Source organism: Streptomyces sp. 3MP-14, from assembly GCF_006334905.2.
In the GTDB taxonomy this organism is placed as follows: Bacteria; Actinomycetota; Actinomycetes; order Streptomycetales; family Streptomycetaceae; genus Streptomyces; species Streptomyces triticirhizae.
This window is the reverse complement of record NZ_VDLZ02000011.1, coordinates 115,344-226,854: the sequence shown is the minus strand read 5'-3', so window position 1 is coordinate 226,854 and position 111,511 is coordinate 115,344. Positions and strand designations below refer to the sequence as shown.

103 protein-coding genes, 2 tRNA genes, 1 pseudogene and 1 riboswitch (1 of these 107 running past the window's edge) are annotated in these 111,511 nt (G+C 74.2%); of the genes and pseudogenes, 39 read left to right on the top strand and 67 right to left on the bottom strand.

All coding sequences use genetic code 11. The features are described from left to right. Positions 1-831: the 5' portion of an NADH-quinone oxidoreductase subunit D gene (locus tag FH609_RS19625; RefSeq protein ID WP_226961824.1), read on the bottom strand. Its footprint begins 264 nt before the window's first position; the window shows 831 of its 1,095 coding nt (coding positions 1-831); the start codon lies at positions 829-831; its stop codon lies beyond the left edge, outside the window. Between the two features lie 203 nt (positions 832-1,034). Between FH609_RS19625 and FH609_RS19620 the strand changes: the two genes are divergently transcribed. Together FH609_RS19620 and FH609_RS19615 are read left to right on the top strand one after the other, a co-directional pair. Beyond that, positions 1,035-1,547, top strand: a complete 513-nt coding sequence (locus FH609_RS19620) for a PH domain-containing protein (protein ID WP_193317968.1) — start codon at positions 1,035-1,037, stop codon at positions 1,545-1,547. Beyond that, positions 1,544-2,959 carry a PH domain-containing protein gene (locus tag FH609_RS19615; protein ID WP_226961815.1) on the top strand — a complete coding sequence of 472 codons (1,416 nt, stop codon included), beginning with the start codon at positions 1,544-1,546 and terminating at the stop codon, positions 2,957-2,959. The genes FH609_RS19620 and FH609_RS19615 overlap by 4 nt, the downstream gene beginning before the upstream one ends. Positions 2,960-3,014: 55 nt before the next feature. Here the strand turns inward: FH609_RS19615 and FH609_RS19610 are convergent, their stop codons facing one another. From FH609_RS19610 to folP, 8 genes are all read right to left on the bottom strand, one after another. Next, positions 3,015-3,362: a hypothetical protein gene (locus tag FH609_RS19610; protein ID WP_139669812.1), complete on the bottom strand. Its 348-nt coding sequence runs from the start codon at positions 3,360-3,362 to the stop codon at positions 3,015-3,017. A 57-nt stretch (positions 3,363-3,419) separates the two neighbouring features. Further along, the gene (locus FH609_RS19605) at positions 3,420-4,052 is read right to left on the bottom strand and encodes a hypothetical protein (RefSeq protein WP_139669810.1); all 633 of its coding nucleotides are present in this window, start codon (positions 4,050-4,052) and stop codon (positions 3,420-3,422) included. Next, a complete protein-coding gene (locus FH609_RS19600; protein WP_139669808.1) occupies positions 4,049-5,428 on the bottom strand; it encodes a hypothetical protein in 1,380 nt (459 codons plus the stop codon). The genes FH609_RS19605 and FH609_RS19600 overlap by 4 nt, the downstream gene beginning before the upstream one ends. Continuing rightward, positions 5,425-6,945: an ATP-binding protein gene (locus FH609_RS31165; RefSeq protein WP_193317967.1), complete on the bottom strand. Its 1,521-nt coding sequence runs from the start codon at positions 6,943-6,945 to the stop codon at positions 5,425-5,427. The genes FH609_RS19600 and FH609_RS31165 overlap by 4 nt, the downstream gene beginning before the upstream one ends. After that, positions 6,942-7,235 carry a type VII secretion target gene (locus FH609_RS19590; RefSeq protein ID WP_122183666.1) on the bottom strand — a complete coding sequence of 98 codons (294 nt, stop codon included), beginning with the start codon at positions 7,233-7,235 and terminating at the stop codon, positions 6,942-6,944. Before FH609_RS19590 ends, FH609_RS31165 begins: the two co-directional genes overlap by 4 nt. Positions 7,236-7,270: 35 nt before the next feature. Beyond that, positions 7,271-8,005 (bottom strand): hypothetical protein, encoded by a 735-nt coding sequence (locus tag FH609_RS19585; RefSeq protein WP_139669806.1) that lies wholly within the window; start codon positions 8,003-8,005, stop codon positions 7,271-7,273. Positions 8,006-8,123: 118 nt separating this feature from the next. Then, complete coding sequence (locus FH609_RS19580; protein ID WP_139669804.1) at positions 8,124-8,639, bottom strand: nuclear transport factor 2 family protein; 516 nt, start codon at positions 8,637-8,639, stop codon at positions 8,124-8,126. Further along, positions 8,636-9,526: a dihydropteroate synthase gene (gene folP, locus FH609_RS19575; RefSeq protein ID WP_193317966.1), complete on the bottom strand. Its 891-nt coding sequence runs from the start codon at positions 9,524-9,526 to the stop codon at positions 8,636-8,638. Before folP ends, FH609_RS19580 begins: the two co-directional genes overlap by 4 nt. Before the next feature lie 360 nt (positions 9,527-9,886). Here folP and folB point away from each other — a divergent pair, with 360 nt between their 5' ends. The 3 genes from folB (at position 9,887) to FH609_RS19560 (ending at position 11,441) form a co-directional block, all read left to right on the top strand. Continuing rightward, positions 9,887-10,246, top strand: a complete 360-nt coding sequence (gene folB / locus FH609_RS19570; RefSeq protein ID WP_139669915.1) for a dihydroneopterin aldolase — start codon at positions 9,887-9,889, stop codon at positions 10,244-10,246. Further along, a complete protein-coding gene (folK, locus tag FH609_RS19565) occupies positions 10,243-10,854 on the top strand; it encodes a 2-amino-4-hydroxy-6-hydroxymethyldihydropteridine diphosphokinase (RefSeq protein WP_139669802.1) in 612 nt (203 codons plus the stop codon). The genes folB and folK overlap by 4 nt, the downstream gene beginning before the upstream one ends. Before the next feature lie 83 nt (positions 10,855-10,937). Then, positions 10,938-11,441 carry a DUF3180 domain-containing protein gene (locus FH609_RS19560; protein WP_139669800.1) on the top strand — a complete coding sequence of 168 codons (504 nt, stop codon included), beginning with the start codon at positions 10,938-10,940 and terminating at the stop codon, positions 11,439-11,441. A 109-nt stretch (positions 11,442-11,550) separates the two neighbouring features. On the opposite strand, the gene FH609_RS19555 is transcribed toward FH609_RS19560, so the two are convergent. After that, positions 11,551-12,714 carry an ABC transporter ATP-binding protein gene (locus tag FH609_RS19555; RefSeq protein ID WP_139669798.1) on the bottom strand — a complete coding sequence of 388 codons (1,164 nt, stop codon included), beginning with the start codon at positions 12,712-12,714 and terminating at the stop codon, positions 11,551-11,553. A 41-nt stretch (positions 12,715-12,755) separates the two neighbouring features. Here FH609_RS19555 and FH609_RS19550 point away from each other — a divergent pair, with 41 nt between their 5' ends. The 4 genes from FH609_RS19550 to FH609_RS19535 all read left to right on the top strand — a co-directional run bounded on the left by FH609_RS19550 (position 12,756) and on the right by FH609_RS19535 (position 16,067). Next, on the top strand, positions 12,756-13,508 hold the full coding sequence (locus FH609_RS19550; protein WP_139669796.1) for an ABC transporter permease: 753 nt from the start codon (positions 12,756-12,758) through the stop codon (positions 13,506-13,508). Positions 13,509-13,530: 22 nt separating this feature from the next. Continuing rightward, complete coding sequence (locus FH609_RS19545) at positions 13,531-14,283, top strand: ABC transporter permease (protein WP_139669794.1); 753 nt, start codon at positions 13,531-13,533, stop codon at positions 14,281-14,283. Continuing rightward, positions 14,280-15,269: an ABC transporter substrate-binding protein gene (locus tag FH609_RS19540; protein ID WP_139669792.1), complete on the top strand. Its 990-nt coding sequence runs from the start codon at positions 14,280-14,282 to the stop codon at positions 15,267-15,269. Before FH609_RS19545 ends, FH609_RS19540 begins: the two co-directional genes overlap by 4 nt. A gap of 123 nt (positions 15,270-15,392) precedes the next feature. Beyond that, positions 15,393-16,067, top strand: a complete 675-nt coding sequence (locus FH609_RS19535; RefSeq protein ID WP_139669790.1) for a hypothetical protein — start codon at positions 15,393-15,395, stop codon at positions 16,065-16,067. Between the two features lie 1,571 nt (positions 16,068-17,638). Here FH609_RS19535 and folE read toward each other — a convergent pair. From folE to dacB, 6 genes are all read right to left on the bottom strand, one after another. Next, positions 17,639-18,256: a GTP cyclohydrolase I FolE gene (gene folE / locus FH609_RS19530; RefSeq protein WP_139669788.1), complete on the bottom strand. Its 618-nt coding sequence runs from the start codon at positions 18,254-18,256 to the stop codon at positions 17,639-17,641. 147 nt (positions 18,257-18,403) lie between these two features. Further along, positions 18,404-20,473, bottom strand: a complete 2,070-nt coding sequence (gene ftsH, locus FH609_RS19525; protein ID WP_139669913.1) for an ATP-dependent zinc metalloprotease FtsH — start codon at positions 20,471-20,473, stop codon at positions 18,404-18,406. Between the two features lie 230 nt (positions 20,474-20,703). Continuing rightward, positions 20,704-21,258, bottom strand: coding sequence for a hypoxanthine phosphoribosyltransferase (gene hpt / locus FH609_RS19520; RefSeq protein ID WP_193317965.1), 555 nt, complete (start codon positions 21,256-21,258; stop codon positions 20,704-20,706). 85 nt (positions 21,259-21,343) lie between these two features. After that, positions 21,344-22,435: a tRNA lysidine(34) synthetase TilS gene (tilS, locus tag FH609_RS19515; protein ID WP_139669786.1), complete on the bottom strand. Its 1,092-nt coding sequence runs from the start codon at positions 22,433-22,435 to the stop codon at positions 21,344-21,346. Positions 22,436-22,662: 227 nt separating this feature from the next. After that, positions 22,663-23,850, bottom strand: a complete 1,188-nt coding sequence (locus FH609_RS19510) for a zinc-dependent metalloprotease (RefSeq protein WP_139669785.1) — start codon at positions 23,848-23,850, stop codon at positions 22,663-22,665. 547 nt (positions 23,851-24,397) lie between these two features. Further along, a complete protein-coding gene (dacB, locus tag FH609_RS19505; protein WP_139669783.1) occupies positions 24,398-25,795 on the bottom strand; it encodes a D-alanyl-D-alanine carboxypeptidase/D-alanyl-D-alanine-endopeptidase in 1,398 nt (465 codons plus the stop codon). Positions 25,796-25,904: 109 nt separating this feature from the next. Here dacB and FH609_RS19500 point away from each other — a divergent pair, with 109 nt between their 5' ends. Next, a complete protein-coding gene (locus FH609_RS19500) occupies positions 25,905-26,402 on the top strand; it encodes an inorganic diphosphatase (protein WP_122183680.1) in 498 nt (165 codons plus the stop codon). Between the two features lie 88 nt (positions 26,403-26,490). Further along, positions 26,491-26,551, top strand: a riboswitch (guanidine-III (ykkC-III) riboswitch). Positions 26,552-26,565: 14 nt separating this feature from the next. After that, the gene (locus FH609_RS19495; RefSeq protein ID WP_139669781.1) at positions 26,566-26,883 is read left to right on the top strand and encodes a DMT family transporter; all 318 of its coding nucleotides are present in this window, start codon (positions 26,566-26,568) and stop codon (positions 26,881-26,883) included. Between the two features lie 79 nt (positions 26,884-26,962). On the opposite strand, the gene FH609_RS19490 is transcribed toward FH609_RS19495, so the two are convergent. The 8 genes from FH609_RS19490 to FH609_RS19455 form a co-directional block, all read right to left on the bottom strand. Beyond that, the gene (locus FH609_RS19490) at positions 26,963-28,567 is read right to left on the bottom strand and encodes a threonine/serine ThrE exporter family protein (protein ID WP_226961814.1); all 1,605 of its coding nucleotides are present in this window, start codon (positions 28,565-28,567) and stop codon (positions 26,963-26,965) included. Positions 28,568-28,816: 249 nt separating this feature from the next. Next, entirely contained in the window at positions 28,817-29,581 is a 765-nt protein-coding gene (locus FH609_RS19485; RefSeq protein WP_139669778.1) for a MerR family transcriptional regulator, read from the bottom strand. A gap of 130 nt (positions 29,582-29,711) precedes the next feature. Then, complete coding sequence (locus tag FH609_RS19480) at positions 29,712-31,073, bottom strand: MFS transporter (RefSeq protein ID WP_139669776.1); 1,362 nt, start codon at positions 31,071-31,073, stop codon at positions 29,712-29,714. 48 nt (positions 31,074-31,121) lie between these two features. After that, positions 31,122-32,063 (bottom strand): NAD(P)-dependent oxidoreductase, encoded by a 942-nt coding sequence (locus tag FH609_RS19475; RefSeq protein ID WP_139669774.1) that lies wholly within the window; start codon positions 32,061-32,063, stop codon positions 31,122-31,124. 75 nt (positions 32,064-32,138) lie between these two features. Beyond that, on the bottom strand, positions 32,139-33,575 hold the full coding sequence (locus FH609_RS19470) for an MFS transporter (protein ID WP_139669772.1): 1,437 nt from the start codon (positions 33,573-33,575) through the stop codon (positions 32,139-32,141). Positions 33,576-33,647: 72 nt separating this feature from the next. Further along, on the bottom strand, positions 33,648-34,658 hold the full coding sequence (locus tag FH609_RS19465) for a zinc-dependent alcohol dehydrogenase (protein WP_139669770.1): 1,011 nt from the start codon (positions 34,656-34,658) through the stop codon (positions 33,648-33,650). 156 nt (positions 34,659-34,814) lie between these two features. Next, a complete protein-coding gene (locus FH609_RS19460) occupies positions 34,815-35,711 on the bottom strand; it encodes an aldolase (RefSeq protein ID WP_193317964.1) in 897 nt (298 codons plus the stop codon). Positions 35,712-35,816: 105 nt separating this feature from the next. Beyond that, positions 35,817-36,785: a carbohydrate kinase family protein gene (locus FH609_RS19455; protein ID WP_139669768.1), complete on the bottom strand. Its 969-nt coding sequence runs from the start codon at positions 36,783-36,785 to the stop codon at positions 35,817-35,819. A gap of 217 nt (positions 36,786-37,002) precedes the next feature. Here FH609_RS19455 and FH609_RS19450 point away from each other — a divergent pair, with 217 nt between their 5' ends. Next, complete coding sequence (locus FH609_RS19450; protein WP_193317963.1) at positions 37,003-37,842, top strand: DeoR/GlpR family DNA-binding transcription regulator; 840 nt, start codon at positions 37,003-37,005, stop codon at positions 37,840-37,842. A 39-nt stretch (positions 37,843-37,881) separates the two neighbouring features. Here the strand turns inward: FH609_RS19450 and FH609_RS19445 are convergent, their stop codons facing one another. After that, positions 37,882-38,742, bottom strand: a complete 861-nt coding sequence (locus FH609_RS19445) for an ABC transporter permease (protein ID WP_139669764.1) — start codon at positions 38,740-38,742, stop codon at positions 37,882-37,884. Then, a complete protein-coding gene (locus tag FH609_RS19440; protein ID WP_139669762.1) occupies positions 38,739-39,788 on the bottom strand; it encodes an ATP-binding cassette domain-containing protein in 1,050 nt (349 codons plus the stop codon). Before FH609_RS19440 ends, FH609_RS19445 begins: the two co-directional genes overlap by 4 nt. Positions 39,789-39,963: 175 nt before the next feature. On the opposite strand from FH609_RS19440, the gene FH609_RS19435 reads away from it, so the two are divergent. Beyond that, positions 39,964-40,575, top strand: a complete 612-nt coding sequence (locus FH609_RS19435) for a PadR family transcriptional regulator (protein WP_139669760.1) — start codon at positions 39,964-39,966, stop codon at positions 40,573-40,575. A 69-nt stretch (positions 40,576-40,644) separates the two neighbouring features. Here the strand turns inward: FH609_RS19435 and FH609_RS19430 are convergent, their stop codons facing one another. Next, the gene (locus tag FH609_RS19430) at positions 40,645-41,541 is read right to left on the bottom strand and encodes a helix-turn-helix domain-containing protein (protein ID WP_405379040.1); all 897 of its coding nucleotides are present in this window, start codon (positions 41,539-41,541) and stop codon (positions 40,645-40,647) included. Between the two features lie 278 nt (positions 41,542-41,819). Between FH609_RS19430 and FH609_RS19425 the strand changes: the two genes are divergently transcribed. Further along, complete coding sequence (locus FH609_RS19425) at positions 41,820-42,317, top strand: ATP-binding protein (RefSeq protein WP_139669757.1); 498 nt, start codon at positions 41,820-41,822, stop codon at positions 42,315-42,317. A gap of 48 nt (positions 42,318-42,365) precedes the next feature. Here the strand turns inward: FH609_RS19425 and FH609_RS19420 are convergent, their stop codons facing one another. The 3 genes from FH609_RS19420 to FH609_RS19410 all read right to left on the bottom strand — a co-directional run bounded on the left by FH609_RS19420 (position 42,366) and on the right by FH609_RS19410 (position 44,349). Next, positions 42,366-42,602, bottom strand: a complete 237-nt coding sequence (locus tag FH609_RS19420) for a DUF397 domain-containing protein (protein WP_122185593.1) — start codon at positions 42,600-42,602, stop codon at positions 42,366-42,368. Between the two features lie 311 nt (positions 42,603-42,913). Then, entirely contained in the window at positions 42,914-44,095 is a 1,182-nt protein-coding gene (locus tag FH609_RS19415) for a CobW family GTP-binding protein (RefSeq protein ID WP_139669755.1), read from the bottom strand. Then, entirely contained in the window at positions 44,095-44,349 is a 255-nt protein-coding gene (locus FH609_RS19410; RefSeq protein WP_122185595.1) for a type B 50S ribosomal protein L31, read from the bottom strand. The genes FH609_RS19415 and FH609_RS19410 overlap by 1 nt, the downstream gene beginning before the upstream one ends. A 397-nt stretch (positions 44,350-44,746) precedes the next feature. On the opposite strand from FH609_RS19410, the gene FH609_RS19405 reads away from it, so the two are divergent. Genes FH609_RS19405 through FH609_RS19395 form a run of 3 tightly spaced genes read left to right on the top strand, consistent with a single transcriptional unit; the run spans position 44,747 to position 47,210 of the window. After that, entirely contained in the window at positions 44,747-45,337 is a 591-nt protein-coding gene (locus FH609_RS19405) for a hypothetical protein (RefSeq protein ID WP_139669753.1), read from the top strand. A 53-nt stretch (positions 45,338-45,390) separates the two neighbouring features. Beyond that, positions 45,391-46,260, top strand: coding sequence for a hypothetical protein (locus tag FH609_RS19400; RefSeq protein WP_139669751.1), 870 nt, complete (start codon positions 45,391-45,393; stop codon positions 46,258-46,260). Continuing rightward, complete coding sequence (locus FH609_RS19395; protein WP_139669749.1) at positions 46,260-47,210, top strand: DUF3048 domain-containing protein; 951 nt, start codon at positions 46,260-46,262, stop codon at positions 47,208-47,210. The genes FH609_RS19400 and FH609_RS19395 overlap by 1 nt, the downstream gene beginning before the upstream one ends. Here the strand turns inward: FH609_RS19395 and FH609_RS32455 are convergent. Continuing rightward, positions 47,192-48,662, bottom strand: a pseudogene (locus FH609_RS32455) (MFS transporter). The gene FH609_RS19395 and the pseudogene FH609_RS32455 overlap by 19 nt on opposite strands. A 139-nt stretch (positions 48,663-48,801) precedes the next feature. On the opposite strand from FH609_RS32455, the gene FH609_RS19385 reads away from it, so the two are divergent. From FH609_RS19385 to FH609_RS19375, 3 genes are all read left to right on the top strand, one after another. Next, positions 48,802-49,767 carry an ArsR/SmtB family transcription factor gene (locus tag FH609_RS19385; protein ID WP_139669745.1) on the top strand — a complete coding sequence of 322 codons (966 nt, stop codon included), beginning with the start codon at positions 48,802-48,804 and terminating at the stop codon, positions 49,765-49,767. Positions 49,768-49,811: 44 nt separating this feature from the next. After that, entirely contained in the window at positions 49,812-51,743 is a 1,932-nt protein-coding gene (locus FH609_RS19380; RefSeq protein WP_139669743.1) for an ABC transporter ATP-binding protein, read from the top strand. A gap of 222 nt (positions 51,744-51,965) precedes the next feature. Beyond that, positions 51,966-52,994 carry a rod shape-determining protein gene (locus FH609_RS19375; protein ID WP_139669741.1) on the top strand — a complete coding sequence of 343 codons (1,029 nt, stop codon included), beginning with the start codon at positions 51,966-51,968 and terminating at the stop codon, positions 52,992-52,994. A 22-nt stretch (positions 52,995-53,016) separates the two neighbouring features. On the opposite strand, the gene FH609_RS19370 is transcribed toward FH609_RS19375, so the two are convergent. After that, positions 53,017-53,562 (bottom strand): GNAT family N-acetyltransferase, encoded by a 546-nt coding sequence (locus FH609_RS19370; RefSeq protein ID WP_139669739.1) that lies wholly within the window; start codon positions 53,560-53,562, stop codon positions 53,017-53,019. Positions 53,563-53,699: 137 nt separating this feature from the next. On the opposite strand from FH609_RS19370, the gene lpdA reads away from it, so the two are divergent. Next, positions 53,700-55,109 (top strand): dihydrolipoyl dehydrogenase, encoded by a 1,410-nt coding sequence (gene lpdA / locus FH609_RS19365; protein WP_139669736.1) that lies wholly within the window; start codon positions 53,700-53,702, stop codon positions 55,107-55,109. Positions 55,110-55,286: 177 nt separating this feature from the next. Here the strand turns inward: lpdA and FH609_RS19360 are convergent, their stop codons facing one another. Further along, positions 55,287-55,484: a hypothetical protein gene (locus FH609_RS19360; protein ID WP_226961813.1), complete on the bottom strand. Its 198-nt coding sequence runs from the start codon at positions 55,482-55,484 to the stop codon at positions 55,287-55,289. A gap of 136 nt (positions 55,485-55,620) precedes the next feature. Between FH609_RS19360 and FH609_RS19355 the strand changes: the two genes are divergently transcribed. The 4 genes from FH609_RS19355 to FH609_RS19340 all read left to right on the top strand — a co-directional run bounded on the left by FH609_RS19355 (position 55,621) and on the right by FH609_RS19340 (position 59,620). Beyond that, the gene (locus FH609_RS19355; protein WP_226961812.1) at positions 55,621-56,913 is read left to right on the top strand and encodes a sensor histidine kinase; all 1,293 of its coding nucleotides are present in this window, start codon (positions 55,621-55,623) and stop codon (positions 56,911-56,913) included. Positions 56,914-56,988: 75 nt separating this feature from the next. Next, positions 56,989-57,765, top strand: a complete 777-nt coding sequence (locus tag FH609_RS19350) for a response regulator (RefSeq protein ID WP_139669732.1) — start codon at positions 56,989-56,991, stop codon at positions 57,763-57,765. 104 nt (positions 57,766-57,869) lie between these two features. Then, entirely contained in the window at positions 57,870-58,820 is a 951-nt protein-coding gene (locus tag FH609_RS19345) for an ABC transporter ATP-binding protein (protein ID WP_139669730.1), read from the top strand. Further along, positions 58,817-59,620, top strand: coding sequence for an ABC transporter permease subunit (locus FH609_RS19340; RefSeq protein WP_139669728.1), 804 nt, complete (start codon positions 58,817-58,819; stop codon positions 59,618-59,620). Before FH609_RS19345 ends, FH609_RS19340 begins: the two co-directional genes overlap by 4 nt. A gap of 205 nt (positions 59,621-59,825) precedes the next feature. Here the strand turns inward: FH609_RS19340 and FH609_RS19335 are convergent, their stop codons facing one another. Continuing rightward, a complete protein-coding gene (locus FH609_RS19335) occupies positions 59,826-60,731 on the bottom strand; it encodes a SigB/SigF/SigG family RNA polymerase sigma factor (RefSeq protein ID WP_139669726.1) in 906 nt (301 codons plus the stop codon). Positions 60,732-60,934: 203 nt separating this feature from the next. Between FH609_RS19335 and FH609_RS19330 the strand changes: the two genes are divergently transcribed. Both FH609_RS19330 and FH609_RS19325 read left to right on the top strand, forming a co-directional pair. Next, positions 60,935-61,354: a DoxX family protein gene (locus tag FH609_RS19330; RefSeq protein ID WP_139669724.1), complete on the top strand. Its 420-nt coding sequence runs from the start codon at positions 60,935-60,937 to the stop codon at positions 61,352-61,354. 231 nt (positions 61,355-61,585) lie between these two features. Beyond that, positions 61,586-62,731 (top strand): MarP family serine protease, encoded by a 1,146-nt coding sequence (locus FH609_RS19325; RefSeq protein WP_139669722.1) that lies wholly within the window; start codon positions 61,586-61,588, stop codon positions 62,729-62,731. Between the two features lie 90 nt (positions 62,732-62,821). Here the strand turns inward: FH609_RS19325 and FH609_RS19320 are convergent, their stop codons facing one another. The 5 genes from FH609_RS19320 to FH609_RS19300 form a co-directional block, all read right to left on the bottom strand. Next, positions 62,822-63,463: a histone deacetylase gene (locus tag FH609_RS19320; protein WP_139669720.1), complete on the bottom strand. Its 642-nt coding sequence runs from the start codon at positions 63,461-63,463 to the stop codon at positions 62,822-62,824. Between the two features lie 7 nt (positions 63,464-63,470). Continuing rightward, positions 63,471-63,701 (bottom strand): hypothetical protein, encoded by a 231-nt coding sequence (locus FH609_RS19315; RefSeq protein ID WP_139669718.1) that lies wholly within the window; start codon positions 63,699-63,701, stop codon positions 63,471-63,473. Between the two features lie 168 nt (positions 63,702-63,869). After that, complete coding sequence (locus FH609_RS19310; RefSeq protein ID WP_139669717.1) at positions 63,870-64,724, bottom strand: fumarylacetoacetate hydrolase family protein; 855 nt, start codon at positions 64,722-64,724, stop codon at positions 63,870-63,872. A 241-nt stretch (positions 64,725-64,965) separates the two neighbouring features. Then, positions 64,966-66,306: an MFS transporter gene (locus FH609_RS19305; protein WP_139669715.1), complete on the bottom strand. Its 1,341-nt coding sequence runs from the start codon at positions 66,304-66,306 to the stop codon at positions 64,966-64,968. 122 nt (positions 66,307-66,428) lie between these two features. Further along, the gene (locus FH609_RS19300; RefSeq protein WP_139669712.1) at positions 66,429-67,367 is read right to left on the bottom strand and encodes a TIGR03564 family F420-dependent LLM class oxidoreductase; all 939 of its coding nucleotides are present in this window, start codon (positions 67,365-67,367) and stop codon (positions 66,429-66,431) included. A 134-nt stretch (positions 67,368-67,501) separates the two neighbouring features. Between FH609_RS19300 and FH609_RS19295 the strand changes: the two genes are divergently transcribed. After that, the gene (locus FH609_RS19295) at positions 67,502-68,095 is read left to right on the top strand and encodes a TetR/AcrR family transcriptional regulator (RefSeq protein WP_139669710.1); all 594 of its coding nucleotides are present in this window, start codon (positions 67,502-67,504) and stop codon (positions 68,093-68,095) included. Positions 68,096-68,188: 93 nt separating this feature from the next. Here FH609_RS19295 and FH609_RS19290 read toward each other — a convergent pair whose 3' ends face one another. Further along, complete coding sequence (locus FH609_RS19290) at positions 68,189-69,025, bottom strand: VOC family protein (RefSeq protein ID WP_139669708.1); 837 nt, start codon at positions 69,023-69,025, stop codon at positions 68,189-68,191. A 208-nt stretch (positions 69,026-69,233) separates the two neighbouring features. Between FH609_RS19290 and FH609_RS19285 the strand changes: the two genes are divergently transcribed. The 3 genes from FH609_RS19285 to FH609_RS19275 all read left to right on the top strand — a co-directional run bounded on the left by FH609_RS19285 (position 69,234) and on the right by FH609_RS19275 (position 73,591). Next, entirely contained in the window at positions 69,234-70,421 is a 1,188-nt protein-coding gene (locus tag FH609_RS19285; RefSeq protein WP_139669706.1) for a cytochrome P450 family protein, read from the top strand. A gap of 358 nt (positions 70,422-70,779) precedes the next feature. Further along, positions 70,780-72,771, top strand: a complete 1,992-nt coding sequence (locus FH609_RS19280; protein WP_139669704.1) for a glycosyltransferase family 4 protein — start codon at positions 70,780-70,782, stop codon at positions 72,769-72,771. A 160-nt stretch (positions 72,772-72,931) separates the two neighbouring features. Then, positions 72,932-73,591 (top strand): HAD-IA family hydrolase, encoded by a 660-nt coding sequence (locus FH609_RS19275; RefSeq protein WP_139669702.1) that lies wholly within the window; start codon positions 72,932-72,934, stop codon positions 73,589-73,591. Between the two features lie 47 nt (positions 73,592-73,638). Here FH609_RS19275 and FH609_RS19270 read toward each other — a convergent pair whose 3' ends face one another. The 4 genes from FH609_RS19270 to FH609_RS19255 all read right to left on the bottom strand — a co-directional run bounded on the left by FH609_RS19270 (position 73,639) and on the right by FH609_RS19255 (position 76,991). Further along, positions 73,639-74,055, bottom strand: a complete 417-nt coding sequence (locus FH609_RS19270; protein ID WP_139669701.1) for a hypothetical protein — start codon at positions 74,053-74,055, stop codon at positions 73,639-73,641. A 164-nt stretch (positions 74,056-74,219) separates the two neighbouring features. Then, positions 74,220-74,969 carry an aspartate/glutamate racemase family protein gene (locus FH609_RS19265; RefSeq protein WP_139669699.1) on the bottom strand — a complete coding sequence of 250 codons (750 nt, stop codon included), beginning with the start codon at positions 74,967-74,969 and terminating at the stop codon, positions 74,220-74,222. Continuing rightward, positions 74,966-75,520, bottom strand: coding sequence for a hypothetical protein (locus FH609_RS31780; RefSeq protein WP_226961811.1), 555 nt, complete (start codon positions 75,518-75,520; stop codon positions 74,966-74,968). The genes FH609_RS19265 and FH609_RS31780 overlap by 4 nt, the downstream gene beginning before the upstream one ends. Positions 75,521-75,764: 244 nt before the next feature. Continuing rightward, positions 75,765-76,991 carry a helix-turn-helix domain-containing protein gene (locus FH609_RS19255; protein WP_139669697.1) on the bottom strand — a complete coding sequence of 409 codons (1,227 nt, stop codon included), beginning with the start codon at positions 76,989-76,991 and terminating at the stop codon, positions 75,765-75,767. Between the two features lie 276 nt (positions 76,992-77,267). On the opposite strand from FH609_RS19255, the gene FH609_RS19250 reads away from it, so the two are divergent. Then, complete coding sequence (locus FH609_RS19250; protein WP_226961810.1) at positions 77,268-77,525, top strand: type I-E CRISPR-associated protein Cas6/Cse3/CasE; 258 nt, start codon at positions 77,268-77,270, stop codon at positions 77,523-77,525. Positions 77,526-77,597: 72 nt separating this feature from the next. On the opposite strand, the gene FH609_RS19245 is transcribed toward FH609_RS19250, so the two are convergent. The 5 genes from FH609_RS19245 to FH609_RS19225 all read right to left on the bottom strand — a co-directional run bounded on the left by FH609_RS19245 (position 77,598) and on the right by FH609_RS19225 (position 83,648). Next, positions 77,598-77,831: a hypothetical protein gene (locus tag FH609_RS19245; RefSeq protein WP_139669695.1), complete on the bottom strand. Its 234-nt coding sequence runs from the start codon at positions 77,829-77,831 to the stop codon at positions 77,598-77,600. Positions 77,832-77,893: 62 nt separating this feature from the next. After that, positions 77,894-80,416: an ABC transporter permease gene (locus FH609_RS19240; protein ID WP_226961809.1), complete on the bottom strand. Its 2,523-nt coding sequence runs from the start codon at positions 80,414-80,416 to the stop codon at positions 77,894-77,896. Then, positions 80,416-81,129, bottom strand: a complete 714-nt coding sequence (locus FH609_RS19235; RefSeq protein WP_319789609.1) for an ABC transporter ATP-binding protein — start codon at positions 81,127-81,129, stop codon at positions 80,416-80,418. The genes FH609_RS19240 and FH609_RS19235 overlap by 1 nt, the downstream gene beginning before the upstream one ends. Before the next feature lie 231 nt (positions 81,130-81,360). Then, positions 81,361-82,005 (bottom strand): helix-turn-helix domain-containing protein, encoded by a 645-nt coding sequence (locus FH609_RS19230; protein WP_139669691.1) that lies wholly within the window; start codon positions 82,003-82,005, stop codon positions 81,361-81,363. A 107-nt stretch (positions 82,006-82,112) separates the two neighbouring features. Next, a complete protein-coding gene (locus tag FH609_RS19225) occupies positions 82,113-83,648 on the bottom strand; it encodes an MFS transporter (protein WP_226961808.1) in 1,536 nt (511 codons plus the stop codon). A 63-nt stretch (positions 83,649-83,711) separates the two neighbouring features. On the opposite strand from FH609_RS19225, the gene FH609_RS19220 reads away from it, so the two are divergent. Beyond that, on the top strand, positions 83,712-84,716 hold the full coding sequence (locus FH609_RS19220; RefSeq protein WP_139669687.1) for a helix-turn-helix transcriptional regulator: 1,005 nt from the start codon (positions 83,712-83,714) through the stop codon (positions 84,714-84,716). A 366-nt stretch (positions 84,717-85,082) separates the two neighbouring features. Here FH609_RS19220 and FH609_RS19215 read toward each other — a convergent pair. The 3 genes from FH609_RS19215 to FH609_RS19205 all read right to left on the bottom strand — a co-directional run bounded on the left by FH609_RS19215 (position 85,083) and on the right by FH609_RS19205 (position 87,294). After that, positions 85,083-85,159: transfer RNA gene (locus FH609_RS19215), tRNA-Met, on the bottom strand. An 89-nt stretch (positions 85,160-85,248) separates the two neighbouring features. Continuing rightward, the gene (locus tag FH609_RS19210) at positions 85,249-86,199 is read right to left on the bottom strand and encodes an SMP-30/gluconolactonase/LRE family protein (RefSeq protein ID WP_139669685.1); all 951 of its coding nucleotides are present in this window, start codon (positions 86,197-86,199) and stop codon (positions 85,249-85,251) included. 48 nt (positions 86,200-86,247) lie between these two features. Next, entirely contained in the window at positions 86,248-87,294 is a 1,047-nt protein-coding gene (locus FH609_RS19205; RefSeq protein ID WP_139669683.1) for an EamA family transporter, read from the bottom strand. Between the two features lie 205 nt (positions 87,295-87,499). Here FH609_RS19205 and FH609_RS19200 point away from each other — a divergent pair, with 205 nt between their 5' ends. After that, entirely contained in the window at positions 87,500-88,099 is a 600-nt protein-coding gene (locus FH609_RS19200) for a MarR family winged helix-turn-helix transcriptional regulator (RefSeq protein WP_139669681.1), read from the top strand. Between the two features lie 125 nt (positions 88,100-88,224). Here FH609_RS19200 and FH609_RS19195 read toward each other — a convergent pair whose 3' ends face one another. Continuing rightward, the gene (locus FH609_RS19195; protein WP_139669679.1) at positions 88,225-88,746 is read right to left on the bottom strand and encodes a GNAT family N-acetyltransferase; all 522 of its coding nucleotides are present in this window, start codon (positions 88,744-88,746) and stop codon (positions 88,225-88,227) included. Positions 88,747-88,858: 112 nt separating this feature from the next. Here FH609_RS19195 and solA point away from each other — a divergent pair, with 112 nt between their 5' ends. Next, positions 88,859-90,028 carry an N-methyl-L-tryptophan oxidase gene (gene solA, locus FH609_RS19190; RefSeq protein ID WP_139669677.1) on the top strand — a complete coding sequence of 390 codons (1,170 nt, stop codon included), beginning with the start codon at positions 88,859-88,861 and terminating at the stop codon, positions 90,026-90,028. Continuing rightward, positions 90,025-91,476 (top strand): MFS transporter, encoded by a 1,452-nt coding sequence (locus FH609_RS19185; protein ID WP_139669675.1) that lies wholly within the window; start codon positions 90,025-90,027, stop codon positions 91,474-91,476. Before solA ends, FH609_RS19185 begins: the two co-directional genes overlap by 4 nt. 160 nt (positions 91,477-91,636) lie before the next feature. Here the strand turns inward: FH609_RS19185 and FH609_RS19180 are convergent, their stop codons facing one another. Next, positions 91,637-93,151 carry a short-chain fatty acyl-CoA regulator family protein gene (locus FH609_RS19180; RefSeq protein WP_139669673.1) on the bottom strand — a complete coding sequence of 505 codons (1,515 nt, stop codon included), beginning with the start codon at positions 93,149-93,151 and terminating at the stop codon, positions 91,637-91,639. Positions 93,152-93,538: 387 nt separating this feature from the next. Here FH609_RS19180 and aceA point away from each other — a divergent pair, with 387 nt between their 5' ends. Then, entirely contained in the window at positions 93,539-94,852 is a 1,314-nt protein-coding gene (gene aceA / locus FH609_RS19175) for an isocitrate lyase (RefSeq protein WP_139669671.1), read from the top strand. A gap of 1,463 nt (positions 94,853-96,315) precedes the next feature. Here the strand turns inward: aceA and FH609_RS19170 are convergent. The 4 genes from FH609_RS19170 to FH609_RS19155 all read right to left on the bottom strand — a co-directional run bounded on the left by FH609_RS19170 (position 96,316) and on the right by FH609_RS19155 (position 99,249). Beyond that, positions 96,316-97,338, bottom strand: a complete 1,023-nt coding sequence (locus tag FH609_RS19170; RefSeq protein WP_139669669.1) for an iron-containing redox enzyme family protein — start codon at positions 97,336-97,338, stop codon at positions 96,316-96,318. Continuing rightward, on the bottom strand, positions 97,335-97,553 hold the full coding sequence (locus FH609_RS19165) for a CDGSH iron-sulfur domain-containing protein (protein WP_226961821.1): 219 nt from the start codon (positions 97,551-97,553) through the stop codon (positions 97,335-97,337). The genes FH609_RS19170 and FH609_RS19165 overlap by 4 nt, the downstream gene beginning before the upstream one ends. A gap of 131 nt (positions 97,554-97,684) precedes the next feature. Next, positions 97,685-98,377: a HemK2/MTQ2 family protein methyltransferase gene (locus FH609_RS19160; protein ID WP_139669667.1), complete on the bottom strand. Its 693-nt coding sequence runs from the start codon at positions 98,375-98,377 to the stop codon at positions 97,685-97,687. A 248-nt stretch (positions 98,378-98,625) separates the two neighbouring features. Further along, on the bottom strand, positions 98,626-99,249 hold the full coding sequence (locus tag FH609_RS19155; RefSeq protein ID WP_139669665.1) for a TetR/AcrR family transcriptional regulator: 624 nt from the start codon (positions 99,247-99,249) through the stop codon (positions 98,626-98,628). A 113-nt stretch (positions 99,250-99,362) separates the two neighbouring features. Here FH609_RS19155 and FH609_RS19150 point away from each other — a divergent pair, with 113 nt between their 5' ends. Next, complete coding sequence (locus FH609_RS19150) at positions 99,363-99,962, top strand: NADPH-dependent FMN reductase (RefSeq protein ID WP_139669663.1); 600 nt, start codon at positions 99,363-99,365, stop codon at positions 99,960-99,962. A gap of 77 nt (positions 99,963-100,039) precedes the next feature. On the opposite strand, the gene FH609_RS19145 is transcribed toward FH609_RS19150, so the two are convergent. The 5 genes from FH609_RS19145 to FH609_RS19125 all read right to left on the bottom strand — a co-directional run bounded on the left by FH609_RS19145 (position 100,040) and on the right by FH609_RS19125 (position 105,474). Beyond that, a complete protein-coding gene (locus FH609_RS19145; protein ID WP_139669661.1) occupies positions 100,040-101,041 on the bottom strand; it encodes a right-handed parallel beta-helix repeat-containing protein in 1,002 nt (333 codons plus the stop codon). 209 nt (positions 101,042-101,250) lie between these two features. Beyond that, positions 101,251-101,748 carry a lamin tail domain-containing protein gene (locus FH609_RS19140; protein ID WP_139669659.1) on the bottom strand — a complete coding sequence of 166 codons (498 nt, stop codon included), beginning with the start codon at positions 101,746-101,748 and terminating at the stop codon, positions 101,251-101,253. A 143-nt stretch (positions 101,749-101,891) separates the two neighbouring features. Further along, the gene (locus FH609_RS19135; RefSeq protein WP_139669657.1) at positions 101,892-102,269 is read right to left on the bottom strand and encodes a DUF2255 family protein; all 378 of its coding nucleotides are present in this window, start codon (positions 102,267-102,269) and stop codon (positions 101,892-101,894) included. 25 nt (positions 102,270-102,294) lie between these two features. Next, on the bottom strand, positions 102,295-103,101 hold the full coding sequence (locus FH609_RS19130) for a TVP38/TMEM64 family protein (protein WP_139669655.1): 807 nt from the start codon (positions 103,099-103,101) through the stop codon (positions 102,295-102,297). Between the two features lie 111 nt (positions 103,102-103,212). Then, positions 103,213-105,474, bottom strand: coding sequence for an RICIN domain-containing protein (locus FH609_RS19125; protein ID WP_319789608.1), 2,262 nt, complete (start codon positions 105,472-105,474; stop codon positions 103,213-103,215). A 710-nt stretch (positions 105,475-106,184) separates the two neighbouring features. Between FH609_RS19125 and FH609_RS19120 the strand changes: the two genes are divergently transcribed. After that, positions 106,185-107,324, top strand: a complete 1,140-nt coding sequence (locus FH609_RS19120) for a cellulase family glycosylhydrolase (protein ID WP_139669650.1) — start codon at positions 106,185-106,187, stop codon at positions 107,322-107,324. Between the two features lie 801 nt (positions 107,325-108,125). Here FH609_RS19120 and FH609_RS19115 read toward each other — a convergent pair. The 4 genes from FH609_RS19115 to FH609_RS19100 all read right to left on the bottom strand — a co-directional run bounded on the left by FH609_RS19115 (position 108,126) and on the right by FH609_RS19100 (position 111,305). Continuing rightward, a tRNA-Thr gene (locus FH609_RS19115) sits at positions 108,126-108,199 on the bottom strand. A 34-nt stretch (positions 108,200-108,233) separates the two neighbouring features. Further along, positions 108,234-108,443, bottom strand: coding sequence for a hypothetical protein (locus FH609_RS19110; RefSeq protein ID WP_139669648.1), 210 nt, complete (start codon positions 108,441-108,443; stop codon positions 108,234-108,236). Positions 108,444-108,464: 21 nt separating this feature from the next. Continuing rightward, entirely contained in the window at positions 108,465-110,057 is a 1,593-nt protein-coding gene (locus tag FH609_RS19105; protein WP_139669646.1) for an alpha/beta hydrolase, read from the bottom strand. Between the two features lie 45 nt (positions 110,058-110,102). Beyond that, positions 110,103-111,305, bottom strand: a complete 1,203-nt coding sequence (locus tag FH609_RS19100; RefSeq protein WP_139669894.1) for a DNA polymerase III subunit delta' — start codon at positions 111,303-111,305, stop codon at positions 110,103-110,105. Positions 111,306-111,511 lie beyond the last annotated feature (206 nt).

The window sequence follows — 111,511 nt, the reverse complement described above, 5'->3', positions numbered from 1 at the left end:
CAGCTCCGCCAGCCGGTCGAGGCAGGCGTCGGCCAGGTCCAGGGAGTTGCTCGTCTGCTCCAGCAACACCTCGAAGCGGGCCAGGCAGTCGCCCGCCGTCCGGGTCACCACCCGCAGCGTTTCGGACAGTTCGCCATAGGCCAGATACGGCTCGTCGCGCCGCAGGTCGAAGTCCACGCCGCTGGCCCTGGCGATCGGCCCGGTGACGCCGTAGGCGCGCGCCACCTCGGGCCGCAGCACGCCGACGCCCCGGGTGCGGGCCCGGAACACCTCGTTGCCCAGGACCAGTTCGGAGATCCGCGGCAGCCCGGCACGGACCTCGGCCACCGCCGTCCTGGCCCGGCCGGTCCAGCCGGCGGGCAGCTCGTCCTTGAGGCCGCCGACCCGGTTGAACATGTAGTGCATCCGGCCGCCGGAGACCTCCTCCATCACCCGCTGGAGGCTCTCCCGCTCGGTGAAGGCATAGAAGATCGGCGTCAGCCCGCCCAGCTCCAGCGGGTAGGAGCCGAGGAACATCAGGTGGTTGAGCACCCGGTTCAACTCGGCCAGCAGGGTGCGCAGCCACACGGCGCGCTCCGGCACCTCCATGCCCAGCATCCGCTCGACGGCCAGCACCACGCCCAGTTCGTTGGCGAACGCGGACAGCCAGTCGTGCCGGTTGGCGAGCACCACGATCTGGCGGTAGTCGCGCACCTCGAAGAGCTTCTCCGCGCCCCGGTGCATATAGCCGACGATCGGCTCCGCCTCGGAGATCCGCTCCCCGTCGAGCACCAGCCGCAGCCGCAACACCCCGTGGGTCGACGGGTGTTGGGGGCCGATGTTGAGCACCATGTCGGTGCTCTCGGCCGCGCCGCCGACCCCGACCGTGGTGTGGGTGGCCGCCGTGACCCCGTCGAACGCCGCCGCCGTTCCCGTCTGAGCCGTCCCGGTCTCCGCCATGCCGGCCAGTCTGTCATTCGCCCCCGGGGAACGTCTCGGCCCGGGGCGAAGCGACGCGCGTCACGTTCCGGGCGTTCCGACTTAAGCTTTCCGACATGGACACGGTGGTACGGGGACCTGGGTCCGGCGGCGGGCCCGGGATGGCCGACGACCGCTGGCGGCCCATCGAGGCGGGGGTGCTCTCGCTGCGCCGGCTGCTGCTGGTCTGTTGGCTGGGCCCGTTGGCGCTGGTCGGCGCGGTGCTGCCGCCGCTGCTCGGCGCGCCGCTGTGGGCGCTGCTGGCGCTGCCGGTGCTGGCCGCCGGCGGCTGGGGCTGGTGGGCGCTCGCGCGGAACTGGCGCTCGTGGCGCTATCTGGAGCGGGACGACGACCTGTTGATCAGCCGGGGCGTGCTCTGGCAGCAGCTGACGGTGGTGCCCTACGGCCGGATGCAGCTGGTCGAGGTCACCTCGGGGCCGCTGGAGCGGCGGTTCGGGCTGGCCAGGCTGCAACTGCACACGGCGGCCGCCGCGACGGACGCCGCCATCCCCGGGCTGGCCCCGGCGGAGGCGGAGCGGCTGCGGGACCGGCTGACCGAGCTGGGCGAAGCGCGATCGGCCGGGCTGTGAACGGGCCGGCGGACCGCTCGCCCGGCACCGCCGAGGAGGGTCGGGAGAACGCCCCGGCGGAGAGCGGGAACGGGCCGGAGATCCCCGTCGGGCAGGGCAAGCGGCTGCACCCGCTCACCCCCTGGCGGCGGGCCTGGGCGCCGCTGGCCGGGCTGTTCGCCGTCGCGTTGCAGAACGCGGCCGAGGTGCGCGACCAGGCCGAGGGCGCCGGGCTGGGCTGGCTGCTGCTCATCGTGGCGGTGCTGGTGCTGGGCGCCACCCTCTACGGCTACCTCTCCTGGCGGGTCACCCGCTATCTCGTGACCGACACCGAACTCCGCATCCGCACCGGCCTGTTGTTCCGCCGCACCGCGCACCTGCGGCTGGACCGCATCCAGGCCATCGACATCTCGCGGCCGCTGCTGGCCAGGGCGTTCGGGGTGGCCAAGCTCAAGATGGACGTGGTCGGCTCGGGCTCGGCCGACGAGCTGGCGTTCCTCGCCGAGCGCGAGGCGACCGAGCTGCGCGCCGAACTCCTCGCCCGCGCCGCCGGGATCGCGCCGGAGGCCGCGTCCAGCGCGGGCGAGGCGCCGGCGCGTGAGCTGCACCAGGTGGACGCCCGGATGCTGGGCTGGTCGCTGGCGCTGCTGGGCAGCGGCTGGGGCGCGCTGTTGGGCGCGCTGCTGGTCACCCCGCTGATCTGGCTGGCGACGGACAGCGTGCTGCCGGCCCTCGCGGTGCTGCTGCCGCTGCTGGCGGCGATCTGGCGCGGCAGCCTGGGCGCGTTCCTCACCCAGTACGGCTGGACGGTCAGCGAGTCGCCCGACGGGCTGCGCCTGGACCACGGCCTGCTCCAGCGCGACCACGCCACGGTGCCGCCGGGCCGGGTGCAGGCGGTGAAGATCGTGGAGCCGCTGCTGTGGCGGCCGCGCGGCTGGCTGCGGGTCCAGTTGGACGTGGCCGGCGAGGGCAACGAGGGCGGGCTGCTGCTGCCGGTCGCCACCCGCGAGACGGTGCGGGCGCTGCTCGGCCGCATCCTGCCCGAGGTGGACCTGGACCAGACCCTGGGCGCCGTCAACCCGGCGCCCCGGCGGGCGCGTTGGGCGGTGCCGGTGTGGCGGGTCGGCTACGGGCACGGCGTGACGGACGCGGTGTTCGTGGCCCGGCGCGGCCGGCTGCGCCGCACGCACATCCTGGTGCCGCACGCCAAGGTGCAGAGCGTCCGGCTGACCCAGGGGCCGTGGGAGCGGCGGCTGGGGCTGGCCTCGATCCATGTCGACCAGGGCGCCGGCGGCACCGCGACCGCCCGGCTCCAGGACGCCGCGTACGTCACCGACGAGGTGGCCCGGCAGGCGGAACGCTCCCGCCTGGGCCGCCGCACCGCGGCGCCCGACCGGTGGCTGACGGCCCGGCCGGCCGGCGGGGCGGGCTGAGGGCCGTCAGGACCAGCCCGCCCAACCCGCCCGCCCCACAGGAGCGTTGTCGCGTTCAGCCCGCCTGGCCGCCGCCGAGGGCGATGAGGCGGAGCAGGGCCTCGGCCGCCGTCTTCACATGGCCGGTGTCGCCGGGCAGCACGAAGACGCCCCGGGCACCCCAGCCGGGCGAGACGTTGTACTTGGTGCCGTTCAACGTCAGCGAGACGGTCTTGCCGCCGGTGAACTTCACCTTCTTCGCGGCGATCTGGTTCAGCGGTCCGCCGTCGATGTGCTGCCGGTCGGAGCCGAGCAGGGTCAGCGTTCCCCGGTCCACCAGCACGAAGCCGTGCTGCGCCAGGGGCTTGAGGCCCTTGCCGATCTGAACCTGGTCGAAGACGTACTCAGGCTCGGTGTTGGTCATGACGAACTCCAGGGCTTCGGGGCAGCTTCACGGAGGGCTGCTTCACTGGGGGCTGGCTCACTGGGGGCTGAGAAGGAGCGTGTTGGCGATGTCGTCGGCGGTCTCCACCATCTCGACGCCCAGCGTGGGGCTCGGCCAGGTGACGGTCAGCTCGACGAACCCCCGGTCGTAGCCGGGGGGCACCACATAGAAGGAGACGTACTCGACCATGACCCGACGGCCGTCGTCGCCGGGCTCGTTGAGGATCAGCTCGTGCACCCGGCAGGCGGGCCCGGCCGGCAGCTCGACGAGGCTGATGCCCGGCTCGCGGTAGCGGTAGGGCTGCGGCTGGGCGGCGAGTTGGGCCATGGTCTGCACAGTGCTGCCGGCCGGCGGGGTGGGCACCGGCGCGCAGAACGCGGTGACCGGCACCAGGGGGCGGGAGTTCAGCGGCTCGGGGGGAACGTAGACGGCGACGGGCGACGCCTCGCGCTCCAACGCGCCCTCCCAGATCGCCTTGATCTCCGGGTAGACGGCCTCCGCGTAGTCCTGGCTGTACTCCCCTCCCCGGTCGGCGACGGCCTGCGCGACCTGCTCGGCCGCGTCCTCCTCCGCCATCTCCAGCGCGTGCCAGAACTCCTCGGGGTGCTCGAAGGAGGCGAGCCAACGGGTCGTCGGCTTCGCCATGGATATGTCGGTCGCGTCGCTCACGGCGTCGCCCCTCCCTGCTTGTCGAATCGCGAGCCGCCGGAGCGCTCGAAGCCGCCCACCGCCTGCGGCTGGACCAGCCTGTTGAGCGTCCACTTCCGGTAGGCGCCCCTGACCACGTACGGGAGGACCCCGATGGCGAACGCGGCGCCGAGGACGGGGAAGAACGGGGTCCACTCGACGTCCCAGACGAACAGGCCGAAGAAGAGCACCAGGAACAGTCCGCCGGCGAGGACGCCCGGCACGAACGAGCCGTAGGCGGAGCGTTGGTCCATGCCGTAGTCGCCGGTCCGCCACGGGCGGGCCGCCCGGTCCTCGCCCTCGCCGGCGGGGAACGGGGCCAAGCGCTGGCGGCGCAGGCCGAGTCCGGCGCGCTGGCAGAAGTCGCTCAGCCCGACGAACTGGGGGTCGCCGGCGAACCAGGTGTCCCAGTGCAGGAACGCGTGCACCGTTCCCCGGGCGTCGGCGAGCGCCACGCCCCAGGGGCGTCCCGCGTCCTCGAACACCACGGCCTCCCGCACCCCGTTGACCGGGTCGGCCGGCGGCGGGATGAGCCGCAACTCGTTCTGTGCGGTGCGCAGTTCGACGGCCTCGGCGGTGAGCCGCAGCGCGCTGCGGTCGAGGAACGCCCGGGTGACGGGGACGCCGGGGCTCGGCTTCAACTCGGCGGCGGCCGTGGTGCGTCCGGCCCGCTGACCGGCCAGGCCGCTCAGCGCGGCCGTGCCGAAGCAGACGAGGGCGGTCACCAGGAAGGGCACCGAGGCGACGATGTTGCGCGCCTCGGCGTTGGTGGGCGCCCAGGAGAAGAACACCAGTATCAGCAGGGCGAACGAGGGCACCAGCCAGGTCGACGCCGCCGCGCGCGGCCCAGGCCGCAGCGGACCGGCGAACTTCGGTGCGCGCGGCGGCTCCTGGCCGTCCGGCGCCGTGTGCACGGGAACGCCGGCCTGGCGCAGCAGGTCGCCGAGTCCGGAGCGTTCCAGGTAGTCGGCGCCGGCCCCGGGGTCCAGGTTGGTGGTGGGGCGGGCGTCCGGCCGGTCCAGCGTGGCGGGTCTGCCGCCGGTCGTCACCCAGTCGCTGGGCGCCAGGCAGGCCACCGCCTGCCCCGCGCCGTCCAGCAGATGGAGACAGCCACCGAACTTGTCGATCGTCCCCTTGCTCGCGTCGCCCCAGCCGGTGCGGGACGCGGCCGGGCAGAGCCGCCCCGGGAGGTGGATCGCCGAGGCGACGCCCCCCGGGCCGACCGGCCAGGCGTGCGCACCGGAGTGGGTGCGCACCACCAACTGGCCGTTCTCGACGGTGATCCGGGCCCGGCGCAGCACCCCCCAGCGGGTCAGGGGACGCTGCGCCGGGAAGACGACCGGCGGCGCCGTGTTCATCGGACCATGGCCTCACTCTCGTCGTAGGTGAAGTCGCCGGGCGCGGTGTAGTCGCCGACCATCGGGTGGTCGCCCTCGGAGAGCCCCGGCCAGTTCCAGAGGGAGTCGACACCCTCCACGCCGAAGAGACCGTAGTTGCCGGAAGCGGCGCCCGCCGCCGCCGACCCGCCGGCGATCGCGCCCGAGGCGCCCAGGCCGCCCACGTCGGCGCCGGCGTTGGCCGCGCGGCCCAGCGCCAGCGCGTCGCCGGCCGCCTCGCCCATGCCGAAGAACTGCATGGCGCCGCCCTGGAAGCTGCGCAGCGCGCCGGCCTCGGCGAAGGTGCTGGGGATGTTCCGCAGCCCAGCGATGCCCTGCGAGAAGCCCTGGCCCCAGTTGGCGCCGCTGCCCAACACCCGCAGGTTGCCGGCCATTTCGGTGCCGAGCCCGCCGAACGCGGAGCGGCCCCAGCCGAGCAGGCCCGAGGGGCGGGTGAACGCGGTGCCCGCGCGGCCGGCCAGCGTCGCGCCGTCGCCGACCACGCCGGCGGCGATCGCGTTGCGCGCGGCGCGGTTGCCGGTGGAGATCCGCATCACGTTGCGGAACGCGCTGAACCGCGCGGCGCCGCCCGCCGAGGAGAGCGCGGGGCCGATGGCGCGGCCGATGCCGAAGGTGAGGATGCCGACCAGGTCGAGGGCGAAGTTCAGCCACTTGCCCTGGAGGGCGTTGCCCACCATGGAGAAGATGCTCGCCACCAGCGCGATGGTGCCCAGGATGCCGGCCAGCGCCTGGCCGATCACGGGTATCCAACTCACCAGCAGCGCGAGGACCCCGCAGATCGCGGCGATCCTGCCCGCCCACTCGCCGATCACGATCAGCACGTTCTTGATCGCGTCGAGGACCTCGCCGACCCGGTCCCAGAAGCCGTCCTTGAGGCCGTCGCCGCCGATGAAGTCGCCGATCGCGTCGGCGGCCCGCTGGGCGGCCTGGTCCTTGGCCTCGACGATCTCCGCCAGCCGGCCGCGCAGCCGCGACAACTCGCCTTCCTGGAAGTCGAGTTGCCCCTGAAGGCTCTCGACCTGCCGGTTGGCCTCCTCCTCGCGGTCCTCGGCGTCGTCGGCCTCGGAGTCCGAGGCGGCGTCCGCGTCCTGCCGGGCGCCGTCGATCCGGCCGGTGAGGCTGTTGATCTGCTCCTGGACCTCGATGGCCTCGGTGCGCAGCGTCAGGCTCTCGGTCTGCGCGTCCTGCAACTCGGGCCAGTAGCCGGCCAGCGCGTTGGCCGCCGCGTCATAGCGGCCCCACGCCTTCCACACGTCGTCGGAGACCTCGGTCGACTTCTCGCGGAAGGCGGTGCCGGCCTCGGACTGCCAGCCGCTCTCGCTGTCGCTGACGTCCTCCAGCAGTTCCTTGGCCCGCTGGATCGCGTCGGCGGTGCGCCGGTAGCGCGCCGCCGCCTCCTGGACCATCTCCCAGTCGCCGGGGATCGGGTCGCTGCCGTCCGAGGTCAACGGCTGCCAGTCCGTCGGTCGGCTGCTCACCCGTTGCCACCCCCCTGGAGCGCGTTGGCCAGCTCGGTCTCGATGCCGTCATAGCCCTCGGCGGCCTGGGTGGCGTGTTCGGCCAGCGTTCTCAGGCCGTCCATCAGTTTGTTGCGGTGTATTCGCCAGTTCTCCGCGAACTCCTCAAGTTCGTGTGCGAGATCGCGGTGGCTCACCTCGTCGGCATACTCGGACGCGATGTCCTCGGAGTTCTCGAACTCCGTCGCCACCAGACGCAGCGTCTGGCCGAGTTCGCGGACTTCGTCCACGGTGATGTCAAGGTCGGACATTCCCCCTCCTCCTGGATACGGGGCCCGGTCGGTCGTTACTCGGACCACCGGAAAGAAGCGGCAATGGCGTCGAACATCTGGACCTGGGCGTCCGCCAGCTCCTTCAGCGGTGCGCTGAACGTGAGCACCAGCCACGCGGTGGAGCGGGGCACCGGCAGGTAGAACTCCAGCAAGGTGTTGGGACGCTCTTTACTCTGTCCCAGTTCCCTTGAGTCCTCGCTGAGTTCCTCCCGGCGGCTGCGCACCGCCTCGCCCGAGGGAAGGGTGACCACGGTCACCTCGGCCGCGCCCTGGTAGCGGTCCCTGATGCCGTCGGCCAGCAGGGACGTGGGCAACTGCTGGGGCATCGCCGGGTTCTCGGGCTCGGCCGTCACCATGAGGCTGGCCGGGATCGGAATGCCGAGTTCCGCCTGGGTGGCCAGATAGATCTCGATGGCGTCGCGTTGGGCCGCGCTTTGGGTGACGTCGGTCAGCAGCTCACGCAACTCGTGCCGTTTCACGGCGAATTCGTCCCGGTTGGGATAGGCCATGTCCACCAGGATCTGAATGGCCCTGTTCCGCTTGGTCTCCGACCGCAGCGGGATGCGGAACCAGTCCGTCGGAGTGATCAGGTGATAACGCTTCGGAGGCCCGCCCCCGTCCTTGCCGCGCTTCTTCTCCCGGTCCTTCTCGGGCTGGTTGGCCCGGATTTCCGCCGGCTTTTCCCGCTCGGTCAGGCCGGCCCCGCCGTCGTTCCCCCCGAACGCCATGCGTTCCTCCGCCCGTGCCACGCGGAACTCCCGTCCGATCAGCCCCCGATACCGTTCTTTCGTTCCGCATCCAACCAGCAGGGCGCCCGGAAGGGAAGCTCGGGTCCGGCAGAACGACCCAGGGACCACTGACCGGTGGTCAGCCGATCCCGGTCAGCCCGCCGCCGCCCTCCTCGCGGTCGTCGGGCGGCACGCTCTCGCCGTCGGCGTCGTCCTCGTCGTCGGCGTCGTCCTGGTCGATCAGCACCGGCGAGCCGTGGTGCGACCAGACCCGCCACTCGCCGTCCTCGGCCCGGCGGAAGACGTTGGTGGCCACCACCAACCCGCCGACCAGCGGCCCCACTTCGCCCTCCGCCTCCGAGGGCCCGCCGCTGAGGATGTTCTCGGTGCAGGTCACCAGCGCCGTGTCGCCCACCACCGACACCTCGACATCGGTGAGGAAGAACTGGATGTAGTCGGTGTTGGCCATGATCAGCGCGTAGGAACGCAGCACCTCGGCCCGGCCGTTGATCACCGGCCAGCCCGGGTGCACCACGCTGATGTCGTCCATCAGCCAACGCTCCGTCAGGGCGTCCAGGTCGCCCCGTTCGATCGCGTCGTAGAGCGCCGTGTTGGCCGCCGCGACCGCCTCGATGTCGGTGCTCGCTCCGGTCATGCCGCTCCCTCCCCGCCGTCGACCGCCCGGCTGTTCGCCTCTTCGATGGCCCGGGCCACCCGGACGGCGTCCGCGCTGGCCCGTGCCTCGTGTACCCGCACCGCCCACGCGCCAGCCGCCGCCGCCAGCGCGGACACCGCCGCCGTCGCGGCGTCCCGCTCCCGCGCGGGCGGCGGCGTGCCGTCGGGGCCGGCCAGCACCCGCCCGAGGAACCTCTTGCGGGAGGCCGCGACCAGCAGCGGGAACGGCAGCTCGGCGCGGAGCCGGCCGAGCGCGGCCAGCAGCGTCAGGTCCTGCTCGGCCCGCTTGGCGAAGCCCAGTCCTGGGTCGACCACCAGCCGTTCCGGGGCGATCCCGCCGCCGACGGCGCCCTCGACGCTCTCCCGCAGCTCGGCGATCACCTCGCCGACCACGTCGGCGTAGACGGCCCGCTCGTTCATGTCGAGGCTCCGCCCGCGCCAGTGCATCACCACGAAGGGCACGGCGCGTTCGGCGACTAGCGGCACCATCGCCGGGTCGGCCCGGCCGCCGCTGACGTCGTTGACCAGCCGGGCGCCGGCCTCGATCGCGCGCTCGGCCACCGAGGCCCGCGTGGTGTCCACGCTGACCAGCGCGCCCCGGTCCACCAGCTCGCGCACCACCGGCACCACCCGGCGCAGCTCCTCCGCCTCGTCCACCCGGGTGGCCCCCGGGCGGGTCGACTCCCCGCCGACGTCGATCAGGTCGGCGCCCTCGGCCACCAGATCGAGCCCGCGTTTGACCGCCGACTCCGGATCGAACCACCGACCGCCGTCGGAGAACGAGTCCGGTGTGACGTTGACCACCCCCATCACCGCACAGCGGTCCCAGCGGGGCAGCCCTGTCACCTGGCCATGCGAGATGCTCATGGCACCAGGGTAGGCGCCGGTGGTCCCCGCGAAACCGGCGTTCACCGGCGTTCGACGGCCCGGAACCAGGCGTCCCGGCCGCCCCGGTGGGGAACAGGGCGGGCAGGGCCGAGCGCTGTCCCCCGTGCCGGCCGCCGGGCTCCGGCGGAGCGCCCGCCCGTCGCGGGTAGATTCGAACCCTCGGACGGGGAGCACCCGTACGGGCAGCCCCCGAACGGGCGGCCCAGGACCGGCGGCGGGCGAACGAACGGACGCCTCGGCGAGGTCCCGAGCACAGCGAGCACACGAACACACGAGCACAACGAGAACGCGAGACCGCTTGAACACGAGACCGCGAGTACGAGAGAGGGAGTGAGCACCGTGGACCGCATCGCGCTGCGCGGAGTGCGCGCCCAGGGCCACCACGGGGTCCTCCCCAGCGAACGCGCCGAGGGGCAGCCCTTCGTGGTGGACGTGGACCTCGGCGTCGACACCGGGCCGGCCGCCGCCGACGACGCGCTCGAACTGACCGTGGACTACGGGGTCGTGGCCGAACAGATCGTCGCCATCGTCGCCGGCGAGCCCTGCGACCTGCTGGAGACCCTGGCCCAGCGGCTCGCCGACCAGTGCCTGACGCACCCGGCGGTGGCCGAGGTCACCGTCACAGTGCACAAGCCCCGGGCCCCGATCACCGTGCCCTTCGACGACGTGACCATCACCATCAACCGGAGCCGAGCATGACCCCCAGCAACGCCGCCTCCTCCCCCGACCCGACCGTGCAGCCGGTGCCCGCCTCCGTGGTCCGACAGGTCGATGCCGCCGACTCCACGCTGCACAACCCCAAGCGCGCCGTGCTCTCCATCGGCGCCAACCTGGGCAACCGGCTGGAGAACCTCCAGGGCGCCGTCGACGCGCTGGAGGACACCCCGGGCGTCCGGGTCAAGGCCGTGTCGCGCATCTACGAGACCAGCCCCGTCGGCGTCCCCGAGGGCGAACAGCCCGACTACTTCAACGCCGTGGTCCTGGTGAAGACCACCCTGCCGCCGTCCTCGCTGCTGGAGCGGGCGCAGGCCATCGAGGAGGCGTTCGAGCGGGTGCGCGACGTGCGGTGGGGGCCGCGCACCCTGGACGTGGACATCGTCTCCTACCAGGGCGTGACCTCGGCCGAGCCGGCGCTCACCCTGCCCCATCCCCGGGCCCACGAGCGGGCCTTCGTCCTGGTGCCGTGGCACGATGTCGAGCCGGGGGCCGAGGTTCCCGGGCACGGGCCGCTGCGGGAGCTGCTGCCGACGGTCGAGCGGGCGGGCGTGCGCCTCCGCGACGACCTGACGCTGGTGCTCCCCGACTAGGGGACCCGGCTCGGCTTTCGGGGGCGCGCCGTCGGGGCCGGGGCGCGGCAGAGGAACGACATGGACGAGGGGCGAGCGGAGCGGTGAACCAACTGCGGATCGGGACGCTGGCGGGGCTGTTCGCCGCCGCGTTCGGCCTGTGCTGGGCGGGGGCCGGACTGTGGGACTCGATGGGCAACACGCTGCCGGCCGTTCCCCTCTTCGCACCCGTGATCCTGGCGCTGATCGCCGCCGTGCTGCTGGCCACGGCGCTCTCGCTGCGCTCCCGGCTGCGCGCGCTGCGCGAACGGCGGCCCGACGCCCGGCCCGTCGACCGGCTGAGCGCGGCCAGGGCCGTGGTCTTCGGGCAGGCCAGCGGCCTGGTGTCGGCGCTGGTGGCCGGGGCGTACGGCGGGTTCGGGCTGTTCCTGCTGCTGGAGCGCATGGAGGTGCCCAACCGCAGGGACCAGGCGCTCTACGCCGGGCTCGCGGTGGTCGCCGGCGTCGCGGTGGTCGCCGCCGCGCTCTATCTGGAGCGGGTCTGCCGGCTGCCGGACGGGGACGGCGACGACGACGAGCCGGGCGGCCCGATGCGCTCCCCGATCTGATCAGCGTGCCGCGGGGGCGCTCGTGCCCAACGGGCCCTCGTTCCGAACGGGCCCTCGTCCCCAACGGGCCCTCGTCCCCAACGCGCCCTCGTTCCGAACGGCCCGGGCCTCAGGCCCCGCTGACCGACTCCAGCTCCACCTCGGCCCGCTCCACCGAGCGGGTGTCGGCGTCGATGGAACGCCGCAGCGCCTCGTGCAGCGTGGTCGGCGTGAGCACGCCCAACAGCCGGTCCTCCTCGTCCAACACCGCTATCCAGCCGGCGTCGTACTGGAGCATCGTGGCGAACGCGCTCTTCAGCGAGGAGCCCAACGGCAGCCACGCGTCCATCCGTCGCGCGTGCTCCGCCACCGTGCCGCTCACCGGACCGGACCGTTCCGCCACCGAGACCCAGCCGTGCAGCACGTCGTTCTCGTCCAGCACCACGGCCCAGCGCACGCCCTCGGCCCGCATCCGCTCCTGGGCGGTGGCCATCGCGTCGGACAGGTGCACCACGGGCGGCTGCTCCAGGTCGCCGCGCTCCACCGGGGTCACCGACAGCCGCTTCAGGCCCCGGTCGCTGCCGACGAACGAGGCGACGTAGTCCGTGGCCGGCGCGCCCAACACGGCGGCCGGGGAGTCGTACTGCTCGACCCGGCCCTGGCCGAAGACCGCGATCCGGTCGCCGAGCCGCACGGCCTCCTCGATGTCGTGGGTGACGAAGAGCACCGTCTTGCGGACCTCGCGCTGAAGCCGCAGGAACTCGTTCTGGAGCCGCTCCCGCACCACCGGGTCCACCGCGCCGAACGGCTCGTCCATCAGCAGCACCGGCGGGTCGGCGGCCAGCGCCCTGGCCACCCCGACGCGCTGCCGCTGCCCGCCGGAGAGCTGGTCGGGGTAGCGGCCGCCGTAGACGGCCGGGTCCAGGCCGACCAGTTCGAGCAGCTCGGCGGCGCGCTGCCGGGCGGCCTTCCGGCCCCGGCCCAGCAGCACGGGCACGGTCGCGGTGTTGTCGAGCACGGTGCGGTGCGGGAAGAGGCCGACCTGCTGGATCACATAGCCGATCCGGCGCCGCAGCTTCACCGGGTCGACGCCGGCGATGTCCTCGCCGGCGAGCAGGATGCGGCCGGATGTGGGCTCCTCCAGCCGGTTGACCAGCTTCATCGTGGTCGTCTTGCCACAGCCGGACGGGCCGACCAGCGTGACCAACTCACCCTCGGCAACCTCGAAGTCGAGGTCGTCCACGGCCACCGTGCCGTTGGGATAGCGCTTGGAGACGTGTTCGAACCGCAACATGTTCATGATTCTGTCAGGTTAACCGTCTAGGGTGCTGGAACATGAGTGCGGCAACCGCCCAGAGCTGTCTGGCGGCCAACGACTGGATCTGCGGAGAGTATCTGCGCAGTCGCAGTGACGAGTTGACCGAGGCCACCATCGACCATGTGGTGATCACGGCCACCTCGGTGGGCATCGCGGTGCTCCTCGCGTTCCCGCTGGCCCTGCTGGCCCGCCGGTGGCGGCTGGCCTCCGCCGGCATCCTCGGCGCCACCACCGTGCTCTACACCATCCCCACGCTCGCCATGTACGCGCTGCTGCTGCCGATCTTCGGGATCTCGGTCTCGCTGGTGATCTGCGGCCTGGTGCTGTACTCGCTGACCATCCTGGTGCGCAACGTCCTCACCGGCCTCCGCTCGGTGCCGGCCGAGGCGCGCGAGGCGGCCGTCGGCCTGGGCTACGGCCGGGCCCGGCTGCTGTTCACCGTCGAACTGCCGCTGGCGCTCCCGGCGTTGATGGCCGGCCTGCGGATCGCCACCGTCTCGGCGGTCTCGCTGACCACCGTCGGCGCCATCGTGGACAACGGCGGCCTGGGGAACCTGATCTACTCCGCGATGGACAGCTACTTCAAAGCCCAGGTGCTGACCGCCTCGGTGCTCTGCGTGCTGCTGGCCATCGCCGCCGACCTGCTGCTGCTCGGGCTCCAGCGCCTGCTCACCCCGTGGACCAGGGCCGCCGGCGGCGGCCGCAGGGCCCGCAGGGCGGCCGGCGCCGAGGTGCGCGACACGGTCCTCGACCAGCGGGCCACGGCGTGAGGCCCGGGGAGGGAACGCGCTGATGAACGCGATCGTCGACGCCTGGGCGTGGCTGACCACCGCCGACCACTGGTCGGGACGGGGCGGCGTGTGGCAGCGGCTGACCGAGCACCTCCAGCTCACCGGCCTCTGCCTGCTGATCTCGGCCGCCGTCGCGCTGCCCCTGGCCGCCTGGCTCGGGCACGGCGGCGGGCGGCGGTTCGGCGGCGCGCTGGCCATCAACATCTCCAACGCCGGCCGCGCCGTCCCCACCTTCGCGGTGCTGGTGCTGCTCACCATCAGCCCGGTCGGCGAACACGGGGACGCCCCCACCATCATCGCCCTGGTCCTCTTCGGGGTGCCGCCGCTGCTCACCAACGCCTACGTCGGGATCGCCGAGGCCGACCGGGACGTGGTGGAGGCCGCCAGGGGCATGGGCATGTCCCCGTTCCAACTGCTGTTCCGGGTGGAACTCCCGCTCGCCTACCCGCTGTTGATGACGGGGCTCCGCACGGCGGCGGTGCAGCTGGTGGCCACCGCGTCGCTCGCCGCGCTGGCCGGCGGCGGCGGCCTCGGCCGGATCATCACCGCCGGCTTCGACACCAACAACACGGCGCAGGTCTTCGCCGGCGCCGTCCTGGTCGCCGGCCTGGCCCTGCTGGTGGAGGGCGCGCTCGCGCTGCTCCAGCGGCTGACCGACCCCCACCGCCGCCCGAACCGGCCAGCGCCCGAGAACGAACGGCCCACGGCGTCCCACCGCCCGGCCACGACCACACCTGAGATGGAGACCACGTGACCGCGACACCCACCACCGGCGCGGCCCGCCGCGCCCGGCTCACCCTCGCCGGGCTCGCCGCCCTCACCCTCGCCCTCACCGCCTGCGGCGGGGAGAGCCTGGAGGAGAACGAATCCGGCGGCTCCGGCTCCGAGGGCAGCGGCGACAAGGGCTCGGTGACCGTCGGCGGCGCCAGCTTCACCGAGGCGACGCTGATGGCCGAGCTGTACGCCGGCGTGCTGGAGGAGGCCGGCTACTCCGTCTCCATCACCAACGTCGACAGCCGCGAGCTGTACGAGCCCGAGCTGGAGAACGGCGGCATCGACGTCGTCCCCGAGTACGCGGCGACGCTGGCCGAGTTCCTCAACACCGACTTCAACGGCCCGGACGCCGAGCCCGTCGCCTCCGCCGACGTCGAGCCGACCGTGGCCGCGCTCCGCGAGCTGGCCGAGCCCAGGGGCCTGACCGTGCTGGACGCGGGCGAGGCCGCCATCCAGAACGCGTTCGCCGTCTCCGAGGAGTTCGCGACGGAGAACGACCTGACCACCCTCACCGATCTGGGTGAACTCGGCGAGCCGATCCGGCTGGCCGCCGGCGAGGACTGCCCCCAGCGGCCGTTCTGCGAACCGGGGTTGGAGAACACCTACGGCATCGACATCACCGAGATCGTCCCGCTCGGCGTCGGCACCGTGCAGAGCAAGCAGGCCGTCGAGCGCGGCGAGGCCGAGATGGCGCTGACCTCCACGACGGACGCCGTGCTGGGGGACTTCGGCCTGGTGACCCTGGAGGACGACCAGAACCTCCAGCAGGCGGACAACCTGCTGCCGGTCCTCAACACCGACAGCCTCGGCGAGGAGCAGGACGCCATCGCCGCGCTGGAGGAGCTGACCGCGACCCTCACCACCGACCAACTGCGGGAGATGACCCGCGCGGTGGTCTCCGAGCGCGAGAAGGCGGAGGACGTCGCCCAGGCCTACCTGGTCGAGCAGGGGCTCGTCAGCGAGTGACGCCCACGGGCCCGCGCCCGGCGCGCGCGGGCCCGACCCGCCGCCCCGATCCCGGATAACCGACCGGGCACAACCCGCCGGTCACCCTCCCGCGCGCCCTTCGCGCCACGGTAGGTTGCGACCATGGCACGTGGACGTCACCGCAAGCAGGCGCTGCACAGGGTGCTGCTTCCCGCCTCGCTGGCCGCGCTCGCGCTCGCCAGCGCCGGCGCGGCCTGGCTCGTCGGTGACGAGGAGGCGCTGATCCTGCGCTCGTTGACCGCCGTGGCCGCGCTGGCCGCCGTGGCCGCGGCCGTGGCGCTCCGCCGCTGGGACCTGGCGGCCGGCCGCCAGGTCGCGCGCGAACGCGCCGGCCGGGCCGGCCTCGCCTGGAAGGTCGAGGAGCGGCAGGCCGAACTGGAGGAGGCGCAGGAACTCGTCGCCACCCTGGAGGCCAAGGTCACCGACAAGCGCGCCGAGTTGGGGAAGCTCCGCTCGGAACACGCGGCGCTGCTGCGCCGCTACGCCACGGCGGAGAGCGAACGGGCCAAGGCCCTGGAGGGTCGGCGGCTGTTGGCCCTGGAGGCCGCCGAGCCGGCGAAGGCGCTGCCGGCCAGGGCCGCCGACCACCGCACGGCGGGCGGCGCCCCGACGCCGCTCACCTACCGGCAGGCGTACGAGGCGCTGAGCCACCTCTCCCGGCACGTGGCCCGCCAACGCGCGGAGCGCGAGGCCCTCCGCCCCGCGCCCGAGCCCCAGGCGCTCCAGCCCCCGCCCCAACGCACCGCCGGCTTCGACTTCTTCGGCCGCGCCCGCTGAGCCAGCCAGCCCCTTGCCGGGGGTTTTTCCCCCACCCACCCGCCCCCTCGCGCGCCGTTGGGCTACCACCCGTCGGCCGTCCGCCCGCCGGGAGGCGTTGGCGCTGCGCGGCGCGGGGACGCCACACGCCGGGAGGCCCTGCGGCTGAGGGCCCTGAGCCCGCGCGGCGCGCGGGTGCCACGGCACGCCCGCGGTCGGGGGCCTCCACCCACCGGGGGCGGCGCACGCGGCGACGGCGCTCGCCCCTGGCGTCGCCCCACACGGGGGCGGACCACCCGGCCACCAGACAACGTTCCCCATCGGACCGGACCGCCACCGGGCAACGTTCCCCATCGGACCGGACCGCCACCGGGCAACGTTCCCCACGGGGGCAAGGCGCCCACGGTCAGGGGACTCACCCACCGGAGGCGGCGCGCCAGCGACGGGGGCACTCGCCCCTGGGCGGCACCCCACACCGGGCTGGGCTCCCCAAGCCACCGGGCAACGTTCCCCACGGTGCGAGGTGCCCACGGTCAGGGGGCTCACCCACCGGAGGCAGCGCGCCCTGGGGCGGCACACCCACGGTCACAGGGACATCCGCCCGCCGGGGGCGGCGCGCCCGCCCGGCGAAGGCGCTCGCCCCGGGCAGCGCCCCACACCGGGGCGGACCGCCCAACCGCCGGGCAACGTTCCCCACGGGGGCAAAGCGCCCACGGTCAGGGAGCTCACCCGCCGGAGGCGGCGTCACGTCGGTGGGCGCTGCGCTGACGCGACCGAACGCCGCGCGCCGGGCGCCAACTCCCGCTTGGGGGTCCCCGGAGCGCCCTCGGGGGCGAGATGCCGCAGGGACGACGGCGTGCCCGGGACACCGACTCCGCACCGGGCGGACGGAAGCTCACGCGGTATGGACGCCAGGAGCCGCCGGCCCGCAGGGTGCCTCGGCAGCCACCGGCGCGCAACGTTCAAGCGCCGGGCGGGATGCACGCGGAGCGTGGCCGCGCCGAGTCGGATGCGGCGCCCCGGCCGGCCCCGCCACGCGCTCCTCACCCCGGACTACGCGCGCCAGGGCCGCTCCGCTCGGGCGGACATCCAGGACGACAACGCCCGCCCGCTCAGCGGCCGTCCGCCCGGTCATCGTTGCGCCCCCGGGCACGCTTACCGCTCCACGGAGTCGACCCGTCAGCACACACCCGCCCCCTGCGGGCTGCGCCCGCAGGGGCAACGGCCCGACCCTGGAATGCCGCACACGATCAACGTTCCGTCCCCGGCGGATGCCGAGCCCGCGCAACGCCCCGCCCCCCGGGCACAGTTGACGTCCCGGGGGCAGTGCCCTAGGCAGGGACCACGTTCCTCGCGAATGCCCCGCCACCGGCGAACCCGGGCACCCCCGGGCGCAGCCCGCAGGCGCAACCGCCGCCCGCAGGGCAACGACCGCCCACCGGGCAAAGGCCGCCCGCAGGGCAACGCCCCCGGCAGGGACGCCCGCCGCAGGCGACCAGGGGCGGGCGGGTGGGGGACAACCCCCACGCCAACCGCACCGCGCGCGCACCGCGCCGCGCGTCCCCGAAAGGCCAGCACCCAGCGCCCAGCGTCTACCGGGACAGAATCAGACTCATCGCCTCGGCCCGCGTCGCCGGGTCACGCAACTGCCCCCGCACCGCCGACGTCGTCGTCTTCGCGCCCGGCTTGCGCACTCCGCGCATCGTCATGCACATGTGCTCGCACTCCACCACCACGATCACCCCGCGCGGCTCCAGGATGCGCATCATGGAGTCCGCGACCTGGGTCGTCAGCCGCTCCTGCACCTGCGGGCGGCGGGCGAAGACGTCGACCAGGCGGGCCAGCTTCGAAAGACCGGTGATCTTGCCGCTGCTGGCCGGGATGTAGCCGATGTGCGCGACCCCCACGAACGGCACCAGGTGGTGCTCGCAGGAGGACATCACCTCGATGTCCTTGACCAGCACCATCTCGTCGTGGCCCAGGTCGAACGTCGTGGTCAGCACGTCCTCGGGTCGCTGCCAGAGCCCGGCGAATATCTCCCGGTAGGCCCTGGCCACCCGCGCCGGGGTGTCCCGCAGCCCTTCGCGGTCCGGGTCCTCGCCCACGGCGAGGAGGAGTTCCCTGATGGCGTTCTCGGCGCGCTTCTCGTCGAACTCGCCGATCGGCCCCGGTGCGGACTCCCCGCCCGTCAACGTCACCGGGTCAGTCATACCGTTCCCCGTTCCTCGTTCCTCGTGACGGCAGGCCCTCCGAACAGGACCGCGCCCCTCACCCTAGAACGTGAGGGGCGCGACGGGCATTCCGGACCGATCGGCGATACCGAACAGCGATACCCAACGGCGGGAGCGGGCCGGCGGTCAGTCCTCCGGCCTGGGCTCGGGCGACTTGTCCAGCGGGGACTGGCCGCCGCTCTCCAGGCCGGCGCCGCTGGCGGCGCCGTTGCTCGCGCCGCCGCTCGCGCCGTTGGTGGCACCGTTGGCGGAGCCGTTGGCCATGCTGATCTCCTTGGTGGGGAAGGTCACCGGCGGCCTGGTCGAGGGGGCGCGGCGGGTGGAGCCCGTCCACGCGGGGCGCGGCGGACGCTTGACCACCGGCCGGAACACCTCGGCCAGCTCCTCCTTGTTGAGCGTCTCCTTCTCCAGCAGCGCGAGCACCAGGTTGTCCAGGACGTCCCGGTTCTCCACGAGGATCTCCCACGCCTCGTTGTGCGCGGACTCGATCAGCTTCTTGACCTCCTCGTCCACCAGCCCGGCGACCTCCTCGGAGTAGTCGCGCTGGTGGCTCATCTCCTTGCCCAGGAACGGCTCGGAGTTGTCGCTGCCGAACTTGATCGCGCCCAGCCGCTCGGTCATGCCGTACTGGGTGACCATGGCGCGGGCCGTGGAGGTGGCCTTCTCGATGTCGTCGCCGGCGCCGGTCGTCGGGTCGTGGAAGACCAGCTCCTCGGCGGCCCTGCCGCCCATCATGTACGCCAGGCGGTCCAGCATCTCGTTCCGCGTGGTGGAGTACTTGTCCTCCTCGGGCAGCACCATGGTGTAGCCCAGGGCGCGGCCCCTGGAGAGGATGGTCACCTTGTGCACCGGGTCGCTGTTGGGCGAGGCGGCGGCCACCAGGGCGTGTCCGCCCTCGTGGTACGCGGTGATCATCTTCTCCTTCTGGCTCATGATCCGGGTGCGCTTCTGCGGCCCGGCCACGACGCGGTCGATCGCCTCGTCGAGGAACTTGTTGTCGATCAGCTTGGCGTTGCCCCGGGCGGCCAGCAGCGCGGCCTCGTTGAGCACGTTGTTCAGGTCGGCGCCGGTGAAGCCGGGCGTGCGGCGGGCCACGGCGGCCAGGTCCACGTCGGGGGCGACGGGCTTGCCCTTCTGGTGGACCTTGAGGATCTCCAGGCGGCCCTGCATGTCGGGCCGGTCCACGGCGATCTGCCGGTCGAAGCGGCCCGGGCGCAGCAGCGCCGGGTCCAGGATGTCCGGGCGGTTGGTGGCGGCGATCAGGATGACGCCGCCCTTGACGTCGAAGCCGTCCATCTCGACGAGCAGCTGGTTGAGCGTCTGCTCCCGCTCGTCGTGGCCGCCGCCCATGCCGGCGCCGCGGTGGCGGCCGACCGCGTCGATCTCGTCGACGAAGACGATCGCCGGGGCGTTCGCCTTGGCCTGCTCGAAGAGGTCACGGACCCGGGAGGCGCCGACGCCGACGAACATCTCGACGAAGTCCGAGCCGGAGATGGAGTAGAACGGCACCCCGGCCTCGCCGGCCACCGCGCGGGCCAGCAGGGTCTTGCCGGTGCCGGGCGGGCCGTAGAGCAGCACGCCCTTGGGGATCTTGGCGCCCACGGCCTGGAACTTGGCGGGCTCCTGGAGGAACTCCTTGATCTCCTGAAGCTCCTCCACCGCCTCGTCCGAGCCGGCGACGTCGTCGAACGTGGTCTTGGGGGTGTCCTTGGTGATCAGCTTGGCCTTGGACTTCCCGAAGTTCATCACCCGGGAGCCGCCGCCCTGCATCTGGTTCATCAGGAACAGGAAGACGACGATGATCAGGAGGAACGGGAGGATGGACAGCAGCATCCCGACGAACGGGTTCTGCGACTTGGGCGAGACGGTGTACCCGTCGGCCAGCCGGTCGTCCTGGAACCGCGCCTGAAGGGTCTGGGCGAGGTCCTCACCCTGGCCGTCGATGTAGTTGGCCTGGACCTTGTCGCTGCCCTCGATCTCCTGGCCCTCGGCCAGCTCGATCCTGATCGTCTGCTCGTCGCCGGTGGTGAGTTCGGCCGACCTGACCTGGTTCTGGTTGATCGCCTGAACGACCTCGCCGGTGTCCACCTTCTTGTAGCCCTCGGACGAGCTGAACACCTGCATCAGCAGAATGACGGCGAGGACGGCCAGCACGATCCACATCACTGGCCCACGGAAATAGCGCTTCACGTCTATCCATACGGGGCGGCGCGGCCCCGTCCCTCCTGCCACGTAGAGGCACAGCCGCTCCCGGACGGGCTCTGCTGTGCGCGCGGTGTCCTAGTGTCGGCCGATCTGCGCCCGGCCTTGACTCAGCTGAGCTGTACAACGCGACGGTACCCCAGTACGACCGCTCAGCGCTGCCGGGCATCGGGCACCGATCGTCTCCCCCTGCTCAACGGTGGGGAACCGGGCGGTGTTCCCGTTCACTCCCCGTAAACGTGCGGGGCGAGCGTGCCGACGAAGGGCAGGTTGCGGTACTTCTCCGCGTAGTCGAGGCCGTAGCCCACCACGAACTCGTTGGGGATGTCGAAGCCGACCCACTCCACGTCGATGTCGACCTTGGCCGCGTCCGGCTTGCGCAGCAGCGAACAGATCCGCAGTGAGGCCGGCTGGCGGGAGCCCAGGTTGGACAGCAGCCAGGAGAGGGTCAGCCCGGAGTCGATGATGTCCTCGACGATCAGCACATGGCGACCGGCGATGTCCGTGTCGAGGTCCTTCAGGATGCGCACCACGCCGGAGGACTGGGTGCCCGCGCCGTAGGAGGACACCGCCATCCAGTCCATGGTGACGGGGGTGGACAGGGCGCGCGCGAGGTCGGCCATGACCATCACCGCGCCCTTGAGCACCCCGACCAGCAGCAGGTCCTGGCCCGCGTATCTGGCGTCGATCTCGGCGGCCAACTCCCCGAGCCTGGCATCGATCTGTTCCCTGGTGATGAGCACCGACTCCAGGTCGGCCCCCAGATCTGACTCTCGCACCCGTGCCACTGCTCTCTACTGGCCCTACTGCCTGTCACTGTCCGTCGGCGGCGGTCGCCGCCCGACGGCTTCGCTCTGTTCGGCTCTACTCGGCAGATCTCCCCGGCGTGACCGCCGAACCGTCGGCCCATCGGTTCGCCTGCTGGAGGACAAGTCTGCCACCCTGCCTGCTGGCCTCGACGCGGCCCGGCAGGTTCAGCGGACTCTGGCCGCGCCAGGCGGTGATCAGCCGGTCCGTCTCCTCGATGTGGCGGGCGAAGAGCGAGCCGGCCGGGGCGCCGGCCGCGATGGCGGCCCGGCGCAGCACCCGGCGGCGGACGGCGGGCGGCAGGCCGCGCAGCGCGGCGATCTCCAGGGTGCCGTCGGGGCGGGTGGCGGCGCGCTCCGCCTCCCTGGCCCAGTCGTCGAGCGCGTCGGCGTCGTCCCGGGAGAGCTGGGCCGTGCGGGCGAGGGCCTCGACGACGCCCCGGCCGAGGGCCTTCTCCAGCACGGGCAGCGCCTCGTGGCGCACCCGGGACCTGGTGAAGCTGGGGTCGGAGTTGTGCGGGTCGTCCCAGACGGGGATCGACTGGACCAGGCAGGCCCTGCGGGTCGTCTGCCGGTCGACGCTCAGGAACGGGCGGCGGTAGCGGGGGGCGGACCCTCCGGCGTGGGCCGGGCCGCCGCCCAGGCCGGCGAAGGCGGCGGCCATGCCGGCGAGCGAGCGGGTGCCGGAGCCCCTGGCCAGCCCGAGCAGAACGGTCTCGGCCTGGTCGTCCCTGGTGTGGCCGAGGAGAACGGCGACCGCGCCGTGGCGTTCGGCGGCGGCGTCCAGTGCGGCGTAGCGGGCCGTGCGGGCGGCGGCCTCCGGGCCACCGGCGTGGCCCACGGTGACGGAGCTGCGCTCCACCGGGTCGAGGCCCAACTCGGCGAGCCGCTCGGCGACTTCGCGGGCCCGGACGTCGGAGTCCGGCTGGAGGCCGTGGTCGACGGTGACGCCTCCGGCGCGCAGGCCGCAGCGCGGGGCCTCGAAGGCGAGCGCGGAGGCGAGGGCCATCGAGTCGGCGCCACCTGAGCAGGCCACCAGCACCAGGGGCGGGGGCCCGGCGGGGAAGGGCGAGCCGACGTCGTGACGAATGTCGTGCAACACGCGGCGGACCGCCAGGCGTATCGCGGCGACCGCGGGATGGGGACCCATGTCCGAATCACTTCTTTCCGGAGAGTGGCACAGGAGAGCCTCGCGCAGACTGTCACGCAGGGTGCGTAAATGGTGACAGAGAAGGGCTGTTACCCGAGCATCGCACGCCATCCCGGAGGCCACGGTCCCTCATACGAGTGATTCGGGCTCGTTCCTGGAACCGGACGCCGCTACCGGAACCGGCCGCCGGTTCCCGGCGTGGGACCGTCGGCGGCCGGGCGGCGGGCTCAGGCCGCCCCGTCGCCCGGCAGGTCCCGGTGCCCGTGGACCCGGGCCAGCCAGCGCTCGGGATCGGCGATCTCGTCCTTGGTCGGCAGGGTGTTGGGCGAGGTCCACACCTTGTTGAAGCCGTCCATCCCGGTGCGCTCCACGACCGTGCGGACGAAGCGCTCGCCGTCCTTGTACTGCCGGAGCTTGGCGTCCAGGCCCAACAGCCGGCGCAGCGCCCGGTCCAGCCGGCCAGCGCCGGTCTCCCGGCGCCGGGTGAACTTCTCCCTGATCTCGCCGACCGAGGGCACCACGTCGGGCCCGACCGCGTCCATCACATGGTCGGCGTGCCCCTCCAGCAGCGACATCACGGCGGTCAGCCGCTCCAGGATCTCCCGCTGCCTGGGGGTCTGCACCAGGTCGACGATGCCGAGGCCGCCGTTCTCCTCGGCCGGCGCCACGACCGGCTCCTCCGGCACGGTCTCGCGCGCGGCGTCCTGCCCGTTCCGCCCGGTCAGCGCGCCGAACGCCTGCCGCACCCGTTCGACCAGGGTCGCGGGGTCGACGTCGGCCTCGGCGAGGAACGCCTGGATCTCGCTCTCCAGGTGGTCGCGGAGCCAGGGCACGGCGGTGAACTGGGTGCGGTGGGTCTCCTCGTGCAGGCAGACCCAGAGCCGGAAGTCGTGCGGGCGGACGTCGAGTTCGCGCTCCACCTGCACGATGTTGGGCGCCACCAGCAGCAGCCGACCAGCCCGCGCGCCTGGGCCGCCGGCCGGCAGCCCGGTGGTGGCCGGCGCGAAGGTCTCGTACTGGCCCAGCACCCGGGAGGAGAGGAACGACAGCAGCATCCCGACCTCGACGCCGGTGACCTTGCCGCCGACGGCGGTCAGCATCCCGCCGGCCGGGGAGGCCGAGCGGCGCTCCCGCATCCGCGCCATCAACGGCTGGAGCACCTCGCGGAAGCCGGCCACGTTGGCCTTGATCCAGCCGGGGCGGTCGACGACGAGCACCGGGGTGTCCAACGGGCCCGAGTCCAGCCGGGTGTAGGCGCGGACATGCCCCTCGGCCGCCGTCGCGTGGGCCCGCAGCTCGGCGACCACGGCTCGCGCCTCGTCCCGGCTCACCTCCGGGCCCTGCCGCGCGAAGCGGGTCGCCGTGGAAACCGCGAGGTTCCAGTCCACCAGGTCGGTACCGCCGAGGCTCGTCATGCCGTCAACGGTACGGTGCCCGCGCGGCAAGCGGATAGGCCACGGGGTCCGGTGGTGGACGGGGGCCGGGCGTCGGGGCGGGCGCGCGGTCGGGTGCGGTCGGGTGGTGAACGGGGTGGTGAACGGGCGGCGCGCGCTCCGCCCGGGGGCTTAGGCCGTGGGGCGAAGGTCGGCGGCGGGAGATCAGCCCGGGGGCTGATGACGGAGGGTGAGCGCTGGGCGCAGGATGGTGACTGCCGGTGAGGAGTCACCGGGGCCCGGGACGCCGGGCCAGCACCGCCACCTTCGCCGCCGCTGAAAAGGAGCCGCCCGCATGTCCGTGCCATACCCGCCGTTGCCGTTTCCGCTGGCCGTCCTGGCCCTGCTCTCCGTTCTGCTGTCGCTGCCCTCGCTGGCGTTCCTGCCCGTCGCGTCCACCTGCGGCTTCGCCTGCGCGTCGTCGGCGGGGCCGGGCCGCTCGCTGCGCCGGCGGCGGAGCCGCACGGCGGGCCAGCGCCGCACCGCCGGCCGGTCAGCCCCGGCGGGCCGCGCCGCCGGCGGGGGGCCGTCAGCCGGCGGAGGTCTCGGCGAGCGCGCTGGCCGCCACGTCCAGCGCCTCCTGTGCCGCCTGGGCGTCCCGGGTGTCCGCCGCCATGAAGGCGAAGGCCAGCACTCGGCCGTCGGCCGTGGTGGCGGTGCCGGCCAGGGTGTTGACGCCGGTCAGCGTCCCGGTCTTGGCGCGGATCACGCCGGCCCCGTCGGCGCCGTCGCCCTCGGCGTAGCGGTTGCTCAGGGTGCCGGTGAAGCCGGCGACCGGCAGCCCGGTCAGCGCGGGCCGCAGCTCCGGCCTGCCCGGGTCGGCCGCCGCCGCCAGCACGGCGGTCAACAGGCCGGCGGAGACCCGCCCGTCCCGGTCGAGGCCGCTGGCGTCGACGATCCGGACGGAGTCCAGCGGCGCGCCCAGCGCCTCCGCCCGGGAGGTGAGCGCGCGGGCCAGGCCGCGCGCCGTGCCCGGCTCGTCGCTGGCCAGCGCGGTGGCCCGGGCGAGCGCCTCGGCCAGGTCGTTGTCGCTGTCGGTGAGCATCCGCTCGACCAGGGAGGCGACGGGGGCGGAGCGGTGCTCGGCCAGGTCCTCGGCCGCGTCGGGCGCGGTCCGCTCCCCGACCCGCCCGTCCACCTCGATGCCGGCGGTCGCCAGCCGCTCGGCGAACGCCTCGGCCGCGTCCCTGGCCGGGTCGGTCGAGCGGTCGGCCGGCCCGTGGCTGCTGTCGTCGAGACGGCCGGCGTTCACCTGGAGCGGGACGATGGGAGCGATGTTGCTGTTGACGCCGATCGGGTGAGTCTCGGCCGGATAGGCCGAGACGTCGTAGGCCACGCGCACGGAGTCCACGCCCCGGTCCGCCAGCGCGCGGGCGGTGCGGTCGGCGAGGCCCTGGATGTCGTTCGCGGTGAGCGTGGTGTCCCCGCCGCCGACCAGGTAGACCCGCTCGCCTTCGGCGTCCACGACGGTCCTGGTGGTCAGCCGGTGGTCGGGGCCCAGGGCGTCCAACGCGGCGACGGCCGTGAGCACCTTGACGGTCGAGGCCGGGGCGCGGCCATCGGTGGCGCCCCGCTCGAAGAGGACGTCCCCCGTGGCCACGTCCACCACGGAGCCGGTGGCCTCGTCGCCGAGCGCTTCGGCCTCCAGCAGCGGGGTGAGGGTGCGGGTCAATGCCCGTGGGGACGGGGCGGCGGCGCTGCCGTCCAGCGGGCTGAGCACGGCGGGCGCCGCCGGCACGGTGCCGGCGAGCCGCTCGGCCGGGAGTTGCCCGCGCACCAGGTCGGCCGCCGTCGCCTGGTCGCGTTCGGCGGCCCGCTGCCCGCCGTCCCAGGGCCCGGTGAGCGCGACGAGTCCGGCGGCGAGCGCCAGGCCGGCGGTCGCGGAACCGACCGCCAGTCGGCCCGCGGAACGGTGGCGACGTACCATCTGAGCTGCCCATCGCACGGTACCGACCAGCCCCTTTCGCGTACCGACGGCTGCGTGAGAGACACTTAACCACCTGTCGCGTGCGTAGATCGGTTAAGGAGACCACCCAGTGGAGTTCGACGTCACCATCGAGATTCCGAAGGGATCGCGGAACAAGTACGAGGTGGACCACAAGACGGGCCGCATCCGGCTGGACCGGCACCTGTTCACCTCGACCGTCTACCCGGCCGACTACGGCTATGTCGACGGCACCCTCGGCGAGGACGGCGACCCGTTGGACGCGTTGGTGCTGCTGGACGAGCCCACCTTCCCCGGCTGTCTGATCCTGTGCCGGGCGATCGGGATGTTCCGGATGCGGGACGAGGCGGGCGGCGACGACAAGCTGCTGTGCGTGCCGGCCTCCGACCCGCGCATGGAGCACCTGCGGGACATCCACCACGTGAGCGAGTTCGACCGCCTGGAGATCCAGCACTTCTTCGAGGTGTACAAGGACCTGGAGCCCGGCAAGTCCGTCGAGGGCGCCAACTGGGTGGGCCGCGCCGAGGCCGAGGCCGAGATCGAGGCGTCGCTCAAGCGCGCCGCCGACGCGGGCGAGGGACACCACTGACGGCTCGTTGAGCTGAGGGCCGCCTCGCGCGGCCCCGGCGCGCCCGGCGCCCACTCGCCCCGGGCGCGCCGCTGTGCGAAACTCGCGGACAGAGCCCGACCGGCTCCTGGACGAGGGTGCCGTACCCAGCCATGACAAGACGGCACAGGGAGAATTCGTCGTCATGGCGTGGTTCGTTCTGGTGGTCTCCGGCGTGCTGGAGGCCGTGTGGGCAACGGCGTTGGGGAGGTCGGAGGGGTTCTCGCGCCCCTGGCCGACGGCGGTGTTCGCCGTCGCGCTGGCCTCCAGCATGGTGGGCCTGGCCTATGCGCTGCGCACCGTTCCGGTGGGCACGGGCTATGCGATCTGGGTGGCGATCGGGGCGACGTTGACCGCCGCCTATGCGATGGCCAACGGCACCGAGACGGTTACCCCGCTGCGGGTGCTGCTCCTGCTGGGCCTGGTCGGCTGCGTGGTCGGCCTGAAGCTCACCAGCCACTGACCGGCGTCGGTCCGGGGCCGGCCCTGGTCGGCCCCCCGGTTCCGGCCCGTTCCGGCCCGTTCCGGCGGGGCCGGCGGGCTCAGAAGCCCCGGGTGCGCTTGGCGCCCCGGCGGCCGATCGGCGAGGTGAGGCCCGGCGTCTTGATGAAGAGCCGGGCCATCTCGCCGCCCAGGTTCACGCCGACGGCGATGGCCAGCGCCAGGGTGACCGCGCGCAGCAGGTTCTCCAGCCCGAAGTCCACCTCGCCCTGGGCGAAGCCCAGCAGCCCCAGGTAGAACGCGCTGCCCGGCAGCAGCGGTCCGATCGCCGCCGTGACATAGGGCAGCGAGGAGGTGAACTGGTAGCGGGACTGGAGCTGCCCGAACAGGCCGACCATCCCGGCGGCGACGGCGGTCGCGGCGAACGGCGAGAGCCCGGCGATGTCGTGCATCGAGCCGTAGACCAGCCAGGCGATGCCGCCGTTGACGGTGGCCGGCAGCACCGTGGCACGTTCCTGCTGGAGCAGCACGCAGAAGGTCAGGGACAGTAGCAGCGCGGCGCCCAGCTGGATCGCCGGCCGCACCGCCCTGGTCATGACCTCCGGGTCGAGCCGCACCCCCGAGGTCTCGCCGATGTAGAGCACCGCCAGCACCCCGCAGACGATGCCCACGCTGAGGTAGATCACCTCCAGCAGGCGGGCGGAGGCGGTGAGGTAGTAGCCGGTGAGCCCGTCCTGCACGCCGGCGACCAGCGCCCGCCCCGGGATCAGCGCGAACAGCCCGCCGGTGATCATCGCGGCGGCCTGCGCCTCGCCCCGGCCCGACTCGTGGCTGGCCGCCCAGACCACCCCGACCAGCGCGGGCGCCATCGCGGCCGCGACGAACTGGTAGAACTCCGGCAGCCCGCGCCCCGCCGCCAGCCACGCCAGCCGGTCCCCGACCATGGCGCCTATCACGGCCAGCAGGAAGACCTGCCAGCCGCCGCCCACCAGCGTGCTCGCCGCGCCGGCCAACAGCCCGGCGGCGATGGTGAGTTGCCACTTGGTGTAGGGGTGCCGGTTCCGCCGCATCTGGGCCAGCCGGCCATAGGCCTCCTCCAGGCTGACCTCGCCCGAGGTGATGTCGTCCACCAGCCGGAAGACGGCGGCGAGCCGGGTGTAGTCCGTTCCCCGGCGGCGCACCGTGCGGGAGAGCGAGACGGAGGGGTCCACCAGCGACGGCTGGTGGGTGATGGAGATCAGGGTGAAGGTGACGGTGGCGTCGCACCGGTCGAGGCCGTAGGCGTGGGCGACGCCGAACATCGCGGCCTCGACGTCCTCGGCGCCCTCGCCGCCGGCGAGCAGCAGCTCGCCGATGCGCAGCGTCAGGTCGAGCACGCGGGGCACGGCCGGCGCGGCCTCGCCCTCGTCCACCACCGGCGCGCGCTCCGGCGCGGGCCGCTCGGTCACCGGCATCCGCACCATGGTCCGCATCCGGTCCTGCCACGGGGTGCCCCGGCCGAACGCCGGCACCCCCTCGGCCGGCGTGAACTCGCTGCGCGGCCGCTCCCTCGGCGGCACCGAGAGCCCCTCGGGCAGCGCGAACTCGGAACTGGGGTGGTCGCTCTCCGGCGGCGGCAGCTCCAGCCCCTCGGGAACGGCGAAACCGGAGGTCGTCTCCTGCTCCGTGGGCTCCTCGCCGGTCGCCCAGGTGCTCTCCCCGGCCACGTGTCGCTCCCGCTCCTTCGCTACGCCTATGTCCGGACATGGCCCCGCCAAGAGCCCTCCAGCGCAGCATAAGTGGATCTCGGGGCCTCCGGCGCGGCGGCACCGGTCGGCCCGGACCCGCACGGACCGTGCTGACCTGCGACAACGCCGGGCGTCCCGGCCCGGCCACCCCCGTCGGCCGGCCCGGGACGCCCGGTGATTTCCCCCACAGCGCCCCGTTCGCCGGCCGGCGGAGGCCCTGCGGCGGCGTCAGGAACGTTCGGCGCGGGCCGTGTTGGCGAGGATCGCGTCGTGGAGGAACGCCGCCAGCCCCGGCCGGACCGCGTCATAGACGCGGGTGAACCGCTCGTCCGCGACATACAGCTCGGCCAGGTTGGTGTGCATCGCGTGGGAGCAGTCGTAGTAGGTGCCGCAGATCTGCCGCCGGTGCTCCTCGGCGGCGTCCATCGCCTCCGCCGAGTCGGGCGCGACGCCCGAGGCCAGCAGCCCGGCGAGCCGCTCGTTGAGCGCGTCGGCCTCGGCCTTGATGCGCCGCCAGTCCTCCGTGGTGTAGTCGGCGACGCGCCGCTGGGAGTCCCGGTAGGCGTCGGTGTCGCCCCAGCGCCGCTCCACCTCCTCCCGGTACTGCTCGGGGTCGTGGTCCCCGAAGACCTCGAACCGTTCCTCGGGGGTGAGGTTGATTCCCATGTGCCGTGCCTCCATGGCTCGTTCGACGGCCGCGACCATCGCCCGCAGTCGCTCGATCCGGCCGGTCAGCAGCGCGTGCTGCCGGCGCAGTTCGCGACGCGGGTCCGCCTCCGGGTCGTCCAGCAGCGTCGCGATCCGCTCCAGCGGGAGGCCCAGCTCCCGGTAGAAGAGGATGCGCTGCAACCGGTCCAGGTCCCGATCCCCGTACCGCCGATGCCCGGCCGGGCTGCGCTCGCCCGGCACCAGCAGCCCGATCTCGTCGTAGTGGTGCAGCGTGCGCACCGTCACCCCGGACAGCTCGGCGACCCGGCCGACGGAGTAGCTCACGTCCGCCTCCTTCCCGTCGTCAACGGCCCCCACGGTGCAGCATCCCGCGACGTGAGGTGCAAGCCGGAACGGTCCCCGTTGGCGCGCCGGCGCGTCAGCGGGGTGCGGCGCGTCAGCGGGGTGCGGCGCGTCAGCGGGGTGCGGGGGCGGAGGTCGGCCGCCGGGCCGGCCGGGGGCTTGGCGTGGTCGGGGTCGGCGGGGTGGGGGTGATCGCGTGGACGCAGAGCCAGGAGAGGAGGGCGACGGTCGTCGTGAAGGCGGCGACCAGCCAGGGGGTGCCGCCGCCGGCGGCCAGCAGGGCGCTGGCGATCAGCGGGGTCAGCCCGCCCAGGATCGCCGAGACCTGGTAGGCCAGGGAGAGCCCGGTGTAGCGCACCCGGGTGCCGAACATCCGGGCGAACATGGTCGGTTGGACGGCGAACATCGCGGTCGGGCCCAGGTTGTAGCCGATGACCAGCGCGAACCCGATCACCAGCGCGTTGCGGGTGTCCAGCAGGAGGAAGAACGGGACGGCGAACGCGGCGGCGAAGGCCGCGCCGAAGAGGTAGACGCGGCGCTGCCCGACCCGGTCGGAGAGCCGCCCGGCCAGCGGGCAGACCAGCAGGCCGACGGCCGAGGCGATCAGCATCCCGTTGAGCGGCACCCGGTCCTCCATCGCGAGCTGGGTGCCGACGTAGGCGACGGCGAACGCGTTGACGACGTTGGAGGAGACGGTCTCGGCCAGCCGCGCGCCGAGGGCCAGCAGCAGGTTCCGCCGGTGGCGGCCGAGGAGTTCGAGCAGCGGCGGGCGTTCGGGGCGCGACGCGGCGACGGCGCGGGCGCGGCGGAAGTCGGGGGTCTCCTCGGTGTGCAGCCGGATGAACAGGCCGACGGCCAGCATCAGCGCGCTGATCAGGAACGGCACCCGCCAGCCCCACGCCAGGAACTGCTCCTCGTCCAGCAGCCAGTCGCACAGGCTGAACACCCCGGTGCCCAGCATGATCCCGGCCGAGGCGGCGGCCTGCGGCAGGCTGCCGTAGAAGCCCCGGCGCTCGGGCGGGGCGCTCTCGATGGTGAGCAGCGCCGCGCCGCCGTACTCGCCGCCCAGGCCGAAGCCCTGCACCAGCCGCAGCAGGGTCAGCAGCGCCGGCGCGAGCAGGCCGACCTGTTCGTAGGTGGGCAGCAGCCCGATCAGGAAGGTGGCCGCGCCGACCAGGAGCAGGGTCCAGATCAGGGCGGAGCGCCGGCCGACCCGGTCGCCGAGGTGTCCGAAGACCACGCCGCCCAGCGGCCGGGCGAAGAAGCCGACGCTGAACGTGGCGAACGCGGCGATGGTGCCGACGGCCGGGTCGGCCTCGGGGAAGAAGAGGTCGCCGAAGACCAGCGCGGACGCCGTTCCGTAGATGAAGAAGTCGTACCACTCCAGCAGCGCGCCGGCGAAGCTGCCCAGGACGACCCTGCGGATGCCGCCGCCGGGCGCGCGGTCCGGGTGGGCGCCGTTGCCTCGACCCATGGGGTACCTCGTGGTGGTTGTGCGGGTGCGGACGGGTGCGGGGCCGCGTCAGTCGGCGGCCGGGCCGCGCGCGGTGCGGCGCGGGTCGTAGGTCTCGACGACGGCCGCCGCGTCGCTGCGGCCGTGCCCCGCGGCGCTCGCCGCGACCAGGGCGGAGAGGCCGGCCGCCGCGACCGGGGTCGGGACCGACCAGCGGGCGGCGGCCTCGACGGCGAGCCGCACGTCCTTGGCCGCGAGGTCCACGGAGAAGCGGGCGGCCAGGTCGTCGGCCATGATCCAGGGCAGCCGCACCTGGCTCTGGAACGAGCCGGCGCCGGTCTCCTCCAGCGCGGCGGCGAACGCCTCGGGCTCGATCCCGGCGCGGCGGGCCAGCACATAGCCCTCGGCGAGGACGGCGAGGTTGGTCATGCCGACGAGGTTGGAGACCAGCTTGAAGGTGGTCGCGGCCTCGACGTCGCCCAGCGGGTGGACGGAGGAGGCGAGGCGGTCCAGCAGTGGGCGGACGCGTTCGACGGTCGCCGGGTCGCCGCCGACGAACGCGGGGATGTCCCCGTTCTCGGCGTGCCCCGGCGTGCGCCCCAGGGTGCAGGCGAGGAACGAAGCGCCCCGCGCTTCGATCCGGTCGGCGACGCGGCGGGAGGTGGCGGGGTCGATGGTGGAGAGGTCGACGGCGACGGCGTCGGGCGCGAGGTGGGGGAGGTTCTCCTCCCAGAAGGCGGCGACCAGTTCGGGCGTGGGCAGCGAGGTGAAGACGACGTCCGAGCCGCCCACCGCGTCCGCCGCGCTGTCGGCGGCCTCGGCGCCGGCGGCGACGCAGGCGGCGACGGCCCCGGCGGACAGGTCGAAGACGCGCACCCGGTGCCCGCCGGCGGCGAGGCGGCGACAGACCGCGCCGCCCATGGCGCCGGCGCCGACGAAGCCGACGACGGGGCCATCGGAGGACCACCGGGATGCCTGGGATGACTGGGGTGCCTGGGATATCGGGGACATGGGGGATCTCCTCGGAGCGGATGACCGGTTAAGGGTAGGAAACGGATGTTCGATGCGGTATCCCGGCAAGAGGGTTCAGACGGTGACGCGTTCCACAGCGGTGATCCGCCGCAGCACGTCCGCGTCCTCGTCGTCCACCGGCTGCCCGACGGGCTCCCAACGGATCAACAGGCAGGTCAGCAGGCCGATCCCGGGCACCAGGGCCAGCCAGAAGAAGGCCTCGGTGCCGAGCCCGTCCCAGAGCATGGGCCAGAGCACCAGCCCGGCGATGGCGCCGGTGCGCATGATCGCCCGGGCGAAGCCGACGCCGGCCGGCCGGATGCTGGGCGGGTAGGAGAGGGTGGCGATGGTCATGCCGAGCCCGCCGGGCCCCGCCGCGTGGCCGAAGATGATCAGCCCGAGCAGGAACAGCGCCAGCCACGGGGCGCCCGAGCCCAGCGCGCCCAGCACCAGCAGGCAGACCGCCACCACGGCGAACCCGGCCATGGACAGCCGCCGGGCGCCGAACCGCCGCACCCACAGCGAGCCGAGCAGCCCGCCGGTGATGCCGAAGGCGGCGTTGACCAGCGCGGAGCCGCCGAGGCTGCCGGCCAGCCCGCCGCTGAGCACCCCGCCCAGCGTGACGGGGAGATAGATGCCGACCGCGTTGTACTGCCAGGCCTGCATGGTCGCGACGACGCAGCCGAGCACGGTGCGGCGCCGGTAGGTGCGGTCGAACATGACCCGGTAGGCGCCGCGCACCTTCGGCGCCTGCCCGCCGGGCGCCGCGCCCTCGGCGTCGGGCGCGACGGTGGCGTGCACGCCGTAGCGGTCGCGCAGGATGCGCACGGTCTCGTCCCAGCGCTGGCGGCGCGCCGCCCACAGCGCGGACTCGCCGATCAGGAACCAGCGCCCCACCATCACCAGCACGGCGAGGCCGGCGCCCACGAAGATCCCGTACCGCCACAGGTCGGACTCGACGGTGGTGAGCTGGTTGAGCGGCAGCAGCACCAGGTAGACGACGGTGGTGGAGATGTACCAGCCCATCTGCCAGAGGTTGACCGAGCGGCCCGAGCTCGAGCTGCGGGAGCCGGACAGCTCGACGACCGCCGAGGTGGCCAGCGGGAAGTCGATGCCCAGGCCGACGCCCATCACCACCCGGCAGAGCAGCACGATCCAGATGTTGGGGGCGAACGCCACGGCCGCCGCCGCGAACGCGCACAGGCCCATGCCGAGCACGAACGCCCGCCGCTGCCCGAGGCGTTCGATCAGCGGCCTGGCTATCAGCCCACCGACCAGGGCGGCGACCAGCACGGTGGCGTTGACGGCGGCCGCCGCGCCCTTGCTGATGTCGTACTCGTCGGCGATATAGGAGTTGCCGAAGCCGACCATGGCGGCCTGGTAGGCGTCGATCATCACGCCGCCGAGGGCGACCAGCGCGATGCCGGGGCCGCCGCGTCGCGCGGGGTGGGCGTTGACGAGGTCGACGACGTCCTGCGGGCGGCGGATGACCGCCGGGGGTGAGGTGCTCATGTGCGATCCACGATTGCGTTCAGGCGGGGGGCGTCAGGGCGGGGGGCTTCGGGGTGCGTCGGCACGGGGCGGTCAGTCGGCGAGGCGCACGAGGACCTTGATGGAGTCGGGGGCCTCGGCCCGCCGGTAGGCGGCCTCTGCGTCCCGCAGCGGGAACGTGTCGGTGATCAGGTCCTCGGTGTCGAACCGGCCGTCGGCCAGCCAGCCGATCGCGGTGTCGAAGTCGGCCGGGACATACATGGCGGAGCCGACCAGGTCGCGCTCGAAGCGCTGCATCGACGGCAGCGGCACCTCGCGTGGCCCGTTGGGCACGCCCATCACCACGACCCGGCCGCCGGGCACCACCCGGGCGGTGGCCTCGGCGAGCGTGGGCTGGGCGGCGACGACGTCGATCACTCCGGTGAACGCGGCGCCGTCCGGCAGTTCGCCGGGCGCGACGGCGGCGTCGGCGCCGAGCCGGCGGGCCAGCGCCCGCTTGGCCGGGTCGGGCTCCTGGACGGTGATCCGGCCGGCGCCGGCGACGCGCAGCGCCCGCACGATGGTCAGGCCGATGGTGCCGGCGCCGATCACCAGCAGCTCCTCGCGGTCGGCGGGGTCCGGAATCCGGCTGAGGCAGTGCACCGCGCAGGCCAGCGGCTCGGCGAAAGCGAGCCGGTCCAACGGCAGGTCGGCGGGCGCCACATGGACGTTGGCCGCCGGCACCACATGGCTGGTCCGGCCGAAGCCGGGGGCGCGGAAGCCGGCGACGTTCGGCGGCTCGCAGAGGTTGGGCCGCCCGGCCCGGCAGGCGCGGCAGGTGCCGCAGGCCATGATCGGGTCGATCACGGCCCGGTCGCCGACGGCGACGCCGGCGACGTCGGGCGCGGTCTCGGTGACGACGGCCGACAGCTCGTGCCCGGGCACCAGCGGCGGCCGGGCGAACGGGTGCCCGCCGTGCAGCACATGCAGGTCGCTGCCGCAGATGCCGAGGTAGTGGGGGGCGATCCGGACGTGGCCCGGGGGCAGCTGGGCCGCCGGCTCGTCGACGGTCTCGGTCGTCACCCGGCCGGGCGCGGTGAACAGAACGCGGGAGTGGGTGGTCATCGTGCGGAACCTCCGGACGGGCGGACGACGGGCGGGCTGACGGCGGGCTGACGGGCGACGGGCGGGCGGCTGACCGGGGCGGTCCACAGGGGCGGGCCCCGGGTGGCGGCGGGGCCCGGTCGGGGGTGGGCCCCGGGCCGCCCCGGCGGGCCGGGGTCAGCGGCCGGCGACCGCCTCGTCGACGATCTCGCCGAGGCGGCGCAGCCGGGGCACGGAGACGTCGCGCAGCACGGCCTCGGTCTCGCGGGCGCCGATGACGGACTGCCAGACGGCGCGGCCGGCGAGGAAGCCGGCGGCGCCGGCCCGGCAGGCGATCCGGACGGCGTTGCCGAACAGGTCGGCCTCGACACCGGAGGAGAGGATCACCCAGGGCATGGCCACGGCGTCGTCGATGGCGCGGCAGGCGTCGAGCAGGGTGGCGTTGTCGGCCCTGCCGCCGTGCGGCATCTCGCCCTTGTAGAGGTCGGCGCCGCTGTCGCCCAGCTCCCGCGCCGCCGCGACGATCGCCGCCTCGCGGTCGAACTCCCAGCCGCGACGCGGCGGTCGCACCACCGGCTCGATGATGCTGACCAGGCCGGCGGCGCGGCAGCGCGCGACGAAGTCGGCGACCATCGCGCGGCGCACCGCCGGGTCCTCGTCCTGCCGCCAGAGCACCAGCAGCTTGAGGGCGACGGCGCCCTGGGCCCTGGCCCGGAACGGGTCCACGCCCTCGTCGATCTCCACGGCGTCCACCGGGATGCCGTTGCCCGGCAGGAAGTGGTCGGCGGCCACGATCAGGCCGCAGCCGGGGTGCACGGCCCCGGCGTCGAGGACCGCGTCGAGGGCGAACTGCCGGTCGACCAGCACGGCGGAGGCGTGGGGCGTGAGCACCTGGGTGGCCTTCACCTTGAAGTCGGTGAGCACCCGGTCGGCGACGGGCGCGCCGCCGGCGGCCGCGAACATCAGGCGCATCGCCTCGCGCTGGTCCACGGCCAGCATCGCGAAGCCGCCCGAGGGGCGGGCGATGTCCGCGAGCGTGGCGGCGCTCGCTGTGGTGGCGGTCGTTGCGGTCATCGGTCTCGTAACTCCTCTTCGGGGGCTGCTGGTTGGGCCTGGAGGCGGGGCCGGGCGCCGGGCTTCCCGGCGCCCGGCCGTTCGGGGTTGGGTGGCCGTTCGGGGTCAGCCGCCGCCCGTTCCGGCGTCGCCCGCTCCGGCGTCGGACAGGAACGCGCTCAGCTCGGCCAGGTCGGGGACGGCGCTCCGCCCGTCGAGGGCGCGGCAGGACAGCGCGGCGGTGGCGTTGGCGTGCCGCAGCGCCTCGGGCCAGTCCCGGCCGAGGCAGCGGGCGGCGAGCAGCGCGCCGTGGAAGACATCGCCGGCGCCGAGCGTGGAGACGATCTCCACGCCCCGGGCGGCCGGCGCCGCCGCGTGGCCGCCGTCGGGCCACCAGGCCGCGCTGCCGTCGCCACCGCTGGTGGCGACGACGGCGCCGGCGCCCTCGGCGAGGGCGCGGCGCGCGCAGTCGGGAACGGCGCCCGGCGCGTCGGGGGCCGCGCCGTAGCGGGCGGTCAACGAGGCGGCGGTCGGCACATAGAGGTCGACCAGGCCTAGCCGCCCGTCCAGCCCCGGCACCTCGTTGCCGGCGTCGAGCGCGAGGCGGGGTCGTGGGTGGCCGGCGGCGGCGAGCCGTTCCACCAGCTCGGCGACGGGCGCGAAGCCGAGGTGGTCGGTGTGCGCCCAGTCGGCGCCGGCGACCAGTTCGGCGGCGCGGCCGGCGAGCGGCGGCAGCGGCGGCACGCCTCGGGTGGCGATGCAGCGGGTCGCGGTCCCGGCGGCGGCCAGCACCACGGAGGACTGGGTGGGCGTGGCCGGGTCGCGCAGCACGCCCGTCACGTCCACGCCCTCGGCGGCGAGCAGCGCCAGCGCCTGTTCGCCCTCGGGGTCGGTGCCGACCCGGCCGACGAACGACACCGGGACGCCCTGCCGCGCCATGACCACGGCGGCGGTGGCGGCCGGTCCGCCGCCGCTGATCGCCACCCGGTCGGCGACGACCCGCTCGTCGGGCCCTGGATGCCGGTCGACCAGCGCCAACGCGTCGAGGGTCACCACCCCGACGCACACCACCACGGGGGGTTTGGGGCCGGACATGCGCTACCTCACCGTCACGGAGAAATGTTCTACAAGCGACAACACCTTGACGCTAATACCAACAAGATGTCAAGTATCTAACAACATTCCAGAGCGGAGGCCCTGCCAACCGGCCGCGAGCAGGGCCAACACCGCCCCTGGGAGGGCGAACTAAGATTTGTTAGGTTTGTTGCAACCCGGCCCGCACAAGGTAGTCCCCGAGGTAGACGAGGTAGCCGTGCCACAAGACCCGCTGAAGTACCGGGCGGCTCCCGCTCGCCGCGAGGAGATCCTGGAGGCGCTGCGCAGGACCGGCTTCGTCTCCATCGGGGAGTTGGCGGCCCGGCTCGGCGTCTCCGAGATGACCGCGCGCCGCGACATCCGTCGGCTCGCCGCCGACGGGGAGGTGGTCGCCGTGCGCGGCGGCGTCGTGCTGCCGGCCGGGCCCAGGGACCGTTCCGATCCGGGCTTCGACAGCCGGTTCGCCGCCGACGTCGAGGAGAAGCGCACGGTCGGCGGGCTCGCCGCCGCGCAGGTCACCGACGACGACGTGATCGCGATCGACGCCGGCACCACCGCGTTCCAGCTGGCCGCCGCGCTGCCGACCGCGTTCCACGGCACGGTCGTCACCCACTCGGTGCCGGTGATCGACCTGCTGATGGACCGCCCCGCCGCCCGGGGCATCGCGCTGGGCGGCGACCTCTACGCGCCCAGCCGCGCGCTGGTGGGCTCGCTCACCGTGGACATGGCGAGGCGGCTGAAGGTGCGCACCTGCTTCCTGGGCGCGGCCGGCGTGGACGAACGCGGGGTCTACGCGGCGGCCGACGTCGAGCGGCAGGTGAAGGAGACCCTGATGGACATAGCGGAACGGGTCGTCCTGCTCGTCGGGGCGCGGAAGTTCTCGGCGACGGCGCCGGTGCGGCTGTGCGGCTGGGACCGGCTGGACGCCGTGGTCGCGGATGCCGGGCCGCCGCCGGCGATCCGGGCCGCGCTCGACGCGCACGACGTCCGGCTGCACCTGCCGGACGTCCCGGTCCCAAGCGTCCCGAGCGCTCAGAACGTCCCGATGGACGGCTGAGCGTCGCGCCCGCCCGGTGCCCGGCGGGCGCGACGCGTCTCAGGCGCCGAGGCGGGAGAAGCGGCGCAGCGCGAGGGGAACGAAGACGGCGAGCATCGCCAACGGCCAGAGCACGGCGAGCGGTTCGGGGTGCTGGGCGGCCCAGGAGTCGCCGGGCCAGGCCGGGTTGCCGAACAGCTCGCGCACCGCGCCGGCGGTGGCCGAGATGGGGTTCCAGTCGGCGAGGGTCCCGATCCAGCCGGGCATGGTGTCGGGTGAGACGAAGACGCTGGAGAGGAAGGACAGCGGCCACACCAGGATCTGCACGGTCTGCACCATCTCGGGGCGGCCGGCGACCAGCGCCAGCCAGACGCCGAGCCAGAGCATCGCGAACCGCAGCAGCAGCAACAGCCCCAGCGCGGCCAGCAGTTCCGTCACCCCGGCGTGCCAGCGCCAGCCGATCGCCCAGCCGGCGCCGATCAACACCGCAAGGCCGATGGTCGAGTTGAGCAGATCCAACAGGGTTCTGCCGACCAGAACCGAGCTGGGAGCGATCGGCATCGAACGGAAACGGTCGAGGATGCCCCGGTTGATGTCGCTGGTCAGCTCGACCATGGTGGCCTCCATGCCGAAGGCCATGGTCAGCACGAGCATCCCCGGCACCAGGAAGTCGACGTAGTCGCCGCCGCCCCCGACGACCATGCCGCCGCCGAGGAAGTAGGCGAACATGATCAGCATCATCACCGAGAACGCCAGGTTGGCCAGTATCTGACCCGGCTGACGCGCCCAGTGCGCGATCCCGCGCCGGACCATGGTCGCCGAGTCGCCGGCCAGCCGTCGCGCCCGCCCCGGCTGGTGGGGGGTGAACGTCCCGGTGTCGGGCGGGAGTTCGTCGAGGGTCGGGGTCGTGGTCGCGGTCATGCGGTCGCCTCCTGGGGGTTGGGGGCCGCCGTGGGCTGGCCGGTGAGCGTGAGGAAGACCTCGTCCAGGGTGGGGCGGCGCAGCGCGATGTCCTCCGCCTCGACCCCGGCCTCGGCGAACGCCGCGACCACCGCCGTCAGCGCCCGCATCCGGTCGTCCACGCCCACGCTGAGCTGCCGGCGGTCGGCGTCGACCGCGATCGCGTCGCCCCCGGAGACGATCCGTTCCTCGGCGAACCGCCGGGCCAGCAGCGCGCGGGCGGCCGGCAGCGCGCCGCCGTCCCTGAGCACGACGTCGATCCGGTCGCCGCCGATCCGGCTCTTGAGCTGGTCGGCGGTGCCCTCGGCGATCCGCCGCCCGCCGTCGATCACCGTGATCAGGTCGGCCAGTTGGTCCGCCTCCTCCAGGTACTGCGTGGTGAGCAGCACGGTCGTGCCGCCCCCGGCCAGGGAGCGGACCGCCTCCCACACCTCGGCCCGGCCGCGCGGGTCGAGCCCGGTGGTCGGCTCGTCGAGGAAGAGCACCTCGGGCCGGGTGATCAGGCTGGCCGCCAGGTCCAGCCGGCGGCGCATCCCGCCGCTGTAGTGACGGATCGCGCGCCGCCCGGTGTCCGCGAGGTCGAAGCGCGCCAACAGCTCGTCGGCCCGCGCGGCGGCGGCCCGCCCGCCCAGGTGGTAGAGCCGGCCGAACAGCTCCAGGTTCTGTCGGCCGCTCAACTCCTCGTCCACGGCCGCGTGTTGGCCGAGCAGCCCGATGCGGTAACGGACCTGGTCCGGCTCCCGCACCACGTCGAAGCCGGCCACCTCGGCCCGGCCGCCGGTCGGCCGCAGCAGCGTGGTGAGCACCCGGACGGCCGTGCTCTTGCCGGCGCCGTTGGGGCCGAGCACCGCGTGCACGCTGCCGCGCGCCACGGTGAGGTCGAGCCCGTCGAGCGCGTTCCTCGCCTCCGCTCCCCTGCCGAACGTCCTGGTGAGCCCGCTCACCCGGATCACGGCCTCGGCCGCCCGCCCGGACGTCGGGGAATGGGTTCGGTCCTGTGCGGACACGGCACCCCGCCCTTCCTTTAGTCATTAGTCAAATTTGATGAGTCGAGTCGCCGAGAGTAGGAGACCCCCCGCCATTAGTCAAGCTTGACTAATGGGAACGGTGCCGACCGGATGGCAGACTGGCCCCGCTGTCAAGGGGCTTCGGGAAGACGATCGGGAAGAGGGGCACCACGGGATGTCGGTGATGCGGCTGCTGGTCCTGGGCGCGGTTCGCCAGCACGGGCGGGCGCACGGCTACCAGGTGCGCAACGACCTGGAGTTCTGGGGCGCCCACGAGTGGTCCACGGCCAAGCCCGGCTCGATCTACCACGCGCTCAAGCAACTCGCCAAGGAGGGCCTGCTGTTGGCGCACGAGGTGGCGCCCAGCACCGCCGGCGGGCCGCCGCGCGTCGAGTACGAGCTGACGGAGGCGGGCGAGGAGTCGTTCTTCACGCTGCTCAGGGCGGCGCTGCGGGCCCACGACGAGCGGATCGACGTGCTCACCAGCGCCGTCGGCTTCATCGTTGACCTGCCGAGGGCCGAGGCGATCTCGCTGCTGAAGGAGCGGGTCGCGGCCCTGGAGTCCTGGGCGGCGGAGGTGCGCACGCACTGGACCCCGGACAGCCCGCCCGCCGAGTGGGGGCACATCGGGGAGATCATGCGGCTGTGGACCCACCAGGCGGAGAGCGACGCCGGCTGGACGCGGGGGCTGATCGAGCGCCTGGAGAACGGCGCCTATGTGATGGCGGGCGAGGGCGAACGCGAGGTCACGGTGCTGCCCGAGGGAATGGGCAACCCCTTCTCCTGAGCCGGCCGTTGGGCCGGGGCGGGGCCGGCCGTCTGGCCCGGAGGCCGACCCGAGGGGGCCGCGCCGGGCTCAGAGCCGGCGGCGCAGCTCGGCGAGGAGGTCCCGGGTCGCGGACTCGTCCAGCGCGGCCTCGGCGAGCCGGTCCAGCACCACCTGGTACGCGGCGACCTCGTCGGCCTTGTCCAGATAGAGGGCGCCGGTCAGCTGCTCCAGATAGACCAGGTCCGACAGCTCCTGCTCGGCGAAGCGCAGCAGCGTGAAGGCACCGGATTCAGCCACATGACCCCCGTGTTGGAAGGGGACCACCTGGAGGGTGATGTTGGGAAAATCACTGAACTCCAGGAGCGCGGTGAGCTGTTCGCTCATCGCGCCCCGCCCGCCGTAGGGCCGGCGGAGCGCCGCCTCGTCGAGCACGCAGTGCAGATGGGGCGCCCGCTCGGAGACCAGCAGCTTCTGGCGGGCCAGCCGCAGCGCCACCCGGCGGTCCACCTCGGTGCGCGGCAGCTCGCCCCGGTGGCCGCTGACCATCACCGCGTGCGAGTAGGACTCGGTCTGCAACAGGCCGTGGACGAACTGGAGTTCGTAGGTGCCGATGCGCTCGGCCGCCGCTTCGAGCCCGACATAGGTCTGGAACCAGCTGGGCAGCACGTCGTTGTAGCTGTGCCACCAGCCGGCGCGGCTGGACGTGCGGGCCAGCGAGAGCAGCGGCTCGCGCTCGCTCTCGTCGGTGACGCCGTAGAGGGTCAGCAGGTCGGCGACGTCGCGGGGCTTGAAGCTGACGCGGCCCAGCTCCATGCGGCTGATCTTGGACTCCGAGGCGCGGATCGAGTATCCGGCCTGCTCCCGGGTGACGCCGCAGGACTCCCGCAGCCTGCGGAGCTGGGAACCGAGCAGGATGCGGCGCACCATCGAGCCGCTGGCCTCGGGACCGCCGGTCTTGGTGGTCGGTCCCGCCATCCTCTGCATACTCATGCGCTGCACCCTCCCTTTTCGCCAGGGTGCAGTCTGCCATCCCCAGGTGCCTTTTAGTGCCTGTCCGGTTACAGTCCATCAAAATTGCCCGTGCACGTGCATCTGCCCTTGCATTTGCCGTGAGCCTTGGGAAGCATGAGTCCTGCGAGCTGTTAAGCAGCGCGCCAGCATGGCCTGCCGCCCCCCGGGGGTGCCGGTGGGACGGGGGTTGTCACGATGACCGGCCCTCGGCTGGAGCAGTGCCGCCACCGCTATGCCAGGAGCGCCGACTCATGGGGACCGAGGCAACGCCCTTGCTTGAGGAGTTAGGGCATCCGTTCCTGCCCGTCGACCCGGGGAGCGTGTCGGGGGCGGCGGCGATCGGCCTGGTTCCCAGGCCCGAATCCGTGCGTCAGGCGCGGGACTTCACCCGGCGCACCCTGCACTCCTGGCGGCTCGGCGAGCAGTTCGACGCGGTCGCGCTCGTCGTCTCCGAGCTGGTCACCAACGCGCTGCGGCACGGCCTGGGGCGGCGCACCCTCGACTGGGGGCACGGCACCGGGCCGATGCGGGCGGATCTGGAACTCGAACTCATGCTCAGCACCTCGCGGTTGGTCTGCGCGGTGCGCGACCCGAGCGAGCTGGAGCCCCGCCCGGCGCGGGCGGACAGCGCCGCGGAGTCGGGTCGCGGGCTCCAGTTGGTGGAGTCCTTCAGCGATGACTGGGGTTGGCGCCGACTGAGCGGGAAGGGTCGCGGGAAGATCGTCTGGGCCATCTTCCTGACCGACTGAACCGACTGACGTCGGTACGACCACCCATCCCCGAAATCTCGGGGCCCGTCAGCCGATCAGATGGTCGAACTCGCCGTCCTTGACGCCCCGGAGCAGCGCCTCCACCTCCGCCGGCGTGTAGACGAGCGCAGGCCCCTCCGGGAAGCGGGAGTTCCGCACCGCCACGTCCCCACTGGGCAGCCGGGCGAACTCGGCGCAGGTGCCCTGGGAGTTGCTGTGGCTGCTCTTCATCCACGTCACGCCCCGTAGCGCGTTGGCGGCCATGCCGTTGTACGCCTCTGGCATCGGTCTCTCCCCGGATCGTGCGAGTGGTGCTCGGGCGGTGCTCCCATGCCCCGGGGTTGTCCCTCGACGAGGGCCCCGAGGCCACCCCCCGGAGAGCCAACCGCCTTGGATCATAACGCCGTTCACTTGCATATGCACGGGACAATGCACGTGCACGACCCGGGGTCGTCGGGCGGTCACGGATGGTCCAGACCGTTACGGAGGGTGTCGGTACGAAGCTCCGTCGGATGTTCGACGCAGCGGAGCCGAACCCGGTTGCTCCTCGGCTGCCCCCGATGCGCCCCGACAAGTCCCTTCAAAGGGAACGAAGTTCAGGAGACGGGGTCCAGCAACTCGTCGAAGGCCGAGCCGAGCCGCAGCCAGGCGGACCGGCCGGCCGCGTACTCCGCGTCATTGAGGAGGCAGGAACCGAGCAGCCAACGGATCTTGTCGGCCTTGAGCCCGGGCCCGGTGAAGACCAGGTGCTGCCCCCGGTCCCCGACCTCGCCGTCCCAGTCCAGGGACGCGGCGAACCGCCACTCCGGCGGGAGTTGGTCCCAGTCCCGCCGCGCGAGCGCGGCCAGCCAGGGGCCAACGTTGTCCACCACCAGGGAGCCGCCGGCGGCGTCCCAGCCCAGCAGCGTGTCCGGCCGGTCGGCCAGCCAGAACCGTCCGCGGCTGCGTGGCGCCAACGCCGTCAGCCGGGGCAGCGCGGCATAGAGCCGCTCCGGGTGGAACGGCCGCCGCTGCCGCCAGACCATGGTGCGCACCCCGTGCTCGTCCGCGAGTTGGGGCAGCAGCGCGCTGCCCGGGTGCTGCCGCGCTGCCAGCGCCGCCACGTCGACGCCGCCCGAGCCGTCCGGCCGGGCCGAGCCGCGCACGGCGGCCGGCGGGAAGGCCGGGTCCCTGACGTCGACCCAGCGGGCGGTCGGGTGCAGCTGCCGCAGCAGCGCCCGGTCGGCCTCGGTGACCCGCCGCGAGGGAGCGCCCAGCGCGAGCAGCGGCGCGTACTCCACCTGACGCGCCCAGGTCTCGGCGACCGTGCGGGCGTCGTCCTCGCCGGTGGCCAGGCCGACGGCCGCCAACTCCTCGCCCGAGGCGAGGCTGGCGCGCACCAGCGCCGGGTCGACGGCGGTGACCACGCCGGTCAGCCGCAGCCGGCCGGCGCCGTGCTCGGCCAGCACCTCGGCCATGGCCTGGGGCTCGACGGAGTCCCAGAGTTCGACGACGGCCAGCCGGCAGGTGCCGGCCTCGGCGAGCCGCACCAGCGCCGGCACCAGGTCGTCGCGGAGCGCGCAGCAGGCGCAGTCGTTGGGCAGCGGGACCTGTCCGCTGCCCAACGGCCCGCCGGCGTCCGAGACCACCCGGGTCACCAGGGAACGGTGGGCGTGCGACAGGTCGTGGTGCAGGGCCAGGCCGCCGGGCACGGCGGCCAGCAGGGTGCGCACCGCCGCTCGGCGCGCTTCGGCGTGCAGCCCGCCGACCAGCACGACGGGCAGGGCTGGCAGCGGCATCAGCGCTCCTCACGCCGGCCGTAGCGCCGCTCGAAGCGCTCCACGCGCCCGGCGGTGTCGAGCACCCTGGCGGTCCCCGTGTAGAACGGGTGGCTCGCCGACGAGGTCTCGACGTCGACCACCGGGTAGGTGTTGCCGTCCTCCCACTCGATGGTCCGGTCGCTGGTCGCGGTCGACCGGGTCAGAAAGGCGTAGCCGGCCGAGCGGTCCCGGAAGACGACCGGCCGGTAGGTGGGGTGGGTGTCGGACTTCATCGCGGCTCTCCTTCGCTCGCTCGGTGCCCACGCGGGTCCGCGACCGGCGCGGACTGCTCGCCGAGTACCCCGAGCCGGCCGAGGGTCTCCCCGAACCGGGACCTGGATCGCCCGGATCGTTCGCGACAGCGCGCCGGCGGCCCGGGCAACGGTGCCACCGGCCACACTCTCACGAAACGGGAACCGTTTTCATCGATGTCGGGCCCGGCTCCCTCGACGGAGACCTCGTCGGGCACGCGTGCGAAACCTCCCGCATCGCCCGGGAGTTGTCCGAAACGCGTCCGAAACGCGGCGCGGACGCCGCCGGCCCGCGCGCGGAAAACCGGTTGCGGAGCGCGCTCGTTACCCCACAGTGCGACCCTCGTCCGGCGGGAGCCCCGGCGCTATGGTGTCTCGCGTGACCACCAGGCAGACCCGGCGGCCGGGCTCCGGCCGCTCCGCCGCCCCCCGCGCGCTCGCCGCCGTGCTCCTGCTCGCCCTCGCCGCCGGCTGCTCCTCCTCCGACTCCGGCGCCGACGACGAGATCGAGGGCGTCGCCACCGGCTCGGCCGACGAGGGCGGCGGCGGCGAACAGGCCGACCACGAGGCCGCGTTGACCGAGCTGTACACCGGATACTGGGACGCGCTGGTCGGGTTGGAGAACAGCGGGGAGCTGGACGCCTCGCTCTTCGAAGGCATCGCCGCGTCCCGGGTCGCCGAGCAGGAGCTGACCCGCGTCCGCAGCTACGCCGACGCCGGCCTGCACCGCAGCGGCGAACCGACGGTCGAGAACGTGACCGTCACGGTGGACGGCGAGACCGCCCGCGTCGAGTCCTGCGTCAGCGAGGAGGACTGGCCGATGGTCGACGGCGAGACGGTGCTGCCCGACGTGATCCCCGAGGAGCTGCGCGCCCCGCACCCGCACGGGGTGACCGCCACGCTCACCGAAGGTTCCTGGCTGATCGACGGCACGCTCCCCGCCGAGGAGGCGACCCTCTCGTGTCCCTGACCGCGCCCGCGCGCCCCCGAAGTCCCCGCTCCCGAAGTCCCCTGGCCCGACGGGTGAGATGGCCGGCGTTGACGGTCGGCTGCGCGCTGCTGCTGGCGTTGCTCACGGCCACCCCGGCCGCCGCCGACCCGGCCGATCCCGACTGCTATACCTCCACGCCCAGCGGAGGCATCGTCTATGTCTGCGGCACCGAGGGCGAGGAAGAGGAGGGCGAGGACGGGAGCGGGAACGGCGAGGGCGACGGCGGCGGCGAGCCGGCCTGCGACCTGTCCCTGGTGGACAACTTCATCGGCGCCACCGACCGCTACTGCGAGGGCGAGAACGCCTGTTGGGTCAACAACCCGCCGTTCGAGTACCCCGACCCGGAGAGCTGGCCGGAGGACCCGCCGAGCGAGGGCGCGGTCTATGTGTACAAGGAGTGCGTCGGCCCGGACGGCGAGATCGTGTTCAGCGACTACACCTGGGAGGGTGGTGAGGAGGGCCCGTCCCTGGAGGAGCTGGCCCAGCAGGCGTATGGCGCGCTGCACGCGCCGGAGTTCTCGCTTTCCTTCAGCCCGCCCGGCGAGACGTTGATCTTCCTCGACACCTGGTGGTGGGCCGAGGGCGCGCACGACGGCGAGATCGTGGGCTCGGCGGCGCTGGGCGTGGTCGCCGTCGGGACCCCTGACCGCCTTGAGGTGGACCCGGGCGACGGCTCGGGCGTGCTGAGCTGCCCGATCGCCGTGGCCGAGGGCGACGCCTGCACCCACACCTACCAGCGTGCCTCCGACGGCTACCCGGCCCGCGCCCGGCTGGTGTACGACGTGCACTTCGAGCAGAACGGCGCGCCCTTCGAACTGCCGGGGCTGCCCGACACGTTGGAGAGCCCCTGGGAGGGGGCGGCCGTTCCGGTCAACGAGTCCCAGGCCACGGTGGTCCGCTGATGGCCGACCGCCGGAGCGCCCGGGCGGCGGCTCCGGCCCTGGCACTGGCGCTGCTCGGGCCGCTGCTGCTCGGCGGCTGCGAGGTCGAGCGGCGGGAGAACGGCGCGGACGACGCGTGGGGCTCGCCGCTGACCGGGCTGCCGGGCGAGCCGGGCCCGGTGCTGGCGGTGAAGGTCGACAACGCGCCGCCCGCGCGCCCGCACACCGGGGTCGAGGCGGCGGACGTGGTCTATGTGGAGGAGGTCGAGGCCGGGCTGAGCCGGCTGGTCGCGGTCTTCGCGGGGCAACTCCCGGACCGGGTGGGCCCGGTGCGCAGCGCGCGGGAGTCCGACCTGGAGCTGCTGCGGCAGTTCGACGAGCCGGCGCTGGCGTTCTCCGGCGCGCAGGGCGGGCTGCTCCCGCTGATCGACGAGGCGCCGCTGCACGCCCGCCCGCCGGAGGCGGCGCCCGACGCCTACGCGCGCGACCCTGAGCGCGCCGCGCCGCACAACCTGTATCTGGACCCGGCCGCGCTGCTGGCCGCGACGCCGGAGGCGGGCGAGGTCGCGGACATCGGCTTCACCTTCGGCGACACGCCGGAGGGCGGTTCGCCGGTCGACGAGGTCGAGGCCGGCTATGCCGCCGCGTCGTTCGCGTTCCGCTGGGACGCGGCGGCGGAGCGGTGGGCGGTGGCGATGGACGGCGAGGAGACCGAGCTGGCCGCCGCGACGGTCGTGGTGCAGCGCGTCGAGATCCGCCCCTCGGACTTCTCCGACGGCGGCGGAGCGGTGTCCCCGTACACGGAGACCGTCGGCTCGGGCGAGGCAACGGTGCTCCGCGACGGCCGGGAGTGGCCGGCGCGCTGGAGCCGGCCGAGCGCGCGGGCGGGCACGGAGTTCGAGACGGAGGACGGGGCGGCGTTCCCGTTCGCGGCCGGGCAGGTCTGGGTGGTCTACGTCCCGGCGGAGTGAGGCGCGGCGTCGCCGTCGAGCGCGGGGGCGTTCTCGGGGGCGGGTCCGTCCGGCCCGGGGGCGCTCTCGGGGGCGGGTCCGTCCGGCGCGGGGGCGTTCTCGGGGGCGCGTTCGGGGAGCGCGCGCTCCGGGGTGCGGCCCAGGGCGCGCGCCCCGGACAGCGTGACGGCCGTCGAGGCCACCGCGAGCAGCGCCATCGTCGTGGTCGGGGAGAGCGCAGAGGCCACGGCGCCCGCCAGGGTCGCGCCCAGCGCCTGGCAGGTGAGCATCCCGGCCGAGTGCAGGCCCAGCGCCTGCCCGTGCCGCTCCGCCGGCGTCAGCGCCAACAGGCGTTCCTGGACCAGCAGCCCGGCGCCGAAGCCCACGCTCGCCACCGCCACCACCAACGCGGCCAGCGCGAGCGGCGGTTGGAGGAGGAACAGCGCGAACGGCGCCGCCAGCAGCAGCCGCAGCGGCGTCACCGCCCGGGCGCGGGCGGCCGGCGACAGCAGGCGGCCGGCCGTGACGTCGCCCACGGCCATGCCGACCGCGCCGGCGGCGAACAGCGCCCACGCGCCGCCGGGCGTGTACGGCACGAAGAGCGCCTCGCAGCCGACGATCAGCCCGTTGGGCACCCAGAGCGCGACATAGCAGGCGCGGCGCGCCGGGTCGCCCAGGGCCTCTCTTTTGGATCTTCGTGGAGCAGCGAGCGGCGTCAGACGCGGTGCATCGCAAGGCGCCGGATCGCAGCTCATACTTGGTCGTATTCGCGCGATTCGGTAACGCAGCGAGGTGCCGTGTATGGCGTCGCGAGCCCGCGAAGATCCGAAAGAGAGGCCCTGGCAGCAGCCGGTTGCCGCGCCGGGTCTCGGCGACCGAGGGGCGGCCCGGCGCGTTCGGCCCCCACCGCCGCAGGCCGAGCCGGGCGATGAGCGCGGCGCTGGTGAAGAGGCCGGCGGCGATCAGCAGCGCCCCGCGCGGCGAGGCGAGGGCCACCAGCGCCCCGCCCAGCGCGAAGCCGGCGATCTGGGTGGCTCCCATCGCGAGGTTCAGCAGCGAACGCGCCGGCAGATAGTCGTCCGCCGGCGCGATCCGCAGCAGCAGGCCCCACCGGACGCCGCCGGCCAGGGAGTTGACCAGGCCAAGGGCCAGCACCACGGCCAGCGCCGCGCCGACCGGCAGCCCGGGCGCGGCGAGCCCCAGCGCGCCCAGCGCGAAGAGCAGCGAGACCCCGGTCAGCGCGGTCCTGGGCGGCAGCCGGTCGGCGGCCGACAGCAGCGTGGCGGCGCCGACGACCTGCGCGAAGGAGGAGCCGAACATGCTGAGCGCGGTGAGGAACGGGGAGCCCGTCGCCCGGTGCACCAGCACGCCGAGGGCGAGGCCGAGCACGGTCTGGGCGACGAGGTGGGCGACGGTGAGCAGGAGGAGCGGGGTGAACCCGGGCACCCGGAGGAGCCGGCGGTAGCTGCGCATCGCGACAGTGTGCGAGGGTGCCGGGCGGTCCCCCGAACGTTTCGGCTGGACGCGAAAGACGGGCGCTCCCGGCCGCCGCCGGGCCAGGCTGATGGGCCGCGTCGAACGGTGCGGCGGCACGGGAGAAGGGGAACGGGCCGTGGGTGACTGGGTGTTGGCCGCCGACGTGGTGGCGCGGGGCCGGTTCCGGACCTCGCCGCTGGCCGAGACGGTCGCCGCGCTGCTGGGCCTGGCGGGACACGGCGCCCAGCCGGGATGCGAGGGGTGGCTGACCAGGCACCGGCCGGCGTTCCTTCGGTGGCTGGCGGCCGACCCGGTGGCCGGGCACTTCGTCGCGACGCTGGGCCGCGCCTGGCTGCCGGACTTCCTGGCCGCGCCGCCCGAGCCCGACGACCGTTCCTTCGAGGACGAGTGGCGCCGGGTGCGGGCCATCCCCGCCGAGCTGGCCTGGGCCGACATCGCGCACGGCGGGCCGCCGCCCCCGGCGCTGCGGGTGCCCGAACTGACCGATCGGATCGCCGCGTTGGTGCGGTGGGTGTGGACCGAGACGGTGCTGCCTGACTGGCCGCGCCGGCGGCGGGTGCTGGAGGCCGACATCGTCTCCCGTTCCCAGGCGCTGGCCGCCGGCGGCTGGGCCGAGGCGGTGGGCACGCTGCGGCCCGGGATGCGGTGGCTGGGCGACGGGCGGCTGCGGATCAACGGCTACCCCAACCCGCCCCGGACGCTCGCCGGCGCCGAGCTGCTGTTCGTGCCGACGACGGTGGCGGCGCGCGGCTGGGTCGGCTGGTCGGAGCCGCACCGCTACGCCGTCGTCTATCCGTGCGCCGGGCTGCTGGCCGAGCCGGAGCCGCGGCCTGAGCCGACCGCGCTGGACCGGCTGCTGGGCGGCAACCGGGCCACGATCCTGCGAGCGTTGGCCACCCCGCGCGCGCCCAGCCAGCTGGTGGAGCTGACCGGCTGCCCGCTGGGTTCGGTCGGCGGGCATCTGCGGGTGCTGCGGGAGGCGGGGCTGGTGCGGCGGCGGCGCGCGGGGCGGCTGGTGCTCTACTACCGCACCGCGCTGGGCGAGCGGCTGACGACGGCCGGGCCGGATGACGGCCGTTAAAACGAGTTGACCTCAACTTAACTTGAAGAAATAGCCTCGCCGGCATGAGCATGGAGATGACCGCCTGGAACGAGCTGTACAACGCGCGGTACGCGAAGGACGACGACCGCCCCTTCTCCCGCGAGACGCTGCGCCGCATCGGCCGCTTCGCCCGCCCCCACCGCACGGCGCTGCTGTGGTTTCTGCTGCTCAGCGTGGCGACCGCGCTGCTCGCCGTCGCCACCCCGGTCCTCGCCGGGCGGGTCGTGAACGCGATCTCCGACGGCGCCGAGGAGGGCGTGGTGGTCCGGCTGGCCGTGCTGATCGCGGCGATCGCCGTGGTCGAGGCGGCGATCGGGCTGCTCGCCCGCTGGCTCTCCGCGCGGATCGGCGAGGGCCTGATCCTCGACCTGCGGACCGCCGTCTTCGACCATGTGCAGCGGATGCCGATCGCGTTCTTCACCAGAACCCGCACCGGCGCCCTGGTCAGCCGGCTGAACTCCGATGTGATCGGCGCCCAGCGGGCGTTCAGCAACACGCTCTCCGGCGTGCTCAGCAACCTGGCGATGCTGCTGCTCTCGCTCGGCGTGATGCTCTCCATCTCCTGGCAGATCACCCTGCTCGCGCTGCTGCTGCTCCCCGTCTTCGTGCTGCCGGCGCGGCGGATGGGCGGCCGGCTGGCGCGGCTGTCCCGGGAGGCCGCCAACCACAACGCGGTTATGTCCACGCAGATGACGGAGCGCTTCTCGGCGCCCGGCGCCACCCTGGTCAAGCTGTACGGGCGGCCCGAGGAGGAGTCCGAGGAGTTCGCGGTGCGGGCCCGGCGGGTCCGCGACATCGGGATCAGGTCGGCCATGGTGCAGATGGTCTTCATCACCGCGTTGACCCTGGTCTCGGCGCTGGCCCTGGCGCTGGTCTACGGCGTGGGCGGCTTCTACGCGCTGCGCGGCGACCTGGACTCCGGCGCCGTGGTCGCGCTGGCGATGCTGCTGACCCGCCTCTACGCGCCGCTGACCTCGTTGGCCAGTGCGCGGGTCGAGGTGATGAGCGCGCTGGTCAGCTTCCAGCGGGTCTTCGAGGTGCTCGACCTGAAGCCGCTGATCGAGGAGCGGCCCGATGCCCGCCCGGTGCCCGAGGGGCCGGTCCAGGTCAGCTTCGACGGGGTGGACTTCGCCTACCCGTCGGCCGAGAAGGTCTCCCTGGCCTCGCTGGAGGAGGTCGCCACGCTGGACACCCGGGGCGGCGAACAGGTGCTGCACGGCGTGACGTTCACCGCCGAGGCCGGTCAACTCGTCGCGCTGGTCGGCTCGTCGGGCGCCGGCAAGTCCACCATCGCGCAGCTCGCCACCCGGCTCTACGACGCCGACGCGGGCGCGGTGCGGGTCGGCGGGATGGACGTGCGGGACGTGACGGCCCAGTCGCTGCGGCGGACCGTCGGGATGGTCACCCAGGACGGGCACCTCTTCCACGACACCATCCGCGCCAACCTGCGGCTGGCCGCGCCCGAGGCCGACGACGCCGCGCTGTGGGACGCGCTGCGCCGGGCCCGGCTCGACGAGCTGGTCGCCGCGCTCCCGGACGGCCTGGACACGGTGGTCGGCGAACGCGGCTACCGGCTCTCCGGCGGGGAGCGGCAGCGGCTGACCATCGCCCGGCTGCTGCTGGCGCAGCCCCGGGTGGTGATCCTGGACGAGGCCACCGCGCACCTGGACGCCACCTCGGAGGCGGCGGTGCAGGAGGCGCTGGCGGAGGCGCTGGTGGGCCGCACCTCGGTGGTGATCGCGCACCGGCTGTCCACGGTCAGGGCGGCGGACCAGATCCTGGTGGTCGAGGCCGGCCGGATCGTCGAACGCGGCACGCACGACGAGCTGTTGGCGGCCGGCGGCCGGTATCGGGAGCTGCACCGCACCCAGTTCGGGGCGGACGGCGACACCGGCGCGGCCGGCGGGCCGGGCGCGGCCGTGGCCGGGGCCGTGGCGGCGGAGCCGGTCGGCTGACGAGGGCGGCCGGGTCGAACGGGGCGGCCGGTTGACCGGGGCGACCGCCCGGGTTGACCGGGTGGAACGGCGGCGGCCGGGTCGAACCGGGGCCGCCGCTCGGCTGGCCGGCCGCCGGGCTGACGGGCCGTCGGCGTCGCGACTGACGGTCCGTCCGGCGCGGCTCGCCCGGTCGGCGGCGCTCAACGGGCGGGCCCGGTCGGCCCGGCCGAGCCTGGAACCATGACCCTCACGCTTGATCATCTGCGCCGCTGCACGGTGGCCGCCGACCTCGGGGCGGCCCGGACCCGCGTCTATCTCAAACAGACGGGACTGATCGTGGACGAGCCGTCCGTGGTCGCCGTCAACACCAGAAACGGTTCGCTGATCGCGGTGGGCACCCCCGCCGAACGGATGGCCGGCCGGACCCCGGCCAACATCCGGGTGGTCCGCCCGGTCAGCGGCGGCACCGTCGTCGACATCGAGATGGCGCAGCGGATGCTGCGGGCGATGGTCGGCGCCAAGCACCGGCGTGCGTGGCGGCGCAAACCGCTGCTGCGCGCCGCCGTGTGCATCCCGCACGACGCCGACCCGCTGACCCGCCGGGCCATGCACGAGACCCTGGTGGGTCTCGGCGCCCGGCGGGTGGAGCTGGTGGACGGCCTGGTCACCGCCGGCATCGGCGCCGGGCTCCCGGTGGAGGAGCCCGAGGCCACCATGATCGTGCAGTGCGGCGCCTCGACCACCCAGGTCGCGGTGTTGGCGCTCGGCTCCATCGTGGCCGCCGAGAAGGTGCCGATGGGCGGCGAGACCATCGACCGCGCCCTCCTCCAACACCTGCGCAACCAGCACGAGTTGATGCTCCCCAGCCAGGCCGTCAGGCCGCTGCACAGCGCCCTGGCCAGCTCGGGCGACCAGGTCACCGAGGTGCACGGCCGGGACGTGGCCACCGGGCTGGGGCGCACCGTCAGGGTCGACCCCGAGTCGCTGCGGGCCGCGCTGCGCGCCCCGCTCACCGGGCTGCTCGACGCGCTGCGCTCGGTGCTCCACCGCTGCCCGCCCGACCTGGTCGCCGACCTCGCCGAGCGCGGCGTCGTGCTCACCGGCGGCGCGGCCCAACTCCCCGGCCTGGACGAGGCGATCCGGCAGCACACCGGGGTGCCGGTCAACGTCGCCGAGGACCCGGGGCTCTGCGCGGTGCTGGGGCTCGGCGCGCTGCTGGAGGGCCGGATCACCGCCCAGGTGCCGGCCCCGGAGGCGATCCCGGTCTGACCGGGCCGGGGCGCGGGCGGCGTCAGCCCCGGTCCAGGCGCCTGGCCATCACCACCTGGCGCGGCGCCCCCGCGTCGGCGCCCGGGTCGGGCGTCCCGGCCACGGCCTCGAAGCCGTGGCGGCGGTAGAGCGCGAGGGCGCGCTCGTTGCCCGCGACCACCGCAAGCCGCAGCTCGCGCGCCCCCGCCGCGCGCGCCCAGCGCGCGACCTCGGCGAGCAGCGCGTCGCCCACGCCCCGGCCGCGCGCCGCGCGGGCCACCCACACCGACCGCAGCTCGGCGACCCCGGGCCTGGCCGGCACGCCCCTGGCCAGCCCGACCGGGCGGCCGGCGCGCACGGCGACCAAGTTGTGCGCGCCGGGCAGGGTCAACCGCGCGCGCCAGCGCGCGCGTTCGCCGTTCTCCCAGTCGGCCAGCCGGGGCGTGAACGCCTCCGGCGCCTCGCGCAGCGCCGCAAGCCTGGCGTCCCGCCACAGCGGCCAGTCCCCCGCGCCGCCGCCCACCACCCGCAGCGTCACGCCGCCCGCCGCGCCGGCCCCGTTCCCCGCACCGTTCGCCTCGTCGTTCATTCGTCCATGGTGCGCCCGGGCGGCGGCGAGGGGCCGGGCCGGTCGTGGTGTGATGGAGGTGGCAGGAGCGACCATCCTCGACCAGACCATCTCCTTAACCACCATCCCGAGAGCGTGAGAGAAGGCGTGAGGGTTAGATGAGCACGCACTACGACGTCGTCGTCCTGGGCGCGGGGCCCGGGGGCTACACCGCGGCTGTCCGGGCCACCCAGCTGGGGCTGCGGACCGCGATCGTCGAGGAGAAGTACTGGGGCGGGGTGTGCCTGAACGTCGGCTGTATCCCGTCCAAGGCGCTGTTGCGCAACGCCGAGTTGGCCCACATCTTCCAGCACGAGGCGGAGACCTTCGGCATCCGCGTCGAGGGCAGCGTCAGCTTCGACTACGGGGAGGCGTTCCGGCGCAGCCGCAAGGTGGCCGAGGGCCGGGTGGCCGGGGTGCACTACCTCACCAAGAAGAACGGCATCACCGAGTACGAGGGCCGGGGCACCTTCACCGACCCGCACACCCTCCAGGTCACGTTGAGCGCCGGCGGCTCGGAGACCGTCACGTTCGACCACTGCATCATCGCCACCGGCGCCACCACCCGGCTGCTGCCGGGCACCCGGCTCAGCGACCGGGTCGTCACCTACGAGGAGCAGATCCTCAGCGAGAGCCTCCCGAAGAGCATCGTGATCGCCGGCGCCGGCGCCATCGGCGTGGAGTTCGCCTATGTGCTGCGCAACTACGGCGTGGACGTCACGATCGTCGAGTTCCTGGACCGCGTGGTCCCGTTGGAGGACGCGGAGGTCTCCAAGGAACTGGCCCGGCAGTACCGCAAGCTGGGCATCAGGGTGCTGACCTCCACCCGCGTCGACGCCATCGACGACACCGACCCCAACGCCCCGGTGCGGGTCACCGTCACCGACGCCAAGGGGCAGCAGCAGGTGTTGGAGACCGAGAAGGTGCTCCAGGCGATCGGCTTCGCGCCCCGCGTCGAGGGCTACGGCCTGGACCGGACGGGCGTCCAGCTCACCGAGCGCGGCGCGATCGCGGTGGACGGCGTCAGCCGCACCAACGTTCCGCACATCTACGCGATCGGCGACGTCACCGCCAAGCTGATGCTGGCGCACGCCGCCGAGGCCATGGGCGTCATCGCGGCCGAGACCATCGGCGGCGCGGAGACCATGGAGCTGAACTTCGCCATGATCCCGCGCGCCACCTACTGCCAGCCGCAGATCGCCAGCTTCGGGCTGACCGAGGCGCAGGCGAAGGAGCAGGGCTTCGCGGTGAAGACCGTCAAGTTCCCCTTCACCGCCAACGGCAAGGCCCACGGCCTGGGTCAGCCGTCCGGCTTCGTCAAGCTGGTCAGCGACGAGACCCACGGCGAACTGCTCGGCGGCCACCTCATCGGCCCCGAGGTCACGGAGCTGCTGCCCGAGCTGACGCTCGCCCAGCAGTGGGACCTCACCGTCCACGAGGTGGCCCGCAACATCCACGCCCACCCGACCCTGGGCGAGGCCGTCAAGGAGGCCATCCACGGCCTGGCCGGCCACATGATCAACATGTGACGACCGGACACGGTCGGACGGTCCGCCGCCGGGGCCGGGCCCCGGCGGCGGGCGGCGGGCCCAGGCGGCGGGCGGCGGCTGGCGGGCGGCGGGACTCGGCGGCGGGCGGCGGGCCCAGGCGGCGGGCGGTGGGGCTCGGCCCTCGCTGACCTCTCCGCGCAGCGGGTGGTCCGCCCGTCACCCTTCCGTCTCGTCCGCTGCCCACAACTCCTCTTCACTCGGCGCTGACACCCCGTCGGGCAACGGCACGGACCGCCCCGCGTAGTAGGCACGGATCTCTTCGGCCGCACCGACCTCGGCGGCCCGAAGGCGAACCTGAGCCAGCCGTTCCCGCTGGCGATCGCTGGTCGACGCGTCCATGTCCTCGGTCACCACGTCTCTCGTGTATCCGGTTGGGTGCTCATCGTGGCTCGTCAATCTCGGTCGGACCGAGCCCCCGCCCCGGGCCAGGGGCCACCACCTACTCCCGGTGTCGTACGCGCGGTGCGTGCGGGGTGCCTACCGTGGGTGGGTGACTGCCGAGGCGCCCTCCCCGCGTGTTCCGTCCGGCCTGGCCAGGGATCTGGCGCTGAGCGTGGCGGTGTGCTGCGTGACGGCCGTCGACCTGGCGTCCAACGTGCCCGGGTCCCGCGAGGACGACTGGCTGAGCTGGGCGCTGCTGGGCCTGACCGTCTTCGGGCTGTGCTGGCACCGGCGGCGCCCGCTGTTCGCGGTGGTGGTGACCGGCGTCGGCTCGTTGGGCTGGACGTTGGTGGGCCACCTGGGCGAGTTGCTGAACCTGCCCTGGATGGTGGCGCTGTACTTCCTGGCCACCTCGGGCGACCGGCGGCGCACCCTGTGGGCCGGCTGCGTGGCGGCGCTCGCCTCCGGGGTGGTCGCCGTGCTGGCCGGGCGGGAGGAGGGGCGACCGATGCCGTCCCCGGTGCTGGAGATGGCGATCCCGCTGGTGCCGCTGCTGCTGGGCGAAGTGGTGCGCGGGCGACGCGAGTTGACCGCGTACTACGCCGAGCGGGCGCACCGCGCGGAACAGGAGCGCGAACGGGAGGCCGCGCGCCGGGTGCGCGAGGAACGCATCAGGATCGCCCGCGAGCTGCACGACATCGTGGCCCACACCGTCTCGGCGATGACCGTCCAGGCGGGCGTCGCGCTGGACGCGCTGGACCGCAGGCCCGAGCTGAGCCGGGCCGCGCTCCGGCAGGTGCGGGAGTCGGGGCGGGAGGCCGTCCGGGAGCTGCGCACCACCCTCAGCGTGCTGCGGGACGACGAGGCCGCCCCGGTGACGCCGGCGCCCCGGCTGGCCCAACTCCCCGAGCTGGTCGCGAGGTTCCCCGCCGACCGGCCCCGGATCGCGCTGCGCGGCGGCGAACTCCTCGCCGGGGAGCCTCGGTTGCCGCCCGTGGTGGAGCTGGCGGCGTACCGGATCGTTCAGGAGGCGCTCACCAATGTGGTGCGGCACTCCGAAGGCCGCCACGCCACGGTCGCGATCGGCCTGGACGCGCGGCGGCGGCTGGTGGTCGAGGTGGTGAACGAGGGCCCGACGCGCGCCGGCAGCGGCGGCGCCGGCCTGGGCCTGGTCGGGATGCGGGAGCGGGCCACCGCCATCGGCGGCACCCTGGACGCGGGTCCGCTGCCGGGCGGCGGCTTCCGGGTCCGCGCCACGCTGCCGACGGCCGACGCGACGGGGGCCGACACGGCGGGGGCCGACACGGCGGGGGCCGGCGCGACGGGGGGCGACGCGGCCGGGGCCCCGCCCGACCCGCCGGAGGCCGGGGCCGCGCCCGGCGCGCCGGCGCGCGGGGACTGACCGGTGCGCGCCCCCCGGCCCGAGCCCGGGCGGCGGCCGCCCGGGGCCCCGCCCCCGCCGCCCTACCCTGTCCCCATGCCGCACCCGCGCTCCCCCGAGGACGTTCCCGCACCCGGCCCCGCCGACCAGGACGCCCGCGCCGACGCCCCCCAGGGCGCCCGCCCGGAGGGCCCCGCCGCGCGGCGGGTGCGGGTGGTGCTGGCCGACGACCAGACCGTGGTCAGGGCCGGGTTCCGCGCGCTGCTCGACCTCAGCGACGACCTGGCGGTGGTCGCCGAGGCGGCCGACGGGGAGCAGGCGGTGCGCGCGGCCCGACTGACGCGCCCCGATGTGGTGTTGATGGACATCAGGATGCCCGCCGTGGACGGCCTGGAGGCCACCCGGCGGATCGCGGCCGACCCCGAGCTGGCCGCCACCCGGGTGCTGGTGCTCACCACCTACGAGGCGGACGAGTATGTCTTCGAGGCGCTGCGCGCCGGCGCCGGTGGGTTCCTGCTCAAGGACGTCGAGCCGGACGAGCTGCGGGAGGCGATCCGCACCGTGGCCGCCGGCCGCAGCCTGCTGGCGCCGGCCGTGACCCGCCGGGTGATCGAGGAGTTCGCGCGGCTCCGCGCCCCGCTGGCCGACGGCGCCCGCCGCCTGGCGCGGCTGACCGGGCGGGAGCGGGAGGTGATGGCCCTGGTGGCGGCCGGGCTCAGCAACGAGGAGATCGGCGCCCGGCTGACGATGTCCCCGCTGACCGCCAAGACCCATGTCAGCCGGGCGATGACCAAGCTGGGCGCCAGGGACCGGGCCCAGCTGGTGGTCATCGCCTACGAGACCGGCCTGGTCAGGGCGGGCTCCGGCGAATAGCCCGGCCCCTACATCAGTCCGCCCAGCGGCCTACTCCCGCCGTCGTAGCGGCCGACTCCCGGCGGCGGATGGCGGGCGCGGGCCGCGCGCCTAGCGTCGGCCGCGTGATCGAAGTACACGCACTCACCAAGCGCTACGGCGACCGGGCCGCCGTGGACCGGCTCTCGTTCGCGGTGCGCCCGGGCCGGGTGACCGGCTTCCTCGGGCCCAACGGCGCCGGCAAGTCCACCACCATGCGCCTGATCCTCGGCCTGGACACACCCAGCGCCGGCAGCGCCTGGATCGGGGGGCGCCTCTACCGGGATCTGTCCGCGCCGTTGTGCGCCGTCGGCTCGTTGTTGGACGCCAAGGGCGTGCACGGCGGCCGTTCCGCGCGGGCGCATCTGGCCGGCCTCGCGGCGTCCAACGGGCTGCCGCGCCGGCGCGTCGACGAGGTGCTGGAACTCGTCGGGCTCGACCCGGCCACCGCCGCCCGCCGCACCAAGGGCTTCTCACTGGGCATGGGCCAACGACTGGGCATCGCGTCGGCCCTGTTGGGGGACCCCGAGGTGCTGATGCTGGACGAGCCGGTCAACGGACTGGACACCGAGGGCATCCGTTGGATCAGGAACCTGATGCGCTCGCTGGCCGCCGAGGGACGCACCGTCTTCCTCTCCAGCCATCTGATGAGCGAGCTGGAGCTGACCGCCGAGCACCTGATCATCATCGGGCGCGGCCGGCTGCTGGCCGACACCCCGATGCGGGAGTTCATCGACCGGCACTCGGGCCAGGGCACCCTGGTGCGCTCCCCCGAGGCGGAACGGCTGCGCGCCGTGCTGGAGGAAGCCGGCGCCAGGGTCAGCGCCGACGCGCGGGGCGGCTGGCTGGCGCGGGGCCCCTCGGCCGAGGCCATCGGCGAACTGGCCCGCGCCCACGACCTCGCGCTCAGCGAACTCACCCCGCGCCGCTCCTCGTTGGAGGAGGTCTACACGGCGATGGTCGCCTCGGCGACCGAGTACCGGGGCGCCACCGACGAACCCGAGGAACCTTCCCGAGAGCGGAGTGACACCCCATGACGAGCGAGACCGTGGCGCCGGCGCCCGGCCGGCGGGCGGCGGCGGTGCCGGCCGGGCGGGCCGGGTTCCGGGAGGCGCTGGCCTTCGAGTGGATCAAGTTCCGCAGCCTGCGCTCCACCCTCTGGGTCACCGCGGTGGCGACGCTGCTGCCCGCGCCGGGCGCGGTGCTGGTCGCCGCGACCGACAGCATCCAGCCGGACGACACCGTGCTCGGCGGCGCCCTCACCCTCGCCACGCCGGCGCTGATGCTGGCGGCGGTGCTGGGCGCGCTGGTGATCTGCGGCGAGTACGGCGGCGGAACGATGCGCGCGACGGTCGCCGCCGTGCCGCGCCGGGGCACGGTGCTCGCGGCCAAGGCGACGCTGCTGGCCGGCCTGCTCTACGCGCTGGCGCTGCCGTCCTGCACCGCCGCCTACCTGGTGGGCGACGCGCTGTTGGACGACACCTACGCGCCGGGCGATCCGCTGCCCGCGCTGTTCGGGATCGCGGCCACCTTCCCCGTCGCCGGGCTCTTCGGGCTGGCCGTCGGCACCCTGATCCGGCACGGCGCGGGCGCGATCACCTCGGTGATCGCCGTGCTCCTGCTGCCGGGGATGCTGGGCCCGCTCTTCGGCCCCGCCGAGCGCTGGGTCGCCGGGGTCTCCCCGACGGCGGCGCTCCAGAAGCTGACCCAGTCCTCGGACGCCGCCCCGGAGTTGGCGGGTTCGCTGGGCGGCTGGCCCTCGCTGCTGCTGGTCGCTGGCTACACGGCGCTCGCCCTGCTGGGCGCGGCCGCCCTCTTCCAGCGCCGCGACGTCTGAGCCGGCCGGACGGGCGGGGACCAGGCGCGTGGGTGCGTCCGGGCGACGCGGGGGTGCGTCCGGGCGACGCGGGGGTGCGTCCGGGCGACGCGGGGGTGCGTCCGGGCGACGCGGGGGTGCGTCCGGGCGACGCGGGGGTGCGTCCGGGCGACGCGGGGGTGCGTCCGGGCGGCGTGCGCCGGCGCCCGGACGGGCCGGCGCCCCCTCAGCCCGTGACGCCGACCTCGGCCAGCCGCTCCCGCAGGTCGCGCTCGATCCGGCTGAGCAGGCGGGAGACCTGCATCTGCGAGACGCCGAGCCGCTCGGCGATCCCGGCCTGGGTCATCTCGTGGAAGTACCGCAGGTAGAGCACCCGTTGGTCGCGCTCGGGGAGGCGGCGCAGGGTGGGCCGCACGGCCGCCCGGGACAGCACCCGGTCAAAACCGGGGTCGGCCACGCCACAGGTGTCGCCCAAGGTGGGGCCGTCCCCGGTCTGGTTCAGCTCCGCGTCGAGCGAGAGCGGTCGGAAGCTGTCCAACGCGGCCAGCCCCTGGCGGACCTCCTGGCGGCTGAGGCCGCTGGCCTCGGCCAGCGCCGCCTCGTCGGGCGGGCGGTCGTCGACCCGGCCGGCGAGCTGGTGCCGCGCGCTGCGCACCCGGTTCCGCAACTCCTGGGTGCGGCGCGGCACATGGACGCCCCACAGGTGGTCCCTGAAGTGGCGCCTGATCTCGCCGACGATGGTGGGCACGGCATAGCTCTCGAAGGCGTGGCCGCGCCCCGGGTCGAAGCCGCGCACCGCCTTGACCAGGCCGAGCGCGGCGACCTGGGAGAGGTCCTCGGCGCTCTCGCCGCGCCCCCGGTAGCCACGCGCCAGGCGTTCGGCCATCGGCAGCCATGCGGCGGTCACGTCGCGGCACAGTCGGTCGCGTTCCTCCCCTTCCGGAAGCTTCGCGATCCGTTCGAACGCCAGCCGGGTGTCGGGGGCGTCGTCGTGGGGGCGGGGGGAACGGCGGCGGACCCTCGCGCCGGCCGCCCCGGGCCCGGCGTCGCGGGCCCCGGCGGGACCCCGTTCGTTCACCCGGCTGGCGGGTCGGGCCCTGGCGCGCGTCGCGCGCCGCGTGGTGGTCGTCATCTCGGCTCTCCAAGACCGTCGGAGGTTCCCGAACTGCCTTCGGGAAGGTGCCTTTTGTCCGGAGCACGTCCTTGGCCCCTGCCCGACGCACCGGGCGGTAAACGGATCGAACGGCGACCGGGCGGCGGAGGAACGGGCGCCGGCGCCGGTTGCCCGGTGATCGAACGCGGCACACGGTGACAACAGGCGTCTAGGAGGTGCCCATGGATGTTCTTGTACTGATCGGTCGCATCCTCTTTGTGCTGCTCTTCCTCAACTCGGCGATCGGACACCTGACCCAGACCAAGGGGATGGCCCAGTACGCCGGCTCCCAGGGCGTCCCGTTCCCGTGGCTCGCGGTCTTCGGCTCCGGCATCCTCCAGCTGGTTGGTGGCCTGATGGTGCTGCTGGGCGTCTGGGCCGACCTGGGCGCGCTGCTGCTGTTCGTCTTCCTGGTGCCGACCGCGGTGATGGTCCATCGGTTCTGGCGGGAGGGGGACCAACAGGCCCGGCAGAACGCCCTGATCCAGTTCCTCAAGGACCTCTCGCTGGCCGGCGCCGCGCTGATGCTCTTCGCGTTCTTCGCCCACACCGGCGACGACCTGGGCCTGACGCTCACCGGACCGCTGTTCGACATCGACTGAGCGCCGCTCCCTGCTCGGGCGCCCCCGCACCCTCCCGTCCCTCGAACGCCGGACGCGGCGGGTGGTCGATCGACTACGATCACTCACCGCCGCCGCCCCGCCCCGGACGACGGCGGCGCGACGCGGCCGACGCGGCAACGCGGAACGGTCGCGGGCGCCGGGCGCCGCCGGGAACCCTCGACCGGGCCCTGCCGTTCCATAACCGACGAACGGGGCGAAGGGGGCTGCCGGGTGAACCTGCTCGATGTGCTGCTGCTGGTGGCGGCGGTCGCGGCGGCCTTCTCGGGCTTCCAACGCGGACTGATCGCCGGCGTGGTCTCGCTCGCCGGCTTCGTCGGCGGCGCCGCCCTCGGCGTGTGGCTGCTGCCGTTCTTCGTCGACCAGTTGACGCCCGGGTCGGCCGCCGCCACGGTGGTCGCCCTGCTGGTGGTCCTGGTGCCGGCGGCCGTAGGGCAGGCGCTGGCCTGGCCGTTGGCCCTCCGCCTGCGGAACGCGGTGCGCTGGGCGCCCGGCCGCTGGCTGGACGGCGCCGGCGGCGCGGTCTTCAACGCGGTGGGGGTGCTGCTGGTGGCGTGGATCGCGGCCAGCGCCCTGGTGCCCACGCCCTCCCCCGGGCTCAACCGCGAGGTCCAGGGCTCGGCGCTGCTCGGCGCCGTGCAGGACCGGATGCCCGAGCAGGCCCCCACCTGGTTCAGCCGCGCGACGCACGCGCTGAGCGACGCCGGCTTCCCCCAGGTCTTCAACCCGTTCGAGAACGACCCGACCGTCGACGTGCCGCCGCCCTCCGGGGACAACGTCACCGAGGCCGCCGCCGTCGCCGCCGAGCAGTCCACGGTCAAGATCAACGCGAGCGCCGGCTTCTCCGGCGGCCAGGAGGGCAGCGGCTTCGTCTACGCGCCGGAGCGGGTCGTCACCAACGCCCATGTGGTGGACGGCGCCAGCGTGGTGGCCGTGCAGGTCGGGGGCGTGGGGCAGCGGCTTGAGGCCGAGGTGCTGCTGCTCGACCCGGACATCGACGTGGCGGTGCTGGCGGTGCCCGGGCTCCAGGCCCCGGTGCTGGAGCTGGCCGGGGACGCCAGCCGGGGCGACCCGGCGGTCGTCGCCGGCTACCCGGAGAACGGCGGCCTCGACCTGCGCGCGGCCACCGTCGCCAGCCGCACCACCGCCCAGGGCCAGGACATCCACGGGCGGAGCGTGGTCAGCCGGGACATCTACGCGGTGCGCGGCCTGGTCCGCCCGGGGAACTCGGGCGGACCGCTGCTCACCACCGACGGCCAGGTCTACGGGATGGTCTTCGCCCGCTCGGTGACCCACTCCGAGACGGGCTACGTCCTGACGGCCGACCAGATACGCCCCCACCTGGAGCAGGCGGGCTGACCGCTCGCCCCCGGGGGGGCTCCGCCCCGCTCAGCGCGCGCCCCCTTCTCGCTCCGCTCACCGCCCCGGCCCGGCCCGGCCCGGCTTCCGTCAACTCCCCGGCTCGGCCTCGGTCAACACCCGGCGGACGCCCTCGGGCGTCCAGTACCCGCGCGCGCCCGGCCGGTCCGCCAGATAGCCGGCGGCCCGGTCCGCCGGCCAGCCGTGGCCGGCCATCAGCCCCCGGCCCAGCATCCGCAGATAGGCGGCGGCCGGCGCGTTCCCCGGGTGGGTGTCCACGCCCCAGGGGGCGGTGAGCGTCAGCACCGGCACGCCGGCCGACGCCCCGAGGCGGACCAGCGTCTCGTAGCGGCCCGGCCCGAGGCGGGCCCGGTCCGACGCGCCCAGCAGGGCGAGCGGATCGAGGTCGCCGCCGCCGGCCCGCCCCATCTCCTGCGCCGCTATGTCGGCGAACTGCTCGACCGTCAGCAGGTGCGCCACCGCCGGCGTCTCGCCCCCGGCATCCGGATCGAGAAAGGCCCGCCCGCCGGTCCACACCGCCGACTCGGTGGCGAAGTAGAGCGCGCCGGGCACCGTCACCGGCGCGGAGCGGGCCGGCGGGCTCGGGTCCCGGCAGCCCGGGTACTCCCGGAGGGAGCCGGGCGGCCGGCCGCCCCTGAGATAGCAACCGAGCCGCTCCGGCCACATGTTGGAACCGTAGGCCGCGTACCAGACCAGGGCGGGCGCCGTCATCCGAACCTCAGCTCCGCGCGGGCAGGTCGTCGATCCACGCGTAACGGGTGCCGCCGCCCTCGGTCGAGCGCAGCTGGTACAGCCCCGAGCCCGCGTCCTCCTCGGGCCCGCGTCTGGCCGCCAGCATCAGCGGCAACGGCACCTGCCCGGTGATCAGCAGGTCGACCGTCCGGCCGTGGCGTGGCCCACCGTCGAAGCGGACGCGAATCACATGGTGCGTCGAAGGGGTCTCAGCCATGGCGCCAACCTAACCAGGCGGCACCGACAGCGACATGCCGCGCACCCCGGGCCATCTCCGCCGCGACCGGCGGTTTTCCGGAACCACAGCGGGTCAGGCGCACCCCAGACTCCCTCGAAAGAGTGAGGTCGGGAACGCCCGTCGCACCCCCCGGCGCGCGCGCCCGCGTCAGGGCGCCGGCCGGCACACCGAACGCTGCCGCCCCAGCCCCTCGATCTCCAACTCCACCACGTCGCCCTCCGACAGATAGGGGAAGCGGCCGGAGAGCGCGACGCCCTCGGGTGTTCCGGTGTTCACGATGTCGCCCGGCTCCAGGACGAGGTACTGCGAGATGTGGTGCACCAGCTCGGCGACGGAGAAGATCATGTCGGCGGTGCTGGAGTCCTGCCGGGGCTCCCCGTTGACCCAGGAGCGCAGCCGCAGCCGCTGGGGGTCGGGTACCTCGTCGGCGGTGACCAGCAGCGGGCCCAGCGGGTTGAAGGTCTCGCAGCTCTTGCCCTTGGACCACTGCCCGCCCGACTCCTCCAACTGGTAGGCGCGCTCGGAGACATCGTCGCTGACCGCATAGCCGGCGACATGCGCCAGGGCGTCCTCCGGCGAGTCCAGATAGCGGGCCCGCCGGCCGATCACCACCGCCAGCTCGACCTCCCAGTCGGTCCGCCGCGAACCCCTCGGGATCAGCACGTCGTCCCGGGGGCCGACCACGGTGTTGGGCGACTTGTAGAAGAGGATCGGCTGCTTCGGCGGCTCGGCGCCCGACTCGGCCGCGTGCGCCGAGTAGTTCTGGCCGACGCACAGCACGGCCGACGGCCTGGCCACCGGGGCGCCCACCCGCTCGCCCCCGATCTCGGTGCGGGGCAGCAGCGAAGGGTCGGCCAGCAGGGCCGGGTTCTCGGCGAGCGCGGCGAGGAACGCGCCGTCGATGTCGTCGGTCACCGGACGCAGATCGAAGTGGCCCCCGCCGTCCGGGGCCACCAGCACCGGCCGCTCCCGCCCCGCCTCACCGACGCGCATCAGTCGCATGATCCGCTGAACTCCCCTGCTGCTCGTGCCCGTTGCCGCCCGTGGCCCTGGCGCCTTCGGCCGGGGCGCCTCGACCGGGGTGGCCGGAACGCGCCGGCCCGGCCGGTCACGGGTGCTCGGTCCGGAAGGATGATCAAGACGTCACTCTTCCCCAGCGGGAGCCTTCGCTCAACCGCCCGGCGCGGGATTCCGCGAACGCGCCCGTTATCCACAGCCTGTGGACAACGACGCCGGCCGGCGGTCACCGGGCCGCCGGCTCGTCGCCGCGCGGCGGCTGCCCCGTCGCCGCCCCAGTCTGGCCGCCGTTGACCGCGACGCCCCGGTCACCACGCGCCGCGTCGGCCACCTGCCGGCCGAACGGCCGCCACGCGACCAGCGTCAGCACGCTCATCAGCACCGCCGAGATCCAGAACGGCCCGGTCACCCCCAGCAGGCCCGCGATCGGCCCGCCGACCAGCGCGCCCAGCGCGGCGCCGCCCATGGAGAACATCATGAAGACGCTCTCCACCCGCCCCCGCAGCGCGTCCGGCACCGCCCGCTGCCGCAGCGTCCTGATCACCACCCGGAAGACCGCGTTGTGCGCGCCGAAGAGCAGCAGCACGGGGGCGGCGAGCCAGACCGTGCCCGCCAGCGCCAGCCCGACATGGGTCAACGTCTCCAGCACCAGCGCCGCCCGCAGCAGCACCGGCGGCCCGAACCGCGCGTGCAGCCGCGCCGCGCACAGCGCGCCCAGCAGCCCGCCGGCGGCGCTCGCCGAGTAGAGCAGCCCGTAGCCCACCTCACCCAGGCCGAGCCGCTCCTTCGCGTACAGCACCAGCAGCGAGAACGCGGCCACCAGCGTCACGTTCATCAGCGTCAGCACGACCGCGACCAGCCGGATCACCGGCTGGTTCCACAGCCAGCGCACGCCCTCGGCGATCTCCGCGCGCACCCGGCGTCGACTCCGCGCCGGCGCGCGCGCCGGTTCTCGCGCCGGCGCGGGCAGCGCGCCGCGCAACGTCGCGATCAGCAACGCGGCCACCACGTAGCTGGCCGCGTTCACCCCGAACGGCAGGGCGACGGCCACCGCGAAGAGCGCGGCGCCGAGCGGCGGCGCGGTCAGCTGGTTGATCACGGAGTAGACCAGCTCCATCCGCGCGTTGGCGCGCGGCAGGTCCTCGACCCGCACGGTGGCGGGGAGCAGCGAGACCGCCGCGTTGTCGCCGAGCGTCTCGCAGGTGCCGAGGAGGAACGCGACCGCGTAGATCACCGGGATGTTGACGGCGTCGCCCCACACGGCGAGCGCCAGCCCGCCGATCAGCGCCGACCGCGACAGATGGACCACCACGATCAGCCGCCGGCGGTCGATCCGGTCCACGACGACGCCACTGATCAGCGAGAACAGCAGCCAGGGCAGCCGTTGGACGAAGACCGCCCAGCCGACCAGGGCCGGGTTGTCGGTGATCGAGGCGACCAGCAGCGGCACCGCGGCGAGCAGCACCCCGTCGCCGATGTTGGCGATCGCGGTCGCCCCCCACAGCGTGGCGAACGGCCGCCCCAGCCCACGCCTCTCCCCCGGGCTGCCCCGGCCCCGTGTCCGCATCGGCGCAGCCTAGCCACGCCCTCGGGCCCGACCCCAGTGAATTACCAACGGGCGGCGAGCAGTTCGGCGGCCCGCGCCGGGGCGGGCGGCGCGGGCGGGGGCCGTTGCCGGCGGAGAGCCGGTCAACTCGCCCGCGCGGGCCCGCCGTCGGGTGCGGAGGTGCGGAGTTCCGTGAGCAGGTCGAGGGTGCGCTTCCGCTCGTGCTCGTCGCCGATGGCGCCGAAGACGAGTTCGGTCACGCCGGCCGCGGCGAAGCGGGCGATCTCGTCGGCGACGGCCGCCTCGTCGCCCAGGGCGACGGTCTCCTGGGGGCCGGAGAGGCCCTGGAGGTCGAGGACCCTGCGGTAGCTCGCGAAGCCGCTGGCCGCAGCGAAGGTGGTGGCCATCTCCCCGCGCAGCTCGTCGGGTCGGTAGGTGACGGCGCCCAGGGCCACCGCGACGACGCGGGGCGCGGGGCGTCCCGCCGCCCGGGCGGACTCCCGGACGCGGGGGGCGATGCGTTCGCCGATCAGCTCGGGCCCCGCCCAGGTGGTGACGGTGCCGTCGGCCAACTCGCCGGCCATGCCCAGCATCACCGGGCCCAACGCGGCCAGCAGCACCGACGGTGGCTCGGCGCCCGGCGTCTCCAGCGCGCCGCTCGCCGAGAGGGACTCGCCCCGGTAGTCGACCGTCTCGCCACGCAGCAGGGGCCCGAGGACCTCCAGATACTCGCGCACATGGCGGGCCGGGCGTTCGTAGGAGAGCCCGTAGGCGCCCTCGATGACCTGCCGGTGGCTGGGGCCTATCCCCAGGGTGAGGCGCCGCCCGCCGGTGGCCGCCTGCGCGGTCAGCGCCTGGCCGGCGAGGGCCAGCGGGTGGGCCGCGTAGGTCCGCACGGCGGCCGTGCCCAGGCCGATGTCCGGCACCTCACGGCCGGCCAGCGCGGCCAGGGTCAGCGGGTCCCAGCCCATCATCTGCGGGAAGTAGACACTGTCCAGCCGCGCCTCCCGCGCGGCCCTGACGTCGCCGACCACGGCGTCCAGGGTGGAGCCGGCTCCCGTGACAAACGTGCCGATCAGCATGGTGACCTCGAATCGGAGAATCGGAAGGGAGAGCGAAACAGCAAGATGAAGCTCAGCTTCACGTTACGCAGCATAGCCTGAGACCCGAGCCCCGATACCCGAGGCGGGGGCGGGCGGGGAACGGAGGTGGACGGATGCGGGCCGACGCCCGACGCAACCGGGAGCGGATCGTCGCCGGCGCGCTCGACCTGTTCGCCGCGCGCGGCCCGGCCGTTTCGATGGAGGACATCGCGCACGCGGCCGGGGTCGCGGTCGGCACCCTCTACCGGCACTTCCCGCACCGGAACGCGCTGGTCGCCCAGATCGCGGAGGGCGCGCTGACGGACCTGTTGGCCGTCACCCGCGAGGTCGCGGCCGGGGACGGAACCGGTTGGCAGCACCTCGACGACATCGCGCGCCACTGCGCCGGACTGCCCCTCGCCCTGGTCAAGACGCTGATGCGGGAGCTGCCGGGGACCGAGGCGCTGGAACGGCTGAACGCCGAGAGCGACGCGTCGCTCACCGCGATCGCCGCGCGCGGCCAGCGGGACGGCAGCATTCGCGCCGACCTCACCCCAGCCGAGGTCCTCGAACTCTTCAGCATGGCGACCTGCCGGGCCGGCGCCAAGGCCGGCGACTCGGTCTCCACGGTGATACTCGACGGGCTCCGCGGCGCCGGCACGACCCCAGCAACCCGGGCGACCCGGGCGACCCGGGCGGCCTCGGCATCGGACGAGCCCCGCCGCTGAGTCGGGAACGGCCCCCGTTCCGCCCGGCGGCGCGCCGCGCGTTCGGCGGCGCGCCGGCGCGCGTTCAGGCGCCGGCGCGCCCGCGCGCGGCGGTCAGGGCTCCATGCGCGGCGGCTCGCCCCGGGTCGTGGACACGTCGATCACCGAGAGCGAGGCGCCCTGCGGGTCGCTGAGGGCGGCCATCCGCCCGAAGGGACTGTCCGTCGGGCCGCTGTGCACCGTCCCGCCGAGCCGCTCGGCGGTGCGAACGGCGGCATCGCAGTCCGGCACCGCGTAGTAGACCTCGATCCGGGGCGCCGCCGAGGCAGGGGCGTCGGCCGGCGGCACATACCGGCCGCCGACCATCCGGTCGCCGACGTTCCACACCAGGTAGTCCATGTCCTCGCCCGGCTCGCTCTCCATCCGCCGGGCCCGGAACGGGAAGACGCCGGGGAAGAACGCGTCGGCCGCCGCCGGGTCGCGGGTGACGACCTCGCTCCAGACGAAGGCGCCGTTGGCGTCGACCCGGCCGAAGCCCGGATGCCGGCCCGGCTGCCAGACGCCGAAGAGCACCCCGCCCGGGTCCCAGCCCAGCAGCATCGCGCCCAGGTCGCCGACGTCCATCGGCTCGGCCAGCAGCTGCCCGCCGTGCTCCCTGATCCGGTTGGCCGTCGCGCCCACGTCGGGCGAGGCGTAGTAGAGCACCCAGGCCGGCGGCACCTCCTGGCCCGGCAGCTGCGGGGAGAGCCCGGCGACCGGCTGGCCGTCCGCGAACGCCTGGGTGTACCGGCCCTCCGCCGCGGCCTCCTCGTCGAAGGTCCAGCCGAACAGCTCGCCGTAGAACGCCTTGCCGGCCCGGAGGTCGGGCAGGGTGGCGTCGGCCCAGCAGGGCACGCCCTCGGGAAAGCCCCCGGCAGGGCCCTCGGCGTGCCCCTCGTCCTGACCAGCCATGGGTGTGACCTCCTGAACGGCTCGCGGCGGATGAACGCGCGCCCCCGCGCACTCGATACGCACGGCGTGCACGGCGCGAGCGCGGCTTTTGCGCCGGTTTACGTTCCTCCACGCTAGCCACCCGCGCCCCGTCCCGCAGGTCAGGGAACACGGTGGTTTCCGTCAGGTCCCCGCCACCGAGGCGGGTGGGGCGAGGACAATGGGCCGGATGAGCACCCTCACCCCGCCCGAGTCGTCGCGGCTGCCCGAGCCGTTCACCGCCGCGTTCACCCAGCGGCCGCACGTCGTGCTCGCCGAGCTGCGCGAGGCCGCCCCGATCCACCATGTGGCGCTGCCCGACGGCTCCCCGGTGTGGCTGGTCACTCGGGACGCCGACGTTCGACCACTGCTCGCCGACCCCCGACTGTCGGTCAGCAAGCGGCACGCCCGCACCCGCTGGGCCGGCTTCGCGCTGCCGCCCGAACTCGACGCCAACCTGCTGAACATGGACGGCGGCGACCATCTGCGGCTGCGCCGGCTGGTCTCGCACGGCTTCACGCCGCGCCGGGTCGCCGCGCTGCGCGGCGCGATCGAGTCGGCGGCCGCGTCCTGCGCCGGGGCGCTGACCACGGATCTGGTCGCCGAGTTCAGCACCCCGCTGCCGCTGACCGTGATGAGCGACCTGTTCGAGGTGCCGGAGGCGGACCGCCGCCCGTTCGCCGGCTGGATCTCGACGATGCTGGCGCCGCCCAGCGCCCGGGCCGCCGCCGAGGCGCTCGCCGGCGTGCACCGCTTCCTGCTGGAGCTGGTCGCCGAACGCAGGGCGGCGCCGCGCGACGACCTGCTGTCCACGTTGATCGCGGCCAGGGACGAGGACGACCGGCTGAGCGAGGAGGAGCTGGTCTCGCTCGCGTTCCTGCTGCTGGGCGCCGGGATCGAGAACGTGCAACACACGTTGTCCGCCGGCCTGTTGGCGCTCAGCGAGGAGCCCGAGCAGCTGGCGGCGCTCCAGGCAGAGCCGGGGCTGCTGCCCGGCGCCGTGGAGGAGTTCCTCCGCCACGGCCACCCCAACCTGGTGGCGCTGCGCCGCTTCGCGACCGAGCCGCTGGAGATCGCCGGCACCACCGTGCCGCGCGGCGACACGGTCCTGCTCGGCCTGGCCTCGGCCAACCGCGACCCGCGCCGGCACCGCGACCCCGACCGGTTCGACATCCGCCGCCCCGACCCGGCCGCCCACCTGGCCCTGGGCCAGGGCGTCCACTACTGCCTGGGCGCGCCGCTCGCCCGGCTGGAGCTGACGGTCACCCTCAGCACCCTGCTGCCCCGGCTGCGGCCGCACTGCTTCACCGACCCGGCGTGGAGCACCAGCTTCCGCTCCCACGCCCTCAGCCAACTCCGGCTCGCCCCCGGGGCCTGAGGCGCACGGCGTGCGACTCGACGGCGTGCGGCGTCCGGCCCGGCGGCGGTCGACCCGGCGGCGTCCGGCCCAGCGGCGGTCGACCCGGCGGCGGTCGACCCGGCGGCGTGCGGCGGTCACGGGATCACCGGTAAGGATGAACCACGGCGGGGCGCCGGCGACCGGACCGCGCCATCAAGCCCCCGCGCGGACAGGGCGGTTCGCGGGCGCGTGCGGCGCCGGAGCGGGGTACACGGGTGGGTTCGCTGTGTCACCATCTGCCGCGTTCGGCACATTCGTCGGGCGACTCACTCGTCGCTGAGCCGCGCGCCCGCTCGCGGCGGGGGCGCGGTCTCACCGGAACTCAGGCGAAAGAACCGTGAAGATCACCTTCCTGCTGCACAACGCCTATGGCATCGGGGGCACCATCCGCTCGGCGGCCAACCTCTCCACCGCGCTCGCCGAACGCCACGAGGTGACCGTGGCCAGCCTCTACTGCCATCGGGACAGCCCCGGCCTGGACTTCGACCCCCGGGTCCGGCTGGTCGGGCTGATCGACCAGCGGGAGGGCTCCAAGGACCTCGCCCTGCCGGCCGCCGACCAGCCGAGCGAGGTCTTCCCGGCCTCGGTGGGCGGGGTGTCGGGGCTGTCCGACCAGCGCATGGCGGACTATCTGGCGCACAGCGACGCCGACGTGGTGATCAGCACCCGCCCGGTGCTCAACGTCTATCTGGCCCGCTTCGGCGTGCCGGGGCGCTATCTGCGGATCGGGCAGGAGCACTCCACTTTGACGGTGCGCGAACAGGCCGGGCACCGGGAGCTGCAACTGAACGCCGTCGCCCAGCTGGACGCCTTCGCGCCCGTCTCCAGCAACGACGCCGCCGCCTACCGCGCCGCGCTCCCCGAGGCGGCCGGCCGCATCCGGCACATCCCCAACTCCTCGCCCGCGCCGGCCGTCACCCGGTCCACCGGCGAGAACCGGCTGGTGGTGGCGGCGGGCCGGCTCGTCGCCCAGAAGCGCTACGACGTGCTGATCGACGCGTTCGCCCGGCTGCGCGAGGAGTTCCCCGACTGGGAGCTGCGGATCTACGGCAGGGGCCCGCTGCGCGATCCGCTGCTGGAGCAGGTCGACCGGCTCGGCCTGGCCGGCCGGGTCCGCCTCATGGGGGCCGTCGCGCCGCTGGACACCGAGTGGGCCAAGGGCGCCGTCGGCGCCGTCTCCTCCACCTGGGAGTCCTTCGGGCTGACCATCGTCGAGGCCATGGCCTGCGGGCTGCCGGTGGTCTCCCGGGACTGCCCCTACGGCCCGTCCGAGATCATCACGCCCGACGAGGACGGGGTGCTGGTGCCGATGGACGAGGGGGACGAGGGGCTCGCCGCAGGGCTGCGCCGGCTGATGGCCGACCCCGAACTCCGCCGCCGGATGGCCGAGAACGCGATCCGCACCGCCGCCCGCTACGAGCCGTCGGTGGTCGCCGAGGCGTACGAGGAGCTGTTCACGGCCCGGCCGCGCGGCGGCGGGGTGCGGCGGCTGCGGGGCAGGCTCCGCCGCCGCCCGGACCGGCGGCTGGTGGTGGCCGCCAGCGCGGAGGCGCCGGCGCGGCCGGCGGCGCACTGCGTCGCCACGGCCGACGGCGGCTTCACCGTGGCGCTGACCCCGGCAGAGCCCGGTGACCTGGTGTTGCGGCTGCGCGACGACCCGGAGGGCCGGCAGCTGCGGCTGCCACTGGACCGCGAGGGGCGCGGCACGGTCAGCAGGGCCGAACACCGGCTGGCCGAGGGCCGTTGGGACGCCTATGTCACGGCCTCGACGGCGGCCAGGGCGCGGCGGCTGGTGGCCCACCGCGTCGAGCAGGCGGCGCTGGTCGGGTCTGTGCCGACGGTCGGCGAGGGCGGGGTGACCTCGTGGATTCCCTACACCACCAAGGAGGGGAACCTCACCATCCGCACCTGGGGCCGGCCGGCCCATGCCGAGGTCGCCGACATCACGCTGGACGAGGAGTCCGCGCTGGTGACCGCGACGCCGCACGGCCCGCCGGCCCAGCTGGCGCTGGCGGTGCGCCAACAGGAGCCGGACGTCCTCGACTTCACCATCCCGCTGCGGGTGCTGCCCACCGGGCGGGTGCTGTTGACCATCCCCTACGAGCGGGCCCTGGCCGCGCCGCACGGCCGGTGGAACCTGCTGATCCGCTCCTCGGACGGAACGTTGGTGCCGCTGGGGCGGATCGGCGGGGACACGGTGGACCGCCGGCGGACCGACCTCTATCCGCTGGTCACCCGGGGCGGGAACACCCTCCGCCTGGGCTACACCGGCGACAACGCGCTCGTGCTGACCACCGCGCCGGTGCGCCCGAAGGACGCCCCCCACTGAGCCACGCACCAGGCCGGCCACCAGGCCGACGACCCCCCGGACCGCGCGGCGGGCGGCCCGCGCGGCGCGGAGGGCACGCCCCGCGCTCCCGAGGGCGCGTCGGAGCAGGCCGGCCGGACTCGGCGGGCGGTCCCACCGGGACCGGTGGCAGGCTGGTGTCGTGACCACGGGTCTTCCTTTCCTCGGCGCCAGGGCGCTGCTGCTCGATGTGGACGGGGTGTTGATCGACTCGGCGGCGCTGCACCGCCGGGTGTGGAGCGCCTGGGCCGTGCTGCGGGGGCTCGACCCGGAGGCGGTGTGGGCCGCCTCGCAGGGCCGGCGGCGGCCCGACGTGCTGGCGCTGGTCGCGCCGGAGCTGGCGTTCCCCGAGGAGGACGCGCTGCTGACCGAGCTGTCCCTGGCCGAGGAGCACACGCTCTCGGCCTTCCCTGGCGCGGTGGAGGTGCTGCGGACGTTGCCCATCGACCGCTGGGCCGTGGTCACCTCGGGCGGTGGCGCGGCCGTGCGCCGCCGGATGGCCAGGCTGGGGCTGCCCGCCCCGCCGGTGCACGTCTGCGCCAACGACGTGAGGGCCGGCAAACCGGACCCGGAGGGCTACCTCAGGGCGGCCGCCGCGCTCGGCGCGCCGCCGGGCGACTGCCTGGTCGTGGAGGACTCACCCGCCGGCGTCGCGGCGGGCAAGGCGGCCGGCTGCACCGTGCACGCCCTGACCACCACCCACGCCGCCGAGGAACTCGCGGCGGCCGACGGCCTGTTCGACAGCCTGGGCCAGGCCTTGGCCGGCCGGTTCGGCCCCGTTCAGCGCCGCTCCCCGGACTGACGTACGCCGCGCCCGGCCGAGCCGGTTACCGTTCCCGGCCGAGCCGGTCACCGCTCCCCGCCCGGCGCCGCGCCGGCGGCGCCCGGTATCGCGCGGCGGGTGAGGTCGCTGGCGCAGCCGTCGCACAGCGCGGTGATCCAGACCTCGCCGCGACCGCCCCGGAACCGGGGGCGGCCGGGGCCGCCGCAGGTCTCACAGGTGCGCTCGGAGGCCGACTCCGTCGCGTCGGTCAGCTGGGTCGCGAGGTCGGCCCACTGGCCGTCGAAGTCGCCCTGGTCGTCGAAGCGGTCGGCGACGCAGATGCGCAGGCCGCCGAGGCCGCGTTCGCACTTCTCGATCCGGTAGTCGGGCGCGAGGGCGAGCAGCTGCTGGTGCAGCCTGACCAGCAGGGCCGCCCATCCGGGCCCCACCGTCTCCTGCCATGCCGGGAGCTGCCACTCATCGTGGATGACGAGGTCTGCCATGACCCCCATGCTGTCGCATGGGTCTGACAATTCCGCCGGCTCGGGCCCGCCAACTTCCCGTCAGGCGGCAATCGGCCAGACCCGATCGAGGATATGAGGCATAGGCTGAAAGTTTGATCAACTTCCCTCCCTCAACGATCACTTGGCCCGATCACTTGGCCCCATCACTTGGCGGAAGCCCCGTGGGCCGCGCCCACCGCCCCGCCCCGCCACCGGGGCGCCGGCTCCTCGCCCAGGCACACCGCGAAGGCCGCCTCGGCCGCCAGCCGGGTCGAGTCCAGCACCGGCAGCGGCGACACCTCGGCCGTGAGCAGCAGCGGGATCTCCGTGCAGACCAGGGCGACCGCGTCGCAGCCCCGGGCCGCCAGCCGTTCCACCACCTCGACGAACGCCCGCCGCGAGTCCGCCCTGACCTCCCCGTTCAACAGCTCGTGGAAGATGGTCCGGTGGACGAGATCGCGGTCCTCCGCCTCCGGGACCAGCGCCTCGATGTCCCGCCGTCCCAGCGCCTCCGGGTAGAGCCGGCCCTCCATCAGATAGCGGGTGCCGAGCACGCCCACCCGCCGCCGGCCGTCCCGCGCCGCGCGGGCGGCCACCACGTCGGGCAGGTGCAGTCCTGGCAGCGCCAGCGGTTCGCCCGGCAACTCCAGGGCCATGTGCGCCGTGTTGTCCGGGCAGACGAAGAACTCGGCCCCCGCGCCCGCCAGTCGCGCCACGCTCCGCGCGAGCACCCGGCGCACCGCCGCGTGGTCCCCGGTGTCCCAGCCCGGCATACTCCGCGCCAACGGGATGAGGTCCAGGGTCACTTCGGGGTGCTGGTGCTCCCCGAGCCGCTGGAAACCGAACCGGCAGAACGTGCGGAAGCAGAGGGCGGCGCCCTCCATGCTGTGGCCGAGAATCCCCAGATGCCTCATGGGCCAACGGTGCCACAGCCGGGTTCGACCGCTCGCTGGTGGCACCAGCAGTCGCAGGCCAGGTAGATCACCGGGATGCCGACGGGTGGCGGCGGGGCGACCGCCTTGGTGCACGAACGGTGGGCGCCGATGTGGCACTCCACCGTTCGGTAGGCGTCCGGCGTCCGCCGCCCGGCCGCCGTCACCACGTTCAACGCCCCGTGCAGCGCGGCCGGGTCGGTCAGGCAGGAGACGCGCGGCGGGATCAGCCACCGCGCGCACGGCCCCTCGGTGCGGGACGGCGGCGGCACGGTCAGCCGCTCGCCCGCGCCCAACACGGCGACGCCCGGCAGCCGCCAGCCGTCGGCCGCGCCGACCGGAACCAGCCAGAACATCGCGTGCTCCGCCGGCAGATGGATCACGGGCCCCGTCCGTTCGCCCAGGCGCGCGATCGCCCGCGCGCCCTCGACGCCGCCCGCCCCGACCGCGTCGAACCAACGGCCGCAGGGCACCGGGCGCGGCCCCTGCTCGGCGGTCGGCAGCCACACGGGAAAGGAACGTTCTGTCTGCACAAGGCACCTCCGGCGACATCGACGGGCGACCCGCTACCGAAAGTACCCGGACCATCACCCTCGGCATGAGGAGGAGGAATACGGGCAGCTCAGCGGCGCGGCGCCGATCGGGGCCGGGGGCGCGCGGGATCAACGGCGGGGCGCGGAGGATCGCCCCCGGGCGCGCGGCCGCCGACGACCGCCGGCGGCACCCGTCGGGTCGGGGCCGAGCGGCCGGGCCCGGCCGCTCGGCCCGCCCCGGCCGTCAGGCGCTCAGATGGAACCGGGCCGACATCCTCCGCAGCTGCTCCCGCACCCCGGTCCGCTCGCCGTAGACGATGCGGCGCAGCGTGGCGCGCGCGATCGGATGGTTCCTGACCAGCTGCGGCGCGATCCGTTCGGCGGCGGACAACTCGGCGACGGCCAGGTCCCGTTGACCCGACCAGAGGTGGGCCCTGGCCAGGTCCATGCGGTAGTGGCCGCGCCGGGAGGCCGGCAGGGCGGCCACCACGGCCGGGTCGAGCCGCTCGTGGCGGCGCAGCGCCTCGTCCTGCCGGCTCAGCTCCAGCGCGACGTTGACCCCGTGAATCCCGACGTTGCCGGCGGAGAACGTCAACGAGTGCAGGTCGTCGGCCAGTTCGGGGCCGCCGGCCATCCGGCTGGCGGCCTCGCCGGCCAACTCCAGCCGGTGGTCGGCCTCCTGGGCGTTGCCCGCCCTGGCGGACGACACGGCGGCGCGCAGCTGGAGCGAGCCCCACACGCGCAGCGCCGCCGGCTCGCCGCGCTCGTAGGCGTCCGAGATCCCGCGCAACGCCTTGTCGCCCAGCGCCAACGCGTCGTCCCAGTCGGCCGTCGCCCACATGTCCCAGGCGCGCATCCAGTCCACGACGGCCGGCAGCAGCGGGTCCCCGGACCGCTCGGCGGCCCAGGTCGCGCGCTCGGCGGCGAGCGTGATCAACTCGGGGTGGCCCAGCGCATGGGCCGAGGTGTGGGCGAACTTGCAGGCCACCGCGTAGATCGCGAAGGCCGCCTCACGCTCGGCGCCGGTGGCGGCCTCGGCCAACGCCCGCGCCTCGCGCAGCAGGTCGGGCAGGCAGCCGAGGATGCCGGTGTTGTCGGCGTCGTCCCGCAGCCGGTGCAGCCGACGCATCGCGCCCCAGAGCGCCGCCGAGGACGCGGGCGTGCCCTCGAACGTCGGCGCCAGGTCGTAGCGGCGCAGCTCCCGCAGGGTCATGGCGGCCGAGACCCGCCACTGGTTCTCGGCGGTACTGCCGGTGAACGGGCGCTCGATCAGCTCGTTGGGGTGGATGTGCAACACCCCGGCCAGCGCGTTGATCACGCTGGCGCGGTCCAGCTCGATGTCGCCGCTCTCCACCTTGGAGACCCAACTCTGCGTCCGCCGCAGCCGCGTGGCGACATCCGCCTGCGTCAACCCGAGCCGCAGCCGCGCCCGCCGCAGCCGCTGGCCGATGGACTCGCTCTCCTCCACCATCGCTCAGCTCACCGCCAGAGGAGTAACGGCCGTGTAGGGCAAGGGAGTTGTCAGGGACATCGGTCCTCCAGAACGCCACCGGACACCAGCACCCGGGACGCTACCCCCGCCCCCCACCCCGCCACCCCTCCACTTCCCACCCACGACACCCGTGCGAGGGCCCACCCGAACGCCGCCGGGTCAGCGGCCCCGCCTTCGGAAGCCCCGCTCCGGGTCGAGGGTGACCTGGCCGGCGAGGTCGGTGAGGCAGTCGCCGTCCGGCGAGAACTCCAGCGTGTGCCGGAAGCGGAGCGCCCCTTCCCCGCGCCGCCACTCCGTGGGCGGCTTCAGCCCTCGGCCTCCGAACCAACGCGCGGGCAGGCGCACGGTGTTCAACGCCAGCGCGCGCTGCTGCTCGCGCCACAGCTCGGGGTGGCGGTGCGCGGCGAGTTGACCGTTACGGACCCGGCCGCCTTCGCCAGAACCCTGTCCACCGGCCTGGGCCGCGCCAAGTCCTACGGCTGCGGCCTCCTGCTGGTCAAACCGGCGCGGTAGCGAGCGACGACGAGAGGGCGCGGAGGGCGATGGCCGTCCGCACCTTCTCGCGGTGTGGGTGTCAGCCCTCGGCTACTTCTCCTCGCCCGCCCCCGGCTCCGCGTCCGCGGCGGCCGGCTCCGTCGACTCCTCGGAGTCGGGGGTCTCCGGCAGCGTGCCCTTCTTCGCGGCCTTGGCGGCGGCGCGGCGTTGGGCTCGGTTGCCTTCGGGGTCGGGGGTGACCTCCTCGGGCTCGGTCAGGGGGCGGAAGCCCTGCCGGTCCTGGAGGAGGTTCGCCTGATGGGGTCGGGGTGCCTTCTTCGCCATGGTGGTGCCTTTCGTTGGACGGTCCGCCGGACAGTCTGCCGGTTCTCGGGGGTGGGCGCCGCTCAAAATGCGTGGTGGTCGCCCCGGCGCATCGCGAGGCGGGCGGGGACGGCGGTGGCGGTCAGGGCGAGGACGGTGGCCCCGCCGGCGACCGCGAGGTAGCCGCCGGGCGTCAACGCCGGGGCCGGCGCGCCGGTCATGCCGGTGGCGAAGGCGGTCAGCGTGGCCAGCGCGATGCCGGTGCCGAGCAGGATCGCGGTGCCGGCCACGGCCAGGGACTCCAGCCGCACCACGGCGCGCAGTTGCCGCCTGGTGGTGCCGACCTTCCGCAACAGGGTGAACTCGCGGCGCCGTTCGGCGGTGGCCATGGCCAGGGTGTTGACGGAGGCGATGGTGGTGAACGCGAGGATCAGCCCCATGCCGAGGAACGCGACCTCGGCGTTGGCCTCGCGTTCCACCGCCCTCGCCTCGGCGACGGCGCTGCCGGCGGCGACGGCCAGCCCGGGCAGGTCGGCGAGGGCCGCGTTGAGCGTCTCGGCGTCGGCCTCGCCGCTGACCAGCACGGACTCGGCCAGCGGGCGGTCGAGGTGCCGGGCCAACAGGGCGTGGTCCAGGGTGAGTTCGCCGAAGCCAAGGCCGCGTTCGTAGACGGCGATCACGGTGAGGTCGACCGGGGTCCCGTCCCCGAGCACCACGGCGAACGTGTCGCCCGGGCCGAGCCCGTGGCCGTCCGCGACCAGGTCGCTGACCGCGACGGTCTCCGGCCCCAGGTCGTCGAGGGAGCCGCTGGTCAGCCCCAGGTCGAGGGCGGTCGCCGCGCCCTCGGCCGTGACGCCCTGGACCGGGTACTTGTCGAGCCCTGGGGTGCGGACCGTGCCGCGCACCACCTCGGTGACGGCCGTTGTCCCCGGCAGGTCCCGCAGGCGGCTCGCGGCCTCGGCCGGCACGCCGGGCCCTTGGGCGGTGACCACCCAGTCCGCCAACACGCCCCGCCCGGCCTGGCGTTCGGCGGCCTCGCCGAGCGTGGTCTGGGTGAAGAGAATCGTGCAGGCCATCGCGACCAGCAGCGTCAACGGGGTGATGACGGCGGCCAGTCGGGCCGCGTTCGCCCTGGCGTGTTCGGTGGCCAGGTGGCCGGTCACGCGGAAGGCGCGCAGCGGGGCGCCCAGCAGCGCGAACGCGGCGCGGGCCAGCGGCGGACCGAGCAGCGCCACGCCCACGCAGAGCAGCAGCACGGTGAGGTAGGTGACGGGCGTCGCCGCCGGCTCGGTGCGCAGCGTGGCGAGCACGGCGAGCAGCACGGCACCGCCGGCGAGGGCGAGGACGCCGGCCAACGGCCGGAACCAGCCGGCGGCGACCGGTTCGACGGCGGCCTCGGCCAGCGCCTCGGTCGGCCGGACGCGGGCGGTGCGGCGGGCCGAGATCCGGGCGGCGAGCCAGGCGGCCAGCGCCGTCGCCAACAGTGCGGCGGCCGGCGGGAACGGGCTGCTGACCAGCCTCAGCGTGGCCGGAACGTTGCCCATCCCGACGAACTCGTCGAACAGCCAACGCCCCAGCGGCATCCCGGCCAGCGCGCCGAGCGCGCCGGCGACCAGCCCGATCAGCAGCGCCTCCCGGCCGATCAGCCGCCGGATCTGGCGCGGGGTGGCGGCGATGGCGCGCAACAGCGCGAGTTCGGCGCGGCGTTGCTGCCCGGTCAACGTGAACGTGCCGACCACCACCAGCACCGCGACCAGCAGCCCCGTTCCGCCGATGGCCCCGCCCATGCTGACCAGTTGGACGCGGGCGTCGGCGGCGCCCAGGAACTCGGCGGCGCCGCGTTCGTCGCCGGCGCGGACCTGGAGGGTGGTGCCATCGAGCGCCCGATCCAGCCGCTCGCGCAGCGCGGCCTGGTCGGCGCCGGGTTCGGGCAGGACGCCGATGGCGGCGAGCTGGCCTGGCCGGTCGGCGAGCCGGGTGGCCTCGGGCTCGGTGAAGAACAGGGCGGCCTGCTCGGTGAGTTCGCCGCCCCCCGGGGTGGCGAGGCCGACCACGGTGTAGCGGGTGGGCGTGGCGGTGGCCTGCACGGTCACGGTGTCGCCGACGGCCAGGCCGGTGCGTTGGGCGAGCGCGGTGTCGATGACCAGCTGGTCGTCGGCCTCGGGCGCGGCGCCCTCGGTCAGGTGGAACGGGGTGAGCGCCGCCGAACTCCAGGCGTGGCCGAGCGACTCGGGGCCTGAGCCGTCCAGTGGCCCGTTCTCGCCCATGGCGACGGCCGGGAAGGTGACCTCGGGAACGACGGCCTCGACGCCATCGAGTCGGGCGAGTTGATCGACGGTGTCCGCCGGCAGCCAGACCCGTTCGGATACCGGCTTGGCCTTGCGCTTGACCTTGTCGCCCTTTCGCTGTTCGTGGTGCACATTCTGATCACCCGTGACCAGCAGGGGTGTTCCGGCGTAGCGCTCGGTGCGGATGTCGCCCCGCAGACCTGTCTCCAACAGGGTGCCGCAGGCGGTGACCAGGGCGGCGGCGCACAGCAGCGCCAGGAACGCGCCGACGAAGCCGGCTCTGCGGGCGCGCAGCGTCTGGAGGGCATAGCGCAGCATCAGGCCCACGCCCCCAGCCGCGTCATCCGGTCGGCGACCCGTTCGGCGGTGGGTTCGGTCATCCGGTCGGCGATCCGGCCGTCGGCCAGGAACAGCACGGTGTCGGCGAAGGACGCGGCCACCGGGTCGTGGGTGACCATCACCACGGTCTGGCCGCCGTCGACGACGCAGTCGCGCAGCAGCGTCAGGATCTCCCGGGCGGTCACGGTGTCCAGCGCGCCGGTCGGCTCGTCGCCGAAGATGACCTCGGGGTCGGTGATCAGCGCCCTGGCGATGGCGACCCGCTGCTGCTGGCCGCCGGAGAGCTGGGCGGGTCGGGCGTCGGCGCGGCCGGCCAGGCCGACGCGTTCCACCATCTCGTCGATGCGGCGACGCCCGACCCGGCGGCCCGCGAGGCGCAGCGGGAGGGCGATGTTATGCCGAACGGTCAGCGCCGGAACGAGGTTGAAGGACTGGAAGACAAAACCGATCCGGGCGCGACGCAGTGCGGTCAGTTGGTTCTCGGAGAGGTCACCGAGTTCGGTGTCGCCGATCCAGCAGCGGCCCGAGGTCGCGCGGTCCAGGCCGGCCGCGCAGTGCAGCAGGGTGCTCTTGCCCGAGCCGGACGGGCCCATCACGGCGGTGAAGCCGCCGCCCGGTATCGCGGTGGAGACGCCGTCGAGGGCGCGGATGCCCTGCCCCCGGCGGCCGTAGACGCGGGTCACCTCCTCCAGCCGGACGGCGGGGCGGGTTGGCGGGCGGTCAGCGAGGTGCGAGTGGGGACGGGGTGCGGGGTAGTGGTCGGGGTCGAGGTCAGGGCGGGGGCCGGGGTCGGGGCGGGGGCCGGGGCGGGGGCCGGGGTGCGGGTTGGTGCCGGCGGTCGAGGGCATGGCAACTCCGTTCGAGGAGGGGCGAGTCGGGGAGGTCAGGAGAGGTCGGGAGGCGTCGGGAGGCGTCGGGGGAGGTCAACGGGCGGCGTCGGGGCCCGCTGGGCCCTCGGCGGCGGGGGGACCGTCGGCGTCGGGAGGCGCGTCGGCCTCGGGGGGCCGTTCCGGGGCCGGGAAGGCGAGGAAGCGGGTGAGCACCGTGCGCGCCCCGGCCGGGGTCTCGTCCTCCGGGCGCCGGTAGCGGTTGAGCAGCGCGACATAGTCGTCGAAGAGCTGCCGCAACTCCTCCGGGGTGAGCCGTACGGTGCCCCGGGAGTAGGGGAAGGCGTCCCGCCAGGGCCCCGACTCCTCGTCCGCGCCCTGCCGTTGGGCGAAGAGCCGCAGGTCGGAGACGTAGGCGAGGCGGTTCATCTCATCCACGACGGCCCGGGTCTCGGGGTCCTGCTCGCCGCGCGGCGGCAGCCGCAGGTCCTGGGCGACGGCGCGCCACCAGCGTTCCCTCGGGTGGGCCGGGTCCGGTCCGGCGGCCGGGTCGGTCTCCTCGACGAAGCCGTGGGCGGCCAGGGCGCGCAGGTGGTAGCTGGTGGCGCCGGTGTTGAGGCCGAGGTCGCGGGCGAGTCGGGCGCTGGTGGCGGGGCCGTGGCGGGCCAGCTGGTCCAGGACCCGCAGCCGGCGGGGGTGTGCGAGGGCCTTGAGCGCTTCGAGGGAGGGCGTGAACGGCATATGCACAGACTCCTGTGCACAGGAGGTTGTGCACGATCGGGCGGACACCCGAAACGGGGGTGGGGATATCCCCACCCCCGTCCGGGAGTTCGGTGCGGTGCGGCCGGTCAGACCGTGGCGGGCTCGCGCACCGCCTCGTCGGCGGGCCGCTCGGCCTGGGCCTCATCGGCCGCCCGTTCGCTCGGCCCCTGCTCGGCGGAAGGCACGGCGGGCGGCGCGGCGGGCGGCGCGGCGGTCCTGGCGCGGCGCGGCAGCAGGAAGCCGAGGGCGAAGGCGAGCACGGTCAGCCCGAGTGCGGCCAGGGTGACCTGGCGGGCGGCCGTCAGATAGTCCTCGCCGCTCGGCAGCACGCCGACCGTGGAGAAGAACAGGGTGCCCAGCACCGCGACCCCGAGGCTGGCGCCCACCTGCTGGAACGACTCCAACAGGCCGGAGGCCGAGCCGATCTCGCGGTCGGTGACCTCCGCCATGATGATGTCGAAGAGCGGCACGAAGATCATGCCCATGCCCACCCCGTAGACCAGCAGCGCCGGGACCAGGTCCCAGCCGCCCAGGTCGACGCCGACCCGGCCGAGGGTCAGATGGGTGGCGACGAGCCCGACGACCATCAGCGCCAGCCCCAGGTGCAGGATGCGCCGGCCCAGCCGGCCCATCGCCGCCGAGGCGAACCCGGACCCGAGGAACGCGCCCACCGCCCACGGCGCCATGGTCACGCTGGCGCGCAACGGGCCGAAGCCCAGGCCCAGTTGCAGCAGCAGCGCGATCACCAGGGAGAAGCCGACGATGGCGCCGAAGAAGACCAGCACGAAGCCGACGCCCGCCGCGTAGGAGCGCTTGGCCAGCACGCTCAGCTCCACCAGCGGGACCCGGCCGGCCCGGGCCATCCGCCGCTGCCGGCGCAGAAACGTCCCGAGGGCGAGCACGGCGGCCACGGCCATGCCGGCCAGCCAGCCCGGCCAGCCCAACTCGCGGCCCTGCACCAGCGGGAAGATCAGCAGGAACATCGCCAGGCCGGCCAGCAGCGCCCCGACGCCGTCGAGCCGGAGCGACCGGTCACCCCGCCCGGCGGGCAGCACCCGGGCGCCGACGAGCAGACCGAACGCGCCCAGCGGCAGGTTGATCAGGAAGACCATCCGCCAGCCGGTGCCCAGCAGATCGGCGTCGACCAGGACGCCGGCGATCACCGGGCCGAGGATGGTGGCCAGCCCGATCACCGGGCCGAGCGCGCCAAACGCCTTGCCGAACTCGTGCGGGGGGAAGAGGTCCCTGATCAGCCCGAAGATCTGCGGGATCATCACCGAGGCGAACAGCCCCTGGATCACCCGGGCGACAATCAACGACTCGGGCGACCAGGCGAGTCCGCACGCGAGGGACGCCAGCAGGAACCCGGCCTCGCCCACCAACAACACCCGGCGGCGGCCCAGCATGTCGCCGAGGCGCCCGCCGGTGAGCAGGCCGACGGCCAACGCCAGGGTGTAGGCGGCGGCGATCCACTGGAGGCTCGTCTCGGAACCTCCCAGATCCCGCTGGATCGCGGGGCCGGCCACCGTGACCACGGTGGCGTCCAGCAGGTTCATGAGCATCGCGGCCAACAGGGCCCACAGGCCGAGCCACCGGTGGGGAACAACGGTTGCGTTCGTCATGGCCGTTACCCTCGCAGCGATAGCAGAAAGTTCCATTCCTGTATGGCGGGGAGGCTGGCGAACATGTTGGAGACATCAGCTCGACTGCTGCGCCTGCTCTCCCTGCTCCAGACGCCACGCGAGTGGAGCGGACCGGAGTTGGCCGAACGACTTCAGGTCACGACCAGAACCGTGCGCAACGACATCGACCGGCTTCGCCGGCTGGGCTATCCGGTGGACGCCATCCGGGGAGCGGTCGGCGGGTACCGGCTGGGGGCGGGCAGCTCACTGCCCCCGTTGCTGCTGGACGACGAGGAGGCGGTCGCCGTCACGGTGGGGCTGCGCACCGCGACGGCCGGGGCGATCGAGGGGATCGAGGAGTCCTCGCTGGGGGCGCTGGCCAAGCTGGAGAAGGTGCTGCCGCCCCGACTCCGGCGCCGGGTCGGGGCGTTGAGCGGCTTCACGGTGGCGGTGCCGGCGCGGGGCGGGCAGCCGACGGTCTCACCCGAGACGCTCACCACCATCGCGGCGGCCTGCCGGGACCGGGAACGGCTGCGCTTCGACTATCTGACGCGCGGCGCCGAGGAGCCGACGCGCCGGGAGGCCGAGCCGTACCGGCTGGTGAACTGGGGGCGGCGCTGGTATCTGATCGCCTGGGATGTGGCGCGGGAGGACTGGCGGACCTTCCGGGTGGACCGGCTGACGCTGAAGGTGCCCAACGGACCGCGCTTCGACGCCCGGCCGCTGCCGGACGAGGACGTGGCCGGCTATGTCTCCCGGGGTGTGGCCTCCGCGTCCCGGCGGGTCAGGGCCCGGGTGGTGGTGAACGCGCCGGCGGAGGAGCTGACCGCGCGGCTGCCCGCGTCGGTGGGGGTCGTCGAGCCGCTGGACGCCGGCCGGAGCCTGCTGCACACGGGGGCCGACACCGCCGAGCAACTCGTCTCCTGGATAGGCGTGTTGGGCGCCGACTTCGAGGTGCTGGACGCGGAACCCGAGATCGTCGAGCAGCTGCGCGGGATGCGCGACCGCTACACGAGGGCCCTCGCGGCGGCCACCGAACGGGCCGACTTCCCGGAACCGGAGGAGTGAGGCGGGGGAGTCAGCGAACGCAACGGGCACGGGCACGGGCACGGGAAGCCTGAGGGACGAAGCGAGGAACCGGAGAGCCGGAACGTGGAACCGGCGCCGGGCTGACCCATCACCCGCCGGGACGCCAGGACGCCAGGACGCCAGGACGCCAGGACGCCGGGACGCTCGGAGCCGGGGAAGTGGGAACGCCCGTGGGCGGGGCGGCGAGCCATGGGCCCGGCGGCGGGTGGCGAGTGGCGCGGACGGATGCCGGCGGGCATGAGCGCCGGCGGGGGCGGCGCGGGCACCGGGCAGCATGAACGCCGGCGCGCGGCGGCCCGAACACAGCGAACGGGCCCGGCACCTGAGTGCCGGGCCCGTCAACCGTGGTAGCGGGGACAGGATTTGAACCTGCGACCTCTGGGTTATGAGCCCAGCGAGCTACCGAGCTGCTCCACCCCGCGTCGTGGTCCCCACCCTACGCCATCCCCGGGGGTGCTCGCTCCCCGGGCCCACGGGGCGACCCGCGCCCAGCCCCGGAGGGCCGGTCCGCTCAGTCCCCGACGGGCCGGGTCTGGTGGACGCCGGGCAGCGGGGGCAGCCCGGTGACGCTCATCAGCAGCGAGTAGATGGTGGTGGTTCCGGCGATGAACAGGCGGTTCCTCCGGGGGCCTCCGAACCGGATGTTGGCAACGGTCTCGGGCACCAGCAGCCGGCCCAGCAGGGTGCCGTCGGGGTGGTAGCAGTGCACCCCGCCCTCCATGGCGGCGGCCCAGAGGCGGCCGGCGTCGTCGAAGCGGATGTTGTCGAAGTTCCCCTTCGTGCAGCTGACGAAGACGTCGCCCTCACTCAGCGTGCCATCCTCGCGGACGTCGAAGACGCGGATGTGGTTGGCGATGCTGTCCGAGACGAAGAGCCGGGACTCGTCGGGCGAGAAGACCAGGCCGTTGGGGCCGCTGAAGCCGTCGGCGACCAGCCGCACCTCGCCGGTGTCGGGATCGATCCGGTAGACGTCGCGCGCGCCGATCTCGCTCTCGCCCCGGTGGCCCTCGTAGTCGCTCGCGATGCCGAACTCCGGGTCGGAGAACCAGATCGAGCCGTCGGAGCGCACGGCGGCGTCGTTGGGGCTGTTGAGCCGCTTGCCCCGGTACCGGTCGGCGAGGACCGTCACCGATCCGTCGTGCTCGGTCCTGGTGACCCGACGGTTCCCCTGCTCGCAGGTCACCAACCGGCCCTGGCCGTCCAGCGTGTTCCCGTTGGGGTGGCCGGCCGGCGAGCGGAAGACGCCGACCTCGCCCGTCGTCTCGTCCCAGCGCAACAGCCGGTCGTTGGGGATGTCGCTCCACACCAGGCTGCGGGCCGCCGGGAGATAGAGCGGGCCCTCGGCCCAGCGGGAGCCCCGGTGGAGGATCTCCAACTGCCGGTCCCCCAGGGCGCATCGGCCGCTCCGGAAGCGCTCGTCCAACACCTCGTACAGCGCGGCTCGCGCGTTCACCACGGACATCTCTTCACCTGGTCCTCGGTCGTGTGGTCTCCACCTCCTCTCATCACATCATTGGACGACCACGGGCCGCGCACCCGCCACGCTCTCCCGATCCCGCTCCCCGCCCCCGTCCGGCTCCCCGCCCCGGCGCCTCTTCACCGCCGGGGTGGAGGGCGGCCGTTGGCCGGCGCGCTGCCCCCACAGGACGCCCACCAGCACCAGGCCGAGACCCACCAACTGCCAGCCGGTGAGCGACTGGCCCAGCAGCACCAGCCCGGCGAGGGTGGCGACCACGGGGTTGGCCAGGCCGAGGAAGGACATGGAGGAGGCGGGGAGCCGCTCTATGCCTCGGAACCAGAGGGCGTATCCGAGGGCCGTGCCTATCAGGCCGAGATAGGCGTATCCCACGAGATGCCCGGTGGTCGGCGCCGGGGGCGCGCCCTCGACCAACAGCGCCAGCGGCGCCAGGACCAGGCCGCCGGCCGTCAACTGCCAGCCCGTCAGGGCCAGAAGGGAGGCGCCGGGCGGGCGGCCCCAGCGCTTGGCCAGCAGCACGGCCAGCGCCATCAGCACCGTGGCCAGCAGCATGGCGGCCATCCCCGCGCCGTCCAGCGCGGCGTCGGCGCGCAGCACCAGCAGCGCTACCCCCGCCAGCCCGAGCAGAGCCGCCGGCACCGTGCCCCGGCCGGGCCGCGCCCGGAGCACCACCACCCCGAGCCCCGCCACCAGCAGCGGGGAGAGCGCCCCGATGGTGGAGGCGACACCGCCGGGCAGGCGATAGGCGCCGTAGAAGATCAGCGGGAAGAACGCCCCGAAGTTGAGCAGGCCGAGCACCGCGGCCCGCCACCACCAGGTGCCCCTTGGCAGTTGGCGGGTGAAGGCCAGCAGCAACAGCCCCGCCGGCAGGGCGCGCAGCGCGGCGGCCAACAGGGGCCGGCCGGGCGGCAGCAGCTCCGTCGTCGTGACATAGGTGGTGCCCCAGGCGGCCGGGCCGAACGCGGCCAGCGCGGCCACCGCCCAGGGCCGCTCCACCAGCCGGCGCCACCGGCCGCCGCGCGCCGCGCCATCGACGACGCCTCCGCCGGCGACGAACTCCCCCACACCGGAGCCGGACATGCCCCACCACCTCTGCTCTCCGACCGGCCTCCGCAGCCGATCCCGCGCCTGTCTCAGCCTTGAACTTCTCAACGCTGAATTAACTCGTGGTAGTCTGGCACGGCCCACTTGCTCACGTCAAGTAGCTGAAGGCTAAGATAGTTTTCCTCGGGCCCGCCCCGACCGACCACCGTTCCCCTCCCAGACGCGAAGGACTCCGACACCGATGAGCGACAGCGAAGCCCGCCAGGACGTCCCCTCGGACGTCCCGGCGGGCACCCCGGACCAGGCCCCGGAGGGGACCGGCCGCGCCGAGGCCCACCCCACCGACGCCGTGGACGAGTTGACCGCCCAGTGGATGCGCGAGCGGCCGGACCTCGGCGACCTGAGGGCCATGGCCCTGATCGGTCGGATCAACCGCGCGTCCAGCCTGCTCGTCAAGCGCATGAAGCCGGTCTTCACCGCCCACGGCCTGGAGAACGCCGAGTTCGACGTGCTGGCAACGCTGCGGCGCGCCGGCGCCCCGCACGAGCTGACCCCGAGCGAGCTGGTGCTCTCCTCGATGGTCACCTCGGGCGCCATCACCAACCGACTCGACCGGCTGGAGCGCAAGGGCCTGATCGAGCGCCACCCCGACCCCGGCGACCGGCGGGCCGTCCGGGTGCGGCTGACCGAGCCGGGCCTCGACGTGGTGGACCGTGCCGTGGTCGCCCATGTGGCCAACGAGACGCGGATGTTGGCCGCGCTCCCCGAGTCGGAGCAGCAGTGGCTCAGCGACGGGCTGCGCCGGCTGCTGGTCGCCCTCGGGGACACCCACCTCGGATGACGCACCAGCCGGGGCCGCGCCCCCTCAGCCCCCGTCCCCGTCCCCGTCCCCGTCCCGGCGCCCTCGCCGCGCCCGACATCCCGCCCGCCACCGCCCCGTCCGGCGTCGCCCCGTCCGGCACCGCCCTACCCGGCGTCGCCCGCCAGGACCCGCCGCATCGCCACCCGGGGCCAGCGGTCCAGGCCCAGTTCCGCCTCCCGGCGGCGGACGGCCCGCAGTTCGGGCCCGAGTTCCTCGGGCGCCAGCTCGGCGAAGCCGCAGCGCCGGTAGTAGGGCGCGTTCCACGGCACCTCGGCGAAGGTGGTCAGGGTGAGGGCGGGGCTGCCCCGTTCCCTCGCGTGGTCGGCCAGCCGTTCCAGCAGGGCGCGGCCGATCCGGCGGCGGGCGTGGTCCGGGTGGACGGAGACCTGCGCGACATGGGCCTCGCCGTCCACCCACTCGGCGATGAGGTAGCCCACCGGAAGATCGCGTTCGTCCACCGCAACCCAGGCCAGGCCGGCCCGCAGGCGCCGGCTCAACTCGCCCTCGCCGGGCGGCTCGTCGTCGGCGATCTCCGCCATGCCGAGGGCGCGGAACGGCTCGCCCGCCGCCCGTTCGATCTCCCGCAGCAGCGGCAGGTCGCGGTGTTCGGCACTCCTGACACGCATTCCTCGAGTGTGCCCGACGCCCGCCGGGGACGGCGTCCGCCCGCCGTTTCTCCGGGACTGTCAGTGGCGGCTGGAAGACTCTGCGGAGACGAGCGAAGGAGGCGGGTGGAGCATGACCTCGACCAGCTATGACGTGATCGTGCTCGGGATCGGCGGGATGGGAGGCGCGGCCGTGCACCGGCTCGCGGCGCGGGGCGCCCGGGTGTTGGGCCTGGAGCGCTTCGGCCCGGCGCACAACAGGGGCTCCAGCCACGGCGGTTCCCGCATCGTGCGGCAGACATACTTCGAGGGCGCCGCCTATGTCCCGCTGCTGCTGCGCTCGTACGAACTCTTCGACGAGCTGGCGGCCGAGACGGGCCGCGACCTCATGGTGCGCTGCGGCGGGGTGATGGTCGGGGCCCCTGGCAGCCGGACGGTCGCCGGCTCCCTGGCCTCGGCCGAGACCTGGGACCTGCCCCACGAGGTGCTGGACGCGCGCGAGATCAGGCGCCGGTTCCCCACGCTGAGCCCGGCCGACGACGAGGTGGCGCTCTGGGAGCGGGGGGCCGGCCTGGTCCGGCCCGAGGAGACGGTCAGGGCCGGGATCGAACGGGCCACGGCGGCCGGCGCCGAGCTGCGCTTCGACGAGCCGGTGACCTCCTGGGAGGAACTGCCCGGCGGGGCCGGCGTCCGGGTGCGCACCCCGGCCGGCAGCTACACGGCCGGCCAGCTGGTGATCTGCGCCGGCGCCTGGGCGCCCGAGCAACTGGCCGAGCTGGGCCTGCCGTTGGCGGTGGAACGCCAGGTCATGTACTGGTTCGCGCCGCGCGGCGAGCGGGGCGTCGAGCCGTTCCTGCCGGACCGGCACCCGGTCTACATCTGGGAGGAGCCGGACGGCACCTCGGTCTACGGCTTCCCCGCGATCGACGGCCCCGAGGGCGGCGCCAAGGTCGCTTTCTACCGATCGAACGTCGGCACCACCACCCCCGAGACCATCGACCGGACGGTGCGCCCGGAGGAGGTGGCGGCCATGGCCGAGCACGCCGGGCGCCATCTGCCGGACCTGCCGGGCCGGTTGCTGCGGGCCGTGACCTGCATGTACACCAGCACCCCCGACGACCACTTCGTGATCGCCCGGCCCGCCCGGTACGCCTCGGTGACGGTGGCCTGCGGCTTCTCCGGGCACGGCTTCAAGTTCGTGCCGGTGGTGGGCGAGATCCTCGCCGAGCTGGCGCTGGACGGCTCGACCCGGCACCCCGTCGAGCTGTTCGACCCCAGCCGGTTCGAGGAGTCGCGGCCATGAGGAGCGTTCCCGCGGACGCCGGGCCGGCGGCCCCGCGGCCCTGGCACGCGGACCCGGTGCTCCGGCTGCTGGTGACGGGCAGCCTGCTCAACGGGCTCGCGTTCTTCGCGACGCTGCCGTTTCTCGCGCTCTACCTCTCCGACATCTCGACGCTCTCCGAGGCCGGGATCGGCCTGGTGGTGGGCAGCGTGGCGCTGATCTCCGCCGTCGGGGGCGCCGTCGGCGGGCTGTTGACCGACCGGCTCGGCGGGACGCGGCTGATCCAGGCGGGCCTGCTCGTCAACGTCGTCGCCTACGCGGCCCTGGGCCTCGCCCGCGAGCTGACGTTGATCGTCGCGCTGGTGTGCCTCCTGGGGGTGGGGCGGCTGTTGACGGAGCCGGCGATGAAGAAGGCGCTGTCGCTGGCCGCGACGGGGTCGGGGGACGCGGGCTCGGGGGAGGCGGGTTCGGGCGAGGCGGTCTTCCGCATCCGCTATGTGACGCTCTGCGTGGCGGCCACGGTCGGCCCGCTCGGCGGCGCGGCGCTCTACGCGGTGGCGAACTGGATGATCTTCCTGACCCCTGCGGTGATCTTCACCGGCTATCTGGCGCTGGTGACCGCGCGGGCCTCCCTCCTGCGCGGCCTGGACCGCCGGCCGGACGACGACTCGGCCGGCGTGGGCGGGAGTTGGCGGCTGGCGGTGCGCGATCGGCTGCTGCTGCGGGTGGTGGCCGCGGGGCTGGTGTTGTTCCTGGTCTTCTCGCAGTTCGAGTCGATCCTTCCGCTGTACATCAAGAGCGTGCGGGGCGAGTCCGCCCTCACCTACTTCTCGTTGCTGCTGGTGCTCAACGCGGCGCTGGCCATCGCGATGCAGTGGCCGGCGACCCGGCTGGCGCGGCGGCTGAGCCAGCCGAGGCTGGCGCTGCTCGGCGCGTTGGCCTTCGTAGCGGCCGCGCTCCTGTTCCGGGGCCTGGAGGTCCATCCGCTGCTGCTCTTCGCCGGCGTGGTGTTTTGGACTATGGGCGAGGCGGTGCTCTTCCCGATGCCGGACACCGTGATCCACACCATCACGCCCGACGCCAGGAAGGGCGCGTACTTCGGCTTCGCCGAGCTGCGCTATCTGGGCTTCTTCCTCGGCCCGGTGGCGGGCGGCGCCCTGTTGGGCGTCTCGGCCTCCCTGTACTTCGGCCTGATGGCGGTGACCATCCTCGGCACTTGGCTGCTGCTGCGCGACCAGCGGCTCCACGGGAGCCGTCCTGCGGTGACCGGCGCCGAAGCGCCGGCGGCCTCGGGGCCGGCGCGGCGGGAGCCGGCCGAGGGCCCCGAGCCGACCGGGCCCCGAATACCCGGCCGGGGCGCCGCGTGCGAGCGGGCCACCGAGGCGGGGACGACAGACGAGCGAAGGGAGACCAACGAGCCGGCGGAGACCACGAAGACCGGCGGGCCCGTGCGGACCGCCGAGACCTGAGCCACCGGCGAGACCTGCCCGGGGCAGCGCCACGACCTGAGCCACCGGCAAGACCCGTCCGGGCGGCGGCGCGATCTGGGCGACCGGCGCCCGGACGGCGCGGGCGCCCCCGGGCCCGGGCCAGGGAGCGGGGGCCAACCAGGCGGCCACCGCCGCCCGTTCAGCCCTCGCGCACCGGATAGGGCACGAACGTGCCCCGGTGCTCGTCGATGGTCAGCGCGCGGCCCAGCGGGGGCACCGCCCGCTGCGGGCAGTCCAGCCGCTCGCAGACCCGGCAGCCCATCCCGATCGGGGTGGCGGCCGAGGCGTTGCCCAGGTCCAGGCCGTCGGAGTAGACCAGCCGGGGCGCGTGTTGGACCTCGCATCCCAGGCCGATGGCGAAGGTCTTCGCCGGGTCGCCCCAGCCGCCCTGGTGCCGGGTGACGGTCCGCGCGATCCAGAGATAGCGCTGGCCGTCGGGCATCGCCGCGATCTGTACATGGATGCGGCCGGGCGCGGCGAACGCCTCGTAGACGTTCCACAGCGGGCAGGTGCCGCCCGCGTGGGAGAAGTGGAAGCCGCTCGCCGACTGCCGCTTGGACATGTTGCCGGCCCGGTCCACCCGCACGAAGGAGAACGGCACCCCGCGCAGCCGGGGTCGCTGGAGGGTGCTCAGCCGGTGGCAGACGGTCTCGAAGCCGAGCCCGAACGTGCCGGTCAGCTGCTCGATGTCGTAACGCAGTTCCTCGGCGGTGGCGTGGAAGCGGCGGTAGGGCAGGATCAGCGCGGCGGCGAAGTAGTGGGCGATGCCGATCCTGGCCAGGGACCAGCTGTCCGAGCCGGGCACGAAGTCCTCGCCGGCCAGGGCGGACAGCTCGGCGTCGTACTCCAGCAGCGCCAGCTGGGTGGCCATCCGGAACGCGCGCTGCCCGGGCCGCAGCCGGCCCGAGAGATAGAGCACCCGCGCGGCCGGGTCGTAGCGGTGCTGCTCGTCGCGGCCGGCCCCGGGGTGGGTGGCGACCCGCACCCCGTGCCGGGCCAGGCGTTCCGTCAACACGGTGAGCACCTCGCCCGGGCGGACCCCGATCTCCTCAGCGAGGTCCTCGGCGGCGAGGTCGGTCTCGTGCAGATAGTTCCGCCGCCGGTAGAAGAACTCCCTGATCCGCTCGTGCGGCGTGCCCGCCTCGCCCGGCCGGCGGCGCGCGCCCGGAGCGCCCGGGGCGTTCGGGGCCCCGCCCGTTCCACCGTCCGTGGCCCCGACCGGCCCGCGGTCTGTGGCATCGTCCGTGGCACCGTCGGAGGCGCCCTCGCGTTCGGCGTTCGCCTCGGCGAGCCGGGTGGCCAACGCCTGGTTGCGCCGGCCGAGTTCGAGCACCAGCTCCGCGACGGACGGCAGCCGTTCGGCCAGTTCGCCCAGGTCCTCGGGGGTGATCCGGCCGCCGTCCACCTCGTCGGCGAGGCCCTCCCGCAGGTCGGCGAGGAGCCGGCTGGTGTCCCTTCCGGAGAAGAACTCCGGGTCCACGCCGAAGGTCTCGGTCAGCCGCAGCAGCACGGGCACCGTCAACGGGCGTGAGTCGTGTTCCATCTGGTTGAGGTAGCCGGGCGATATGCCCAGCAGCCGCGCCAGCTCGGCCTGGCGCAGCCCCCGTTCCGCGCGCAGGCGCCGCAACCGTGATCCCGCGTAGACCTTGGCCACCGCGATCTCCTTCGACCGTTCACCCTCGACTCTCGACCACGTGAACCGCCCGAAACCGTCGGGGATTGGCACGTTCAGCAGAAAGCCGCCGGAAGTCTTCTCGAAGTTAGCACCGATCCAGCCTTGATGGCACCCAGTGCCAACGTCATTGTGTGAGCACGGCCCGCCGGACCCCGGCGAACCGGCCCCGGCACACCGGGAACCGTGCCCACCCACGCCACGGTCCCACGCGTCGATCGGCCGGAATCGCCCGCCGGCAGCATTGCTCACCGTTTCCACCCAGCGGAGGGGACCGGCGGGCCCCAACCCTCCACGGCACTCAGTGCCGTGCCTCTTGACCAGAGGTCACTCCGATCACATCAGGGCAGTTCCACCACGGAGGCGATCATGACCGGCAGCGTTCAGCCGACCCCTTCCCCCTCACCACAACCCCCCAGGACCGCACGGGAGTTGGCCCGTCTGTGGGCCGAGGACCCCAGGTGGCGGGGCATCCAGCGCACCTACGGCCCCCAGGACGTGGTCCAGCTCTCCGGCAGCGTCCGCGAGGAGCACACGTTGGCCCGGCGCGGCGCCGAGCGGCTGTGGCGGCAGCTGCACGACCGCGACTACATCCACGCGCTGGGCGCGCTGACCGGCGGGCAGGCCGTGCAGCAGGTCAGGGCCGGGCTCCAGGCGATCTACCTGTCCGGCTGGCAGGTCGCGGCCGACGCCAACCAGGCCGGTCAGACCTACCCCGACCAGAGCCTGTACCCGGCCAACTCCGTTCCCCAGGTGGTCCGTCGGATCAACAACGCGCTGCTGCGCGCCGACCAGATCGCCACGGCCGAGGGCGAGAGCGACCCGATCGACTGGCTGGCGCCGATCGTCGCCGACGCCGAGGCCGGCTTCGGCGGACCGCTCAACGCGTTCGAGCTGACCAAGGCCATGATCGCCGCCGGTGCCGCCGGCATTCACTACGAGGACCAGCTGGCCTCCGAGAAGAAGTGCGGCCACCTGGGCGGCAAGGTGCTGGTGCCGACCGCGCAGCACGTCCGCACCCTCAACGCGGCGCGGCTGGCGGCCGACATCGCGGACGTTCCCACCGTGATCATCGCCCGCACCGACGCGCTCGCCGCGACGCTGCTGACCAGCGACGTGGACGAGGTCGACGCGCCGTTCGTCACCGGGGAACGGACCGCCGAGGGCTTCTACCGGGTGCGCAACGGGATGGCCCCGGCCATCGCGCGCGGCCTGGCCTACGCGCCCTACGCCGACCTGCTGTGGATGGAGACCGGCACGCCCGACCTGGCGCAGGCGCGGGAGTTCGCCGAGGCGATCCACGCGCGGTACCCGGACCAGCTGCTGGCGTACAACTGCTCGCCCTCCTTCAACTGGAAGGCCGCGCTGGACGACGACCAGATCGCGAAGTTCCAGCGGGAGTTGGGCGCGATGGGGTACCGCTTCCAGTTCATCACGCTGGCCGGGTTCCACTCGCTCAACCATGGGATGTTCGACCTGGCCAAGGGGTACGCCGAGCACGGCATGACGGCGTATGTCGACCTCCAGGAGCGGGAGTTCGCCTCGCAGCGGGACGGCTTCACGGCCGTCAAGCACCAGCGGGAGGTCGGCACCGGCTACTTCGACCTGGTCTCGACGGCCGTCAACCCGGCCTCGTCGACGACGGCGCTGGCGGGCTCGACGGAGGCGGAGCAGTTCCACTGACCGGCTAACGCGTGCCGGCCGGCGCCTGGCGGCGCCAGCCGGGTCGGGGGGCGGCGCCCCCCGGGGCGCTGGGGGCGCGGGGAGCGCGGGGCCTGCGGCCCGGGCGGGGGTGCAGGGCCTGCGGCCCGGGGCGGGACGGGCCTGGCGGCCCTTGGCCCGGGCGGGGGCGCGGGGCCTGGGGCCCAGGCGGGCTTGCGGGCCTTGGGCCGGGCGAGACTGGCGGCCTTGGGCTTGGGCGGGCTTCCGGGCCTTGGGCCGGGCGGGTTCGTGGCCTTGGGCCCGGGGGCCCGGGGGCCCGGACCGGCCTGGCAGCCCCTGGGCCCGTTCGGGCCTGACAGCCCTGGACCCGGGCTGGTTCGTGGCCTGGGGCCCGGGCGGCAAGGGGCCGGTGGGCCTGATGGCCTCGGCCCACAGGTCCGGACGAGGTCGGGTAGACCCGGTCGGACGGACGTCGCTGGCCCAGCCGGGCCTGGGACTGGCAGCACACGGGCCCGGACCGGCCTGGCAAACCCTGGGCCCCGGGCGGGAGCGCGGGTGCAGGGCCTGCGGCCCGGGGCGGGACGGGCCCGGCAGCCCTTGGCCCGGGCGGGAGTGCTGGGCCTGGGGCCCAGGCGGGCTTGCGGGCCTTGGGCCAGGCGGGTTCGTGGCCTTGGGCCAGGATGGGCCCGGGGGCCCGGGGGCCCGGACCGGCCCGGCAGCCCTCGGCCCAGACCGGCCCAGCAGCACTGGGCCCAGACGGCCTTGGGGCCCGGGCGGGACTGGCAACCCTGGGCTCGGGCGGGCAAGGGGCCAATGGACCTGGTGGCCTCGGCCGGCAGGTCTGGACGGGGGCGGGCAGACCCGGTCGTACGGACCTCGCTGGCCCAGCCGGGCGGAACTGGCGGAACTGGCTGAACTGGCTGAACTGGCGGAACTGGCTGAACGAGCCTGCCGGCCCTCGGCCCGGGCGGGTTCGGCCGTCCGCCGCTTGCACGGACCCGGCGGAGCCGACCGACCCGGCTTCCGGCGGGGTTCGGCCCGGGCCGGGCCCCGCCTGGGCGTTCTCCGGGCCGTTCACACGGTGCGGAGCACGGGGCGAACGGTCGCCGTAGGCGGTCTCACGTCCCACTCGGGAAGCGTGCCCCGGCCCCGGTCGGGGTGGGGGACCGGGTCAGGCCACCTGGGCCCGGTTCCCCGCCCTGCCGGGGCCGGACATGTCGATCATCCTGCCGCCGCACCGGGCCGGGCCCGGGCCTGGCCGGGTGGGGGGGCCGAGGCCCGCTGCCCGGTGGTGGGCTCTCGGACGGCCCGAGGGAAACAGCGCGCCCGGTCGGGCACACCGCAGCACCGAGCCGCGCGGCCGGGGCGCCGCACCCTGCGGGTGCGCGGAAGCGCCCCTGCCTCGCCGACGGCGGCGCCGCGTTGCCGCGCCCGCACGCGCCCGCACGCGGTCGCGCGCCGGCCAGGGCGCGGCGCCCGTCCGGCTACGCCACCGCCTCCGGCGCCCGGGCGGGCGCCGGAGGGCGGCGGAGCGCGGACTGGCCGGCGCGCCAGGCGCCCAGCAGGTGGCGGGCCAGCGCGTCCTCGACCAGTCCCGTCGCGTCGATCCCGAAGACCACGTCGGCCGCCAACTCCGGTTCGTCCGCCAGCAGTCCGGCGACCACCTCGCGCCGCACCAGCTGCTCGTGCACGGCGTCGGCCTCCACGTGTTCCTCGTAGAACCGCTCGGCGGCCGGCCCCGCCCCGACTCGGCGCAGCGCGTCGGCCAGCCGCCGCGAGCCGGGCGACGAGGTGATCTCCACGGCCGCGAAGTGGCCGACCAGCGCCCCGCGCAGCGCGCGGCGCAGCCCGAACAGGGACATCAGGTTGACGGTCGCCAGCGCCGCCCCGGGCGCCGCGTCCAGTTGGCGGCCGTAGTCGGCGTCCAGGTCGAGGTCGGCCATCAGCTCGGCGAAGAGCCGGGCGTGCGCCCGCTCGGCGCGGCCGGCGCCGAACTCGTCGAACTCGATCGCCACCATCGCGGCCTTCGCCCGCCCGGTCAGCCTCGGCAGCACCCAGGCGTGCGGGTCGGCCTCCTTCAGGTGGTAGACGGAACGCACCGCCGCGTACTCGCGCAGCTGCCACAGTTCCCCCTGCCGCGCGAGGAAGTGGCTGACGCTGGCCGGGTCGTCGCCGGCCGGCTCGACCAGCAGCGCGTCCAGCGCCCGTGCCACCCGGTCGCCGCCGGGAACGCCGGCGCGGAGCGCGGCGAGGAACCGCTCCTCCGCCGCGACCCGCAGCCCGAGCGCGGCCGGGTCCCACTCCCGCTCGTCCGGAACGCCGGCGAAGCCCCGGTAGTGCAGCTCGTAGAGAAGGTAGAGCGCCAACTGGCAGTCCTCGCCGAGCGGTTCGGCCCTGGCCACGGCCTCGGGTGCCGGCCAGGCGCCCGACCGGCCGGTGGCCAGGGCCGCGACCACCCCGGCCGACAGTTCGCCCCTGGCCTCGGGCAGCTCGGGCCCCCGGCTCACCGTTCCCCCTCGGGGGCTTCGTCGACGTCCGCGCGGTCCGCGCGGTCCGCACGGGCGCGGCGCCGGTGGCTGGTGTCGCACCACGGGAAACGGCGGCTGCGGCGACAGGTGCAGAGCGCCACCAGGAAACGGTCGCCGCGCACCACCCGCCCGTCGTCCAACACCACCTCGACCGGGCCCTCCACCAGCAGCGGCCCGTCCCGCTCGGCCACCACCCGGCGCGGCCGTTCACCCGACCAGTCCGCAACGCCCCGGCCAGCACGTTCCACCACGCCCCGCCCCGGGCGTTCCGCCCCGCCCCGCCCCGGGCGTTCCGGCGCGTCCCGGCGCGGGGCCTCGGCGGCGGTCACCGCTTCTCCCCCCGGATCACCACCAACTCCTCGGTGTCCTCGTCGGGTTGAATCAGGCCGTGCCGCCGCAGCCAGGGCAGCCGCCCGCGCAGCACAGGGCCGAACGGAATCCGCGCCCGGTCCACCACCTCGGCCCGCAGCCCGGCCCGCTCCAGCCGGAGCAGGGTCTCGTCGGCCGCGCACAGCCCCGAGTGCACCATCAGCAGCACCCCGTGCGGGCGCAGCCGCGCCGGCACCTCGGCGCAGATCCGGTCCACCACGGCGCGCCCGTTCCGGCCGGCGTCCCAGGCCCGGGCCACGCCCCGGCGCGGCGGCGACTCGCCGGGCGCGGGAACGTAGGGCGGGTTGCAGAACACCACGTCGAAGGAGCGGTCGGGAACGGCCGCGAACAGGTCGCCCCGGCGAACGGTGACCCGCCGCCGCGCCAACAGCGCGTTGATCCGGGCGCTCAACACGGCGCGCCGCCCGACGTCCACGGCGGTCGCCCGCGCGCCGAGCCGCGCCGCGAGCACCGCCAGCGCGCCGCTGCCGGCGCACACCTCCAGCACGTCCATCCCGGGGACGAGCCCCTCCCGCCGCAGCGCGGCGGCCAGCATCAACGTGTCCGACTGGGGCGCGTACACCCCGGGCACCACCACGACCCGGCCGAGCGCGGGCGCCAGCGGGGAAGAAGCCAACGAAGCAGCCAACCGACCACACCTCCACACCCCCACACCGGCCCCGAGACCGCGCGGCCGAGTACCCCTCGCCTCCAGCGCCACACCGCGTCGCGCCGCACCTCCCCCGAACGGAGCCACCCCGCGTCACGCGCGTGGGCGGCCGAGCCCCGGCGCGCGAACGGAACCGCGCGCCCGGCGCGCACGCTCCCGCCCCCGCCTCAAGCGCTCAGCCCCCGCCTCAAGCGCCCCGCCCCCACCTCAAGCGCCCAGCCCCCACCTCAAGCGACCGCGCACAGCGCGCGTTCGGCCGTCGCCACCAGCGTCGCCGCGACCCGTTCCTCCGTCGCGCCCCGGCCCGTGTACAGCAGGTCGAAGCTGTCGAAGGCGGTCAGCAGCCACAGCAGGTCGGTGGCCTGTTCGACGTCGGTGTCCGCGCGCAGCAGGCCCTGTTCGCCGAGCCGCCTGGCCAGTTCGGCCATGCCGCCCGCGCGCCCCTCCTCCATCCGCCGCACCGCGCCGCCCACCGCCTCCGCGTCGAGCTGGGCCATCGAGGAGAGCGCGCGCAGCACGTCGCGATGGGCCGCGTACATGGCGACCACCCCGCCGACCCCGCCGCGCAGCCCCTCGCGCGCGTCGGGGTGCCCGGCCGCGTCGATCATCCGCTCGAAGAGCCCGCCGCTGTGCAGCAGGTCGGCGCCCACCGCGTCGAACAGCCCGGCGCGGCTGCCGAAGACCAGGTAGACGGTGGGTCGGGCCACCCCGGCGGCCTGGGCGATCCGGTCCATGCTGACCGGCCGGTCCGGCGCCCTGCGCAGCTCCTCGTAGACCGCGTCGATGATGCGCCGACGGGTCGCCCGGGCGCCCTCGGCGCGGAGCCGTTGCTCGTACTTGCGGGGAGGCATGGAGCCAACCTAGTTCCCTTGACAGTGCGTATTACGAAATACAGACTGTCAATCGAAATTGGGGACCGCAAGCGCGACGACCCAACACCCGCCCTACGGAAGGCAGTTCCGTCATGGCTCCATCCCCCGCCCAGATCCGTGTCGGCATCATCGTCGGCACCACGCGTCCCGGCCGCAAGGCCGCCACCGTCGCCGAGTGGGCCCTGGGCATCGCCACGACCCGCGAGGGGGCGACGTTCGAGATCGTGGACATAGCCGACCAGGACCTCCCGTTCCTCGACGAGCCGCTGCCGGCCATGACCGGGCAGTACACCAAGCCCCACACCCGGCGCTGGGCGGAGCGGATCGCGCCGTTCGACGCGTTCCTCTTCGTCACCCCGGAGTACAACGGGAACTTCCCCGGGGTCCTGAAGAACGCGATCGACTTCCTGTACGCCGAGTGGCGCGGCAAGACGGCCGGCGTGATCTCCTACGGCATCCAGGGCGGCGCCAGGTCGGCGGCCTCCCTGACCACACTGCTGTCGCAGTTCGAGATGACCGTCGTTCCCTCGGGGACGCGGCTGGTGCTGTCCGAGGACTTCAAGGAGATGAAGGAGTTCGCGCCGGGCCCCTCCCGCGAGAAGGAGGTGCTGGCCACGGTCGACGAGGTGCTGGCCCAGGCCAGGCTCCGCGAGACCGGGAACGCGCCCGGGGAGCCGGCGGCCGACGCCTGAGCCTTCGCGCTGTCGCGCCCGGCAGCGTCCCCGTCGGCTCGACGCGCCCGGTCAGCCGACGGGGATGCCCGGGTTGCTCAGCCGACGGGGACGCCCGGGTTGGTCAGCCCGTTGCCGCCCTCGACCGTGTTGTCGGCGGCGACGGTGACCGGGCAGGCGTCCGGGTCGTGGTGGGTGACGTTGATGGCGTAACGGTCGGGCCCCGTGGCGCCCGTGAGGTCGGCGTGGTTGGCGCGGAAGACCGTGCCGCAGCCCCAGCCGTCCCGCACCTGGTGGGTCTGGAAGCCGTCGTTGGTGGTGCGCGTCCCGGTGTTGCCCTCGACCAGGACGTCGTTGCCCTTGATGTCCACCCAGGAGTCGTCGAAGTTGGCGCCGGTGAGGCCGCTGCCGTCGAAGGTGTTGTCGATGATCCGGGTGCCGGTGGTGCCCTCCTTGACGTCGATGTTCTCGCCGCCGATGCCGGGGCCGAGGGTGTTGCCCCGGATCAGGATGTTGTCGCTGCGGTCGTCGGTTCCGCCGGCGCTGCCGACGTAGACGCCCTCGCCCATGCCGCGTCCGTCGAGGCCGGTGTCCCGGATGGTGGAGTTGGTGATCGAGCCGTCGGAGCTGGAGTTCCGCCAGTGGACGGCCTCCATGGTGAGGGTGTGGACCAGCACGTCGTCGATGTGCACGTCGTCGGCCGCGTCCATCACGATGCCCTTCTGGCCGCCGGTGACGGTGAACCCGGTCAGCCGCCAGTGCGCGGCCCCGTCCAGGTGCAGCCCGTAGCCGCCGCCCGCGGTGAGCACCGCGTCCCGGGAGCCGACGAGGGTGATCGGCTCGCTCGCCGAACCGCTGCGGGTCGCGTCGAAGTTGCCCCGGTACTCGCCGTCGGCCAGCCGGATCGTGTCGCCGGGGACGACGGCGGCCAGGGCCGCCTCCAACTCGTCGGCCGTGCCGACCTCGACGACCGCCGCCGGCCGGGCGGCACGCGCCTCGGTCCCCGCCGGCGCGGCGCCGGGCGCGGCGCCGGCGGTGGCGGTCAGGCCACCGAGGGCGGCGAGCAACGCGGCGGCCGGCCGCAGCGGAACGGATCGCATGACGGGCTCCTCGGAGAGGTGGGGGGCGTCCCCGGCACCGCGCGGGCGCCGCCTCGTGCGGAGAACGGGCCCAACTGCCGTGCGGTTCGGCGGACTTCACTCCAGGCGGGGAACGTAGAAGCCCGACGCGGGCCCGTCAAGAGCGCCGTTCCCCTGGCCGGTGGCCGGCCCGGGGAACGGGAGGTGCTCGGGGCCCGGTCGGGGGCGGCTCAGCCGTGGATGGTCACATAGCCGTTCCCGTCGGGGTCCGAGCCGCGCTTGGTGTAGGAGTGCACGTCCGCCCGGGCGCCCGAGGGCAGGTAGAGGTAGATCGTGTCCTTGTCGTTGTTCCAGACGAAGGTGCACCTGTTCCGGTAGACGACGTTCCCGGCGTCCGAGTCGGTGCCGTGCCCGCCGCGCAGCCTGACGTAGTCGCCGGGCTGGAGGGTGTGGTTGCGGGTGAACGTGAACGTGTTGCCGGCCGCGTCCCTGACCACATGGCCACGCAGATTGACCGTCTTGGTTCGTGAGTAGTTCTTGATGACCAGATACTCCTGGTGCGCGTTGCCGCCGCGACAGCTGTTGTTGTCTCGGCCCGGGGCGTCGTACTGGATGCCCCGGATCTTCAACGCGGACGTGTACTCGGCGGCCCCGGCCGACGGCACCGCCAGCGCCACCAGGGCGCCGACGGTGACGAGGACGGCGAGAACGGCGTGCCTTCTCCGCATGATCCCCCCTTGGATCGAGCTGATCGAGATGGGAGGGGGAGCCTAGCCAGCTTGGAAAGAAAGAGCGCCAGCCGCGTGCGTACTCCGTAAAGGTTGTGCCGCTCTCGGTCACATTGTGGACTCGAACCGTCGGGCGGACCGTTTCAGCGAGGCAGCACGTTCAGCGTCGCCGCCCTGGCTCCCGAGCCCACGATCGGGTCGACATACTGCGCGCCATACCGCCGGTACTTGCTGCGGTAGGCCTCGTCGATCGCGTCGTTGAGCCCGTCGTCGCCCAGTTCGACGAACGTCACCTCCCGGTCCAGGCCGCCGGCCAGGACCCGGCCCTCGTGCCGCTCCCGCGCCGCGTTGAACCACCGGCCCTCCCGCCCCCGCGCGGACCGGACGTACAGCCCGTCGCCGTGGCGCACCACCCAGATGGTGATCGGCCCGTGCTCGGTGCCGTCGTCGCGCAGCGGCGCGATCTCCAGTTCGTCGGCGCCACCGATGGTGTCGAGTTCCTCGTTGCTCCAGTTCGCCATGGGTGCTCCTCGCGTCGGTTTCGTCTCAGGCCGCACGTTCGCTCGGCGGCCCCGCCCCCGAGGCATCGGCCGCCGCCGGACCGGCCTGAACGGCCGGTCGGCGCACCCCCCTTCGCATGGGTGAACGACCGCCCGAACGACCCGCCCAACGAAGGTCCCCGCCGCCAGCCCGGCGTCCACCCCCGCGTCCACCCCCGCGTCCGCGCCGCGCCAGCGCCACCCCGCCCAGCAGCACGGCCACGCCGACCGCCGGCAGCCAGAGCCAGCCGGCCGAGGGCGTGGCCGCCCACGCGCCGGCCAGCACCCAGGCCGCGTTCCCCGGAACCGTCCCCAGCGCCGTTGCGGCGGCGAACGGCGCCCAGCCCATCCGGGAGACGGCCGAGCCCAGGTTGACCACGGCGAACGGGGCCACCGGCACCAGCCGCGCCAGCAGCACGGTGCCGAACGCCCGCTCGGACAGCCGGCGTTCGAGCCCGGCGACCGGCCGGGAGCGGAGCAGCGGAAGCAGCGCCTCCCGGCCCAGCAGCCGCCCGGCGGCAAAGCCGAGCAGCGCGCCGGCCACCGTGCCGAGCGTCGTGAGCAGCAGCCCGAGGCCGAGCCCGAAGAGCGCCCCGGCGGCGGCGCTGAGCGCCGGCTTCGGCACGAACGCCACCGTCCCCAACGCGTAGAGCAGCAGGAACGCGGGCCACGCCCACGGCAGCGGCGCGTCCGCCACCAACTCCCTCGGCCCCACGGCCAGCCCGGCCGCCGCGAGCCCGCCGAGCAGGGCGGCCAACAGCGCCAGCCGCCCCCACGGCCCGACCACCGCCCGCGCCCACCGTCTCCCCCGCACCCCGCCATGATGCCCGCGCGCCGCCCCGCGCCGCCGCGCGCCCCCACCGCGCGCCCCGCGCGGGCAGGCCGGCACCCGACGAGGCGCCGGCCCGCCCGCCCGGTGGCCGGATCAGCGCACGTAGATATCGGGCTGCGGCGGCCGGCTCATGCCCTGCCCGAGGAAGTAACTCGGGTGCGGCGGCTGGTTGTAGGCGGTGTTCTGCCACGCCAGGGCGACCCGGTACTGGGCGTCGTGGGCCAGCGTGTGCAGCTTGACGTCGGTCGGCGTCCCGGTGGCATAGATGCGCAGCGCCGAGTTGTCGGTGTGCCGCCAGATGACCTCCTCGCGCCAGTCGCCGAGGATGTCGCCGGAGAGCGCCGGCGTGGCCTTGGTCCCGTTGCTGGAGGACACCCCGCTGCCGGTCAGCAGCCGCGTCTCGCCGCCGGTGCCGTACTTGTCCACCCGGGTGCCGTCGAGCAGTTCGCGGACCGGGTCGCCGTCCCACCAGGCGAGGAAGTTCGCCGAGGAGGGGTTGCGCCCGACGTTGGCGCCCGAGGCGTCCCGCAGGTTGCCCATGTTCGGGCCCGCGCCCCAGAACTCGGCGCCCGGGCTGCCGGCGTGGATGTCGGCGGCCACGCCCCGGCCCGGCCCCTCGTCGCCGCTGGTCGGGGTGCGGTGCAGCACCTGCCCGGTGCGGGCGTCGTGGAGGTCGGAGCCGGGCTGGTTGCCGGGCTCGTGGATGGTGAACACCTCAAGTCCGGGCCGGTTCGGCACGAAGTCGCCGACGTGCAGCGCGTCCCCGTGGCCGAAGCCGGTCGCGTACATGAGGCGGCCGTTGTCGTCGATGGTCGCGGAGCCGTAGACGATCTCCTGCCGGCCGTCGGCGTCGACGTCGGCGACCGACAGCTGGTGGTTGCCCTGGCCGGCCGCCGAGCCGTTGCCCGAGGCGTTGGAGTCGAACGTCCAGCGCTTGACGAGCTGCCCGTTCCGGAAGTCCCAGGCCGCGACGACGGCGCGGGTGTAGTACCCACGGGCCATGATCAACGAGGGCCGCTCGCCGTCGAGATAGGCGGTGCCGGCCAGGAACCGGTCCACGCGGTTGCCGTAGCTGTCGCCCCAGTCGGCGACGTTGCCGCGCGGCGGGTCGTAGGGAACGGTGGAGAGCGCGGCGCCGGTCAGCCCGTCGAACATGGTGAGGTACTCGGGCCCGCTCAGGATGTAGCCGCCGGAGTTCCGGTGGTCGGCGTTGGCGTTGCCGATGACGGTGCCCCGGCCGTCCCGGGTGGCGTCGGCCGTCTTCATGGCGACCTCGGCGCGGCCGTCGCCGTCGTAGTCGTACACCTGGAACTGGGTGTAGTGCGCGCCGGCGCGGATGTTGCGGCCGAGGTCGATCCGCCACAGCCGCTGGCCGTCGAGGCGGTAGGCGTCGACGTAGACGTTGCTGGTGTAGCCGGACTGCGAGTTGTCCTTGGAGTCGCTCGGGTCCCACTTGACGACCAGCTCGTACTGGCCGTCGCCGTCGAGGTCGCCGGGGCTGGCGTCGACCGGGGCGTAGCCCGCGCCAGGGGGCTGGAGGGGAACGTCGAGGTAGTTGCCGCCGGTGAACCGCAACGAGCCCTCGGAGGCCGGCTGTTCGACGCCGTCCACCACGGCGCGGACGGTGTACGAGGCGTCGGCGGGGGCGCCCTGGTCCAGGTAGTTGGTGGAGTCGGTGATCGGCGAACCGTTCACCCTGGTGCCGCCCCGGTAGAGGTTGAACGCGGTGTCATAGCCCTCGGTGCCCAGCAGCCGCCAGGACACCAGGTTCCCCGAGCCGGAACGGACCGAGATCAGGCCCCGGTTGAGGTCCTCCATCTGCTGGGCCTCGCCGGGCGGTTCGGGGGTGTCGTCGTCCACCCGCACCAGGCGCCACTGCTGGTTGGCGCCGCCGGTGACGGCGTACTGGGAGACCCGGGCGCCGTCGGCGGTGGCGGACTCCCACACGTCGAGGGCCTTACCGCTGTTGCGGTTGACCAGTTGCACGAAGCCACCGTCGGTGTCGACGACGGAGAACTGCTGGTTGGGGCCGTTGTTGTCGGTCCACTGGTGTACGGTCGCGCCGTCGGCCGTCGATCCCTGCGCGACGTCGACGACCTTGCCGCTGTGCCGGGCCCGCAGCCGGTAGTGGCCGTCGCCCGCGCTCACGAACTGGAACTGCTGGTGCGCGCCGGTCCCCGGCGTCCACTGCACGACGGCCGTGCCGTCGTCGGTGGCGGCGCCCTCGATGTCGAGGGCCTTGCCGCTGTGCCGGTTGACCAGCTGGTAGTACGCCGAGGTGTCGATCTCGGCGGCCACCGCCGCCGGCGCCGGGAGCGCGACGAGCGTCACCCCGGCCAGCACCACGGCCAACACCGAGGCGAGCAGGCCCCGTTGGTCGCTCCATCTTCGGGATCTGCGGGAACTCCGGGATCTGCGGGCTCTTCGGACGGACATGACGGCTCCTCACCGGGGGCGCACCGCCCCCGCACCGGTCTTCGTGAATCGATTCACTCCCCGAGGTCGCAGGCGCGGACTCCGGGGGAACGCGTGGAGCGGGGCGGGAGCCTCGATGGGAGCGCTCCCAGACCGCGATTGCAACGTAGCAACGCGCCATGCACCGGTCAACGCCCCGCGCACCGCCCGTTCTTGGCGACTCACCGCCAGCGACCGGCGGGGCCACCCTCGCCCCCTCGTCCCGGCCGCGTCGCGCGCCGGAACGACCAGGTGGAACGGTTCGCACCGCCGCCTCGACTCCCGCGCCCAAGCGTCCGTCAACACTGGTCGAGACTGGGAAAGCCGTTCCAGGAGCTTGCCGAGGCAGAGGTGGAACGGTATATCTGTTGCCCGAAGTCGGCGCGCCGCGCCGCCCGTTCGGCCCGACCCTGGCACGCACCAGGGTGGGCCCGTCGAGACGTCGAACCGACGTCCCCACCGCGCTCACGTCCCCGCCCCGGCCCCGCCATGGCCGGGCGAGGCGACGCGGCGCCCTCCTCCCCCGGCGGTCCCTCCCCGGCCGCCGCCTCCCGACAGCACAGCGCCACTCCGGACGACACACGGGACAGTCACCTCACTGGGAGTTGGTCATGAGGCTCAGATCACCGCGCACGCTCCGCCGCAGAACGACCCTGGCCGCAGCCGGAGTTCTCGGCATGTTGCTGGCCGTCCTCGGCATGGCGACGCCCGCCCACGCCGCCACCGGCATCCATGTCAGCAACGGCCGCATCCTGGAGGCCAACGGGAACGACCTGGTGATGCGCGGCGTCAACCACGCACACACCTGGTACGCCGGCCAACTCGGCGCCCTGGGCGACATCAAGCGCACCGGCGCCAACACCGTCCGCGTCGTGCTCAGCAGCGGAGACCGCTGGACCAGGAACGACGCCTCCGACGTCGCCAACGTCATCGGCCAGTGCAAGGCGAACCGGCTGATCTGCGTGCTGGAGGTGCACGACACCACCGGCTACGGCGACGACGGGGCCGCCATCACGCTCGACCGGGCCGTGGACTACTGGATCAGCGTCAAGGGCGCGCTGGACGGCCAGGAGAACTACGTCATCCTCAACATCGGCAACGAGCCGTTCGGCAACAACAACGCCGACCAGTGGACCTGGTCCACCAGCAACGCCATCCAGCGGCTGCGGAACGCCGGCTTCGACCACGCGATCATGGCGGACGCGCCCGGCTGGGGCCAGGACGGCGGCCAGGTCATGCGGAACAACGCCGCCCAGGTCTTCAACGCCGACCCCGACCGGAACACGATCTTCTCGGTCCACATGTACGGCGTCTACGACACGGCCGGCGAGATCCAGAGCTATCTCGGCAGCTTCGTCAACGCCGGACTGCCCATCGTCGTCGGCGAGTTCGGCCACTACCACAGCGACGGGGACCCCGACGAGGACACGATCCTGGCCACCGCGCAGTCCTGGGGCCTGGGCTGGCTCGCCTGGTCCTGGAGCGGCAACGGCGGCGGCGTCGAGTACCTCGACCTGGTCAACGGCTTCAACGCCGACTCCCCCACCTGGTGGGGCGAGCGCGTCATCCGGGGCACCAACGGCATCGCGGCCACCTCGCGCGAGGCGACCGTCTACAGCCAGGGCGCCGGCACGGCGCCCAACGGCTACCCGTACTGCCTCCATGGCGGCAACACCGACCCGGACGGCGACGGTTGGGGCTGGGAGAACAACCAGTCCTGCGTCGTGCGCGGCGGCCCGACCGACTGGTGAACCGGCCCTGACGGAACGGCGACGGGGAGCCCCGCCCTGCCCCGCCTGCCCGGGCGGGGCGGGGCGGGGCTCCGCGCTCAGAGCAGGTCGTTGGCGGTGCGGAGCACGGGTGGGGCGAGCAGGGCCTCGGGGTCGACATCGAGTCCGGAAGCCACGCTGCCAGCGGCCGCCGTCACGGTTCAACGGGGCGTAGTTCCTTGGCTCGGCGCAGGTGTTGGCACCGGCAAAGACGCATGGCGCCCGCCTCAACCATGAATGCCTCCCGGGCTCCGCTGACCACACCCCTCAAAAATGACCATCGCACAGCCCTGAGGGTGGCCGCCAGCTCAGCGCTGTGGAAGGTGGCGTATCCGATTGCAGGTGTAGGTAGCCGCGCCCGCGAGGTTCTGATCGATGCCGAGCCCAGAATGGTCAGCTTCGGTGCTCTCGTCGGTTGCCAGCAGTGAGCGCAGTGCGCGATGTCGTGCGAGCCGCGTCCGCGATCACCGCAGCCGCCTTCGCGCCAGTCTTTGCCTCCCCCGGATACGAGTTGGCGATCCGTTGCCAGCAGGTTCCTCAAGGCGGGCGATCTTGTAGCCAGGGTCCCGGGCGACCATCGGCGGAGGAGAACAATCGTGCCGAGCCCCGGCGCCAGAGACCCATCGCAGGCCCGCGGAGAACGCTACGGGGGGATGGAGGCGAAGAGGGGGCCATGGCCTCTCCACTCACACGCGCCCTCCGGTGTCTGTCAGCCACCGCCCCAGCAGGCCCGTACCCACACAAAAGGCCAGGTCACGGGCTACGTGACCTGGACTTTTTCGGAGCCGCCTGGGGGAGTCGAACCCCCGACCTACGCATTACGAGTGCGTCGCTCTGGCCGACTGAGCTAAGGCGGCGGGTGCGCCCGTTGGGCGCTTGGCGGAGGCCAGTCTACACAGGTTTGGAGGGTGCTCCGGCGGGCCTCCTGCGGCGGAGGAGGTCGTCGGTGGCCGCGCGCAGGGTGGTGAGGTGTTTGGACCAGCGGCCGCAGCTCAGGCAGCTGGTGAGGTGGTGGTCGAGCGCCTGCTCGGTCACGGTCGCGGGCAGGGGCGTTCCCGTGGCGCGGGCCGATATCGCGGCGCGGTAGTGGTTACAGGACATGGCCATGATCATCCCAGGTGGTCAGCAGGTGGTGCCCTCCTCGGGCACGGTGTTCGCCAACAGGTAGTCGTTGACGGCCGAGTCGACGCAGGCGCTGACGCCGCCGTAGGCCGTGTGGCCGTCGCCGTCGTAGGTGAGCAGCACGCCGGAGGAGAGCTGGTCGGCCAGGCCCTCCGACCACGCGTACGGGGTGGCCGGGTCGCGGGTGGTGCCGACGACCAGGATCGGGTCCGCGCCCTCGGCGGCGATGCTGACCGGCCCGCCGGACGGCTCGACCTGCCACGCGGCGCAGACCAGCGTGGCCCAGGCGAAGTCGGCGCCGAACGTCGGCGACGCCTCCTCGTAGGACGGGAGTTGCTCGCGCACCGCGTCCGCGTCCGCGTTGCCCGCCGGGCTGTCCAGGCAGCTGATCGCCGGGAAGGCGAACATGTCGGTGGCGTAACTCCCGCCCGGCGTCCGCCCGTTGTAGGTGTCCGCGAGGGTCAGCAACGGACCCCCGTCGCCGTCCTCGATCGCGGCGGCCAGCGCCCGGCGCAGGGTGGGCCACAGGTCCTCGGAGTAGAGCGCGTAGGCCACGCCCGTGGTGGCCAACGACTCCGTCAGCCGGCGCTCCTCGCCGGACGGCAGCGGCTCGGCGTCGACCGCGGCGAAGAAGTCGAGCAGCCGCGCCGAAGCGTCGTCGGCGCTCTCCCGCCCCAGCGGGCAGTCGCTTCCCGAGACGCAGTCCTCGGCGAAGGAACGGAACGCCGTCTCGAAGCCGCCCGCCTGCTCACGGTCCGTGCTGAGGGTGTCCAGCCTCGGGTCCATCGCCGCGTCCAGCACCAGGTGCCCGACGCGCTGCGGGAAGAGCCCGGCGTAGACGGCGCCCAGCTTGGTCCCGTAGGAGAACCCGACGTAGTGCAGCCGCTCGTCCCCCAGCACCTGCCGCAGCACGTCCATGTCGCGGGCGGACTCGACGGTGGAGATGTGTTCCAGCAGCTCACCCGAGCGCTCCAGGCAGCCCTGGGCGAACTCCTGGTGCGCGGCGACCAGTTCGTCGACCTCGCCGGAGTCGTCCGGGGTGCGGTCGGTCAGCGTGTAGTCGTCCATCTCCGGCCCCTCCAGGCAGGAGACGGGCTCGCTCTGGCCGGTGCCCCGTGCGTCGAGGCCGACCACGTCGTAGCGGGCGCGGACCTCGTCCGGGTAGATGTACTCGGCGGAACTCTGGGCGAAGTCGACGGCGGAGGCGCCGGGCCCGCCCGGGTTCATCAGGAGCGACCCGATCCGCTGCCCCTGGTCGGTGGCGCGGGAACGGGTGACGGTGAGCTGGAGGTCCTTGGCCGGGTCCGGGTTCTCGTAGTCGAGCGGCACGGTGAGGGACGCGCACTGGAACTCGGCGGCCTGGCAGCCGCGCCAGTTCAACTGCTGTTCGTAGTAGGGCAGTAGCTCGTCCGGGATCTCCTCGGACAGCGGTTCCAGGGGTGGCGCGTCCGGCGGCTCGGTGGTCGATGACCCGTCGGAGGCACCGGCGTCGGGCGCGCGGTCCTCCGGGCGGTCGTTCCCGGACGAACAGCCGGCGGCGAACAGGGTGGTGGCGGTGAGCAGGGAAACGGCGAGGCGGCCGGTGGTGCGCATGGGTCCCCCGTGGTTGCTGGCACGGACTCCGGGTGAGCGTACCTGTCAGCGCAGGGCCATCGTCATCGCCTCCACGGCCAGCAGGGGGGCGACGTTCCGATCGAGGGCGCGGCGGCACTCCAGCACCGCCTCCATCCGCAGCAACGTCTGCTCCGGCCGGGTGGCGGCGGCGACGCGCCGGACGGACTCCTCGCTCTCCCCGCCGGCCAGCCCGCCGGCATGGCCCAGCTGATGCGCCAGCACGTCCCGGTAGAACGCGGTGAGGTCCGTCAACGCCAGGTCCAGCGCGTCCCGTTGGGTGCGGGTGGCGCGGCGCTTCTGGCGGTCCTCCAGCTCCTTCATCACGCCGGCGGTGCCACGGGGCATCCGCTTGCCCTCGCCCCCGCCCAGGGCCGTCCGCAGCTCCTCCGTCTCCCTGCCGTCCAGCTCCTCGGCGAGCTGCTTGGCGTCCTCGGCCGCCGCGTCCACCAGCTCCTGGGCGGCGCGCAGCGCCCCGCCCACGTCCGCGGCCCGCTCGGGCAGCCGCAGCACCGCCAGCCGACGGGCCCTGGCCCGCTCGTCGGTGGCGAGCCTGCGGGCCCGGCCGATGTGGCCCTGGGTGGCCCGGGCGGCCGCCTCGGCGACCTCGGGCTCGATGCCGTCGCGCCGGACCAGCAGATCCGCCACGGCGGCCACCGGCGGGGTGCGCAACGGGAGTTGGCGACAGCGGGAGCGAATGGTCGGCAGCACGTCCTCGATGGACGGCGCGCACAGCAGCCAGACCGTGCGCGGGGCCGGCTCCTCGACGGCCTTCAGCAGCACGTTCCCCGCGCCCTCGGTCAGCCGGTCGGCGTCCTCCAAGACGATCACCTGCCAGCGCCCGCCGGCCGGCGAGAGCTGGGCGCGGCGGACCAGCTCCCTGGTCTCCTTGACGCCGATGGTGAGCAGGTCGGTGCGGACGACCTCGACGTCGGCGTGCGTGCCGATCAACGAGGTGTGGCAGCCGTCGCAGAACCCGCAGCCGGGCTGGCCGCCCAGCGCGCGGTCCGGGCTGACGCACTGGAGCGCGGCGGCGAAGGCGCGGGCGGCCGTGGAACGGCCGGAGCCGGGCGGGCCGGTGAAGAGCCAGGCGTGCGTCATCGACGAACCGGACAGCTCGGGCTCGTCGCCGCGCTCGACGGCGGTGACATAGGCGTCCGCGTCCCGGGCGGCGGCGGCCAACTGGTCCGCCACCCGCTCCTGACCCACCAGGTCGTCCCACACGGGCATCGCGGTCACCTCCAACGTTCTTCGGGCTGGCGCCCCGCCCCCGCCACGCCCGGCTTCGGGCGAACGCGCCGTCGACCATTGTGCGCCACCCCACTGACAGCGGCTGGCGCCCGGCCCCGGGCCCCGGGGAAGAGGCGGGACGGGGGCGGCTTCGGCGGGGGCGGCCGGGCCCAGGGGCCGGGCCGGAAGCCCGTGGGCCGCCGACC

Excerpts from the sequence above, each read along its gene's own strand:
- FH609_RS19220 (WP_139669687.1), top strand. The coding sequence starts at position 83,712 with ATGTTGGAGACATCAGCTCGACTGCTGCGCCTGCTCTCCCTGCTCCAG.
- FH609_RS19105 (WP_139669646.1), bottom strand. The coding sequence starts at position 110,057 with ATGCGCACCACCGGCCGCCTCGCCGTTTCCCTGCTCACCGCCACCACC.
- FH609_RS19495 (WP_139669781.1), top strand. The coding sequence starts at position 26,566 with ATGGCGTGGTTCGTTCTGGTGGTCTCCGGCGTGCTGGAGGCCGTGTGG.
- dacB (WP_139669783.1), bottom strand. The coding sequence starts at position 25,795 with ATGGTACGTCGCCACCGTTCCGCGGGCCGACTGGCGGTCGGTTCCGCG.
- FH609_RS19100 (WP_139669894.1), bottom strand. The coding sequence starts at position 111,305 with ATGCCCGTGTGGGACGACCTGGTGGGTCAGGAGCGGGTGGCGGACCAG.
- FH609_RS19150 (WP_139669663.1), top strand. The coding sequence starts at position 99,363 with ATGGCTCCATCCCCCGCCCAGATCCGTGTCGGCATCATCGTCGGCACC.
- FH609_RS19315 (WP_139669718.1), bottom strand. The coding sequence starts at position 63,701 with ATGGCTGAGACCCCTTCGACGCACCATGTGATTCGCGTCCGCTTCGAC.
- FH609_RS19230 (WP_139669691.1), bottom strand. The coding sequence starts at position 82,005 with ATGCCGTTCACGCCCTCCCTCGAAGCGCTCAAGGCCCTCGCACACCCC.
- FH609_RS19210 (WP_139669685.1), bottom strand. The coding sequence starts at position 86,199 with ATGTCCGTGGTGAACGCGCGAGCCGCGCTGTACGAGGTGTTGGACGAG.
- FH609_RS19475 (WP_139669774.1), bottom strand. The coding sequence starts at position 32,063 with ATGTCCCCGATATCCCAGGCACCCCAGTCATCCCAGGCATCCCGGTGG.
- FH609_RS19480 (WP_139669776.1), bottom strand. The coding sequence starts at position 31,073 with ATGGGTCGAGGCAACGGCGCCCACCCGGACCGCGCGCCCGGCGGCGGC.
- FH609_RS19320 (WP_139669720.1), bottom strand. The coding sequence starts at position 63,463 with ATGACGGCGCCCGCCCTGGTCTGGTACGCGGCCTACGGTTCCAACATG.
- FH609_RS19255 (WP_139669697.1), bottom strand. The coding sequence starts at position 76,991 with ATGGTGGAGGAGAGCGAGTCCATCGGCCAGCGGCTGCGGCGGGCGCGG.
- FH609_RS19455 (WP_139669768.1), bottom strand. The coding sequence starts at position 36,785 with ATGTCCGGCCCCAAACCCCCCGTGGTGGTGTGCGTCGGGGTGGTGACC.
- FH609_RS19580 (WP_139669804.1), bottom strand. The coding sequence starts at position 8,639 with ATGACCGGAGCGAGCACCGACATCGAGGCGGTCGCGGCGGCCAACACG.
- FH609_RS19470 (WP_139669772.1), bottom strand. The coding sequence starts at position 33,575 with ATGAGCACCTCACCCCCGGCGGTCATCCGCCGCCCGCAGGACGTCGTC.
- FH609_RS19425 (WP_139669757.1), top strand. The coding sequence starts at position 41,820 with ATGGGGACCGAGGCAACGCCCTTGCTTGAGGAGTTAGGGCATCCGTTC.
- lpdA (WP_139669736.1), top strand. The coding sequence starts at position 53,700 with ATGAGCACGCACTACGACGTCGTCGTCCTGGGCGCGGGGCCCGGGGGC.
- aceA (WP_139669671.1), top strand. The coding sequence starts at position 93,539 with ATGACCGGCAGCGTTCAGCCGACCCCTTCCCCCTCACCACAACCCCCC.
- FH609_RS19535 (WP_139669790.1), top strand. The coding sequence starts at position 15,393 with ATGGCACGTGGACGTCACCGCAAGCAGGCGCTGCACAGGGTGCTGCTT.
- FH609_RS19375 (WP_139669741.1), top strand. The coding sequence starts at position 51,966 with ATGACCCTCACGCTTGATCATCTGCGCCGCTGCACGGTGGCCGCCGAC.
- FH609_RS19145 (WP_139669661.1), bottom strand. The coding sequence starts at position 101,041 with ATGCGATCCGTTCCGCTGCGGCCGGCCGCCGCGTTGCTCGCCGCCCTC.
- FH609_RS19140 (WP_139669659.1), bottom strand. The coding sequence starts at position 101,748 with ATGCGGAGAAGGCACGCCGTTCTCGCCGTCCTCGTCACCGTCGGCGCC.
- FH609_RS19155 (WP_139669665.1), bottom strand. The coding sequence starts at position 99,249 with ATGCCTCCCCGCAAGTACGAGCAACGGCTCCGCGCCGAGGGCGCCCGG.
- FH609_RS19185 (WP_139669675.1), top strand. The coding sequence starts at position 90,025 with ATGAGGAGCGTTCCCGCGGACGCCGGGCCGGCGGCCCCGCGGCCCTGG.
- FH609_RS19380 (WP_139669743.1), top strand. The coding sequence starts at position 49,812 with ATGAGCATGGAGATGACCGCCTGGAACGAGCTGTACAACGCGCGGTAC.
- FH609_RS19340 (WP_139669728.1), top strand. The coding sequence starts at position 58,817 with ATGACGAGCGAGACCGTGGCGCCGGCGCCCGGCCGGCGGGCGGCGGCG.
- folP (WP_193317966.1), bottom strand. The coding sequence starts at position 9,526 with ATGAGCATCTCGCATGGCCAGGTGACAGGGCTGCCCCGCTGGGACCGC.
- FH609_RS19415 (WP_139669755.1), bottom strand. The coding sequence starts at position 44,095 with ATGCCGCTGCCAGCCCTGCCCGTCGTGCTGGTCGGCGGGCTGCACGCC.
- FH609_RS19300 (WP_139669712.1), bottom strand. The coding sequence starts at position 67,367 with ATGCTGATCGGCACGTTTGTCACGGGAGCCGGCTCCACCCTGGACGCC.
- FH609_RS19350 (WP_139669732.1), top strand. The coding sequence starts at position 56,989 with ATGCCGCACCCGCGCTCCCCCGAGGACGTTCCCGCACCCGGCCCCGCC.
- FH609_RS19620 (WP_193317968.1), top strand. The coding sequence starts at position 1,035 with ATGGACACGGTGGTACGGGGACCTGGGTCCGGCGGCGGGCCCGGGATG.
- folK (WP_139669802.1), top strand. The coding sequence starts at position 10,243 with ATGACCCCCAGCAACGCCGCCTCCTCCCCCGACCCGACCGTGCAGCCG.
- FH609_RS19600 (WP_139669808.1), bottom strand. The coding sequence starts at position 5,428 with ATGAACACGGCGCCGCCGGTCGTCTTCCCGGCGCAGCGTCCCCTGACC.
- FH609_RS19310 (WP_139669717.1), bottom strand. The coding sequence starts at position 64,724 with ATGCGACTGATGCGCGTCGGTGAGGCGGGGCGGGAGCGGCCGGTGCTG.
- FH609_RS19120 (WP_139669650.1), top strand. The coding sequence starts at position 106,185 with ATGAGGCTCAGATCACCGCGCACGCTCCGCCGCAGAACGACCCTGGCC.
- FH609_RS19265 (WP_139669699.1), bottom strand. The coding sequence starts at position 74,969 with ATGAGGCATCTGGGGATTCTCGGCCACAGCATGGAGGGCGCCGCCCTC.
- FH609_RS19335 (WP_139669726.1), bottom strand. The coding sequence starts at position 60,731 with ATGACGACCACCACGCGGCGCGCGACGCGCGCCAGGGCCCGACCCGCC.
- FH609_RS19420 (WP_122185593.1), bottom strand. The coding sequence starts at position 42,602 with ATGCCAGAGGCGTACAACGGCATGGCCGCCAACGCGCTACGGGGCGTG.
- FH609_RS19330 (WP_139669724.1), top strand. The coding sequence starts at position 60,935 with ATGGATGTTCTTGTACTGATCGGTCGCATCCTCTTTGTGCTGCTCTTC.
- FH609_RS19245 (WP_139669695.1), bottom strand. The coding sequence starts at position 77,831 with ATGGCGAAGAAGGCACCCCGACCCCATCAGGCGAACCTCCTCCAGGAC.
- FH609_RS19240 (WP_226961809.1), bottom strand. The coding sequence starts at position 80,416 with ATGCTGCGCTATGCCCTCCAGACGCTGCGCGCCCGCAGAGCCGGCTTC.
- FH609_RS19135 (WP_139669657.1), bottom strand. The coding sequence starts at position 102,269 with ATGGCGAACTGGAGCAACGAGGAACTCGACACCATCGGTGGCGCCGAC.
- FH609_RS19465 (WP_139669770.1), bottom strand. The coding sequence starts at position 34,658 with ATGACCACCCACTCCCGCGTTCTGTTCACCGCGCCCGGCCGGGTGACG.
- FH609_RS19110 (WP_139669648.1), bottom strand. The coding sequence starts at position 108,443 with ATGTCCTGTAACCACTACCGCGCCGCGATATCGGCCCGCGCCACGGGA.
- solA (WP_139669677.1), top strand. The coding sequence starts at position 88,859 with ATGACCTCGACCAGCTATGACGTGATCGTGCTCGGGATCGGCGGGATG.
- FH609_RS19370 (WP_139669739.1), bottom strand. The coding sequence starts at position 53,562 with ATGAACGACGAGGCGAACGGTGCGGGGAACGGGGCCGGCGCGGCGGGC.
- FH609_RS19610 (WP_139669812.1), bottom strand. The coding sequence starts at position 3,362 with ATGACCAACACCGAGCCTGAGTACGTCTTCGACCAGGTTCAGATCGGC.
- FH609_RS19445 (WP_139669764.1), bottom strand. The coding sequence starts at position 38,742 with ATGACCGCGACCACGACCCCGACCCTCGACGAACTCCCGCCCGACACC.
- FH609_RS19435 (WP_139669760.1), top strand. The coding sequence starts at position 39,964 with ATGTCGGTGATGCGGCTGCTGGTCCTGGGCGCGGTTCGCCAGCACGGG.
- FH609_RS19410 (WP_122185595.1), bottom strand. The coding sequence starts at position 44,349 with ATGAAGTCCGACACCCACCCCACCTACCGGCCGGTCGTCTTCCGGGAC.
- FH609_RS19305 (WP_139669715.1), bottom strand. The coding sequence starts at position 66,306 with ATGCGGACACGGGGCCGGGGCAGCCCGGGGGAGAGGCGTGGGCTGGGG.
- FH609_RS19200 (WP_139669681.1), top strand. The coding sequence starts at position 87,500 with ATGAGCGACAGCGAAGCCCGCCAGGACGTCCCCTCGGACGTCCCGGCG.
- FH609_RS19295 (WP_139669710.1), top strand. The coding sequence starts at position 67,502 with ATGCGGGCCGACGCCCGACGCAACCGGGAGCGGATCGTCGCCGGCGCG.
- FH609_RS19290 (WP_139669708.1), bottom strand. The coding sequence starts at position 69,025 with ATGGCTGGTCAGGACGAGGGGCACGCCGAGGGCCCTGCCGGGGGCTTT.
- FH609_RS19430 (WP_405379040.1), bottom strand. The coding sequence starts at position 41,541 with ATGCAGAGGATGGCGGGACCGACCACCAAGACCGGCGGTCCCGAGGCC.
- FH609_RS19555 (WP_139669798.1), bottom strand. The coding sequence starts at position 12,714 with ATGTTGCGGTTCGAACACGTCTCCAAGCGCTATCCCAACGGCACGGTG.
- FH609_RS19510 (WP_139669785.1), bottom strand. The coding sequence starts at position 23,850 with ATGACGAGCCTCGGCGGTACCGACCTGGTGGACTGGAACCTCGCGGTT.
- folE (WP_139669788.1), bottom strand. The coding sequence starts at position 18,256 with ATGACTGACCCGGTGACGTTGACGGGCGGGGAGTCCGCACCGGGGCCG.
- FH609_RS19395 (WP_139669749.1), top strand. The coding sequence starts at position 46,260 with ATGGCCGACCGCCGGAGCGCCCGGGCGGCGGCTCCGGCCCTGGCACTG.
- FH609_RS19460 (WP_193317964.1), bottom strand. The coding sequence starts at position 35,711 with ATGACCGCAACGACCGCCACCACAGCGAGCGCCGCCACGCTCGCGGAC.
- FH609_RS19550 (WP_139669796.1), top strand. The coding sequence starts at position 12,756 with ATGAGTGCGGCAACCGCCCAGAGCTGTCTGGCGGCCAACGACTGGATC.
- FH609_RS19285 (WP_139669706.1), top strand. The coding sequence starts at position 69,234 with ATGAGCACCCTCACCCCGCCCGAGTCGTCGCGGCTGCCCGAGCCGTTC.
- FH609_RS19270 (WP_139669701.1), bottom strand. The coding sequence starts at position 74,055 with ATGGCAGACCTCGTCATCCACGATGAGTGGCAGCTCCCGGCATGGCAG.
- tilS (WP_139669786.1), bottom strand. The coding sequence starts at position 22,435 with ATGGGTCCCCATCCCGCGGTCGCCGCGATACGCCTGGCGGTCCGCCGC.
- FH609_RS19225 (WP_226961808.1), bottom strand. The coding sequence starts at position 83,648 with ATGACGAACGCAACCGTTGTTCCCCACCGGTGGCTCGGCCTGTGGGCC.
- FH609_RS19205 (WP_139669683.1), bottom strand. The coding sequence starts at position 87,294 with ATGTCCGGCTCCGGTGTGGGGGAGTTCGTCGCCGGCGGAGGCGTCGTC.
- FH609_RS19195 (WP_139669679.1), bottom strand. The coding sequence starts at position 88,746 with ATGCGTGTCAGGAGTGCCGAACACCGCGACCTGCCGCTGCTGCGGGAG.
- FH609_RS19590 (WP_122183666.1), bottom strand. The coding sequence starts at position 7,235 with ATGTCCGACCTTGACATCACCGTGGACGAAGTCCGCGAACTCGGCCAG.
- FH609_RS19545 (WP_139669794.1), top strand. The coding sequence starts at position 13,531 with ATGAACGCGATCGTCGACGCCTGGGCGTGGCTGACCACCGCCGACCAC.